Origin of the sequence: Pseudomonas phytophila, assembly GCF_025643095.1 — a bacterium.
Lineage (GTDB): Bacteria > Pseudomonadota > Gammaproteobacteria > Pseudomonadales > Pseudomonadaceae > Aquipseudomonas > Aquipseudomonas quasicaspiana.
The window spans coordinates 4,866,201-4,981,543 of sequence record NZ_CP081201.1; the positions used below are offsets into that span (position 1 = coordinate 4,866,201).

Below are 115,343 nucleotides of genomic sequence, written 5' to 3' on the forward strand. Positions count from 1 at the left end.
TTTCCAGCGTCGAACGCCCCTTCGCGCAAAGTCGCTACCGGTTTGTCAGCGACTTCCTGTTTGGCGAAAGCCGCCAGTTCGAAGACACCCTGAACCTGGCGCACTTACCCAACGAACCGATTGGCACGCTGCGCCTGAACGTCGACACCTTTGCCTTCGGTAATCATTTCCTGCAGCGCTCGGGCATCACGCTGCTCAATGGCTTCATGCGCAGCCTGATTCTGGCGGGCGTGCTGACGCTGCTGTTCTACATGACACTGACCAAACCCCTGGTTGACGTGATACGGGCTCTGGCCACGCGCGACTCAAGCAACCCTACTCCCACACCACTGCGATGCCCACCCAAGCACGAAAACGATGAAATCGGCGTACTGGTAGATGTCGCCAACCGCCAGTTTGCAAACATCGCTTCAGAACTGGCGCGGCGGGTTGAAGCCGAAGACCGGCTGACGGCACACCGCAATGAACTGGAAGACATCGTTTCTGCCCGCACCACTGAATTGAAGGCCAGCAACGAAAGGCTGAGCAAGTCCAATGAAGAGCTGAAAATCGCTCGCAGTACGGCGCTGGACATGGCTCAGGCCCGCACCGCGTTCCTGGCGAACATGAGCCATGAAATCCGCACGCCGCTCAACGGGCTGCTAGGCATGCTCGCCCTGGCGCTGGACAGCCCCCTGAGCGCCGAACAGCGTCAGCAACTGTCGATTGCCCACGACTCGGGCAAGGTGCTGGTGGAACTGCTCAACGACATACTCGACATGTCCAAATTCAACGCGGGTCACTTGCAGGTCGAGCGCATCCCCTTCGATCTCGGCGCGCTGGTAGAGGACACCGCCAACCTGCTGTCACAGAATGCGGCGCCCAGCGTCGAGCTGACCTGTTTCATTGATACGCAATTTCCGGCTCTGGTGGTGGGTGACCCGACACGGGTCCGACAAATCGTCAGCAACCTGCTTTCAAACGCGCTGAAATTCACCCGTTTTGGCCGGGTGGATGTGCGACTGAGCAACTATCAGGATACTGACACCCTGGAAAACAGCGTGCGCATTGAAGTGCGGGATACCGGTATCGGCATTGCCCAAGAAGCACAGGAGAGGATTTTCCAGCCTTTTACCCAGGCAGAAGCGGCGATTACCCGGCAATTTGGTGGCACCGGATTGGGTCTGGCTTTGACCCATAACCTGTGTGAAGCCATGTCAGGGCAATTGAGTATTCATTCGGAGTCAGGATTCGGCAGTCAATTCTGCGCAGACCTGCCACTGCCCATCCATCAGGCCACCATTACTCCGACGCCTCTAAAAGGCCGCGTCGTAGTTGTCAGCAACGCGGGCAGCGGGCTTGTTGAGCTACTGGGCAATTTGCTGCCTGAATGGGGTATCGATTTTCAGCGATGGAGCATGGATGACAACGTGCAGAATATGGACCCCAGGAGCAGTCCTGATCTGGTGATCACCGATTGCCCGGAATGCCTGTTTGGCATGCGCCCGACGATTGATGTGCCCATTCTGCTGGTGACTGCCTACGGCAACTTCATGCCAAGCGAACAGGTCAGCGCCCTCGCCCCCCTGCAGCAACATGCTCGACCGCTGGCACGCAATGCCCTTTATCAAAGCCTGTGTCGGATCCTGCAACCCGAGCAGATTCCCGACCGGGATACGGAAGCGGCCGACAGCAAGACCTTGCGCCCGGCCAAAATCCTGCTGGTGGAAGACAACCCGGTCAATCAATTGGTAGCCCGAGGGATACTGAGCAAACTGGGCTGTGAGGTCATTGTCAGCAGCCACGGCGGCGAAGCGCTGGAGCAGCTTGAACTTCACGAGTTCGATCTGGTGCTGATGGACTGCAATATGCCGGTCATGGATGGCTACGAAGCCAGCCGCCAGATCCGCCAATGCGGACGCTGGCCACAACTGCCGATCATTGCGCTGACTGCCAATGCCATGCCCGAAGAGCGCGAACGCTGCCGGGCGGCAGGCATGAGTGATTATCTGGCCAAGCCGTTTCGCCGTTCCGATCTGGTCAGCCTGCTGGAACAGTGGCTACCGGTGAAATGACTATTTGAGCAGCGTCTCGATTTCGCTTTTCAGGTCCTCGGGCTTGGTCAGCGGTGCGAAACGTTTGACCAACTGACCATCCTTGCCAATGAGAAACTTGGTGAAGTTCCACTTGATGCGCTCGGACCCGAGTAAACCCGGCGCCTGCTTCTTCAACTGGACGAACAACGGGTGGGCATCGCTGCCATTGACATCGATTTTCTTGAACAGCGGAAAACTTACCCCGAAATTCAGCTTACAGAATTCCGAAATAGCCCCTTCGTTACCCGGCTCCTGCTTGCCAAACTGATTGCAGGGAAAGCCCAGCACGACCAGCCCCTGATCCTTGTAGTCCTGCCAGAGCTTCTCAAGCCCTTTGTACTGCGGGGTAAAACCGCACTTGCTCGCGGTATTGACCACCAGCACAGCCTTGCCGGAAAAGTCGGCGAGGGTTTTCGATTCACCCTTGATCGTCGTAACCGGAATGCTCAGCAGATTGGCGCTCATGACAGTGATCCTTGATGAAAAGCGGGTCCTGAAATTAGCGCGCCATTGACTGGCGCGCATCTCAATTTCCGGGAGTGATAGGTTCTTATAAGCAACTTTGGACGGTTACACTCCCCCGCGATCGCAATTTGAAATGCGATAAAACTTGTGGGAGCTGAGCTTGCTCGCGATGAGGCTGGACGCTATCTAAATTGAACCGCGCCCAGCCTTATCGCGAGCAAGCTCAGCTCCCACAAATCAAGCATGCAGGGCGAGACATCTTTCAAGCTTCGCGGGGCACCAAGTCCAGGCACACCGAGTTGATGCAGTAACGCAGGCCGGTAGGCGGTGGGCCATCAGGAAATACGTGACCCAGATGCGCGTCACATTTGGCGCAAACCACTTCAGTGCGAATCATGCCGTGGCTGACATCGCGCACTTCGACCACTGCGCTGCCTTCGAGCGGCGCGTAGAAACTCGGCCAGCCGCAACCGGAATCAAACTTGGTAGAAGAGTCAAACAGCGGCTCGTTGCAGCAGATGCAATGATAGACGCCATCGGTTTTGGTGCTGTTGTATTTACCGGAGAACGGACGTTCGGTGCCCTTGAGGCGGCAAACGTTGTACTGCTCCGGGTCAAGCATGGCCCGCCATTCTTCCAGAGTCTTGTCCAACTTTTCCACAGGTACACCTCCGCAGTCGAAAAAGCCTGATCTGTATCTTCTCCACAGATCAGGTGGCACGTATCATTGCGCCTCATTACGCGCCAGTCTGTCACTCACGTTTCGACCATACAAACTCATTTTTACGGCGTCACACCCGACGAACCAGATTTACAGCTCGCTACGGCTCGTCCATTTTCGGGATCAATCACCATGCAGTTCAGCAAATCGAACAAGCTCGCCAACGTCTGCTATGACATTCGCGGCCCGGTGCTCAAGCACGCCAAACGCCTGGAAGAGGAAGGCCATCGCATCCTCAAGCTGAACATCGGCAACCCTGCGCCATTTGGTTTCGAAGCGCCGGACGAAATTCTGCAGGACGTGATCCGCAACCTGCCGACCGCGCAAGGCTACAGCGACTCCAAAGGCCTGTTCAGTGCGCGCAAGGCCGTTATGCAGTATTACCAGCAGAAGCAGGTTGAAGGCGTCGGCATCGAAGACATCTACCTGGGCAACGGCGTCTCCGAGCTGATCGTGATGTCGATGCAGGCATTGCTCAACAATGGCGATGAAGTACTGATCCCGGCTCCGGACTATCCACTGTGGACCGCAGCCGTCAGCTTGGCCGGCGGCAACCCGGTGCACTACCTGTGCGACGAGCAGGCTAACTGGTGGCCTGATCTGGCTGATATCAAAGCCAAGATCACCCCGAACACCAAAGCCATGGTGATCATCAACCCGAACAACCCGACCGGTGCCGTGTACTCCAAAGAAGTACTGGAAGGCATGCTCGAACTGGCGCGCCAACATAATCTGGTGGTGTTTTCCGACGAGATCTACGACAAGATTCTCTATGACGATGCCGTGCACATCTGCACTGCCTCGCTGGCACCCGATCTGCTGTGCCTGACGTTCAACGGTTTGTCCAAATCCTATCGCGTGGCAGGCTTCCGTTCCGGCTGGGTCGCCATCTCCGGCCCTAAACACAACGCGCAAAGCTACATCGAAGGCATCGACATCCTGGCCAATATGCGCCTGTGCGCCAACGTGCCGAGCCAACACGCCATTCAAACCGCGCTGGGCGGCTACCAGAGCATCAACGATCTGGTGTTGCCAGCAGGCCGCTTGCTGGAGCAACGCAATCGCACCTGGGAACTGCTCAACGACATTCCCGGCGTCAGCTGCGTGAAGCCGATGGGCGCACTTTATGCGTTCCCGCGGATCGATCCGAAGGTCTGCCCGATCCACAACGACGAGAAGTTCGCCCTTGACCTGCTCCTGTCGGAAAAGCTGCTGATCGTTCAAGGCACTGCCTTCAACTGGCCATGGCCTGATCACTTCCGCGTGGTCACCCTGCCGCGCGTCGACGACCTGGATCAGGCCATTGGTCGCATCGGCAACTTCCTGAAGACCTATCGTCAGTAACCCCAGGCCCCGCTGCGGCGCATAAACTGCGCCCGACGGGAATTCCTGCCCTCTCTTTGCGGTCATAGCGATTCCTGAGCAAGGGATCGCTTTTGCTGTACCGCGCTCGTGCCGCAATACAAAAAAACAATCTGCGCGTAACAGCGTTCAGAGCCAGCCGCTCTGGGCCGGAACCTGTTTGCCTAAAGCGAATGCTACTGGTTCGCGCCAGACGACACAGTTTGAAATAGTCGTCAGGTTGAATAGCCGCTGACATCCCCTTATATACCCCGCAACGCGTTACATATTCGTCACAGGAGAACATCCAAACCATGATGCGCATTTTGCTGTTTTTGGCCACTAACCTGGCGGTCGTGCTGATTGCCAGCATCACCCTGAGCCTTTTTGGCTTCAACGGGTTCATGGCGGCCAATGGGGTTGATCTGAACCTCAATCAGCTGCTGATCTTCTGCGCTGTATTTGGTTTCGCCGGCTCGCTGTTCTCGCTGTTCATCTCCAAGTGGATGGCGAAAATGAGCACCGGCACCCAGATCATCACCCAGCCGCGTACCCGCCATGAACAATGGCTGGTGCAAACCGTCGAGCAACTGTCCCGCGACGCTGGTATCAAGATGCCGGAAGTCGGGATCTTCCCTGCCTACGAAGCCAACGCTTTCGCCACAGGCTGGAACAAGAATGATGCACTGGTTGCTGTCAGCCAGGGTCTGCTGGAACGCTTCTCACCTGATGAGGTGAAGGCGGTACTGGCCCACGAAATCGGCCACGTTGCCAATGGCGACATGGTGACTCTGGCGCTGGTGCAGGGCGTGGTGAACACCTTTGTAATGTTCTTCGCCCGCATCATCGGTAACTTCGTCGACAAGGTGATCTTCAAGACCGAAAACGGTCAGGGCATTGCTTACTACGTGACGACGATCTTTGCCGAACTGGTTCTGGGCTTCCTGGCCAGCGCCATCGTCATGTGGTTCTCGCGCAAACGCGAATACCGCGCTGACGAAGCCGGTGCCCGACTGGCAGGCACCAGCGCCATGATCGGTGCCCTGCAACGCCTGCGCTCCGAACAGGGCGTGCCGGTGCAGATGCCTGACAGCCTGACGGCGTTTGGCATCAACGGTGGCCTGAAGAGCGGTCTGGCTGCGCTGTTCATGAGCCACCCGGCTCTGGAAGATCGTATCGAGGCACTGCGCCGCCGCGGTTGATCGACCTGCATAAAAAAAACCGGCCTTAGTGCCGGTTTTTTTTATACGAGTACATAACCTGCAGGAGCTGCCGAAGGCTGCGAGGCATTCATCCTGACATACCGCCATCGCAGCCTTCGGCAGCTCCTACAGGTCAATCGTTTGCCGCGCATCAGCGCCTTTTCAACGTCGAACCAAACGATAAACCCGCTCTTCCAGGCGTTCCACACCGCGCTGCTCAAATTTCACGCTGCCCTTGAGAACATCGCTGGTCTGCAATATGTCCAGCTTCCAGCCCTCGGCCATCAATCGCTGCACCTCCTCGTCCGGAACAGAGAACGGCGGCCCATCAATCTTTGCCTGATCGTAATCCAGCGTAATCAGCAGGCCCTGGCATTCGGCAGGCAACACTGACGCCAGATGTGCGACATATCGCTCACGCATTGCAGGCGGCAAGGCAATCAATGCGGCGCGATCATAAAGCGCCGTACACCCCGCGACATCCTCAGCCCGCAACGCAAAGAAGTCACCGCACCACAACTCAATCCCTGCGCAGCCGTACACTTTGAACGCGCCAAGCTGGCTGATGACAGGTTCAATATGTTGCTCGCTGAAAAACGCCTGGACCGCTTTTTCCGACAGCTCGACACCCAATACCTTATGCCCCTGCTCCGCCAGCCAGACCAGATCAAGGCTCTTGCCGCATAAGGGCACCAAAACACGTCCATCCTTCCCGACCGCCAGTTCCGGCCAGAACTGCTGAAGCAAGGGGTTCGCTTGTTGCTGATGGAAACCAATCTGGTTGGCCGCCCACCGCTCGTGCCAAAATTCGGCCTGCATGAATACTCCTCATAATTCGATTAAAAGGCGCTAAAACTTATATTAGATTTAGATCAATGATCTGACTGAAGATGGCGTCATCTTAACGCTCAGGACGCCCGCTATGTTCCCCAGCCTGTTTATCTCCCACGGCTCGCCGATGCTTGCGCTGGAACCAGGCGAAAGCGGCCCGGCCCTGTTGCGTCTCGCAGCCGAGATGCCCAGGCCCAAGGCGATTGTTATTGTTTCATCTCACTGGGAAAGCCAGGAGCTGCTGGTCAACGCCAACCCGCAGCCGGAAACCTGGCATGACTTCGGCGGTTTCCCCGCGGCCCTGTTTGCGGTGCAGTACCCCGCTCCCGGCTTGCCAACGTTGAGCGCTGAAGTCCTGGGGCTGTTGCAGGCTGCCGGGCTGGCAGCGCGCACTAACAGCCAACGACCTTTTGATCATGGTGTGTGGGTGCCACTGTCTCTGATGTATCCCGATGCCGACATCCCTGTTGTTCAGGTTTCCCTGCCCAGCCGCGAAGGCCCGGCACTGCAGACTCGCGTCGGCCGGGCGCTGGCCAGCCTGCGTGATCAGGGTGTATTGATTATCGGCTCGGGCAGCATCACCCACAATCTTGGTGAACTGGACTGGCATGCCGGACCGGAAAGCGTAGAGCCATGGGCCAAAGCGTTTCGCGACTGGATGATAGAGAAGCTGGGCAGCAATGATGAGGGCGCATTGCATGACTACCGGGCACAAGCCCCCAACGCCGTGCGCAGTCACCCAAGCGATGAGCATTTGCTGCCGCTGTATTTCGCCCGGGGTGCCGGTGGTGAATTCAGCGTGGCGCACAAAGGCTTCACGATGGGAGCACTGGGAATGGATATTTACAGGTTTGGGTGAGGCCACAGACCTGACGCCAATCTGTAGGAGCTGCCGAAGGCTGCGAGACGATATTCCTGATGCACCACCATCGCAGCCTTCGGCAGCTCCTACAGAAGCAGGAAACCCAGACAAAAAAATCCCCGAACCAGTCGGGGATTTTTTATTTCAGACGATCAACTCAAGCGTTGATCAATCTTCGCGATAGCGACGCAGCTTCAACTGCTTGCCTGCAACGCGGGTGTCCTTGAGTTTGGTCAACAGACGCTCAAGGCCATCTTCCGGCAGTTCAACCAGGCTGAAGCTGTCGCGCACCTGGATGCGGCCGATTGCTTCGCGGGCCAGGCCGCCTTCGTTGAGGATTGCACCCAGCAGGTTCTTGGCAGCGATACCATCACGCGCACCCAGCGCGGTACGGCAACGAGCACGACCTTCGGCCAATGGAACCGGAGCGCGACGCTCACGATCACCACTGCGCTCTGGACGATCCGACGACGAACGATCACTACGCTCACGCGGTGCGTTGTTCGGCACCAGTGGGCGCTCGCGCTCGATGGCTGCCAGGGTCAGAGCCTGACCGTTGGTAGCTTTGCGCAGCAGAGCAGCGGCCAGGGCGCGCGGGCTGCAACCGATATCGGCAGTCAGACGATCCAGCAGTTCGCCGTGAGTCGACTCGGCATCGCCAACCAGTGGCGACAGGCTGTTGGTCAGTTTCTTGATGCGGGCATCGAGAACAGCCTGAGCATCCGGCAGGCGGACTTCAGCAACTTTCTGACCGGTTACACGCTCGATCACTTGCAGCATGCGGCGCTCACGCGGAGTCACCAGCAGCAGTGCACGACCTTCGCGACCGGCACGGCCAGTACGGCCGATACGGTGAACGTAGGACTCTGGGTCGTACGGCATGTCAACGTTGAATACGTGAGTGATGCGCGGAACGTCCAGACCACGGGCAGCAACGTCGGTCGCTACAACGATGTCCAGGCGGCCATCCTTGAGGGAGTCGATAACGCGCTCACGCTGGTTCTGGGCAATGTCACCGTTCAGTGCAGCAGCCTTGTAGCCTTTGGCTTCAAGGGCACTTGCCAGATCCAGGGTCGCTTGCTTGGTGCGTACGAACATGATCAGGGCGTCGAAATCTTCGACTTCCAGCAGGCTCAGTACAGCTGAGGTCTTCTGGTCAGCGTGAACCAGCAGGTGAGCCTGCTCGATCGCGGTAACGGTCTGGGTCTTGGTCTGAATCTTAACGTGCTTCGGATCGCGCAGGTGGCGCTCGGCGATGGCACGGATCGATTGCGGCAAAGTAGCCGAGAACAAAACGGTCTGCTTGGTTTCCGGCATGGCCTTGAAGATAACTTCCAGGTCGTCCATGAAGCCCAGCTTGAGCATTTCGTCCGCTTCGTCGAGAACCAGGTGGTTCACGGTCGCGAGGACTTTCTCGTCACGACGCAGGTGATCGCACAGACGGCCCGGCGTGGCGACAACGATTTGTGCGCCATTGCGGATTGCTTTCAGTTGCGGGCCCATCGGCGCACCGCCGTAGACAGCCACAACGGTAACGCCCGGCATTTGCTTGGCGTAGGTTTCGAAAGCGGTAGCAACCTGCAGGGCCAGTTCGCGAGTCGGCGCCAGAATCAGTGCTTGCGGCTCGCGCTTGCTTGGGTCGATACGATGCAGGATTGGCAGTGCGAACGCGGCGGTTTTACCCGTACCGGTTTGCGCCTGGCCGATCATGTCATGGCCGGCCATGATAATCGGGATCGACTGCTGCTGAATGGCCGAAGGCTCTTCGTAGCCAGTGGCAATAACGGCTGCAAGGATATTTGGATGAAGTTCAAAAGCGGCGAAGCCGCCGAATTCCTGGGTCATGGGTCTGCCTCTAGTGCATCCGCAAAGACCCATGCTCCAAAGCTGCGCGTGCCGTGTACGACCCTAAAGTCACCCTGGCTGCTCTGTCGGCGGGGATTTGCGAAAACGTTTGATGAATGGATCGCCTAGGATAGTTCGCACAGCGAACAAGCAGCCGAAGCTGGCTTCGGGGAATTGCAATACCTTGACGAGGGCCCTGTTAAAGACCGGCGCGCACTATACCGGAATTACGCAAAAAAGTGAGGATTTTTTTCACTACCAATCATGGCTAATGCCCAAGACCTACAGGCTTTGCGCAAACCGACAACAGTGGCTATTTTGCTACAGGCCCGGGTTTACGGGAGAAACTGCTTAAACGGTTCACCTGATCACTCAGACAGTCCGCCTCCGATCCTACTCCACGCGCAGGGACTTCCTACATGACTTCCTCTATAAAAGGCCGTGTCAGCCGTGAACTGCACGACCACGTGATGCTCATCGGCCTGGATCGTGTCGCCAAACGCAACGCCTTCGATCTTGAGCTGCTCAACCAGCTAAGCCTGGCTTACGGTGAATACGAACGCGAGGATCAGGCCAGAGTCCTGGTGGTTTTTGCCCATGGTGAGCATTTCACTGCCGGGCTGGATCTGGCCGAAGCCGGTCCGGCGCTGATCAATGGCTGGCAGGTGCCCGAAGGCGGTTGTGACCCTTGGGGCGTGTTCGCAGGCCCCCGGGTCAGCAAACCGGTGATCGTTGCCGCTCAGGGTTACTGCCTGACCCTGGGCATTGAGCTGATGTTGGCGTCGGATATCAATCTGTGCGCGAGCACGACCCGCTTTGCGCAACTGGAAGTCCATCGCGGGATCTTCGCCTTTGGTGGCGCCACATTACGTCTGCATCAGATCGCCGGTTGGGGCAATGCGATGCGCTGGCTGCTGACCGGCGACGAATTCGATGCCCAGGAAGCCTGTCGCATGGGGCTGGTGCAGGAAGTCACGGCCCCGGAAGACCTTCTGCCCTACGCCTTGCTGCTGGCCGGGCGCATCGCAGAACAGGCACCGCTGGCGATTCGCGCAACGATTGCCTCCGCCCGTCAGGCGGTGCTCGAAGGAGAAACAGTCGCCGCCCAGGCGCTACCTGCCATGGTCAACCACCTGATGAGTACCGAGGACGCCAAAGAAGGCCTGCTTGCCATGCAAGAGCGCAGGCCCGGTGTCTTTAAAGGCGTGTGATCTGAGTCCCACAGTATCCGTGACACAGCGCTGTCGCGCAGCATGCATTGGACCTGTGCAGACTGTGTGAAAACGTAGCGAGCGACGGCAAGACAAGGCAAAAACAGGCGAAAAACGGCCGGGGTCGCGTCCGACTCTAGTGTTCTAAATGAGCATTTTTCGCCTGTTTTTAACGCAGTATTGTGCGCGTAGCACCGAAGGTGCCCAGCCTGGAGTAGTTTTCACACAGTCTGTGTAGGAGCTGCCGAAGGCTGCGATGGCGGTGTGTCAGGATAAGAGCATCGCAGCCTTCGGCAGCTCCTACAGAAATGCGCCCCAAAGATCGTTCGCCGTGTCCGGACATGGGCAACGCCTGAAGGCTCTGTCTTCAGGTTGCCGGGCGCAGATCCTTGATCAAGGATGCCAGCGAGTAACCAAGGCGTGGTGCCAGTTCTTCAGCACGGGCATTCAGCGATGCAACGTCCAGCTCCTGATCCAGATCGGCAGGAACAATAAGAATAACGTTGCCCTCCTTCACCGGCAGCTCCCAGTAGTGCCGGTGGTAGAGACCACGAAATAGCGCCGCGCCCAACGGTTTGCCGTCATCCGAGGCCCACTGATTGATCACCAGCCAGCCTCCTGAATTCAGACGTTTCTGACAGTTCTCAAGGAATTTCCAGGCCAGATGGCCAACACCGGGACCGACATCGGTATAGAGATCGACGAAAATCAGGTCAGCCGGTTCGGCGGTGTCCAGCAGTTCAAGCGCATCGCCAATGCGGATATACAACCGGGGATCGTCATCCAGCCCCATGAATTCAATAGCCAGACGCGGCACGTCAGGACGCAATTCGATGGCCTCGACATCTTCCAGCGGCAAAAACTTCAGGCAAGCCTGAGTCAGCGTACCCGCCCCCAGCCCCAGAAACAGCGCGCTTTCCGGGGCGTCGTGACACAACGCGCCAATCAGCATCGCCCGGGTGTAGTCGTACTCAAGCCAGCTCGGATCGGCCGTGAAGGTGCAGCTTTGCTCGATGGCATCGCCGAATTCCAGAAAGCGATAGTCGTCGACTTCCAGCACGCGAATCATGCCGAAATCATCATGTACCTCGGCCAGAATCCGCTCCACCCGCTCCTCAGTCATTACGTCTCCTAAACGGCGAGCCCAAGTCTGGCCTGTTGATGCAGTCGCAGGACCGCGCAAAAAGCGAATTGTCGATCAACCGCAGTCACAAGGTCACGCTCTTTCTCTTTGATGGCGCTAGCGCTACTGCCGTAACCGCGCTCCGATTATCCCTTGGACGCTAGCGACAGCTCGGCGAACTGCTAACATGCTGATCCGATCGCACTGACCTTGAGTTCATGATGAGCCAACCCTGGAGCCCCGACAGCTGGCGGGCATTGCCTATTCAGCAGCAACCTCAATACCCCGATGCTGCGCACTTGTTAAAGGTCGAGCAGACACTGGCAAGCTATCCGCCGCTGGTATTTGCCGGCGAGGCCAGAGAGTTGCGCCGACAGTTTGCCGAGGTGACTCAGGGCCGCGCCTTCCTGTTGCAGGGCGGTGATTGCGCCGAGAGCTTCGTCGAGTTCTCCGCGGCCAAGATTCGCGACACATTCAAAGTCTTGCTGCAGATGGCAATCGTCATGACCTTTGCTGCCGGGTGCCCGGTTGTGAAAGTCGGTCGCATGGCCGGTCAGTTCGCCAAACCCCGCTCAGCCAACGATGAAACCATCGACGGCGTGACGTTTCCCGCGTATCGGGGCGATATCGTCAACGCCATCGGCTTCGATGAAAAAAGCCGCGTTCCGGACCCGGACCGACTGATTCAGGCCTACAACCAGTCCACTGCAACCCTGAACCTGCTGCGTGCCTTCGCCCAGGGCGGTTTCGCCGACCTGCATCAAGTCCACAAATGGAACCTGGACTTCATCGCCAACTCAGCCTTGGCCGAGAAGTACAGCCAACTGGCCGACCGCATTGATGAAACCCTGGCGTTCATGCGCGCCTGCGGGATGGACAGCTCGCCGCAACTGCGTGAAACCAGTTTCTTCACCGCCCACGAAGCGCTGCTGCTGAACTATGAAGAAGCCTTTGTGCGGCGCGACAGCCTGACCAACGACTACTACGATTGTTCGGCGCACATGCTGTGGATCGGCGACCGTACCCGGCAATTGGACGGCGCTCATGTGGAGTTCCTGCGCGGGGTGAACAACCCGATTGGCGTGAAAGTCGGCCCAAGCATGAACCCCGATGATTTGATTCGCCTGATCGACACCCTCAATCCGGACAACGACCCTGGCCGCCTCAACCTGATCGCCCGCATGGGCGCGAACAAGGTTGGCGACCACTTGCCGCAACTGATCCGCGCCGTTGAACGTGAAGGCCGCAAAGTGCTGTGGAGCTCCGACCCGATGCATGGCAATACGATCAAGGCCAGCAGCGGCTACAAAACGCGCGACTTTGCGCAGATCCTTGGCGAGGTGAAACAGTTCTTTCAGGTGCATCAGGCTGAAGGCACGTATGCCGGCGGCATTCATATCGAAATGACCGGGCAGAACGTCACCGAATGCATTGGCGGCGCCCGGCCGATTACCGAAGATGGTTTGTCAGATCGTTATCACACCCACTGCGACCCACGGATGAATGCCGATCAGTCGCTGGAGCTGGCGTTTCTGATTGCCGAGACGTTGAAGCAGGTTAAACGCTAGGCCTCAGGCAAACCCAAGACTTGTAGGAGCTGCCGAAGGCTGCGATTGCATACCTTTGACACACCGCCATCGCAGCCTTCGGCAGCTCCTACAGTGGTTACAGCCAACATCAGCGCTTCATCGGGTCTTTCCAGAAGTGCTGCCCGGTTTCCTGATAGACATCCGCCCGACTCAAACCAAGATCCTTCAGTGCAGCGTCACTCAAACTTTCCAATTGCCGACGCTGGCGATGCAGTTCGGCCCAGCGGGAAGCGCGTCTCTTTATCGACCTGAGCAGGCGCTCGATCCAGGAATCACGGGAATGGGCTTTCAATACCAGCACATAACCTTTTTGACCTTTCATCATCTTGCCCTCCATGTGGGATGGCTAGAGTCTCGCGTCAGCGTTAAGATCAATCAAACGAATGTTTTTTATGCGTTCCATTTGAGAGATTGATGCATTGACCAGCTACCCAAGCATCGACACCGAGCTCCTTCGCACGTTTGTGGCCATTGCCGATCACGGTGGGTTTACCCGCGCGGGCGAAGTGGTGAACCGTACTCAATCGGCCGTCAGCATGCAGATGAAGCGTCTGGAGGAAGATCTGATCCAGCGTCCCCTCTTTCAGAAAGATGGACGCACCGTCAGCCTGACGATTGAGGGGCAAGTGCTACTGGGTTATGCGCGGCGGATCCTGAAGCTGCACGGAGAAGTCTTCAACACCCTGCGCGAGCCGCACATGGTGGGCGTGGTGAAGATTGGTTCACCGGACGACTACGTCATGCGTTTTTTACCCGGCATTCTGCAGCGATTTGCGCAGACCTATCCGCTTGTGCAGATTGAAGTGCACTGTGAACCTTCAAAACAATTGCTCCTGCGCCAGGATCTGGACCTGAGTATCGTCACTCGCGAACCCGGTACCGAGATCGGTCAGATCCTGCGTCAGGAGCGATTCGTCTGGATGGTCGCTCAAGGCTTTTATCCTCACGAACAAAGTCCGATGCCTTTGGCGATGTTCAACACCGACTGTTTTTGCCGGACGTGGGCCTGCAATGCTTTAGACACGATGCAGCGCGATTATCGGATTGCCTACACCAGTGCGAGTCTGGCGGCGATCAGCGCGGTAGTGACAGCCGGCCTGGCCGTGACCGCACAACTGGAAAGTCTGCTAACCCCTGATTTACGCATCATTGGCGAAGCTGAACAGATGCCGCAGCTACCGCTGGCGAGCATCGTCCTGCTGCGTAATCCGAAAAACCCGTCGCCCATCACCGAATGTCTCGCGGAACACATCGCCGAAGGATTCAGGCTTTAAGCGGTCAGGCTTTGAAGGCCAGAATGACCGCACAGACCACCAGGAAGCCGCAGAACAGCGAGCGCAGCAAACGCTCGGGCAGCGAATGTGCCAGCTTTACGCCCCAACTGATGCTGGCCAGCCCACCCACGGCCAGCGGAATGCCCATGCTCCAATTGACGTGGTCATGCAGTGCGTAAGTAAACAAGGTGATGGCTGTACTCGGGGCAGCCAGCGCCAAAGCCAGTCCTTGCGCAACCACTTGGCTCGCACCAAAAAAACTGGTCAGAATCGGCGTGGCAATCACTCCACCGCCGACGCCGAACAGGCCTCCGGTGACGCCCGAACCTATCCCTAGCAACCAGAGCCGATTAACGTGGCGCAACCCGGTACTGGCGTTATCTTTGCGCCAGAACATCTGCGCCAGATTGAAGACCGTGAGCAAAATCAGAAAGGCAATGAACGCCAGGCGCATGTGCTGCGGATCAAGGCGTACCGCCCACAACGATGTCAGCCACGCCAGACAGAAACTGGGGATGATCAGCATCATGGCGTTGCGCATGGAGATACGATTTCGCTGGTTGTAACGCCACAGCGCCAACAGCACGTTAGGCAATACCATCAACAAAGCGGTGCCCTGAGCCAGTTGTTGATCAAGCCCGAACAGCACGCCTAAAGCGGGAATCGCAACCAGGCCGCCCCCAATACCGAACAACCCACCCAGAGTGCCCATGGCGGCACCCAACGCTACGAACATCACCACTTCAATCACGCCGCAATCCCTTCTCAAACAATGCGCGCATGCTACGCAGTCTGGCTGCTCAGGCAAATAACCGATGTGCGCTGTTGCAGATGTTTTCATGCCCTTGATCGCGGGCAATCCCTAGTTGCGTGCAGCGACTGACCGGAATTTATCTGGCGCAACAAAGATCACGGCACTAAATTGTCGGCATGACACACGCAAAAGAGGACCACACCATGAGCGCTGACGCCAGCTCCACTGCCGACAGTAACTGCCAAGCGTTGCAGCTCGACAACCAACTGTGTTTCGCCCTTTACTCCACGTCTTTGCTGATGACCAAGGTCTACAAACCGCTGCTGCAGGCGCTGGGCCTGACCTATCCGCAGTATCTGGCGATGATGGTGCTCTGGGAACAGGACGGCTTGACCGTTGGCGACGTCAGCACCCGGCTGCTGACAGATCCGGGTTCCCTGACGCCCCTGCTCAAACGCCTGGAAGGCGAAGGTTTTATCAGTCGTACTCGCAGCAAGGAAGATGAGCGGGTTGTGCTGCTGCACCTGACCGAACAAGGCCGGGCCCTTCAGCAAAAAGCCCTGACCGTCCCCGGCTGCATCCTGTCCGCCAGCGGCCTGGAAATAGCACAACTGCAAGCGTTGCAAGGTGAACTGCTCAAGCTTCGCGAGAATCTGCAAGGCAGTGTTTGAGGGCGTTCTGCACCTCATCCACAACCACTGGATAAACGCTTTTCTGTAAGAGCATCCCGATGTGCATGGCACCGCGCAGTCTCGCGTCAAAAAATACCATGGTGGGAGCCGAGCTTGCTCGCGATGAGGCTGGACGCGGTTCACTTTAGATCGCGCCCGACCTTATCGCGAGCAAGCTCAGCTCCCACAGAAAAAAGCGTGCTTGCGTCACCACCGCACTGTGCCGGGAGCACAAGCCAATCGCCTATAGATGATTCCATTCCAACAATCCAAAATATTATCTTGCGCGCAAACTATTTGCGCGATACATTTATTTCGTACTCCGTTAGCGCACTCCTTTCCAGCGCAAACAGACAAGTTTTGAAAGACCCGATCACTACGATCTTCCGACTCTGATGAGGTGACACCATGGATACGCTTTATACCGGCATCGCAACTGCAACCGGCGGCCGTGATGGTCGTGCTGTTTCCAGCGACAATATCCTCGACGTGAAACTCGCTACGCCAAAAGAACTGGGCGGCGCAGGTGGTGCAGCCACCAACCCTGAGCAATTGTTTGCAGCCGGTTACTCGGCCTGCTTCATCGGCGCGCTGAAATTCGTCGCGGGCCAGAGCAAGCGCACTATTCCGGCTGACGCCTCGATCACTACCCATGTCGGCATCGGCCAGATTCCTGGCGGTTTCGGTCTGGATATCGACCTGAACATCAACCTGCCAGGCCTGGAACAAGCGGATGCCGAGCAACTGGTTGAAGCGGCTCACCAGGTGTGCCCGTACTCGAACGCTACTCGCGGCAACGTTGATGTGCGCCTGCATGTAACCGTATAACCGCAACGGTTCCAAGTGCTGCGGAATGGCCGAAACCTGTGGGAATTCATTCGCGAAGAGGCCAGTACAGCCGACACGCTTCTGTTGACTGATATATAGCTTTCGCGAATGAATTCGCTCCCACACAGGCGGCACAAGGGCAGCCATGTTCATTCGACAAGCGCCCACAAAAAAGCCCGCATCGCTGCGGGCTTTTTGTTGAACGCGGTAAAAGCTGTGCTTATTTAGCACGGCCTTTGTAGGAACCGCCTTCACGTGTATCGATCTCGATGCGGTCACCGATTTCGATGAAATCAGCTACTTGCAGCTCGGTACCGTTGGCCAGCTTGGCAGGCTTCATCACCTTGCCGGAAGTGTCGCCACGAGCCGAACCTTCGGTGTAGTCAACTACGCGCACGATGGTGGTTGGCAGCTCTACGGAAACCAGACGCTCTTCGAAGAAGATCGCTTCGCAAACGTCGGTCATGCCTTCTTCCACGAATGGCAGAACGGCTTCGATGTCTTCAGCGTTCAGCTCGTACATGGTGTAGTCAGTGGTGTCCATGAACGTGTAGGTGTCGCCGCTGATGAAGGACAGGGTCGCTTCTTTGCGGTCGAGGATTACGTCGTCCAGTTTGTCATCAGCGCTGTAAACGATCTCGGTCTTGTAACCGGTCAGCAGGTTTTTCAGCTTGGTTTTCATGATGGCGCTGTTACGACCGGACTTGGTGAATTCAGCTTTCTGAACCAGCCAAGGGTCATTTTCAAGACGAATCACGGTACCGGGTTTGAGTTCTTTACCAGTTTTCATTGCGTATATCCGAATTTGGATGGAATTTGCCGAGGCTCTGTACGAGAAACCGCTTCGCGCGTGTCACGCGAAGGTCTTTTTCGTACAGAGCCTAATCTCAAGGCCGCGTATCATACGAAACTCCACAAAACAGTACCAGCGCCGTCGCAAGATCAGCGAGGGAAGCTTGCTGCACACACCAGCTTTCAGCGTGGTTCGCGATCTCTGACCAGTGCTCAAGCAGCGCCTGCCAGCTTTCAGCGCCCTTCTCTCCCGCATTCCAGGTGCGCCAGAAGCCGCTCAACGCCTTTGCAGCCTCGGGCGAGAGCCCTGCAAGGTAGTGTTCCAGAAAGGCATCGAGCTTGACCCAATGGGCGTCATCGTCCTGTTCATAGATGTGCCAGAGCAGCGGCCGCCCCGCCCACTGCGCCCTTACGAAAGAGTCTTCGCCGCGTACCACGTTGAAATCACAGGACCATAGGAGCCGGTCGTAATCCTCCTGTCTGACGAACGGCAGTACCTGAACCGTCAGCGCTCCGCGGGTTTCCCGTACCCCGGTTCGAAGCGAGTCGACGCCAAGCCAGCGTTGCAGATCCCCCAGAATACGGCCTTCCGGCACCAGTAAATGGTTTGCCTCGCTATCGGTCGCCAATGCGTCAAGCCAGGCTCCGATACCCGGATTTTCATACGCAAATACCGAAATCAATCGTGCGCCATCGTCAGGAGTGACCCCAAGCCCTTGCAGGAAATGGCTACGCTCTGCCTGGTTCTGTTGAAACGCCTGACGTGTGGCAAGCAAATCATGCTCTCGCAGCAGACCACCGGTAGTCGGAACAAAGCCCGGAAAGAAAAAGAATTTGCGCAGCCCGTTGGATTGCACCGATGGCAGGCCATGGCAGCCACTCACCCAATCTTCGGCGCTGAGGTATTCGAGATTGATCCATACCGGCCGGGGTGAACATTGTGCGATAGCGTCAACGTAGTCGGGTGGCAGACGGCAGGCGAATGCCTCAACGATTACGTCGGGGATGTCAGTGGCCTGCCATTGCTTCGGCCATTGATGGACGCTGACGCCTTCGCACCACTGCTGCGCAGCAGAGGCATCAGCGCCAGGGCTCAGGCGCACAAAGGCAGCCAGATCATCCACCCAAAGGCGCACCTTCAAACCATGCTCGGCCACCAGTTGCCTGGCTAGTCGCCAGGTCACGCCGATGTCACCGTAGTTGTCGACGACGCTGCAAAAAATGTCCCAAGAGGCTTTCATGTCCGGCTCCCTGAGGCTGGATGATAAAAAACGCCGATTGTCCTTCAGACAACCGGCATTCACCAGCCTCCGCTCATGGCACAATCACAGCATCTGCAGTCAACGCCGAGATCCCGTCATGCCCACTACCCATCGTCGCGAGCTGAATGTGTCCCTTCACCCACTGAAACTGATCGCCTGTATCGCCATCGGCATCTGGCTTGGTTTTGTCGCAGTGGCTCTGACCGGCATGCTTTTTTACAAAGCCTTGCCTGCGGCCGAAACCCAGGTCATCAACAATGCTGCTGCGCAACTAAGCGCACCGCCGGTCGAAAAACCTGCGCCCGCCACGGAAAAAACCATGTTCGAAAAGTATGAGCAAAGCCTGCGGGAAAGCGAGGCACGCCAGGCGTGGGAACAGGCTCAGGAACAACAGCAGAAAAACTTCAACGGCCCCAAATGCAACTTCTGGATGCAGCAGGATCGCACCGCGCCCAGCGAGAAAAGCCGCGCCAATGTCATCCAGTTCTGCGGATAAACCATGAACAAGCAAGACGTGTTGCAACTGATCATCGACAAACTGGAGGTGGACCTGGATATCGCCCGGCGCGCTGCTCAGACCGCGTATGAAACCGCGACCCACGAAGAAAACATCGCCGAAAACAAATACGACACGCTGGGGCTCGAAGCCTCGTATCTGGCTGCGGGTCAGGCGCGGCGTGTGGAAGAAATTCGCCAGTCGCTGGTGCTCTACCAAAAGCTGACACTCGCGCCATTCAGTGAGGACAAAGGCATTCAGTCCGGCGACCTGATCACGCTGGAAAATCACCTTGGCGTTGAACAGCATCTGTTTCTGGGGCCTGACGCCGCTGGTCTGAAGATTCAATACGACGCGCACACTGTCACGGTAATCACCGCCCGCGCGCCATTAGGCCAGAGCTTGCTGGGTAAACAGACGGGCGATGAACTGGAGATTCGCGTAAATAGCAGCACCCAAACCTTCGAAGTCACGCAGATAGTGTGACCGGCTATTCATTTACAGGGTTGATCGCTCCAACTTTTTCTGGGTATGGTGGCTTCGTCGCCACATAAAGTGACCGGGACTACATAACCGGAAGCAAGGACTCACTAAGTAGGAGATATTTCATGACTAACGTCATTGCTTTCCCTGACGCCCATGAACGTGATCGCCTCAAGTCAAGTGACCACCCTGGGCTGAGATACCTGAACAAGAAAGAGCGACTGCTGATCGACCAGTTACGTCAGACCAGCCATGCCGGACGTCAGTACGTCTATGACTACGCAGCCATTATGTCGCTGTCCAAGCCGTTGCATCCGGATTGAGTGCCCGCGGTCTCTGAATTTGATGAGAACCCTGTGGGAGCGAATTTATTCGCGATTGGCTGATACAGTCGATACATGCCTGGCACATGCAAGGCCGCCTTCGCGAATAAATTCGCTCCCACTGTCGTCTATTCAGCCCCGGTTCAGCCCATGACACCCTAACCCGGCGCAAGCGCCTATAGTGGCCGCACGCCCCGGCAATCTGGAATCCGTCATGAACCCCGCTGGATCTGAACACGCCCCCTCTGAACGGCACATAGCAACAGAATCGACCGGCAAGAAACCTGTCGATCATCTGCGTTTCCACAAACACCACGCGCACCTTGCCAGTACCTTTGGCAATGACGGGTTTGCGCTCAAGGCCGAGGCCTTCGCTCGCTTCTTTGGTACGCCTGCGTTCCTCGGTGCGCAAACCGTTATCGTTCTACTCTGGGTGGTGTGTAACGCCACTGGCCTGACCCAATTCGATCTGTACCCGTTTATCCTCCTCAATCTGGCGTTCAGCCTTCAGTCAGCCTACGCAGCGCCTCTGATTCTGCTGGCTCAGACCCGCCAGTCAGCGCGCGACAAAGCCAATGCCGACGCTGACGCCCAGCACCGCGAAGATCTGGCAGCACAAATGCTCTCGCTGCTGGAGCAGAACACCCGCCTCACAGAACTGACCAAATCGCTCACCGAGCGTATTGAGACGCTCACCTCTGACATGCATAAGCATTTCGTGAAACGCGACCCGGTCGATTGCGAGAAAAAGCCGGGCTGACTGGCCGCTTTTCCAACGCCCTGTCCATCCTGTTCGAGTGAGAAGCCCGGTAGGCCAAGCCGTCACTTGAGTCGGACATTTTCCAAAGCTGTCGCCACTTAGTATTGCACCCATCATAAAACAAAAGGATTATGACCATAATTAAAACCGCAAAAGCGTTGTGGAGTGCACGTCATGTCGATTCAGACCCGTGATGAAAAACTCAGCCTCTGGCTGGAAGAAGAGCGAGCCATACGAGAAAGCCTGGGCGCAGCGGGCACAATGCGTCTAGCCGATGTGGCCCTGTTGGAGCCCAGGGAGTTCTTCGAAGGCATTGGTCGTGGCGACCTGCCCTGTCCGCCCATTGGCGAGCTCATGGATTTCACGCCGCTGCGCTGGTCGCCGGGAGAGTTCGTTTTTCAGGGGACGCCCGATGAGCGTCATTACAATCCTTTGGGTAGCGTGCATGGCGGGTACGCGGCAACGCTACTGGACTCATGCATGGGTTGCGCGATTCATACCCGTCTGAAAAAAGGTCAGGGCTACACCACGCTGGACTTGCGTATCAGTTACGTAAGGGCACTCAACCACTCAGTCGGGCCGGTGCGCGCGGAAGGCAAGGTGATCCATATCGGTCGTTCAACTGCATTGGCCGAGGGTCGGCTGTATGACGTGGATGACCGGCTTTACGCCATTGGCAGTACGACCTGCATGATTCTCAATATGGATACTTGAATCGACTCCATAGTTGGAGCTCACGAGCATCGCGAGGCAGCGATGGCGGTGTATCAGTCAGATCGCTATCGCTGCCTCGCGGTGCTCGTGAGCTCAGTTCCAATCGAGACCTCTCTCACACGCTGAACGACCAAAATCTTGAACCCTCCACGCCTTCTACTGACCAACCTGACAAGCCCATTCGTGACGCACAGGCAAATATCCCTTTCCCGTTGCACTGTTTTTCTCCGCAGTCCGAGCCGGGATACTGAGCTCACGTCTTGTTTGTTGAATCAATTTGAAGGAGCACCACGCATGTCTATTCCAGCATTCGGCCTCGGCACTTTTCGTCTCAAGGATCAGGTTGTCATCGATTCGGTAACCAATGGCCTCGAACTTGGCTATCGAGTCATCGACACCGCTCAGATCTATGGCAACGAAGCCGAAGTCGGCAAAGCCATCGTCAACAGCGGCGTTCCTCGTGAAGAGTTGTTCATCACCACCAAAATCTGGACCGACAACTTCGCCGCCGACAAGCTGATCCCGAGCCTCAAGGAAAGCCTGGCCAAACTGCAGACTGACCATGTGGATCTGACACTGATTCACTGGCCTTCGCCAGAAGGCAAAGTCTCGGTCAAAGAGTTCATGACGGCTTTGCTGGAGGCCAAACAGCAGGGCCTGACCAAACAGATCGGCATCTCCAACTTCACGATTGCGTTGATGAAGGAAGCCATTGAAGTGGTCGGTGCAGAGAACATCGCCACCAATCAGATTGAGCTGCACCCGTACCTGCAAAACCGCAAGGTGGCTGATTTCGCCAAACAGCACGGCATTCAGATCACGTCTTACATGACCCTGGCCTACGGTGAAGTGCTGAAGGATCCGGTGATCGAACAGATCGCCAAACGCCACAATGCTTCCACCGCACAAGTGACGCTGGCCTGGGCGATGCAACTGGGTTACGCGGTGATCCCGTCGTCGACCAAACGCAGCAATCTTGAGAGCAACCTCAAGGCTCAGGATTTGAAACTGAGCGATGAAGACATGGCACAGATCGCAGCGCTGGATCGCGGCCACCGCCTGACCAGCCCCGCGAGCCTTGCGCCGAAGTGGGATTGATCAGCGTCTGATTGGAATGCAATACCTGTGGGAGCCGGGCTTGCCCGCGATAAGGTCGACGCGATCTAACAGAGATTCGCGGTGTCCTTATCGCGGGCAAGCCCGGCTCCCACAAGAGATTTCATTTCAATTCAATGAGGTGTGCTTACCCAACCGCCACCAACCGTTCCAGCACAGACTGATCACGCCCCGCCCGCGCCACATTGGCGTACAGCGATTCGGCGATTTCATCGGCGCGGATTGGCAGCACTGACAACAAGGTGTCGCTCAACCCGTGACTGGACTCGCAGAAACCCTGCATGTAGATCGAGGCTTTGCAGCGGCTGTCGCTCTTGATCCGATAATCGCGGCTCACTTCAAAGTCCCCCAGATACTCACTCAGCGGCTCCAGCAGATGGCGGTGCAACTGACGCTCGTAGCCGGTGGCCAGGACCACTGCGTCGTAGGTCTGCACGCTGCTTTCACCATTGGCGAGATTACCCAGCACCACTTCAATACCGTTGGCGGTTGCCTTCGCGTTCTGGACCGAGGTCAGGTTGCGGAATGTATGACGTGCAATGCCCGAGACTTTCTGGCGATAGAACACACCGTAGATGCGCTCGATCAGATCGATGTCCACCACTGAGTAATTGGTGCTGCGGTATTCGCGGATCATCTCTGCGCGCTGCATGCCGTTCTGGCTGAACATGAGATCGGTGAACTCGGGTGAGAACACTTCGTTGACGAAAGGACTGTCGTCAGCAGGCTTGAGGGCCGAACCGCGTAGAATCACGTCCACCTGCACCGACGGGTAACTGTCGTTCAGGTCAATGAAGGCCTCGGCCGCACTCTGCCCGCCACCAACAATCGCGATGCGCATCGGCTTGCCATTGGCGCAGGCTTGCTGAGCCATGGATTGCAGGTATTTTGAATGGTGAAACACTCGTGCGTCGCCCTTCATCCCGGAGAAAGCCTCAGGAATACGCGGCGTGCCGCCAGGGCTGACCACCACCGAGCGAGTGGTGCGCACATGATTCTGGCCTTGCGTATCACGGGAGATAACCCGCAACGCCTCGACCTGCTTTTTGTGCAGCACCGGCTCGATGGCGGTGACTTCTTCGCCATAGCGGCTCTGTTCGTTGAACTGTGCTGCCACCCAGCGCAGGTAGTCGTTGTACTCCATCCGGCACGGGTAAAAAGTGCCCAGGTTGATGAAGTCCACCAGGCGACCGTGCTGCTTGAGGTAGTTGACGAACGAAAACGGGCTCGTGGGATTACGCAGCGTGACCAGATCCTTGAGGAAGGAAATCTGCAGTTCGCTTTGGGTCACCAGAGTGTTGCCGTGCCAGCGGTAGTCGGCCTGTTTGTCGAGGAACAACGCATCCAGCGCACCCTCCCGCTCGCCCCGTTCCTTCAGGGCAATTGCCAGTGCCAGATTGGATGGACCAAAACCGATACCGATCAAATCGTGAACCACGGCAGATACAAGAGCCTGTGTCATTCCAGTGTCCTCGGGAGATGTTGCCCGCTCGTCAATCAATGGCCAGCAAGGTGGCCTGTTGCAGTAGGAAACGAGGACAGAGAAACAAAATTTAACGATTGGGCCGAGAACGGGGCGACGAGGCAGAGGGACAGGAAAGCCGGCCCTGCTGTTATGTGATGCATATTCTGTAGGAGCTGCCGAAGGCTGCGAATGCATCAAGCCTGACACACCGCTATCGCAGCCTTCGGCAGCTCCTACAGGAATACGTTTCCATTCAAATAATTGCGCTATTTTTGATCAGACGCGGCTTAACGCAACTCCCCACGCAACAACGCCACCTGTCTGCGCGCCGCTGCCTGGGTCGATGCGTCACCGGTCAGCGCTGGCCCGGCGACGACGGTCACCCTCGACCACAGGCGGCGGAACAAACGTTTGCCCGGCGCACGGCTGAAAAAGCTGCCCCACAAGCCTTGCAGCGCCATCGGGATGACCGGCACAGACGTCTGTTCAAGAATGAGCTTCATGCCACTTTTAAACTCATCAATCTCACCGTCGCGAGTCAACTTGCCTTCTGGAAAGATGCATACCAGCTCGCCTTCGTTCAGGTATTGGGCAATCTTTTTGAAAGCTTGATCGTAAATCTGCAAGTCCTCACCACGCCCGGCGATAGGGATCGTCCCGGCGGTGCGGAAAATAAAGTTAAGCACCGGCAAGTTGTAGATCTTGTAGTACATGACGAAACGAATCGGCCGTCGCACTGCGCCGCCGATCAACAGGGCATCAACGAACGACACGTGATTACAAACCAGCAATGCCGCACCTTCGTCTGGAATATGGTCGAGATTCTCGTGCTTGACGCGGTACATGGAATGGCTGAGCAGCCAGATCATGAAGCGCATGGTGAACTCGGGAACAACCTTGAAGATGTACACGTTGACCGCGATGTTCATCAACGAGATGGCCAGGAACAGCTCAGGAATCGACAGCTTGGCCACGCTGAGCAGCAAGATCGACACAATCGCCGACACCACCATGAACAGCGCATTGAGAATGTTGTTGGCAGCAATGACCCGAGAGCGCTCGCGCTCCAGGGTACGGGACTGAATCAGCGCATACAGCGGCACGATGTAGAAGCCACCAAAAATCCCGATGCCGAGAATGTCCAGCAGCACCCACCACGCCTGACTGAAACCAAGGACGCCCAGCCAGTCATTAGCCATCACGTTCTGCGGCATTTGTCCGGAATGCCACCACAGCAACAGGCCGAACACCGTCAGGCCCATGGAGCCAAACGGCACCAGACCTATTTCTACCTTGCGCCCGGACAGGCGCTCGCAGAGCATCGAGCCGGTCGCGATGCCGATGGAGAAGACGGTCAGTATCAGCGTCACCACGGTTTCGTCGCCGTACAGCCACTCTTTGGCGTAGGACGGGATTTGCGTCAGGTAAATCGCACCGACGAACCAGAACCACGAGTTACCGACAATTGAACGCGACACCGCGGGCGTCTGACCCAGTCCCAGACGCAAGGTGGCCCAGGTCTGAGTGAAAATATTCCATTCAATTTTCATCTGCGGCGTAACCGCTGCGGCCCGGGGAATGCTATGGCTGGCGATGTAGCCCAGGCTCGCCGTCAACACCATCACGCTGGCGACAAACATCTCGTAATGAGCGGTGGACATGATGATACCGGCGCAAATGGTCCCGGCCAGAATCGCCAGAAAGGTGCCCATTTCCACCAGCCCGTTACCGCCGACCAGTTCTTCTTCACGCAGGTGTTGCGGCAGGATCGAATACTTCACGGGCCCGAACAGCGCCGAGTGGGTGCCCATGGCAAACAACGCCACCAGCATCAGCCACAAGTGCCCGAACAGAAACCCCACCGATCCCACCAGCATGATGCCAATCTCGGCCAGCTTGATCACACGGATCAACTTGTCCTTGGCGTACTTCTCACCAAACTGTCCGGCTAGGGCAGAGAACAGGAAGAACGGCAGGATGAACAGCAACGCACACAGGTTGACCCAGATAGAGCGATCACCGTCGATGTTCAGTTTGTAGAGAATGGCCAGAATCAGCGATTGCTTGAGGATATTGTCATTGAAAGCCCCGAGGGACTGTGTGATGAAAAACGGCAGGAAACGACGCTTTCCAAGCAAATTGAACTGTGACTGATGGCTCATCGTCCGCGATCCTGAATGGCAACGGGCACATTGAAGACGTTACAAGACGTAATGTCGATAGCATGTTTCGCAATGTCAGGAATTTGATGCGCAAAGAGCCCCGAAGGACCGGCTTTAGCCGGTCCTTCGGGATTGCCAAAAAACCTATGGGAATTTATTCGCGAAAACGGTGTGCCAGGCAAAGCTATTTTTTCAGGTCTGGCCCCTTCGCGAATAAATTCGCTCCCACAAGGAATCGCATTTCAATGAGCTGCGTCTCTATGCCGCTTCACGACTAAAGTAGCTCCTGCTCCCCCGAACCTTCATGCGAGACTAGCCAGCTTGTTCTTGAGGCTCTGAATGTCTATGTCGCTGTCCACCGGGCTGATTGCGGCCGTCGCTCTGGCTTATATGGCCGTCATGTTTGCCATCGCCTTTTACGGTGACCGGCGCAGCACGTCGCTGCCGCCCCGGCTGCGCGCGTGGGTGTATAGCCTGTCGCTGGCGGTGTATTGCACCAGCTGGACGTTCTTCGGCGCAGTTGGTCAGGCCGCCGAGCAGTTATGGTCGTTTCTGCCGATCTACCTCGGGCCTGTGGTGCTGATGCTGCTGGCGCCGTGGGTGCTGCAAAAGATGGTGCTGATCAGCAAACAGGAAAACATCACCTCGATTGCCGACTTCATCGCTGCACGCTATGGCAAGTCGCAATCCCTGGCGGTGGTGGTTGCGCTGATCTGTCTGGTGGGCGTGCTGCCCTATATCGCCCTGCAACTCAAAGGCATTGTGCTGGGGGTGAACATCCTCATTGGTGCAGTCGCGGACGCCACAGGAACCCGGGCCCAGGACACAGCACTCATCGTCTCGCTGGTCCTCGCGCTGTTCACCATTGTCTTTGGCACGCGCAATCTGGACGTCACCGAGCACCATCGCGGCATGGTCATGGCGATTGCCTTCGAGGCGCTGGTCAAGCTGTTTGCCTTCATGGCAGTGGGCGCGTTCGTGACCTATGGCCTTTATGACGGCTTCGACGACTTGTTCAATCAGGCCCTGATCGCGCCACGGCTTGAGGAGTACTGGAAGGAAACCATCAACTGGCCGTCCATGGTGGTGCAAACCGGCGTGGCGATGATGGCGATTGTCTGCTTGCCACGGCAGTTTCACGTCACCGTCGTAGAAAATATCGACCCGCAGGATCTGCGCCTGGCCAAGTGGGTGTTCCCGGCCTACCTGGTACTCGCAGCGCTGTTTGTAGTGCCCATCGCCCTGGCCGGACAAATGCTGCTGCCAGACTCGGTGCTCCCGGACTCGTTCGTGATCAGTCTGCCGCTGGCGACGACTCATCCGTCACTGGCCTTGCTGGCGTTCATCGGCGGTGCCTCGGCGGCAACAGGCATGGTGATCGTGGCGAGTGTCGCGCTGTCGACGATGATCTCCAACGACATGCTGCTGCCGTGGCTGCTGAGCCGAAAAACGGCTGAGCGCCCGTTTGAGGCGTTCCGACACTGGATGCTGTCGGTGCGCCGGGTCAGCATCGTGGTCATTCTGCTGCTGGCCTACGTCTGCTATCGACTGCTGGGTTCGACCGCCAGTCTGGCAACCATTGGCCAGATCGCCTTCGCCGCCATTACGCAGTTATCGCCCGCGATGTTTGGTGCACTGTGGTGGAAGCAGGCCAACCGCAGGGGTGTTTTTGCCGGATTGGGGGCCGGGATTTTCCTATGGTTTTACACCTTGGTACTGCCGATTTCTGCCGAAAGTCTGGGATGGCCGCTGGAAACGTTTCCACTGCTGGCCTGGCTGCACAGCAACCCATTAGGGCTGCCGATTACGCCGCTGACCCAAGGCGTGGTGCTGTCACTGGCGGGCAACTTCATCCTGTTCGGCTGGGTGTCGGTGATCTCCAAGACCCGGGTTTCCGAGCACTGGCAGGCCGGACGTTTCATCGGTCAGGACGCGAGCGTCAGCACCGGCAACCGGCCGCTGCTGGCCGTGCAGGTCGAGGATTTGCTGAACCTTTCCGCACGTTTCGTGGGTGAAGAACGCGCCCGACAAAGCTTCATCCGCTTTGCCTATCGTCAAGGCAAAGGCTTCAACCCGAACCAGAATGCCAACGGCGACTGGATCGCTCACACCGAGCGCCTGTTGGCCGGTGTGCTGGGGGCGTCATCGACCCGCGCCGTGGTAAAAGCCGCCATCGAAGGCCGCGACATGCAGCTCGAAGACGTGGTGCGCATCGCCGATGAAGCCTCCGAGGTGCTGCAGTTCAACCGCGCCCTGCTCCAAGGGGCCATCGAGAACATCACCCAGGGCATCAGCGTGGTCGATCAATCGCTGAAGCTGGTGGCGTGGAATCACCGTTATCTGGAGCTGTTCAATTATCCCGAGGGGCTGATCAGCATTGGCCGCCCCATTGCCGACATCATTCGCTACAACGCCGAACGCGGGCTGCTGGGTCCCGGCGAGGCGGAGGTTCACGTAGCCCGGCGCCTGCACTGGATGCGTCAGGGCCGCGCCCACACCTCGGAGCGGATGTTCCCCAATGGCCGGGTGATCGAATTGATCGGCAACCCGATGCCTGGCGGTGGTTTCGTGATGAGTTTCACTGACATCACAGCCTTCCGCGATGCCGAACATGCGCTCAAGGGCGCGAATGAAAGCCTTGAGCAGCGCGTCGCCGAGCGTACCCACGAGCTATCACAGCTGAACCTTGCCCTGACCGAAGCCAAGGGCACAGCCGAAGCGGCGAACCAGTCGAAAACCCGCTTCCTGGCAGCCGTCAGCCATGACTTGATGCAACCACTGAATGCTGCCCGCCTGTTCTCCGCGGCGCTGTCCCATCAGGACGACGGCATGTCCGCTGAAACCCAGCAACTGGTGCAGCATCTGGACAGTTCGCTGCGCTCGGCCGAAGACCTGATCAGCGATTTGCTGGACATTTCCCGCCTGGAAAACGGCAAGATCACCCCGGACCGTCAGCCTTTTGCACTGAACACGCTGTTTGACACACTGGGCGCCGAGTTCAAGGCGCTGGCCCAGGAACAAGGCCTGGAATTCCGGGTAAGCGGCACCGCGCTGCGGGTCGACAGTGATGCCAAGTTGCTGCGGCGCATCCTGCAGAACTTCCTGACCAATGCGTTCCGTTACGGCAAAGGCCCGATACTGCTCGGCGTGCGCCGTCGTGGCACCTACCTGAGTCTGGAGGTCTGGGATCGCGGGCCGGGGATTCCGGAAGACAAGCAGCGGGTGATTTTCGAAGAGTTCAAACGTCTGGACAGTCACCAGACCCGCGCTGAAAAAGGCCTGGGGCTGGGCCTGGCGATTGCTGATGGTCTGTGTCGCGTACTGGGCCACACGTTGCAAGTGCGCTCATGGCCGGGCAAAGGCAGCGTGTTCAGCGTGTGCGTGCCGCTGGCTCAGCATCAGACAGTTCCGGCCAGCGTCGTACCCGACGCAAACCGTAACGCGCTGACCGGGACGCAAGTGCTGTGCATTGATAACGAAGACAGCATTCTGATCGGCATGAACAGCCTGCTGACTCGCTGGGGCTGTCAGGTATGGACTGCCCGCAGCCGTGAGGAATGTCAGGCGCTGCTGGATGAAGGCGTAAGCCCGCAACTGGCGCTGGTGGATTACCACCTGGACAATGGCGAGACCGGCACCGAGCTGATGGCCTGGTTGCGAACGCGCCTGGGCAAACCGGTACCGGGCGTCGTGATCAGCGCCGACGGCCGCCCCGAACTGATCGCTCAAGTGCATGCTGCCGGGCTGGATTACCTGCCCAAGCCGGTCAAGCCTGCGGCGTTGCGGGCGTTGCTGAGTCGGCATGTGATGTTGGGGTGAGGTCTGCGCATAAGGCTGGACGCGTTTCACTTTAGACCGCGCGGACCTTATCGCGAGCAAGCTCTGGTCCCACAGGTCCCACTCGATTTACTTGGCATCTCAGCTTGCAGGCAAACATAGAATCTCCCGCATAGGTCCAATGCTCTTTGAGGCGCATTTAATCTTGAGTTGAAATGCCGTCCCCTGTGGGAGCGAGGCTTGCCCGCCATACATAAGACGCAGCTAAAAGACAGACCGCGTTGTCGTTTATCGCGGCCAAGCCTTGCCATTGGTGGTCCGCAGAGCAAGCGGTGAGGCAAACGATTATGAGAAAGGAATACCGATATACATATTTCTCATTTGACAATCATTATCATCAAGCCTAATTTGTTGCCCGGTGTGTAGGGGGCTTCCCTACGAAAGCTGCATCTGCCCAATTGCTGCAAGGTGATTTCCATGCCGGAACAACTATCCACAAGTACGTGCGATTCACCGCTTCTCCAGGCGTTTGTCGAAAACCGCCTGATTCTGGTCAAGATTGCCGCCCGCATTACCGGCTGCCGATCACGGGCGGAAGACGTCGTACAGGACGCTTTCTTCCGACTGCAGTCCGCGCCGCAGATCACGTCGTCGATCAAGGCCCAGCTCAGTTACCTGTTTCAGATCGTGCGCAATCTGGCGATCGATCATTACCGCAAACAGGCGCTTGAGCAGAAGTACTCGGGCTCCGAGGAAGAGGGACTCAATGTGGTTATCCACGGCGCGTCTCCTGAAACCTCGCACATGAACTTCACCACCCTGGAAACCATTGCCGACGCCCTGACCGAACTGCCTAGCCGCACTCGCTATGCATTCGAGATGTACCGGCTGCACGGCGTCCCGCAGAAGGACATCGCCAAGGAACTGGGTGTTTCGCCGACACTGGTGAACTTCATGATTCGCGATGCGCTGGTGCATTGCCGCAAGGTTTCCCTGCAGGAAGCGCGCGCTGTACGTCGCTGAACGCTGAACCTGTAGGAGCTGCCGAAGGCTGCGAAAGCGGTTTCACTGACCGCCCCAATCGCAGCCTTCGGCAGCTCCTACAGGGACGGTGCACGACGTAAACCGGCGTTAAGCCCAATCACACCGCTCAAAAAACCGCTGCCGGTCCAGCGTCATCAGCGCTGCCCGCTTATGTGGGAAATCGAATTCCTTCTCCTTCTCGAACCCCTGCCCTTGCATATAGGCAATCATCTTCCCGTTGTCGGCACGCGGTTCTGACACCAGCCGCTGAGTGCGCTCATCATCGAGAAAAAGGTAATGCACCAGTGCCGAGAGCCAACTGGCGACTTTATGTGGGCCCCGGTGGCTTTCTTCGCCCACCAACATGTGAATCCCACGGTCGTATTCGCCAGGACTACAGAACGGAGCGATGCGATCTTCCAGCGCCCAATAGGCTTCGAAATAAGCAAAGGGTTCGTCGTCAAAGCAGCCGATCAAGGTCAGTGTATGAGGGTCGGCAGCCTGCTTTTCCAGATACTCTCGATGCTGCTCCAGCGATCCGCCCTCCTGCCAGAATTGCAGAACGCGAGGATTGTTTTGCCAGCGATTGAAGCGCTCAAGGTCCAGATCGACATCCAGAGCGCGCAGAGAAATCGAGGTGCCGAGACGGGCATCAAAACGTCGATAGACTTCGCCGACAGGCTTGGCCGGGCGAATCAACGGCATCGCCGTCGCGGGTAATGACTGAGGCATGCTTTGGGCTCACGAATAAAGGGCTGATTCAGTGAGAAAACGTTCTCGGGGTGGGAAAATTTAATGCGAGGCTCTCAGCAAGCACCTCAGCTTGAAATGTGGAGTCGTAGCACGCAACTTTTTGGCGAGAAGGATTACGCGGTGTGTCAGTTGAATCGTCTTCGCGAACAAGTTCGCTCCTACCGTGGGCGTAGTGTCTCTGCAGTTCGGGTAGGAGGCAACTTGTTGGCGAGAAGACTACGCGGTGTGTCAGTTGAATCGTCTCGCGAACAAGTTCGCTCCTACCGGGTGGCGCGGTGTCCAAACCGTTAGGGTGCTCGGTGGAATACCACCCCCGGTCGCTCCAGAGTGCGCGACCGCTGAGGAGATTTACGCTCCGCGCACGCCTCATCCATGTAAAAATGTCGACCAACATATCAAGGCCCAAAGTATCAGGAGGATTGCATGCGGTACGCGCACGATCACAAAGCCCAGACTCACGAACGCATTCTTCACGAAGCCTCGGCACGCTTTCGTCGCGACGGGATTGGTGCCACCGGGCTGCAGCCACTGATGAAAGCATTGGGGCTGACCCATGGCGGCTTTTACGCGCATTTCAAATCCAAGGATGACCTGGTCGAAAACGCGATGCGCTGTGCGGCGGACGAAGCCAACGAGCGCACCAGACAAGCCTTCGAACAAGAGAATGGCCTGAGCGCTTTTATCGATATGTATTTATCCGAGGGACATCGCAATGCCCCCGAGAAAGGCTGCCCAATGCCGACCATGGCGTCGGAGCTCGGTCAGCGCGGCCAGGCCAGCCCGATCGCCGATGAGCTGATCGAGTCGCGTCTGGCGTTGCTTCAAGAAGCACTCGGCGGGCCGGATGCCGACGCGCAAAGCGTGGTAATGCTGTCCGCTCTGGTCGGCGCTTTGATGCTGTCGCGCAGCACTCAGGATCCGGCTCTTTCAGCGCGAATCCTGGACACCACACGTGACTTTCTGAAACAGCAGAACACCGAGTCCTGATCAATCCTGCCAGCGCTTGAACAACACGCTGGCATTGACGCCACCGAAGCCAAAACCGTTCGACAAGGCGTATTCGATGGCCATGGTCCGCGCTGCGCCGTGGACAATATCGAGACCGGCTGCGGCTTCATCAGGATTGTCGAAATTCAGGGTAGCCGGAGCGATCTGATCGCGAATCGCCAACGCCGTGAAAATCGCCTCGATCCCACCCGCAGCGCCCAACAAATGCCCGGTCGCCGATTTAGTCGACGTCACTGCAATCGAGTGTTGATCGCCAAACAGTGCCTTGATGGCGGCCATCTCTCCTTTGTCACCGACCGGCGTGGAAGTGGCATGAGCATTCAGATGCTGAATGTTCTCCGGGTTGATCCCCGCCTGACGAATCGCCGCCCTCATGGCCCGCTGAGCACCACTGCCATCCTCCGGTCCAGCCGTCAGGTGATAAGCATCCGCACTGGTGCCATAGCCCACCAGCTCGACAATCGGTTTAGCGCCCCGGGCCAAGGCATGTTCCAGCGATTCAATCACCAGAATCCCGGCGCCCTCGCCCATCACAAAACCGTCGCGATCCCGATCAAAGGGACGCGAAGCCCGCTCTGGCGTTTCATTGAAGCCACTGGACAAGGCCCGGGCTGCAGCGAAACCTCCCAGGCTGACCCGATCAATCGCCGCCTCCGCCCCACCGCAAATAGCGATGTCTGCTTCGCCACTGCGGATCATTCGCGCCGCATCGCCAATGGCTTGGACACCCGCAGCACACGCCGTCACCGGCGCGCCCAGCGGTCCTTTGAAACCATGCTGAATGGAAACATGACCCGCCGCCAGATTGACCAGAAACGAGGGAATCGTGAACGGCGACAGACGCCGCGGCCCGCGGCTATCGGTGGTGCGCACCGCATCGGCAATCGCCCCGAAACCACCAATACCCGAGCCAATAATAGTCGCCGTACGCTCTTGGGCTTCTTCGCTATCGGCGACCCAGCCCGCCTGCGTAATCGCCTCTTTGGCAGCAGCGAGGGCAAACACGATGAAGCGATCCATCTTCTTTTGCTCTTTGGCGGGCACCGCGCTGTCGGCATCGAAACCGGCTTCTGGATCGTCAGCCATCAGCGGTACGCGACCACCCACCTTGCCCGGCAGATCGGCAACGACCTCTTCACTGAGCCGAACAATGCCGGAGCGCCCTTCCAGTAAACGCTGCCATACGGCTTCGACGCCAGTGCCCAAAGGTGTAACCAACCCCATTCCCGTCACGACGATTCGTGGACCCTTCATAGTGATCTGTGCCTCGGTGTTCAAGATTTGACGCCTCTTGCGTGAGTGGTGCTCATTCTGGAATCCCCAATCGAATACCATCTTTATATTACAGATGTAATTCAAATCATTGTATGTCGATCAGCATTTGATGTGTCAAGAAGGCCAAAAGGATCAGGAGGACTGACGCTTGCCAGGTTTGGCAGAAGGTGGAGATAAAGCGGGGATGACAGGAAGGCCGGTCATGGACCGGCCTGATCAGAAGGAATTAACGAAGGTCACTCGACCGCGAGTCTGTCCCGGTTCTTGTCCAGAAGGGCTTTGCCAATGCCTTTGACTTCAATCAACTCGTCCACCGAGGTGAACTCACCGTTGGCTTCGCGATAGGCAACGATGGCTTCAGCCTTGCCTTTGCCGATGCCCGACAGTTGCTTCTGCAGGGTTTCCGCTTCGGCAGTATTGATGTTGACCTTGGGTGTCATCTGCTCCTGCATGGCAGCTGGGGCCATGGGATTATTCTTTTCCGCAGGCATAGCCGGTGCAGCGGTTACAGCAACCGAAGCACTGGTTAAAAACGCGAATAACAACGAGGAAAGAAAAGCTTTACGCATGTGGAACACTCCGTAACATCATGATTGAGTGCGACATTCCTTGAGTCGCCACTCAAACCTAGTTCAGGGTCTTGAGGTGTCAATTGAGGCAAGGGTGACCAGTTATTACGCAAGCGAGCTGATAAGGCTTTCATTACACCCACCACGATTATCGAGTAACACGAGGCGACAAACTGCCTTTTTCAAACACCACATAACCCACTGGATACATGGTTTTTTACAGGACTGGCCGGGCGGCGTTCCACGTTAGCCGGGAAGGGACTCATACATTCGTCAGGTATCGTTCGCCAGACATAAAGTTCTCCCGGCTAAATCCGGTCCTACGGGTCTATGCCTGCGGGATGCAATACAGGATTTTTTCAAGGTTGAAACCGCAATCACGTCCGGACAAAAGTTGGCGACCGTAGACTGTGCGATATGCTCTACTTCATGGCTAGAGAGGCAGGTGCTCGATCAAAGCACCTATGACGATTTGACCGCACGTACAGATGCCTTCAAGCGTATGGCCGTACACCTCCAGGACTTCTTTTCAGGATAGATAGATGTTCAACGATAAGACCATTCTCATCACCGGTGGCACGGGGTCGTTCGGCAAGAAATACGTTCAGACTATTTTGAGCCGCTACACGCCCAAGAAGTTGATCATTTTTTCCCGTGATGAGCTCAAACAGTACGAAATGCAACAGACCTTCAATGCCCCGTGCATGCGCTATTTCATTGGTGACGTACGAGATAAAGAACGCATGGTGCAAGCGATGCGGGGTGTTGATTTCGTTATTCACGCCGCGGCACTCAAGCAGGTGCCTGCCGCAGAATACAACCCGATGGAATGCATCAAGACCAACATTCATGGTGCTGAAAACGTTATCCATGCAGCGCTGGAAAATAATGTAGAGCGGGTGATTGCGTTATCCACCGACAAGGCTGCCAACCCGATCAATCTTTACGGTGCAACCAAGCTCGCGTCCGACAAGCTTTTTGTCGCCGCCAACAACATGTCCGGGGGGCATCGCTGCCAGTTCTCGGTAGTTCGCTACGGTAACGTGGTCGGGTCGCGCGGTTCGGTTGTACCGTTCTTTGAAAAACTTATCGCTTCCGGTGCGGATTCCTTGCCGATTACCGACGCACGCATGACGCGCTTCTGGATCACGTTGCAACAGGGCGTGGACTTTGTGTTGAAGAACTTTGAACGCATGTATGGTGGTGAGATTTTCGTCCCCAAGATTCCGTCGGTGCGCATTACTGACCTCGCTGAAGCCATGGCGCCGGGCATGCCACAAAAGGTTATCGGGATCCGTCCTGGCGAGAAGCTGCACGAGATTATGTGCCCTTCCGATGACTCGCACCTGACCCTTGAGTTTGAAGATCACTACGTGCTGCGCCCGACCATCACATTCTACAGTCGCACCAACGACTTCACCGTGAACCAGTTGGGTGAAACCGGTGTGCCTGTTCAGCAAGGCTTCGAATACAACTCCGGGACAAATCCGCAGTTTCTCGATGTGGCTCAGGTTGTCGAGTTCAACAAGTCCGCCGAGGCCTGAGGAATATGATCCCCTATGGCCGTCAGGACATTACCCAGGCCGATATCGACGCCGTGGTTGGCGTTTTGCAGTCCGACTTTCTGACCCAAGGGCCAATGGTCCCGAAGTTTGAGGGCATGATTGCCGACTACTGCAACGCGAAGCACGCACTTGCAGTCAACAGCGCGACGTCCGCATTGCACATTGCCTGCCTTGCGTTGGGGCTTGGGCCGGGCGATCTTTTGTGGACCACACCGGTGACATTCGTGGCTTCTGCCAACTGCGGATTGTATTGCGGTGCGCGAGTAGATTTCGTTGATATAGACCCGCGTACCTACAACCTTGATGTCGAAGCGCTCGAGCATAAATTGCTGGAGGCTCAACGGAATGACCAGTTGCCGAAGGTATTGGTTGCGGTGCATCTCTGCGGCCAGCCGTGTGACATGGAGCGTATCCATGCACTGTCGCAGCAATTCGGGTTTCGGGTGATCGAAGATGCATCTCATGCCATTGGCGGCAAGTACCAAGGCCTGCCTATTGGTAACTGCCGATACAGCGATATCACGGTTTTCAGCTTTCACCCGGTGAAGATCATTACCACCGCAGAAGGCGGAATGGTCACCACCAATAATGCGCAACTGGCGCAGAAAATGGGGCTGCTGCGCAGTCACGGCATTACCCGTGATCCAGAGCAAATGACCCACGATGCCGACGGCCCGTGGTACTACCAGCAGATCGATCTCGGTTTCAATTACCGAATGACCGAGCTGCAAGCGGCGCTGGGCGTAAGCCAGATGGGCCGACTTGATGACTACGTTGCACGGCGGCATGAGCTGGCAGCACGTTATCGGGAGTTGCTGGCTCACTTGCCCGTTACGCTCCCGTGGCAGCACCCGGAAAGCTATTCAGGCCTGCATTTGTTTGTCATCCGCTTGCAGCTCGACAAACTGGCGGTGACGCATCGTCAAGTATTCGAATCTCTGCGTGCTCAGAGTATTGGCGTAAACCTGCACTACATCCCGGTGCACACGCAGCCGTACTTCGCAGCAATGGGCTTCGCGCCCGACGCCTTTCCGGAAAGCCAGAAATACTATCGCGAAGCCATCAGTATTCCGATGTTCCAGACCATGACCTTCGATCAGCAGGATGAAGTTGTTGCAGCCCTGAACAAGGCGCTCATCCCATGAAACTGGCGGTGATCCCGGCTCGCGGTGGCAGCAAGCGTATTGCCCGTAAAAACATCAAAATGTTCTGCGGCAAACCAATCATCGCCTGGTCGATTGAGGCAGCACTTCAGAGTGGCTGCTTCGATCACGTTGTCGTGTCCACCGATGATGCCGAAATAGCGGAAGTTGCCCGGAACTATGGAGCGACCACGCCGTTCATGCGCCCGGATACGTTGTCGGACGATTACACCGGCACTATCCCGGTGGTGGCCCACGCCGTGCAGTGGCATCTGGATAGCGGCATTGCCGCGACTCATGTGTGCTGCGTCTACGCGACGGCGCCCTTCGTCAGGGCTGAGGATCTGCGGGCAGGTCTGAATGTGCTGGAAGAGACCGGCAGTGATTATGCATTTTCAGTGACCAGCTATCCCTTCCCGATTCAGCGCGCCATACGCCTTGATGAAGCCGATCGCGTCAGCATGTTCAGCCCGGAACATTTCAATACGCGATCCCAAGAGCTGGAAGAAGCTTTTCACGACGCAGGCCAATTCTATTGGGGCAAGTCCAGTGCCTGGCTGCACGGAAAAATTATGTTCAGTCAGGATTCTGCAGCTGTGAAGCTGGCCCGCCACCGCGTTCAGGACATCGATACCCTTGAAGACTGGCTGCGCGCGGAATGGATGTTCAAGGCGATGAATGCTGTGGATAACGCAAAGTGAAGCCGATGAAGGTCATGTTCAGGGTCGATGCCTCCCTTGAAATGGGCAGCGGCCATGTAATGCGCTGTCTGACATTGGCTAATGCCCTCAAGGAAAAAAGCGCCATCTGTGAGTTTCTATGCCGAGAGCATCCCGGAAACCTGATCGGGTTTATTCGAGATCGCGGGTTTCCTGTCTTTAACCTGGGAGCGCCTTGCTCTGAAGTATCGGCTCATCCCGGTGCCCAGTATCTGCAATGGTTGGGGGCCACTCAGGAGAGTGATGCATCGGCGTGCAAGAGCGCTCTTGGGGATAACCAATATGACTGGATGATCGTTGATCATTACGGGATCGATTATCGCTGGCAAGAACTGCTCGAATTTCATTACTCAAGGTTGGCCGTCATCGATGATCTGGCCAATCGCAGCCATCGTTGCGGTGTGCTGCTGGACCAGACGTACGGACGTCCCGAATCTGACTATCAAGCACTGGTGCCCGAAGAATGCAAAATACTGACCGGCAGTGAATACGCCCTGCTTCGCCCTGACTTTTCAAGGCTGCGGGAAATGTCACTCGATCGGCGTAAAAACAGCGGACTGAAACGTATCCTGATCAGTCTCGGTGGAGTCGACAGCAACAATGTCACGGAGCGGGTTCTGGATGGCTTGTGCGAAAGCCCGCTCCCCAGGGATTCTGAAATCGTTGTCGTCATGGGGACGACTGCTCCGTGGCTGGATGCTGTTCGCCAACGGGCAGCGCGCATGCCCTGGAGAACCAGTGTCCTTGAGAACATTTCGGATATGGCAAGTCAGATGTGCGCTGCCGATCTGGCCATAGGCGCTGCTGGATCTACGTCCTGGGAACGATGCTGTCTTGGCCTGCCTACGCTGATGCTGATATTGGCCGATAACCAACGATATGCCGCCTCGTTGCTGTCATCTGCGGGCGCAGCTCACCTGCTGTCGTCCGAGGAGCCACTTGGCGATCAATTATCGCAGTGCATTGAACGTGCACTTAGTGATCCTGGCTTTCTGAATAACATGACCACCGCCGCTTCGGGCATTACTGACGGTGCAGGTGCGAGCAAGGTCAGCAGTATTCTGGAGCGACTAACGGGTGTGGAGATAGCGCAGTGAGCAGCCTGGGGATGTTGAGAGCGATTTGTCAGGATGAACTCGAACGCGTACTGACGTGGCGTAACGCTGAAAGCGTTCGGCGTAACATGTATTCAAGACACGTGATTTCTACCGCTGAACACCTGAAGTGGTGGAGCTCGCTTCAGGGGCAATCGGATCGACGTTATTTCATGTATGAGTGCTCGGGCGCTCCATTGGGCGTGGTGGGATTTAGCGATCTTGGAAGGGTTGATGCCGTTGGCACATGGGCGTTTTATGCCGATCCAGAAGCGCCGAAAGGAACGGGCAGCAAAATGGAATTCATGGCATTGGATATGGCGTTTGGCGAGCTCGCCCTGAACAAGCTCCGATGCGAAGTCCTGGAATTCAATACTGCCGTGCTCAAGCTACATCAGAAATTTGGATTCAGGATTGAAGATGTCCCGCCTAAGCAGCATCTGTACGAGGGTGAGCAAGTGGGCATCGTCCAGTTCGGTTTGTCGTCAGCGGAGTGGCAGGAAAAGCGTCCGGTTATTCTGGAGAAGTTGGTCAAGGTGTTTGGGGAGAAGTCATGAGTCCATCGATATCCATAGCAGGCCGTACCATTGGTGTGGAGTCTTCTCCCTATATCATTGCCGAGCTTTCCGCCAATCATAATGGCAAGCTGGAAACCGCTCTCAAAATCATTGAAGCCGCCAAGCTGGCGGGTGCTGATGCCGTCAAGTTACAGACCTATACAGCAGATACCATTACCCTGAATAGCGATGCTGATGAGTTTAAAATTCACGGTGGGTTGTGGGACGGTGAGACGCTTCATGGGCTGTATCTTCGAGCACAGATGCCATGGGAGTGGCACGCGCCGCTGTTTGAGCATGCCCGCCAAGTGGGCATTACTCTATTCAGCTCGCCATTCGATTCAACGGCTGTCGACCTGCTTGAAGATCTCGGCGCGCCCGCTTACAAGATCGCTTCATTTGAAGCTGTAGATCTGCCGCTGATCAAATACGTCGCCAGCACCGGTAAACCCATGATCATCTCCACCGGGATGGCCGATGAGCAAGAGATCGCCGAAGCGATTGAAGCTGCGCGTGCTGGCGGCTGCAAAGAACTCGCCATTCTGCACTGTGTCAGTGGTTATCCTGCGCCTGCAGAAGACTATAACCTGCGTACCCTCCCCGACATGATGAAGCGCTTCGGGCTGGTGACGGGGCTTTCGGACCATACCCTCGATAACACCACTGCCATTACCAGTGTTGCCTTGGGCGCATCCATCATCGAGAAGCACTTCACCCTTGACCGCAGTGGTGGTGGGCCGGACGATAGTTTCTCCCTGGAGCCTCATGAGCTGATGGCGTTGTGTCGGGACAGTAAGACGGCCTGGGCCGCGTTAGGTCGTGTGGACTATGGTCGTAAAGCCAGCGAGCAAGGGAACGTCAAGTTTCGTCGTTCGCTGTATTTCGTGAAGGATCTCAAGGCTGGTGAGATTATCAGTGCGGATGCTGTGCGTAGCGTAAGGCCTGGCTTCGGGATGGCACCGAAGTATCTGGATCAGGTCATTGGCTCTGTCGCTGCTGCGGATATTGCCATGAATACCCCGGTGCGTGCCGAGCATATGAGAGTCAGGTATTGATCGTTCTGCAGGTTCCACCACGGGAAAAAGTGGAGGCAAACGGAGACTTCAAAGCCAGCGCCTAAAGCCATATGCGTGCAGCAATACGCATATGGCTTTAATGGGAAAAAAGTAGGCCTATATTCAATCAAAAATAGCGTCCATCGGCCAACTCAATTTTATTACCTTATGATCGTTTCATCCAAGTAGTCAGCATGATTTCGCACAAATGTTGGACGTAAATGCGTTAAGTCTTTGTATCTTGGTCGACCTTGGGCATCAACTGACTCACAGCGATCTTTACAAAGATAATCGACAGGATCGATGACCAATGCCCCGGATTCGCGACCAATGCGCTTCAAATCTCTTCGAACCTTACCATATTTGCCTTCAAGCCTCGATACATCAACACCCCCAGAGCGCAATTTGAAAACGTGTGGAAAGGCAAAAAGCTCACGCTGCACCATATATTTTGGATCGAGTTCTTCGCCAATAGGTATCGTAGTGATCAAATATACAACTTTGCCATCAGCAACGAGCCCTCGTATAAAATCAGACAAGTTTTTTAATATCTTATTATATCCCTCGTCGCCAGGGTATATTCTAGGGCTCAACCCAAAACCATCTACCATATAACCATTCCATTGAGCGGCGATGACAACACGATCAATATCTTGCCTACCCTCTATTATCTTACTTACCTCAAACATCATATTTTTGCAGTATGAATGTGCAGTATCAGGCGAAAGGTTCGGAACTGGCATACACCCTCCTCCCGTCTTAAAAATCGCACTATTCGTGACATCCGGATTTGAGACAATCAACTGTTCTATTCTAGGATAATACTGCTCCATATGGGAATCCCCCAAGTAAAGAGTCGCTCTATCACCACTCGACCGCTGTTCAAAATAACTAATACCATCTGAGTTTTTGACTGCCAACCGCCCAGGGTAATCCCACTCTACGGCGGCGGCTTGAAGCTCTGCAAACTCACTGTAGCGAGCAGGAAATCCTTTCTTTATATAGATGTAAAATCCTACCACTCCAATACTAATAGACATTAGAAGCATGACGACGACCCTGAACCGTTCATTGCCCCCTAGCCTGACGGGTCTTTCGATTAGATAATAGGTAAGCCACGCTAGAACAAAGCTCGCACCAACAATGCTTAAACTAATGTGAGCAGGCAATGCGCCATCGAATAAAACATGTCCAAAAGACAACAACGGCCAATGCCACAAATATAGTGGATAACTTATAAGACCAACAAACACAACATACCGACTGGAAAGCAATGATTTATTAACCCAAGCGCTCGGACCTGCAAGTATTAAAAAAAATGCGCCTAAAACGGGGACGGTGCCCCACCACCCAGGAAAAGGTACACTCTTATCGATCAAAAACAGTGAACAGCCTATAAGCGCTAGACCGACAAGCGAAAGTAGATTACTAATAACAACTTGAGACAAACCAAAAGCAAGCTCAGCTAATACACTAAAAAGCGCCGCTCTTTTATGAAGATTCACGTACGCGAGGAATGAGCCTACCAGCAACTCCCAAAATCTAACCTGCGGCAGGTAATACGCTACTCCTGCGTTGTTCGCGACGGCTTGAATATTCAGAAAAAAAGAAACGGACACCCCTACGACAATCAGTACTAACACATTGAAGCGTAGTCGCTCTGCAAAAAATAGAAAAAACGGAAAAATCAGATAAAACTGCTCCTCCACAGCTAACGACCACATATGGGTTAGCGGTTTCAACCCTGATGCGACATCAAAATAGCCTGACTCTCGTGACAGCGCGAAATTTTGAAGATATAGAACACTGGTAAATATATGCTTTCCAAGCAAACTAAACTCATCAGGCAAAAGAAGAAACCAGCCTGCTAAAAAAACAATAAAAAGCACCACTAATAACGCAGGAAAAATCCGTTTGACTCGATGAATGTAGAACTGTAGAAAACTGAACTCCCCTTGCTGCAAACCTGTAAGAATTATTCCCGTTATCAAATAGCCGGATATCACGAAAAAAACATCAACACCTACAAAGCCACCCGATAAAAAATCAGGAAAAGCATGAAAGATGACAACTGACAAAATAGCGAGAGCCCTCATACCATCGATATCAGGCCTATAACCCGGTTTCGTGGCAATCCTCAAATCTGCTTCTTTATGCCCCATATAAAATCATGCCCTGCTACATCCCGATAATACAATGTGAATTAGATAGATGCTCCTGCACCCAACTGTATTCACGCGAAATTGAAAGTTTTTATAAGTGCGAAGCCAACCGAATAAAAATACACCATGCTAATCTCAAATCTCAAATCGTACAAGAATTGCAGGCTGATTTTTTGAGTTTTGTTGCACGCCCCAGATTAAAAATTCGATACCTTGCTGATGCAGCCATGCCACTCCTGCAAAAACCATACGTCAACGTGAATAGCTGCGTGTGTTCTCGCTGTGCAACGGGAGACCGCCGCAATGGTAAGAGTTGGCCATTCGTAGTATCAACCAGATTGCGCGCACCACCACGCAAGTCGCATCTATACGCGCTCCGCTCCTGGCTACACTTTAGCTGCATGGGAGAGTGTCAGTGAGCAGTTTACTCCATGTCCTTTGACACAGAACCTGATAGATGAGACAGCCTTGCTCTACGTCTTACAGGAGAGACAAAGAGTTCTTAATAAAGCGTACCATTGCGATTTTGGATCTTTCCAAGATAGCAAATTATCGAAAATCATGACTGAACGCGTAGTTATTTTTAATCACCAGAAATCCTAAATATTTAACAAGATTATTAAAAATAAAAAATTTATTCTCTACACCAGCAACACGTCTAAAACATCATTCAATAGCGCGACCCAAGGATTTAAGAGAGTACGCTTCTGATCTCCAGTCTATGCGCCAACGGCAGCTAGTACGATAGATAATTTAAGATAGCTAACTTTTTTGAATATGGACCTTGGCGAGGACTCTCAAAAGCATCACATCAGAAGCTAATCAAACCTAATTCCTACTTGACAACCACGTAGCAAGTAGTCCCTTATGCCTTAGGGTTGTAGGAAATGTCGCTTTTTTCACCTAACTCCTCAAGCATGCTTCTCAAGTTGGCGGAGCTATGACTATCATCGTCAAACCAAGTGCGAATCAATTCGATCTGCGAGGTTTTTCAGCATGAAACTCACGAGCACTTATGATGTTAGAACTAGATCAACATACAACCTCAAACGCCAGCTCAACATTCAAGAAGACTTGACCTCGGCGAAGCCACCATGCCTTTGCTCTATAGCGATGAAATCATGTTATTAACTTGTATCGCAATGGCGTCATTTGTAGGATTAATCATCTTGCTCATGCGTACTCTGACAGACGCAGCAGACAAAAAGACAACAGTTTTCTGGACCCTAGCAGGTATTGCTATAGCGACACTTAAGATCTTCCTTATACAATTAACACCACAGTGGAGTGACTTACCGCTGGACTCCATCACCTATCAACTCCATGCACAAGCGTTATACATGCATTGGATCGGAGTTCCTGTTGACCCCTACGAATATCGATTGAACGGATACATATCGCTCGCAAAACCCGGGTTTACTTATTACTGGGTACCAAACGAAGGACTCTCCTATACGGCGGTATTGGGGACACACGCCTGGTTTTATTCTGCACTCGTCGCCATTTGGCAGTTCATGACTGACGATTGGATTCTAACTGCAATACTAGTAAATGCTACGATGGCGGGAGCGTTTCCTGCGGCAACCTACATTATAACTCGCGAACTGTCTGCCCCCACTAAGACTTGTCATGTAGCAGCTATTCTTATGGCCATTGATCCATTGACAGCCATCAACAGCTCATGGCTCATTAAAGATACGCTAAGTACATTTTTGTCCGCTATAATAATTATCTCAATCTGTGCCCTTTACAAAAGGGCATCCTTTAAATTTATCGTAATACTGGCTATTTCCTTAGGATTAATTGGGTGCGTACGGTTCGTAGCCTACACGGCGTTTGGCGTGATGATTTTTGGACTGGTAGCATGCCTTGTATTTAAAAAAAATAACGCTAGAGCACTGGGTTTATCTATTTCCGCCATCATGGCGGTGTTCATATGGGGAGCTATATATTTTGCACCTTATGCCAAGGCAACGCCGTACGTTATACAAAGCAGTTTTGAACAAGAGAGCGTCCGCCCATTGGCACACGGAGTCGGTCAACTCGGTAGTGCACTGTCGGGGGCGATAAAAGGTCAGATATCAACGTTGAATGCTAATACTGCTGAGTCGGGGGCAGATGAATCGGTTATTAAATGGTATGCCTACATCAATGAGGAGCCTGTTGCAAAAATCGTATCGAGGTCATTAGCGCGTACTTTACTTGCCCCTTACCCGTGGACATTATTCACACAGCCACTGACCCGCAGCAATCATATCGAGCTTTATCTCTTTGGCATGCTTTTTTGGACTTTGGTATTACCAGGCGTTCTCGCGGGCACAGTAATTATGTTAAGAAAGGGTGTATTGGCTTACTCCTTGGTTACGCTATTGATTATAATAGCCATAGCCTACATTATTTTTTTCGGCGAATGGAGTACCAGACAACGGGTATTTATGATGCCTCTATTTCTGGCTTTATCAGCAATCGGCTGGACGCAAATCTGGCTGTTTGTATCTAAAAAGAAACAGAACAGCCATATTGAAAAAAATTAATCTCGATATCATTTCTCTTGATAAATTTTTAAATGCTGTGCGACGATCTCTCGGAGATCAAACGTAGTCTCGGCTAAGCGACGTCCAGCTACTCCCATTGCTTTTAATTGTTCTTCGTCATCTAATAAAACTTTAATCCCGTGAGCGAGCGCCTTCGCATCACAGACATCTACGAGTAAACCTGATACGCCCGGCTCGATGGCATCACGACATCCGGGCACATTAGTAGTTACCACGGCTCGGCCGCATGCAGCGGCTTCAACGAGTACTTTCGGGAGTCCCTCTCGATAAGAAGGCAATACAACGATATGAGCCTTTGGTAGTACAACATGCATATCAGTTCGTGCTCCCCACCACTCAATAACGCCCTCATTAAGCCACCCTTCAAGCTCCTCATGTTTCAAGCTGGTCGGATTACCTCCATCGACACCTCCAACCAAGACAAAACGAGCTGCTTTGTAACCTTTGAGTAGTCGAGCTGCGCTGATAAACTCGTAAACACCTTTATCTTTCAATAATCTTGCGGCCATCATCACTATGGGCGGAGTTTCAGGAAGAGGGTGTACAGTCCATGCAAGTAAATCGACTCCCGAACCTCGAATACGAACAATCTGGGAGTCGTCTATTTTTATATGGCGCTGTAAAACTGCCTGGTCATCACCATTTTGGAAGATTATCCTGACTTGTTTTCGTGATAATACAAGTCGATACAACGCCGACACGAGGAATCTACGCCCTCGCGCAATACACCCTGTGGCGGTGAAAACAAAACCCAGACCGGAAATCGCTGCGATCACTCGCGGGACACGGCTCATTCGTGCTGCCAACCCACCGATTAACACTGGCTTGATTGTCACTAAGTGCACAACAGAGGGAGCGACCGACCGAATCAATCGATACAGGCTAGCCAGGAGCTTCATAGCCTGTATCGGATTTGCGCTTTGGCGATCAAGTTTCAACGGATGAAGAGTTATCCCATGCTTCCGGATTTCCTCTTCCCTATCTGTAACCGCACAAGCAAGATGAACCTCAAATCCAGCCTCTTTAGCTGCCAACGCAAGTGGCAGCCGATGAGACAGAAAGAACCAATCAACATTGACAATAAAAAGTAAACGAGGCATTAGGGAAAATTCTTTTCTAGCCAAGCTTGGAACATGAGCACATCCCAGAGATGATAGGCCCAGTTTCGGCTACCGCTGAGATGCTCAGCCCACTTCTGTCGGATGGGTTCAGGATGCAGATATCCCTCCTGTCGTAGTCTCGACTCATCCAAAAGTGTTTCCGCCCACTCTCGCAGTGGACCTCGCAGCCAAGCGTCAATCGGAACACCAAAGCCCATCTTGGGGCGATCTATCAACGACTGAGGTACATGCCTATAAAGTACTTGGCGTAACGCCCACTTACCAACACCATCGCGTTGTTTGAGAGACTGCGGAAGTTGCCATGCAAACTCAACGACCCGGTGGTCGAGCATAGGAACTCGAGACTCAAGAGTGACGGCCATTGATGCGCGGTCGACCTTTGTCAGAATGTCATCCGGTAAATAAGTCAAAAGATCCAGAGCCATCATTCTTTCAACAGGATCCAGATCCTTCAACTCCGGCATATTTCCTGTCAGCAGCGTCTGCGGTTCATTACCTCCGATTACCAACTGAGCAGGATCTGACCAATGAGACACCAAGCCATGATAGAGGTGATCTATTGATGAACTGGCAAGGACACCAGCACCTTTGTGTAATTTGTCGCCAAAGCGGTGACGAAAAATTGGAGATGGTATCCAGCTTGTGAGTTTCGACCATGTGTCTGGCGACAGCGCCATAATAGAACTTGCCGCTGTACGTCGAACCGAAAGCGGCACTCTCGATAGCTTACCCCATGCTTTGGACGCTGCGGTATAACGCGTGTAGCCGCTAAAAAGCTCATCCCCCGCATCTCCTGAAAGAGAAACGGTCACATGCTGGCGGGCGAGTTGGGAAACCAGAAATGTTGGAATTTGAGACGAGTCGGAGAAGGGTTCATCATAGATGTCCGAAAGCAATGGAATTACTGACATTGCTTCTTGCGGTGTTATGTAAAGCTCGGTGTGATCGGTGGCCAAGTGTTTAGCAACCGCTGCTGCATGCTCAGCTTCATTGTAGTCTTTTTCATGGAAGCCGATCGTAAACGTCTTGACGGGACGGGTTGATTGCGACTGCATAAGTGCAACTACAGTGGAAGAGTCAATTCCACCAGATAAAAATGCACCTAGCGGCACGTCAGCCATCATCTGTTGAGCAACGGCCGACTTCAGTAGTGCCTCCAGTTCATTGACGGCATCTGTGGGAGATCTAGCTGCTTGACGAGACTCTGTACCTGCAATAACAGTTTCTAAGACCGACCAATATTCACGGATGCTCGGCACTGGTCGCTCTGCTGAAACAGTAAGTATCGAGCCAGGCTGAAGCTTATGAACGCCCTGATAAATCGAGTGTGGGGCGGGAATATAGTTATGTCGAAAATAGAGCGCTAGCGAGTTCCGGTCTACAGCGGCATGGAATGAAGGGTGTGCACGCAGAGCCTTGAGCTCCGAGCCGAAGAAAAAAACTGCATCATTGCCTTGTCCTTGCCAGCCATAATACAAAGGTTTTTCACCCAACCGATCTCTGGCTAGTACAAGTTCTTTTTTATCCAGGTCCCATAAAGCGATTGCAAACATACCAACGCATTGCTTCAAAGCTTGTTCAACACCCCATGCATCAAATGCGGCAAGAAGGGTTTCTGTATCGGAGTGACCCCGCCAAGCAGGCAAAAAGCCATTCTTTTCCAGTTGCCGCCGCAAATCAACATGGTTGTAGATCTCGCCGTTAAAAACCATGACATAACGGCCAGAAGTTGACGCCATTGGCTGATGGCCTGCTGGGGAAAGGTCAACAATAGCCAGGCGGCGGTGAGCCAAGCCCACACCGGCGCTGGGCTCGACCCAGACCCCATGATCATCCGGGCCTCGGTGGAGAATGGCATTTGCCATACGGGTACATTCATCAAGCAAAGAGACATCTGTCGACTGCCCGAGTCTCAACTGTCCAGCTATTCCGCACATGAGATTGACTACATCAGAAGTTATTTTTAGGCAGAACACCGTTATTGGCGCTACCGCGGTAGAGGTCTGTATAAGCCTGAAGACAAGCATCCATCGAAAACATGGCCTCTAAACGTTGGCGACCAGCCGCCCCCATTTGGGCACGGTCAGGACTGTACGCCACTGCCAACAGAGCGTCAGCGAGCTGGGCCGGTGCGTGAGGTGCAACGACAATACCGGTTGTGCCATGCAGAACTGCTTCCGCATTACCGCCGACGTCGGTGACGACCATGGGCAGTTTCGCTGCCATTCCTTCCAGGACCGCATTGGAAAAACCTTCCTCATGGGAACAAAGGACACCAATGTTAGAAGCATTAAGCAATTCAGGCACGTCCGGGCGGGATCCCAAAAATCGTATCTGCTCTTCAATGCCCAAGGTACCAGCCAACGCACGCAATGAAGCGCCGATACCATCGTCGCGGCCAACGCAGAGGCATACCCATGCATCTGGAAGGTGTTGCCGTATCTTTCCAAATGCCTCTATCAGATCAGAGTGCCCTTTGTAAGGAATAAGATTCGCAACAATTACGAAAACAAGCGCGTCTTCTGATATAGATAGCTCAGAGCGTACCGCGGCGGAACTTCCCAACTTAGCGAAACGCTCTAGGTTAACGCCATTGTAAATCAGCCGGACCTGTTCTCGCTTTACCCCCTCAGTCATGAGGTCCTCAACCACAGCCTCAGAATTGCCGCAAATCAGATCCATGCGGGGATGTAGCCAATGCTCCAGACGTCGAAAAAGACGATGCTTGGTTTGGTATAGGTTCAGACTTCTACGACTCATGATGCGGCGCGTTTTGGGACCAAAAATTGATGCCACGCCACCCACGATGTAAGCGGAGGGTAAAAAGAAATGAACAACGTCCGGTCGCTTGCGCCAGTACAGCCATAAAAGAGCGATTGTGGAGTAAAGAAGGCCTGTCCATGCGATTGCGCGCTTATTGGAAAAAATGCGATGGATCCAGTCTGGAAGCTTGACGCCGTGCACGGGAACACCACCCTCGATGAAGGCACTGGTCAGGGGACCACCAGTGGTGATGGTGAACACCTCGGGCTGAAACCCTCGCTTGCTCAGCGCTGTGGACACGCGTAGTAAATGCTGTTCGGCGCCACCAACTTCCATAGACCCGATCACGTAAAGCAGTTTCATATAAAGCCCTGAAGTCAAAAGACGGGGCTAGTTCAGGCAGTAGATAGCTACCCTCTGCCCCCCCAGTGGTTACCTCCGCGACTTGCCTATAACTGCGATGCAGTATGCATATCCACGGTTCTGAAGAAGCCTTAACACCGCTCTAGGCAGGAATCTGCGCAAGGCTCTGTGGATAGGAGTTGCGGCTAAATCTCCATACCCAAACTTTGAAACTACATCCATTCCCGCGTCTTGTACGATCGCAGCCAACTGGTTGATAGAGTAAATCCGCTCATCAGTTATTCCGCCACTGTAGGCCGTGTACTTTGTTGGAATCTGGATCACGACATATTTAGCGCATTTTGCCTGCTCTTCCAATAATCGAACAGTCACCTCCCTATCAAAATGCTCAAGCACGCCACAAGAGAACGCCAACTCAAACTGCCCTTCGACTCCCGAGAGATCAAAAGCATCAGCCACTTGAAACTCCGCGGCGGCTCCTAGGCGCTTGGCCTGCTGATTCGCCAGATCCACCAGCGATGGTTCGTTATCAATCCCCAAAACGCTGTAACCGAGAGAAGCTAGATACATATCGGACCACCCAGGTCCACAGCCAACATCCAGAATACGATCTGATGGTGCCGAAAATCGCTGAATCATGCCATATAGGACTTCATGAAACCCCCAGTGGGCGACTGCAGTTTTCAGCCAATCGGGATTAAATGCTCCATTGGAGTCGAAGTACTCGCGCCAGCGGTCAACCATTTCTATTCCTCGTTGATATAGCTTGTAAGATAGTTGAAGGCAAGCCCACGCCCCCTCCGCACATAATTGCTTTCTGTGTGCGGGAGTTTGGATAGGCAGCATGCCTCATCGACGTATTTAATCACCGCCGCAAAAAAAGGTAAGACACCCCACCAGATAATGTTCAATTTTAGGTGACTTTGTGTTTTAAAAGACAGGTGATGCATGCGTCCGAATACTTGCATTGGCCCATAAAAAACTTTTTTTGTATTAGTAGGACGACTGAAATCAATCATTAATGCGCACCTAAAATACGATGCGAGGTTGTCAACAGTTTGAAACCCAATACGACTACTATCGCCGGCGCCGCAGATAGAGCCAACGCGATAGCCTGCTCACCCATCGTATCCCTAAGTAGCATATAACTAACATAGACCGCCAATAAGCTAATGGCAGCCATGACTGACATCAGCTTGGGACGAGCCTGTGCTTGCCATAACTTCGCAAACACATTGCTTAAAATCGCGAAGCCAACCCCCAAGGTTAGCCAAAACCAAAGTTGAGTTACTTTGAATGCAGCTTCTGAGTCAAACTTTCCACCGAACAGCAATAACAACACCGGCTCACCAAGCAACCACACCATCAGAGCGCTGACCACACCTATAGTTAAGGATATAATCGAAGCTTGCCTTAGAAGTCGTCTTATACCAGACTGATCATTTTGAGCAATTAGGGTTGAAAAACGTGCAAGAATTAACGTTGAACTCGACATGACCAGAAGCTGAATCAGGGATGTATGAAGTCTGTAGGCGTATCCAAATGCAGAAACTACACCTTCACCGTAGGAGGCCGCCCATACTGGCGGAAGTGTGGAGATGACATTAGAAAAAAACACTCCAGGTAGGATCCATCCGCCAAGATACGCCATATCGCGACCATATCGGAACAGCTTTCTGCATTCAGGCAAACTACCAAAAATAGAAAATTCACTTTTGTACAACCCGAACATGCAGATAGCAAACTGTGCTAACAGGCCAATTACCGTACTTAAAACAAGACTAAGAAGACCATTTTCAGGCCAAATGAACAATATCAAACCACCAAGAATTCCATTAATAACCGGCGCGCCCGCAGCGTAAGCGAACTTTTCTCTCATGGCGAGAATATAACCAGTGCAGTCACACGCCATGCTCAGCGGAATAAGCAATGCAACAAACGGCAGACAGTACATATATGTATCGCGCACCGCCGTCTGATTTTGAGGTATCAACAGCTGGGTCAGTAATGGCGAGGCTACAACTACTAATGATGCCAGGACCGCCCCCAGCACCGCACACCCCCAAAACACTGAACGTTCAAATGCTCTGGTGGCAGTAACGTCTCCCTGAGCGTGCAGACGAGTGCGAACCGGAAAAAATCCCGTCTGGATAACGCCTGCTAACAGGCCAGAGATTAGCGTCGGTACTACTAATGATAAATTGTAGCCATCGAGCTCAACACTGACGCCAAACAGCCCGGCGGTAAACCACAATTTGAAAAAAGCGGCCAATTGCGAAAGGGCTGTGAGCAGCGAAATAACAGCGAGCTGACGCCTCATTTTGCAGGCCGCATGCAGCAATTACGCTCTTGATGCATTATTTACATACCAATCCAGTGCTTCGCTTATACCTTCACCAAGCCGATGACTGGGCTGATAGCCCAACAACGTTGACGCTTTGGTGATATCTGCCAAGGAATGCAATACGTCTCCCGCACGAAAATCTCGATACACGGGCTGCACATCTTTCAAGTGATCCCTAGAGACCGACAAGCCGTCTCTGATCAGCTCGAACAAATCGTTGAGCGAAGTTCTATCTCCTACCGCGACGTTGTAAATCTGATTTAACGCTTCAGGAGCAGTTGTTGTGGCCGCCAGAAGATTGGCCTGAACAGTATTGGATATGAAGCAAAAGTCGCGGCTTGTATTGCCATCGCCATTGATATAAACCGGTTCACCCTGCAACAGAGATGAAGTCCACTTGGGGATCACCGCAGCGTAAGCACCGTTTGGATCCTGACGAGGCCCAAACACATTGAAATAACGCAATCCAATGGTCATGAAACCGTATGTGCGTGCAAAGTTTTCTGCGTAGAGTTCGTTTACGTACTTTGTCACAGCATAAGGACTTAGCGGGCGACCAATTTTATCCTCTACTTTGGGCAGTCCTGGATGGTCACCATAGGTACTGCTACTGGCTGCGTAAGTGAAGCTCTTCACGCCAGCATCGCGTGAAGCAACCAGCATGTTCAAAAAGCCAGTAATGTTAGCTGCATTAGTTGCGATTGGATCCGCAATACTGCGAGGCACGCTGCCTAACGCAGCTTGATGCAACACGTGACTGACCGATTGATCATCACTCCATCGCATTGCACGGTGGCAGTCTTCTAGAGAGCAAATATCACCTTCAATGAAATGAAAATTATCCCATTGTTCTGGGGAGATCAGTGATCGTAACTCTTCGAGATTATGACGATGTCCGGTCGCAAAATTATCCAGTCCGACCACTCGCTGATCAAGCCGGAGAAGTGTTTCAAGCAGGTTACTTCCGATGAATCCGGCCACACCTGTGATCAACCAGGTTCGCGGCTGCTTCGGCAAATCTCTCAGCAGATCTTTGTACGTACTCAATGAATTTCTCCTGTCACAACCGGCCGTCTGCGGCACCCATGGGAAGAATGCCTTTCACATCAAAAAGCACCGCGTCTGGTTCGCCATAGGCTTTAATACCCTCTTCGCCAAGAGCCACGAACTCCTCGTGTCCCACAGCGAGGATGATACCAGCGTACCCCCCGGTTTCAGGCTTATCACGCAGGCATTGCAGGCCGTACTCGTCGAACGCTTCGCCAACATCAATCCAGGGATCATAAACATCAACATTACAGTTGTAGCCTTTCAAGGCCTTGACGATGTCTACAACTTTGGTGTTTCGTACATCGGGACAGTTCTCCTTGAATGTCAGGCCCAAGACGAGCACTCGACTCCCAAGAACAGGTTTGCCCTTGCGCAACATCAACTTCACTGTACTGTCGGCTACATGACCAGCCATGCTGTCATTGATACGACGACCAGCAAGAATAACCTCAGGGTGATAGCCAACTTCCTGAGCCTTGTGCGTCAGATAGTAAGGATCGACACCAATGCAGTGTCCACCTACCAAACCTGGACGGAAAGGCAAGAAATTCCATTTTGTGCCAGCAGCCTGCAGGACTTCGAGGGTATCAATACCCAGATGATGAAAAATCAAACTCAGCTCATTCATCAACGCAATGTTTAAATCACGCTGAGTATTTTCGATCACCTTGGCAGCTTCTGCGACTTTAATACTACTCGCCATGTAAGTACCGGCAGTCACAATCTCACCATAGAGTTTGTCTACCGCTACCGCAGCCTCAGGTGTACTGCCACTGGTTACCTTTTTTATGGTAGGCAGACGATGCTCTTTATCTCCAGGGTTGATGCGCTCAGGGCTGTAGCCGCAAAAAAAATCGCTGTTGAATTTTAGGTTGCTGAGCCGCTCAAGGATAGGTACGCATATTTCTTCGGTAGCACCAGGGAAAACTGTCGACTCATAAATAACGACATCACCGACCTTCAAAACTTTTCCAACCGTCTCACTTGCCTTGATGAGTGGGGTCATGTCCGGTCGGTTGGCGTTATCCACAGGGGTGGGCACGGTCACAATGTATATCTGCGCTGCGTACAGATCTGAAGCATCCGCACTGAACTGAAGATGCGACGCCTCCTTAAGCTCATCACTGCTGCACTCAAGGGTGTGATCGCTTCCGCCTTGGAGCTCAGTGATTCGGGCTTGATGGATGTCAAAGCCGATCACTGGACGCTTTTTGCCAAACTCGACAGCCAACGGCAATCCGACATAGCCTAAACCGATAATTGCAATTGTTTTGCTGTTTAAGTCCATTACTTCTAACGCCCTTCAAGAATAATCAACGATGCCATCAGAGTCATACCGGGCAACGCGCTGATGCGGGGTCCGGATGAGCAATGCCACTGCGGCAAGAGGTGCGACTGCAATCGGGTCGCAGTAGGTGTTCGCTGCCCAGCTCAGCTTTCCGGCAGCATCTGAAGCTCCTTCGGCACAATTCCTGACTTCGCAAACGCCTTGCCCCACTCGCCCAAACGCTTAATAAGCTTGCCGTAAATGTTGATGAGCTGCTTATTTAGTGATCACGAATACTGCCACAAACTGATGTTTTTGAGAAGTTTTTTTAGCTTCACGCAGTCGTTTATGTCGTGCCAACCAAGGTAGAGATACAACCCTCCCGTGCCGTTCGCAATATACTGAAAGACATTGAAGCAAAGTTTTGCGCTGCCCGTGAGACTCATATTTATAATTAGTCGCTATCAAGCTTAAGCCCGATAAAAAAAATAACAAGAGGACCACCAATCGCTTGACTCATATTGTTCGAGCAGCGCTGACACCTGACTCAATAAACCCTCCAAAAAAATAAAAAAGTGACAGATGAGCCAAGAACAATAAAAAACTAAATCATCTAGAACTCAAAGCCCCCGCACTGACGATAGAATAGGCTTTCAAGCCCTACTGAGGATATAGGGCTACGAGTTAATTACAAAAGATCAGAATTAAACTGATACTAGAACAAGTGAGAAGCAAGGTGAGCCGCATAATATGAAGACCAACCTGGATAAAGCCTTCCTCTATCACGCGGGCAAAATCAACTGTAAAAACAAGGCGCCGAGAATCCCTGGCACTAGCGGCGCTTACTTAAGCACCAGCTATTGATCGACGCGTTTCTCTAAATAGATCCAGTCGACGATCCCGCCCTCCGGAGTATACCCCACCACCATCTCACGCAGAACTTGCCGAACCAAGAGATAATCGTCTTTAGCAACAGCATCCAACAAAGACTCCAATTTGCACTTCAGGATTTCCCAAGGCATATAGTCTTCTTGTGCGGTCATTATCATTGGATGGCGGGTAGAAACAACGTTATCGCCGATCAAGAGCTCTTCGTAAAGTTTCTCTCCTGGACGCAGCCCCGTGAATTCAATAGCAATATCGCCTTGGGCATTCTTATCAGAACGGATGCTCAATCCGGATAAATTAATCATCCGCTCTGCCAGCTCAATTATTCTGACAGGTGCACCCATATCCAGTACGAATACATCTCCGCCCTGCCCCATAGAACCAGCCTGAATCACTAACTGGGCAGCCTCCGGAATCGTCATGAAATAACGGGTGATATTTGGATGAGTTACTGTCAGGGGTCCACCACTTTTAATTTGCCGATGAAAAAGTGGGATGACGGAGCCCGATGAGCCTAACACGTTACCGAACCGCACCATGGTAAACCTGGTTTTGTTGACGTGAGAGACGTTGTTGCTGCCGCGAAAAAGTATTGGAGCCACTTCATGACTCAATGCCTGCAAAATCATTTCAGCCAGGCGCTTGGTACTACCCATGACATTGGTCGGACGAACAGCTTTATCCGTTGATATCAATACGAAATTGGCCACGCCCACTTGCAATGCTGCTTGCGCAGTATGCAAGGTACCCATAACATTATTGAGTACGCCCTCTGCGCTATTGTGCTCAACCATCGGAACATGCTTATAGGCTGCAGCATGATAGACAGTGTCCACATTCCAGGTACGCATGACGTCAACTAATTTATCGAAATAACGCACCGACCCCAGGATAGGCAACAAAACCAACTCCAGCGAATCTCTTTCAACCCGCTGCTCTAACTCACTGTGTATGCTGTACAAACTGAACTCACTATGCTCAAACAACAATAGCTTGGCTGGCTTCAGCGAGATAATTTGACGGCATAGCTCGGAACCTATAGACCCCCCAGCACCGGTAACCATCACCGTTTTTCCAGTGATACAACGCTCCAGCAGATCATCTTGAGCGGGCACAGAATCCCTGCCCAGAAGATCGCCAATGTCGACTTCCTGAATATCATCTACCCTGACCCTGCCACTGGCCAGATCCATGAATCCGGGCACGCTGCGTACATGCAACGGATAACCTTCGAGATACTCCAGTATCTCTCTGCGACGGGCACGAGTAGCGGACGGCACAGCCAGAAGAATTTCTTCGGCACCTGTGGAATCTATCATTTGCTGGATATGTCTAGGCTTATAGACTTGCAGGCCGGCAATAGTACGTCTGCTAAGATTTTCATCATCATCAATAAACGCCACTGGACGCATCAAGCGTCCCATGCGCAAGGCCGCAACCAACTGATTCCCTGCTGCTCCGGCACCATAAATCGCTACTTTAGGTAAACCATCATTTCTTGATGCAAACGGCACATGCTGGGTCGCCATGAACCAGTCACCGAGAAAATACTGACGCATCAGCAATCGTAACCCCCCGATCATAACCAGGCTCAACCACCAGTAGTTGAAGACTATTGAACGAGGCACAACCACTTTATGGTCGCTATACCAATATACGAAGAGCGCCAATAGCAAAGCTGACAGACTGACCGCTTTACCTATAGCGATCAGCGCATCATTACCGAAGAACCTCATTACGGCGCGGTACATACCAAAACGGATAAAAATCGGAATCGTCAGTACTGGCGCAGTAGCAAACAACCACAGATGATTGGAAATCGGCAGGTATGCGGCGTCAACACCCAGCCGCACGACGAAAGCCAGTACCAAAGCAATCCAGATCAGGGCAATGTCTGCGCCAACCTGCACGATTCTTTTATTCCTGCGCGAAAGGCCCAGCATTCGCGAACGTAACGTCATCATCATCCCTCTACTTACGGCTGACCCCATACGCATAGAATCATTGAAAACCGGTCACGCAGCAATTTTTCTTACAAAGCATGAGCGGGTTATTCCGCGGCTCCTGCGTTGAACCGGAATGCCAACAGTATCAACGGCGTGTAGGCAACGAGCAGTCCAACAGTACCATCAATTACCCCGACTCCTACCGCTAGCGCCCAAGGCAGCAACCACAAGGCGTTTATAGCAGCAACCGCTGCAGTGACGGTCAGGTGGCTGCCGAAACGACGTGACGCAAATTGATAAGCGTGAGAGCGATGTGCTTCGTAAACTTTTTCTCGACGCAACAAACGGCGCATCAGCGTTGTGGTGGAATCAACGATGAACACCCCCAACAGGATCAACCAACTCCAAAGCAATAACGGCTCGGCCCAAGCAGCCTGCAACGCAAGCAGCGCCAGCATAATGCCTAAAAACCCACTTCCTGCGTCCCCCATGAAAATACGCGCGGGAGGGAAATTCCAGAACAAAAATCCGGAAACTGCCGCCGCTAACAATAATGGCAGGGCAATCAAAGCTTCGTGATTGGAAAATATATATACCAGACAAGCACCCAAGCAAACGCAGACAGCCTCAACGCTGGCGATACCATCGATGCCGTCCATGAAGTTGTATAGGTTGAGCATCCACACCAGATAAACCGCCGCCGCGATGCCAGCAGCCCACCCCAGATTCAGTTCATAGCCAAAAAAAATCAACTGCGGCACACCACCCAGCCAGTAGAGCCCCCAAGCAGCTGCAGCAAAATGGCCAAGCAGCCGCCAGCGGGCGGCGACATGCCCATGATCGTCCATAAAGCCTATTATCGCGATCAGACCACCAGAACCTGCTAACCCAAGCATCAAATTAGAGTCGATCAACCCCGTACCTGTTAAGACAGCTATCGCTGCCAGGAACGAAAAAACAATAGCGACCCCACCACCTCGCGGCGTTGGTACCGTATGGGAACTGCGGTCATTTGGGACATCGATAATGCTTTTCGCTAAAGCATACTTGCGAAGAGCCGCTGTCATCAGCAACGAAACCAGAGTTATCAATAAAACAAACCACCAGTAATTCATTTTCTTCCCTGTTCTTGATAATGGAGTGCAGTCATCGATAAAGCATGATCAAGCTTGACCCCCGGCGTCCAGCCCAGCAGTAGACGGTTTTTTTCGATATCTACTTGCAATGACCCACATATACGTCTAGAGAGTGCTCGCTTACCAAGTAAGATCGCAGTCAACTCAAGTAAAACTGACGGCACAGGCACCAGGCGTGTCCTTTTACCCAGCGCATGTCCCATGCGCTGTAGCAGCACGGTCGTTGACAAGTCCTCGCCATCGCTAACCAGAAAAGTTTGATTTGCAGCGGCAGGGTGAGTAATACAAACGTTGATCAGATCAACGAGGTTATCCAAAGACACCAGACTGCGTCGGTTTTTAATCGCACCAAAGGGGAGTGGAACCCCCCTGTCTAACCAACGCATCATTGAAAGGAAATTCGCCCGCACCCCCGGCCCATAAACCAGCACAGGGCGGATGATGACTACCTCCATCCCGGTTTGGCCGGCAAGAGACCTCAAACCCTGCTCGGCTTCCATCTTGGAAATACCATAAGGGTCTACAGGGGCCGGGGGGTCATCTGCGCGATAGGGCCGTCCCATTGAGGTACCCTCACCGTTAACCTTGATAGAACTGACAAAGATGAAGCGCTTTACTCCAGCGGCTGCCGCTTGTCGGGCAAGATTCAGAGTCCCCTGGACGTTCACCCGGCGAAAAGCAGCAAGCGGATCAAGATCCGTCTCGGCCATCACATGAACGCGCGCGGCTGAATGAATAACGATTTGAACCCCATCAAGACAGTCTCGCCATTCCGTTTTCTCATCCAGGCTGACAATTCGACCTAGCCTGGCCCGTGGGTCAACCTGCGCAGAAGATCCACGTACAACGGCGATTACCTCAGACCCTTGATCAATAAGGCTAGAAAGCAGCGCTTTCCCGACAAAGCCAGTCGCGCCGGTTAGCAAAATAGGGCAAGTCATCATTGATTCTTACTTCGGTAATTAACGAGGCGAAAAGCATCTCAGAGACAGCTCAAGGGTTAATCCCCCCAGAACGAATATAACTCGCTTCCGGATGAACAATCCGGAGCTCGACCTATCCATAAACTGTGCTGAATATGAGCTACCTAATCGCGCCCAACTCAAAAATTAGTCATCTTAACACCGACCCTATCTCGAGGCTGAAAACAAGTCATAACTATCCCATCTGTGCTGGAGCTTGATGCAGTGCCATGAACGTAACAGCAGCAGCCAGACTCAACCGGGCACCATCAAATCCAAGACACAACCTCTTTCCATATAATTCGCACCCAAAATACTAGCCAAGCTACGTTTCGCCCGCTCCTCACCGTGAACCAGCAATATCTTCGAAGGTAATTCCCCCATCCCCATCACAAAGTCCACCAACCCCGCCTGATCCGCATGAGCCGAATAACCACCTACCGTGGCGACCTTCGCTTTGATCTCATACATCTCTCCATCCAGATCAATTTTCACAAAGCCTTCGGCACCCTCGCTGGCCTGGATAACCGCGCCAGGCGTGCCTTTGGCCTGATATCCGGTGAACACCACTTCATGACGCGGATCGCCCAGCATGGCCTTGAGATAGTTAACAATGCGCCCGCTGGAGCACATACCGTTCCCAGCGATCACGATCGCGGGACGGCCAGTGCTTTTGAGGTAATTGACCACCTGCTGATGCTGTTGGTGGTTGTCGATGCTAATGAGCTGACGGAATTGAAGCGGGCTGCGATGCTCGGCGAGCCTCTGCTGCGCACCTTCGTTCCAGTACGCACTAAGATCGCGATAGGCTTGCGTGAATTTCGCTGCCAATGGCGAGTCCAGGATTACTGGAAGCTGCGGCCAGTCGACAGGTGATAGCGGGGCTTCACAACCCTCCTCGTGGCCCTCTGCAAGCAGTAAGGCTTTGCGATGCAGAATGTCCTCGATCTCAAACAGCAACTCCTGCGTCCGTCCGATGCTGAACGCCGGAATCAATACCGTCCCACGGTCGGCTAATGCGCGGTCTATTACCTGCTCAAGCCGCTGCTGCCGCGTTGATCGGTCAGGATGCAAACGATCGCCATAGGTGCTCTCCAGCACCAGAATATCCGCCCTTTCTGGCGAACGTGGCGCTCGCAATAAAGGATTCTGTGGCGAGCCAATATCGCCGGAAAACACTACACGCTGATCTCTATCCTGCTGGGGGTAACCAACATCGCACTCGACGCAAGCCGAACCCAAAAGGTGCCCGGCACGCTGCAGCCTAATCCGGCATGTGATGTCGTCATCGACAATCAGATCATGCCATTGCTCAAAAGGGACTGGCAGGATCGCTTTGCGGATATGGCGAAGATATTGATCAATCTCATCAGACTCAAAAACACCTGCAACTTTCAAGACATCTTCCAGCACCAGCGGAAGCAAAACGGCAGAAGGCTCACTACACAGGATCGGGCCCCTGTAGCCAGCAGCGATAAGATCAGGAATGCGTCCAACATGATCCAGATGAACATGGGTCACCAGGAGTGCGGCAATACCTGCAATGGGAAAGTCGATCTGCGAGCCGCAGGCAGATTTAGCTTCAGGCCCTGAATGCAAGCCGCAATCGACCAGCAGACTGCGCTGAGAATCAAGATGAAGCTGGTGGCAGGAGCCGGTGACGCCTTGAACAGCGCCATGATGGGAAATGAAGGGGTATGAGATGCGCACCTGCTCGCTCCATGGTGTTTTTGAGGGGCGTCATTACCCCATAAAAAACCACGGATGAATCTAGGACGCTTCCATCAGCGCTGTACGAAATGTCCGAAAAATATCGAGCAGCGGCAACACAGCCACACAAACACTAAATGGTAGACCTGCGCATACGACGCTTGGAGCGCATTGCGACATAAGCCCCCAACACTGGCCCGACGCCCAGCCCCAACAGTAAGGCCGCCAGGACAGGTATAGCTAACGGAACAGCAGGAGCAGACCAACCAAACAACACCAGGGCCACTGACTGTTGATTCTCTAAAACAAAAAACACCACAACCGCAGCAATTGCCAGGAGCAACAATGCAAACAGCATACGCTTCAGGTTATGCATCAATACCTTCCCCCAGAGCAGTTAATCGTCATGCTCTTCATCTTCATTGACGCGGTCTCGCAGCTCTTTCCCCGGCTTGAAATGAGGAACAAATTTGCCATCGAGACTCACCGACTGACCCGTCTTTGGGTTGCGACCTACACGCGGCGCTCGGTAATGCAGTGAAAAGCTGCCGAAGCCACGGATTTCAATCCGATCCCCTGTCGCCAGACACTGGGACATTTGCTCAAGCATAGTCTTGATAGCCAGCTCGACATCCTTGGATGAGAGCAGCCCTTGATGGGTGACAATTCGTTCGATCAACTCCGACTTCGTCATATTTTTCCCTTCTTTTTCAAGCAGCTAGATAAGCGCTCCGAAGGTTTTAGCATGGTCGGATGAATTTGAATAGCCCGAGTATTGACTTATGTGAGTTGGTCACAAACGAGGGATATTAGTCAGCGAGCGCCAGGCCGCGAAATACAAGTGATACGGCCCGGATTTGCCTTTGAGCTTTGTGCGATCGCTGCTGCCTGAATCCAGTACGCCCTGAAAGCGAAGCGCAGGCATCGCAGTTCAGCCTCGCTCCTACAGGCTGGTCGTGATTTTAAAATCATCAGGACCCCGTGGGACCGAATTTATTCGGGGAGGCGGTATTTCAGACCATACATCGGCTGCGGATGTACCTGCCTATTCGCGAATGAATTCGCTCCCACCAGGAATGAATTTGCGAGCCAACATAGGCCACGCAAACTAAGATGGAGAGCCTCCCTGTCAAATCGCGCCCACAAAAAAGGGCGACCGAAGTCGCCCTTTTTCTAATGGTTAAGCAGAACTTAGTTCTGTTTTTCCATTTGAGCACGCAACAGGTCACCAAGAGTGGTAGGACCAGTGTTTTCTGCGGTCTCAGGCTTGCTACGCAGGCTTTGGATCGCTTCTTTCTCGTCTTCAACGTCTTTCGACTTGATGGACAAGCTGATCACGCGGCTCTTGCGGTCAACGCTGATGATCTTGGCTTCGATCTCTTCGCCTTCTTTCAGAACGTTACGCGCGTCTTCAACGCGGTCACGGCTGATTTCGGAGGCTTTCAGGGAAGCTTCGATGTCGTCGGCCAGAGTGATGATGGCGCCTTTAGCGTCAACTTCTTTAACGATACCGCGAACGATTGCGCCTTTGTCATTGACAGTGACGTACTCGGAGAACGGATCGCTTTCCAGCTGCTTGATACCCAGGGAGATGCGCTCACGCTCTGGATCAACAGACAGGATCACGGTGTCGAGCTCGTCGCCCTTCTTGAAGCGACGTACGGCTTCTTCGCCCACTTCGTTCCAGGAGATGTCGGACAGGTGAACCAGGCCGTCGATGCCGCCGTCCAGACCAATGAAGATACCGAAATCGGTGATCGACTTGATGGTGCCGGAGATTTTATCGCCCTTGTTGAACTGGCCAGAGAAATCTTCCCATGGGTTAGATTTGCACTGCTTGATGCCGAGGGAGATACGACGACGCTCTTCGTCGATGTCCAGAACCATAACTTCCACTTCGTCGCCGACTTGTACGACTTTCGAAGGGTGGATGTTTTTGTTGGTCCAGTCCATTTCGGAAACGTGTACCAGGCCTTCCACGCCTTCTTCCAGCTCTGCGAAGCAGCCGTAGTCGGTCAGGTTGGTAACACGCGCAGTTACGCGAGTGCTTTCCGGGTAACGAGCCTTGATAGCAACCCATGGGTCTTCGCCCAGCTGCTTCAGACCCAGGGAAACACGATTGCGCTCGCGATCGTACTTCAGCACTTTTACATCGATCTCATCGCCAACATTGACGATTTCCGATGGATGCTTGATGCGCTTCCAGGCCATGTCGGTGATGTGCAGCAGGCCATCGACGCCACCCAGATCGACGAATGCGCCGTAATCGGTGAGGTTCTTGACGATACCTTTGACTTGTTGACCTTCCTGCAGGGACTCGAGCAGAGCTTCGCGCTCGGCACTGTTCTCGGCTTCCAGCACGCTGCGACGCGAAACAACAACGTTGTTGCGCTTCTGGTCCAGCTTGATGACCTTGAACTCGAGCTCTTTGCCTTCCAGGTGAGTCGTGTCGCGCACTGGGCGGACGTCGACCAAAGAACCAGGCAGGAACGCACGGATGCCGTTAACGTCGACAGTGAAGCCGCCTTTAACCTTACCGTTGATAACGCCCTTGACCACTTCTTCAGCTGCGAAAGCCGCTTCCAGAACAATCCAGCACTCGGCACGCTTGGCTTTTTCGCGGGACAGCTTGGTTTCGCCAAAGCCGTCTTCTACCGCGTCCAGAGCAACGTGAACTTCGTCGCCGATCTTGATGGTCAGATCGCCAGCGTCGTTGTGGAACTGTTCCAGCGGGATCAGGCCTTCAGATTTCAGACCGGCGTGAACCGTCACCCAGCCTGCCTGGTAATCGATATCAACGATGATAGCGGTGATGATCGAACCGGCCTGAAGGTTGAGGGTCTTTAGGCTTTCTTCAAAAAGTTCTGCAAAGCTTTCGCTCATTTTAATTCCTGTTGATCAAGGGCGAAGGATACGCCCATCTGCCACGTTCCAGACAACGTGGGTTACGTTCAAGTAAAAGAAAGCCTGCGGGACTATTTCTGGTCTCCCACATGCTTCTTTGTCACCCGGCGATATCGCGAAGCGCGATTTCACTCAGAATGCGTTCCAGCACCTGCTCGATGGACAACTCGGTGGAATCCAGCTGAATAGCGTCATGCGCTGGCTTGAGCGGGGCTACCGCTCGCTGGGTGTCACGCTCGTCGCGCGCACTTATCTCATCTAGCAGACTCGACAGACTAACATCATCGCCCTTGGCCTTCAACTGCAAGTAACGTCGACGGGCACGTTCCTCGGCGCTGGCGGTCAGGAAAATCTTCAGCGGAGCGTCCGGAAACACGACGGTTCCCATGTCGCGACCGTCTGCGACAAGGCCTGGCTCTTCCTGAAAAGCACGCTGGCGTTGCAGCAATGCATCACGCACCGCAGGCAATGAAGCCACCTGCGAAGCGCCGCTGCCGACCTGCTCATTGCGAATGGAGTGAGTGACGTCCTCACCTTCCAGAATGATCCGCTGCTCCTGCCCTGCCGTTCCGCTTACGAACTGCACATCCAGATGCGCAGCCAGCAGCTTCAAGGCCTCTTCGTTGGTCAGGTCGACGCCGTGGTTGCGGGCGGCGAACGCCAGCAAGCGATACAGCGCGCCGGAATCGAGCAGGCTCCAGCCGAGGCGTTTAGCCAGCAGCCCTGCAACTGTGCCCTTCCCGGAACCGCTAGGTCCATCAATGGTAATTACCGGTGCTTGAATTTTCACAACTGCCCCTCTTGCGCTACACGCATGCCGACTTGAGCGCTAAGCGCGAGAAAATTTGGGAACGACGTAGCGACGTTCGCACAATCATGGATCTGAATCGGCGCTGCTGCACGCAGCGCCGCAACACTGAAAGCCATGGCGATACGATGATCGCCTTGAGCATTAACCACACCACCACCTATCTGACCGCCATCAATGATAATGCCGTCCGGGGTGGGCTCGACACTGATGCCCAGAGTTAACAGACCGTCGGCCATGGCTTGAATACGGTCCGACTCTTTGACGCGCAACTCTTGAGCCCCCCGCAACACCGTACGACCCTGCGCACAGGCGGCGGCCACGAAGATCACCGGGAACTCGTCAATGGCCAGCGGCACCAGCGCCTCCGGGATCTCGATACCCTTGAGTGACGCTGAACGCACACGTACATCAGCCACTGGCTCGCCACCCGCCTCGCGCTGATTCTCCAACGTAATGTCGGCTCCCATTAGACGCAGGATGTCGATGACACCCGTGCGCGTGGGGTTGATGCCGACGTGTTCGAGCACCAGGTCGGAGCCTTCGGCGATGGACGCGGCCACCATAAAGAATGCAGCAGACGAAATGTCGGCAGGCACTTCAATACGCGCAGCGGTCAATCCAGAGCCAGACTTCACGGAAACTTTCGCCCCATCGACCGTCACCGGGTGACCGAAGCCACGCAGCATACGCTCCGTATGATCCCGGGTCGGCGCAGGCTCGATCACTGTCGTAGTGCCCTGCCCGTAAAGGCCGGCCAACAACAACGAAGATTTGACCTGAGCACTGGCGATTGGCATTTCATAGGTCAGGCCATTGAGCGTTTGCCCGCCTTTGATCTTCAAAGGCGGACGCCCTTCCGCAGCGGTTTCAATCACTGCGCCCATCGCCCGCAACGGCTCTGCTACTCGCCCCATCGGACGTCGTGAGAGCGAAGCATCGCCGGTCAATGTGCTGTCGAAACTCTGCGCAGCCAGCAACCCGGCCAGCAAGCGCATGGACGTGCCGGAGTTGCCCAGATAAATCGGCCCAGGCGCAGATTTGAGCCCATTAAGCCCGACGCCATGGATCGTCAGGCGACCATGATGCGGGCCTTCGATCACGACCCCCATGTCACGGAACGCCTGCAGCGTTGCCAGCGCATCTTCACCTTCAAGAAAGCCTTCAACTTCCGTAACACCCTCAGCCAGAGAGCCGAGCATGATGGAGCGATGAGAGATGGATTTGTCACCCGGCACACGTACGCGACCCGAAACGCTACCGCCAGGACTGGCGATAAATACCAGATCCTCAGCTTCGACGGGCTCTACGTAAGCACGCTGGGCAAGGATCTTGCCGAAATGCTCACGGGCCATTCGCGCACGGGTGAACACACCTAATAACTGATGACCATCACCCGCGACCATTGCGTCACGCAGCGCATCAAGATCCGTTCGAAAGGTATCCAGCGTGCGCAGCACAGCCTCACGGTTGGCCAGAAAGATGTCATGCCACATCACCGGATCGCTGCCCGCAATCCGCGTGAAATCGCGAAAGCCACCGGCTGCGTATCTGAAGATGTCGAGGTTTTCGTTACGTTTGGCCAACGAATCCACCAGACCAAACGCCAATAGATGAGGCAAATGACTGGTTGCCGCCAGCACCTCATCGTGACGTTCGACCTCCATGTGTTCCACGTCAGCACCCAGTTCGGACCAGAGTCGATCGACCACCGCCAGAGCTTCAGGATCAGTCTCGGGCAATGGAGTAAGGATTACTTTGTGTCGTTTGAACAACTGCGCATTGGAAGCTTCCACGCCGCTCTGTTCGGAGCCAGCAATTGGATGCCCAGGCACGAACCTCGGTGGCATTGCGCCGAACGCCAGACGCGCAGCTCGAACCACATTGCCTTTGGCACTGCCAACATCGGTCAGCACTGCGTCGCCCAGGTCAAAGGTCGCCAGCAACGCCAGGACTTTTTCCATCGCGAGAATCGGCACAGCGAGCTGAATCACGTCAGCATCACGGCACGCCACAGCCAGATCCGCTTCACAGCGATCTACAACGCCCAGCTCCACAGCCAGCTTGCGTGACTGGGGGTCGAGATCAACGCCGACCACCTCACCACACACGCCACTTTCACGAATGCCTTTGGCAAAAGACCCGCCGATCAGGCCAAGCCCGACGACCACCAAGCGCCGAATCATAGGTGGGTTTGGTTTCACTGAGATGACATCAATCACGCGCCAGAACCCTGGCCAATGCCTCGAGGAAACGAGTGTTTTCTTCCAACAAACCGATACTCACACGCAGATGATTGGGCATACCGTAGCCAGCGACGGGGCGAACAATCACACCTTCGCGCAGCAAACCTTGATAAACCGGACCGCTGTCACGTCCCAGGTCTACCGCAATGAAATTACCTTTGGAGGGAATCCAGCTCAGCCCGAGCAAGCGCAAACCGCCCTCAAGCTGCTCCATGCCGACTTCATTCAACTGGCGACTTTTAGTCAGGTATTCAGCGTCATCCAGCGCCGCGCATGCTGCGGCCAAAGCTAGGCTGTTGACGTTGAACGGCTGCCGAACGCGGTTCAGCACGTCTGCCACGGCAGGAGACGACAAGCCGTAACCCACACGCAATGACGCCAGGCCATAGGCCTTGGAGAATGTGCGCGACACCAGCAGGTTCGGGTACTCAGCCAGATAATCGAGGCCATCGGGCAGATCGCCACCTTGGGCGTATTCGATATAGGCTTCGTCCAGCACTACCAGCACGTGCTCAGGGACAGCGGCAAGAAAGCGGCTCAATGCATCCGGCCCAAACCAGGTACCGGTCGGGTTGTTCGGATTGGCGATGAACACGACGCGAGTATCGGCATCAATCGCCGCCAGCATTGCAGGCAGATCATGTCCCCACTCTTTGGCGGGCGTGACGCGAGCTGTAGCGCCGATAGCCTGGGTAACAATGGGATAAACCGCAAAAGCGAATTCGCTGAATACCGCGTTCAGGCCGGGAGCCAGATAAGCACGGGCGACCAGTTCAAGAATGTCATTGGAGCCGTTGCCCAGCGTCACTTGATCGACCTGCACACCACAACGTTCTGCAAGGCGCTTTTTCAGCTCGAAGCCATTGCCGTCCGGGTAGCGCGTCAGTTCGGCCAATTCGTCGCGAATCGCAGCCAGCGCCTTCGGGCCGGGGCCCAACGGGTTTTCGTTGCTCGCCAGCTTGATGATTTTTGCGGGATCGATGCCCAGCTCTCGTGCCAGCTCGTTCACAGGCTTACCCGGAACATAAGGCGAAAGTTTTTGCACACCTGGCTGAGCCAGTGCGAGGAAGTCGCCAGTCATGTGTCGCTACCTCCTATCAACAAGATGCAAATCACTGAATTGAAATGCATTTCTGTAGGAGTGAGCTTGCTCGCGATAGCGTCAGTTCAGACGACAAATTCGTCGACCAGGATACCGAATCGCGAGCAAGCTCACTCCTACAGTTCAAATGTTTGCAATAAGACAGCGCCGCGTCAGGAACGCGAGCCAATAAGTAATTCTGTAGCTGCTCTTTTAAAGAACCGCTTTCGGGTATGAACCCAGCACCTTGAGCGCCACTGCTTCCTGACTGATGCGCTCCAGCACCGCTTTGACCAATGGATCGCGATGGTGGCCAACGAAGTCGATGAAGAATACGTAGGTCCATTTACCGCTGCGCGACGGACGGGTCTCGATACGCGTCAGGTCCAGGCCGTTCTCATGGAATGGCACCAGCAACTCGTGCAGAGCGCCCGGCTTGTTGCTCATGGATACGATGATCGAGGTCTTGTCGTCGCCAGTGGGCGGGACTTCCTGGCTACCGATGATCAGGAACCGGGTGGAGTTGTCCGGACGGTCTTCGATTTTTTCAGCGATGCGCGTCAAACCGTACAGGTTTGCACTCATGTCACCGGCAATCGCTGCAGAATTCCACTCGCCTTTGACCCGCTTGGCGGCTTCGGCGTTGCTCGCGACGGCGATCCGCTCGACATTCGGGTAATGCGCATCCAGCCACTTACGGCACTGGGCCAGCGACTGAGCGTGGGAATAAATGCGGCTGATGCTTTCAGTCTTGGTGTTTTCACCAATCAGCAGGTGATGGTGGATGCGCAGCTCAACTTCACCACAGATCACCATGTCATGCTCAAGGAAGCTGTCCAGCGTGTGATTGACCGCGCCCTCAGTGGAGTTTTCCACCGGCACGACGCCAAAGTTCACCGCACCGGCTGCCACTTCACGGAATACTTCATCAATCGCAGCCATGGGCAGACTGATAACTGCGTTACCAAAATGCTTGATCGCTGCAGCCTGAGTGAACGTCCCTTCTGGACCGAGGTAAGCAACCTTCAGCGGCTGCTCCAGCGCCAGGCAAGAAGACATGATTTCGCGAAACAGACGCGCCATCTCTTCGTTGCTCAATGGGCCACGATTGCGTTCCATGACCCGCTTGAGCACCTGGGCTTCACGCTCGGGGCGATAAAACACCGGCACTTCGCCTTCAGCCAGATTGGCCATTTTTACCCGCGCTACTTCCTGGGCGCAGCGTGCGCGCTCACTGATCAACTCCAGAACCTTTTCGTCCAGGCTATCGATGCGGACGCGTAGCGCCTTGAGTTCTTGCTCGGACATTAGCCGTGTTCCTTCTCGAACTCTGCCATGTAAGCCACCAGCGCGTTGATCGCGTTGATGTCCACGGCATTATAAATAGAGGCACGCATGCCACCGACCGAACGGTGACCTTTCAAATTGAGCAGCCCGCGCGCATCAGCACCTGCCAGGAATGGCTTGTCCAAACGATCATCAGCAAGGCGGAACGGCACGTTCATCCACGAGCGGTCAGACTTGTTGATCGGGTTGCTGTACAGGCCGCTGGCATCGATGAAGTCGTAAAGCGTGCGCTTTTTGACTTCGTTGAGCTTGCCGATGGCTTCAACACCGCCCTGCTCTTTCAGCCACTCGAAGACCAGACCGGAGAGGTACCAGGCCAGCGTCGGCGGCGTGTTGTACATCGAGCCGTTATCGGCCGCGACCTTGTAGTTGAGCATGGTCGGGCACACCGAACGGGCGCGACCCAGCAGGTCTTCGCGAATGATCGCAACGACGATGCCGCTTGGGCCGATGTTTTTCTGTGCGCCCGCGTAGATCATGCCGAAACGCGAGACGTCCACCGGACGGGACAGGATGTCCGAAGACATATCAGCCACGAGCGGCACATCACCGGTCTCTGGAATCCAGTCGAACTCCAGACCGCCAATGGTTTCATTCGGGGCGTAGTGAACGTAGGCCGCGTCTTTGGACAGCTTCCACTCGTTCTGGCCCGGGATGGCGAAGTAATCGTAAGGCTTGGCGCTGGCAGCCACATTGACGTGACCGTAACGCGAAGCTTCTTCAATGGCCTTCTGCGACCAGATACCAGTATCGATATAGTCGGCAGAGCCGTCTTCAGGCAACAGATTCAGGGGGATCTGAGCAAATTGCTGGCTCGCGCCACCTTGCAGAAACAGCACTTTGTAGTTCGAGGGAATCGTCAGCAGGTCACGCAGATCCTGCTCGGCCTTGTTGGCGATGGAAGTGAACTCATCACTGCGATGGCTCATTTCCATGACGGACAGGCCTTTGCCATGCCAGTCCAGTAGCTCCGCCTGGGCACGCAGCAGAACAGCTTCAGGAAGCGCAGCAGGACCTGCGCAGAAGTTAAAGGCTCGCTTGCTCATATCCACTCTCACTACGCTCTGATTTTCTCAGGCTTGGTCATTTGGAGTCGAAGATGGCAAAGGCCGCGACACAGTTCAGAACCGTTCGCAGCCTTTGGCTACTTCTGTCAAACAACACAGGGCTGCTTGATGTACATGATCCCTGTAGGAGTGAGCTTGCTCGCGATAGCGTCATTCCGGCAATTACTCATCGACTACCTTGACGCTATCGCGAGCAAGCTCACTCCTACAGAAAAAACCGCGTTCCCGCAGGCTGTGCGTTAATCCTGCGCTTCTTCTTCGTCCGGAGCGGCGTCGGCTTGCAGCTCGTCGGCGGATACGTCTTCGTCAGCAATGCTCAACGCTTCGCCTTCAATGATTTCACCGTCTTCACCGATTACCAGCTCTTCGCCTTCGATTTCCGAAGGCTCTTGCACGCGCTCCAGGCCGACCAGTTTCTCGTCGCTGGCCAACTTGATCAGCGTGACGCCCTGAGTGTTACGACCCAGGCTGGAGACCTCATCGACACGGGTACGAACCAGTGTGCCCTGATCGGAGATCAGCATGATTTCTTCGCCGTCGAGTACCTGTACCGCGCCGACCAGTCGACCGTTACGCTCGTTGCTGACCATGGCAATAACGCCCTGACCGCCACGCTTGTACTCTGGGAACTCGGTGATCGCCGTACGCTTACCGTAACCACGCTCGGAAGCAGTCAGGATCTGGCTGCCTTCTTCCGGGATCAGCATCGAAATCAGCTTCTGGCCTTCCGGCAGACGCATGCCGCGCACACCGCGGGCGGTACGGCCCATGGCACGAACGTCGGATTCCTTGAAGCGCGTGACCTTGCCGCCGTCGGAGAACAGCATGATTTCCTGCTCGCCATCGGTGATGGCTGCGGAGATCAGGATGTCGCCTTCGTCCAGCTCAAGCGCGATCAGACCCACGCTACGCTGACGGCTGAAGGCCACCAGCGGGGTTTTCTTCACGGTACCGTTGGCGGTGGACATGAAGATGAACGGAGCCTTCTTCTTGTCTGCGGCCTTGATGCGCGCTTTACGCTCTTCTTCGGTCTCGTTGCTGTTTTCTGCGTCGTCGATCTCACCTTCGACACCAGCCTCTTCCTCCTCGTCAGCCCGCTTGCGCATGGCTTCCAGGTCGACCGGCAACATGGTGGTGATGTACTCGCCCTCGCTCAGCGGTAGCAGGTTGACCAACGGACGGCCACGGGCAGCGCGGGACGCTTCCGGGATCTCGTAGGTCTTGAGCCAGTAAACCTTGCCCTTGCTGGAGAACATCAACAGCGTGGTGTGGCTGTTGGCGACCAGCAGGTGAGCAATGTAATCCTCATCCTTGATGCCGGTGGCCGACTTGCCTTTACCGCCGCGACGCTGCGCCTGATAGACCGCCAGAGGCTGAGTCTTGGCATAGCCACCGTGGGAAATCGTAACGACACGCTCCTCTTCAGGAATCATGTCGCCCAGTGTCAGGTCCAGACGCGCATCCAGAATTTCAGTGCGACGAACATCGCCGTACTCGACGCGGATCAATTCCAGCTCTTCGCGGATCACTTCCATCAGGCGCACGGCGCTGTTGAGGATGCGCAACAGTTCGCCGATCTGGCTGAGGATTTCCTGATACTCGGTGAGCAGTTTTTCGTGCTCAAGACCGGTCAGGCGGTGAAGACGCAATTCGAGAATGGCTTGGGCCTGTTCCGGCGACAGGAAATACTTGCCGTCACGCAGACCGTACTGGGGATCAAGGTTTTCCGGACGGCATGAATCCGCACCGGCGCGCTCGACCATTTCCACCACTGCGCTGGATTCCCAAGGCGTGGAAATCAACCCCACCTTGGCTTCCGCAGGTGTCGGCGAGGCTTTGATCAGGGCGATTACCGGATCGATGTTCGACAGCGCTACTGCCTGACCTTCGAGCAAATGACCACGCTCGCGGGCTTTACGCAGTTCGAAAACGGTACGACGGGTGACCACTTCGCGACGGTGACGAACGAAGGCTTCGAGCAGATCCTTAAGGTTCAGGATGCGCGGACGGCCGTCGATCAGTGCAACGATGTTGATACCGAAAACGGCTTGCAGCTGGGTCTGGGCGTAGAGGTTGTTGAGGATAACCTCCGGCACTTCGCCGCGACGCAGTTCGATCACGACGCGCATACCGTCCTTGTCGGACTCGTCGCGCAGTTCGGTGATGCCTTCCAGCTTCTTCTCTTTAACCAGCTCGGCGATCTTTTCGATCAGGCGAGCCTTGTTCAATTGATACGGCAGCTCGGTGATGACGATCTGCTGACGACCACCGACCTTGTCGATGTCTTCAACCATCGAGCGGGCACGCATGTAAATGCGACCGCGACCGGTACGATAGGCTTCGACGATGCCTGCACGGCCGTTGATGATTGCGGCAGTCGGGAAGTCAGGACCCGGGATGAACTGCATCAGTTCATCGATGGAGATTTCCGGGTTGTCGATCAGCGCCAGGCAACCATCGATGACCTCACCGAGGTTGTGCGGCGGGATGTTGGTCGCCATGCCCACGGCAATACCGCTGGAACCGTTGACCAACAGGTTGGGAATACGGGTCGGCATGACCGCCGGGATCATTTCCGTGCCGTCGTAGTTCGGCACCCAGTCCACGGTTTCTTTATGCAGGTCAGCCAGCAGCTCGTGAGCCAGCTTGGTCATGCGCACTTCGGTGTATCGCATGGCCGCGGCGTTATCGCCGTCGACCGAACCGAAGTTGCCCTGACCGTCTACCAGCAGATAGCGCAGCGAGAATGGCTGAGCCATACGAACGATGGTGTCATACACGGCAGTGTCGCCGTGGGGGTGATACTTACCGATAACGTCACCGACCACACGGGCGGATTTCTTGTACGGCTTGTTCCAGTCGTTACCCAGTTCACTCATCGCGAACAGTACACGCCGGTGCACGGGCTTCAAGCCATCACGTGCATCGGGCAGTGCCCGCCCGACGATTACGCTCATTGCGTAGTCGAGGTAGGACTGCTTCAGCTCGTCTTCGATATTGACCGGGAGGATTTCTTTGGCCAGTTCGCCCATGAGAAGCTCGATTCCTTTTTCTGGTGAAACTTCGAACATCCATCCGGGAGGAACGAAGCTCGCCGCTACCGGCACGTTTGCCTGGCAACGACTTACGACAAATCAACGAGTTATGTACTGGATCTGCGCAGTAGGGACGGCTACTGCATGCGCCCCTGGAAACCGCCGGATGTTACCACAATCGCCGCTAAGCACCTATCCTTTGAAAGCCCTGAAAACGAGCTTGTCTGTCGCAAGACCGCTGAGAAGCGCTTACAGGCCCGCTTAGCGCCCTTGCGACCAAAGTTCCGCCGGTCTTCAAACGGATCAGTGCAAGCGTTTGCGGCACATCAATTGAGCCATTTTTGCGGTGTCCGGGCGCTCGACAATGCCCTTTTCAGTGACGATCACGTCAATCAGGTCAGCCGGGGTGACGTCGAATACCGGGTTGAATGCATCGACATCTGCACCGACCCGTTGACCGCCCACTTCCAGCAGCTCACGACCGTCGCGCTCTTCGATGACGATTTCGTCACCGCTGGCCATGTCCATATCGATCGTCGAGCTCGGCGCGACCACCATGAAGCGCACGCCGTGGTGCATGGCAGCGACAGCCAGATGGTAAGTACCGATCTTGTTGGCCACATCGCCATTGGCGGTGATGCGGTCGGCGCCCACGATTACCCAGGTAATGCCTTTGGTGCGCATCAAATGCGCAGCCGCCGAATCGGCATTGAGCGTCACGGGGATACCTTCGTTGGCCAGTTCCCAGGCGGTCAGCCGGGAGCCTTGCAACCATGGACGGGTTTCATCGGCGTAGACACGTTCGATCATCCCTTCCAGATGCGCTGCGCGAATAACGCCCAGCGCGGTACCGAAACCACCGGTAGCAAGGGCCCCCGTGTTGCAGTGGGTCAGAACCGCCTGCAGGTTGCCCTGATTCTTGCGAATGAGGTCTGCACCCAACTGAGCCATGGTCAGATTGGCTTCGCGATCGCTGAGGTGGATGGACACCGCTTCAGCCTCCAGCACCACCAGAGGGTCATCGCTTTTCTTGATACGCTGCAGACGTTCGCGCATCCGGTTCAGTGCCCAGAACAGATTGACGGCCGTGGGACGCGAGTCTGCCAGCACTTTGAAATCTTCTTCCAGGGCCGCTTTCCAGTCACCACCGGCGGCGATGCGGGCGCGAGCCCCCAGCACAACGCCATAAGCCGCGCTGATGCCGATAGCCGGTGCGCCACGGACAACCATTGAGCGAATGGCGTCGGCCACCCCCGCCGCGTTTTTATAAGCGAGCCAGGTTTCCTCGAAAGGCAAGATGCGCTGATCCAGCAGATACAGAGCGTCATCCCGCCAATCGATGGCTTTCACCTTCTCAGCAGCCAACAATCGATCGCGCATTGCACACTCCATACTCAAAAAACCCAAGCCGGACATCAAAAGCTGCCGATTATAGCGAGCCGTCGGCGAAGACGCTCGGGTATACTGCGCCGTCCCCATAATAAGCCCTGGAAGCCCAGTCATGCCTAACACCGCTGCCCCGCTCGACCTGCTGCTCCTGCCCGCCTGGCTGGTGCCGGTCGAACCCGCTGGCGTGGTGTTGAAGGATCATGGCCTGGGCATCCGCGATGGCTGCATCGTTTATATCGGCCCACGCGCCGAGGCCTTGAAACAAACGGCTCTGCAAACCCTTGAATTGCCTGAAATGCTGCTCAGCCCGGGATTGATCAACGCCCACGGGCACGCGGCCATGACCTTGTTCCGAGGGCTGGCCGACGATCTGCCGCTGATGACCTGGTTGCATGACCATATCTGGCCTGCGGAAAGCAAATGGGTGAGTGAGGATTTCATTCGCGACGGCACTGATCTGGCCATCGCCGAGCAGCTCAAAGGTGGCATCACCTGTTTCTCGGACATGTACTTCTACCCCTCGGTAGCAGCAGACCGCGTGCACAACAGCGGAATCCGCGCACAGATCACCGTGCCGATTCTAGATTTTCCGATTCCTGGTGCACGGGATACCGACGAAGCCCTGCACATGGGCGTGCAGCTGTTCAATGATCTGGCCCATCACCCGCGCATAAAAATCGCCTTCGGCCCTCATGCACCGTACACCGTTGGCGACGAAAACCTGGAAAGGGTCCGGGTCATTGCGGATGAACTGGACGCCATGATCCAGATGCATGTTCACGAGACTGCCTTCGAAGTGGAGCAGGCTGTCGACCAGTCAGGTGAGCGCCCGCTGGCGCGCCTGAATCGTCTGGGTATGCTCGGCCCGCGCTTTCAAGCCGTGCACATGACGCAAATAAACGATGACGATCTGGCGTTGCTGGTAGAAAGCAACACCAGCGTGATTCATTGCCCGGAATCAAACCTGAAACTGGCCAGCGGCTTCTGCCCGGTCGAACGACTGTGGCAGGCTGGCGTCAATGTAGCAGTAGGCACCGATGGTGCAGCCAGCAACAACGATCTGGATTTGCTGGGCGAGACCCGTACAGCAGCGCTGTTGGCCAAGGCCGTCGCGGGTTCGGCTGCCGCACTGGATGCTCATCGCGCGTTACGCATGGCTACGTTGAATGGCGCACGGGCGCTGGGTATTCAGAACGAAGTCGGCTCGCTGGAGATTGGCAAGGCTGCCGACATGGTCGCCTTCGACCTGTCAGGCCTGGCCCGCCAACCGATTTATGATCCGGTGTCACAGCTTATATACGCCACCGGCCGCGACTGTGTCAGCCATGTCTGGGTCGCGGGCAAGCAACTGCTCGATGATCGCCGCCTGACCCGTATGGATGAACAGGCGTTGTGTGACACCGCAAAAGCCTGGGGCAAGCGTATTTCCGGGCGCACCGAATAAGACCGGGCTGGTTGTTCATCAGCCAGCCCGCTGCACGTATTTTGAGTTCAAGAGGACATCCCATGAGCAACGTCGATCACGCAGAAATCGCCAAATTCGAGGCACTGGCCCATCGCTGGTGGGATCGCAACAGCGAATTCAAGCCACTGCACGACATCAACCCGTTGCGGGTCAACTGGATCGACGAGCGCGTCAATCTGGCGGGCAAGAAGGTTCTGGACGTCGGTTGCGGCGGCGGGATTCTTTCCGAAGCCATGGCACTGCGTGGCGCGACCGTGACCGGTATCGACATGGGCGAAGCGCCACTGGCGGTCGCTCAGTTGCACCAGCTGGAATCTGGCGTACAGGTCGAATACCGGCAGATTACCGCCGAAGACCTGGCCGAAGAAATGCCTGAGCAGTTCGACGTCGTCACCTGCCTGGAAATGCTTGAGCACGTACCGGACCCGTCGTCGGTAATTCGCGCCTGCTACCGCATGGTCAAGCCAGGCGGCCAAGTGTTTTTCTCGACCATCAACCGCAACCCGAAGGCTTTTCTGTTCGCCATCGTCGGCGCGGAATACATCATGGGCCTGCTGCCGCGCGGCACCCACGACTTCAAGAAATTCATCCGCCCTTCCGAGCTGGGTGCCTGGAGCCGCGCTGCTGGCCTGCAGGTCAAAGATATCATCGGTCTGACCTACAACCCGCTGACCAAGCACTACAAGCTGGCTTCGGACGTCGACGTCAACTACATGATCCAGACGCTCCGGGAGGCATAAGCATGCGCTTGAGAGCAGTTCTATTCGACATGGACGGTACCCTGCTCGATACCGCTCCGGATTTCATCGCCATTTGCCAGGCAATGCTTGCTGAACGCGACTTGCCTGCTGTGCCGGACAAGCTGATCCGTGATGAGGTTTCCGGCGGTGCGAAGGCGATGGTCGCTGCGACCTTTGCCATGTCTCCGGATGCCGAGGGATTCGAGGCGCTGCGCCTTGAGTTCCTTGAACGCTATCAACGCGACTGCGCCGTACACAGCAAGCTGTTCGACGGGATGGCGGAGTTGTTGGCCGATATCGAAAAGGCCAACCTGATCTGGGGCGTGGTCACCAACAAACCGGTGCGCTTCGCTCAGCCGATCATGGATCAACTGGGGCTGTCGCAACGCTCGGCCTTGCTGATCTGCCCGGATCACGTAACGCGCAGCAAACCCGATCCCGAGCCGCTGATCCTGGCCTGCAAGATGCTTGATCTGGATCCGGCAAGCGTGCTGTTTGTCGGCGATGATCTGCGTGACATCGAATCCGGCCGCGACGCGGGCACCAAAACCGCAGCGGTGCGTTACGGCTACATCCACCCCAGCGACAATCCTGATCACTGGGGTGCCGATGTGGTAGTGGATCACCCCCTGGAACTGCGCAAGGTGCTGGATAACGCGCTGTGTAGTTGCTGAAGGCACTTCAGAACTGCATGCAAAGCGCGACCTGTGGGAGCCGGGCTTGCCCGCGATAAAGCTGGACGCAATTGACTTTATGTCTGCGGCGCTCTTATCGCGGGCAAGCCCGGCTCCCACAGGGATCTGCGCAGGCCGCCAACCCGGTTTAAAGAGGTAACCCATGTTCGATTACTCCCCCCGCCCCGACCTGCTCAATGGTCGGGTTATTCTGGTCACTGGCGCTGGACGCGGCATTGGTGCTGCGGCTGCGAAAACCTACGCGGCACATGGCGCCACCGTTTTGTTGCTCGGTAAAACCGAAGCCAATCTGACTCAGGTGTACGACGAAATCGAAGCCGCGGGCCATCCCAAGCCAGTAGTCATCCCTTTCGATCTGGAAACCGCGCTGCCCCATCAATACGATGAACTGGCGGCCATGATCGAAAAAGAATTCGGTCACCTTGACGGCCTGCTGCACAACGCCTCAATCATCGGTCCGCGTACGCCCCTTGAGCAGTTGTCCGGGGAAAACTTCATGCAGGTCATGCACATCAACGTCAACGCGATGTTCATGCTGACCAGCACGCTACTACCATTGCTCAAGCTGTCCAAAGATGCCTCGGTGGTCTTCACCTCCAGTAGCGTTGGCCGCAAGGGCCGAGCGTACTGGGGCGCTTACGGGGTTTCGAAGTTTGCGACGGAAGGCCTGATGCAAACCCTCGCTGACGAACTCGATACCGTGGCATCGGTGCGCTCCAACAGCATCAACCCTGGCGCCACACGCACCAGCATGCGCGCCCAGGCTTATCCGGCAGAAAACCCTCAGAACAACCCGACTCCGGAAGAGATCATGCCGGTCTATCTGTACCTGATGGGCCCGGACAGCAGCGACGTCAACGGCCAGGCCCTTAACGCGCAATAACATCGCCCCACCCCGCCGTGACGGAAAACCGTCATCGGTGGGTGACTGGCGAGTCCCGCAAGTCAAGGTTATGTCGCCCCTAGACGAAAACCTGCTTGCCACCCCTCCCAAGCCCTTGTATTTAAAGCGTTATATTTAATTTCAAAGACTGGCACGACTTTCGCTCTGACTCAGCTTATCCAGCAATGCGCGCTGAGGAATGACGCCATGATTTCTCCTAAACCACCCAAAGCAATTAATTTTGATGCAGCCAAAATGAAACGATTGGGCATGCATCAACGACAGGTTCAGAACAACGTACAGCCGCCTGTCGGCTTGACGCAATTGGTGCAACAGCTCGGTCAGCAATTGCAAACCAGCCTGGAAGCGGAGCGGATCCTGGGGATGTTTTTCCGGGGTGTTCAGCGCGTGGTCCCGCTTGATGGGCTCAGCTACGAATACGCTGAAAGTGATCTGTACATGCAGATGGGCGAACGTGCTCCACACAGCATTAGTTACAACCTCAGTAATGAAGGCGAAGTTCTGGGCCTGTTTACCTTCGAGCGTAATGTGCGCTTCAGCGAAGAGGAATTTGCGGCGCTGGAATCCCTCATGACCTGCATACTGTTCCCGCTGCGTAACGCGCTGCTGTACCGGGCCGCCATGGAAAGTGCGTTGCGCGATCCACTTACCGAGACTGGCAACCGCATGGCCATGGATCAAACCCTGGCTCGCGAAATAGAACTCGCACGACGCAACGCCCAGCCACTGTCAGTGCTGATGCTGGATATCGATCACTTCAAGCGCGTCAACGACACCTACGGCCACGCCACCGGCGATGACGTACTCAAATTCATCGCTCAGGCGATTAAAAGCGAGCTGAGAAACGTCGACCGGATATTTCGCTATGGCGGCGAAGAGTTTCTGGTCGTGCTGTCCAACACGGGTCGCGATGCAGCAGGTTTGATGGGGGAACGACTGCGTAAGGCAGCTCAAGAACTGATGCACCCAGGGCTTGATAAAACCCTGGAGTTGACGATCAGCCTAGGTGGTTCAACGCTGCTGCCGGCGGAGTCTGCCGGCAGCCTCATGCGGCGCGCCGATATCGCGCTGTACGTCGCGAAGCGGCAAGGCCGTAATCGTCTCGCGATGGCAGGCTGAAACTCAGGTTTCCAGTTCGGCCACTCGCGTGCGAGGCGATTTGGCCTTTTCCAGCTGCATGCAGTGCTCCAGAAAGAGATACATGTAGTCATAACTCTTGGTGACTGCCTGCCGCAGTTCAGTCTGCAATTGCACGCTTGGGTTATTGCCCGCCAGCGTACAGATGATTTCCAGCGCTTCCCAAGGGTGCGAGTCATCATACTGCGCGTGCATCTTCAGCCACTTCATCGCACGCTTGCGCGACTCCTCGGGAAATCCGTCGGCGTATACGTCCGAGGAGCACACGACAGCCGCCCACTCCCCCGTGGCCCCTTCGATGGCGTAATTGGTCGCAGCCATACCCACCACCAATGAGTCAGACGAACTGGTGTGCCAGCACCAGTGACTCAGCGCATGCAACTCGGGAGACACGTGCTGAGCCTTGAGGTCATCAAGGCTGACACCGTGGGCATCCGCCCAATTTACCCAATAGTCAGCATGGTTAAGCTCCACGCGAATATTGCGCATCAACCAGCGGCGCGCCATGTCTTCGCCGGGATGACGGGCAAAGCGGGTCTTCGCCAGGCTGTTGGCCATGTAGATAGCGAACTGCTCAACCACCGGCCAGCCACCAATCAAATAATGACGCATGACTTTAGGGCTCAGGCGCCCGTCACGCATGCGTTGATAGAGCTCGTGCTCGACCACTCTGGATTTAGCGAAACTGCAATCAATGATCAATTGCTGTGCCCAAGCCGGATAACTGCTGGCTTCCATGAGCGGACCGGTTCTGCTGAAAGTATCGATCACTGTGTGGCTCCTTTTCGTGAAGTTAATGGCTTATCGGAATGTTCCTGGCGTGCTGAACAACAACGGGACGGCCCTTGAAGGGCGTGCATGAAGACTTTGGCACGTGAACAACTGAGGACGTTCAATCAGATATCCCTGAGCGAAGTCAACTCCGATCTCACGCAGTGCGATCTCGATCTGGGGCGTTTCGACGAATTCGGCAATGGTGCGCTTACCCATGACATGGCCAATGTGATTGATCACCTCGACCATGGCGCGGTTGATGGGGTTATCGAGCATGTCTTTGACGAAGCTGCCATCGATCTTCAGATAGTCCACTGGCAAGTGTTTGAGGTATGCAAACGACGACATGCCGGCACAGAAGTCGTCGAGGGAGAACTTGCAGCCCAGCGCCTTCAGATCGTTGATAAAACGGATCGCGCAACCCAGGTTGGCAATCGCGATGGTTTCGGTGATTTCGAAGCAAATCAATGACGGGGGGATGTCATAAGTCCGGAACTGCAGCTTCAGGTAATCAAGAAAAGCATCATCGCCGATGCTCGCCCCCGAGAGGTTGATCGCACACACCGTCATAGGTCCGGCGTAACGCTCAACATCCCGGCCCCGGGCAATGATCTCGAAAACATTGCGCACCACCCAGCGATCCAGCTGAGTCATCAGACCATAGCGCTCGGCAGCCGGAATGAAGTTCTCGGGCAAGATCATGCGCCCGGCCTCATCACGCAGGCGCAAGAGGATTTCGATATGCCCGCTGTCATCCTGAGCATGCTGGCCGATACCGGCGATCTGCTGGGAGAACAGACAGAAACGGTTCTCGTCCAGCGCCATGTGCAAACGCTGCACCCACGCCATCTCACCAAAGCGCATGGACACTTCGGAGTCCTCGGCGTGATAGACCTGAACGCGGTTACGACCTTTTTCCTTGGCCATGTAGCACGCCATATCTGCCGAACGCAGCAACGCCTCCAGCGTCGTTGGAAGTTGAGAAATATGCACCAGGCCAATACTGACCGTGCTGACAAACGGCCTGCCCTTCCAGACAAAGTTCAGGCTCTGAACAGTCTGGCGCAAGGACTCCGCAATCGTTTCAGCCGTCTCCGGCGGGCAGTTCTCCAGCAAAATGCCGAACTCGTCACCGCCTAACCGTGCAAGCGTGTCGCCTTCACGCAAGCCCTGTTGCAGCACCGTGCAAATATGCCGCAGCAGTTCGTCACCGGCCCCATGACCGCTGGTGTCGTTGACCAGCTTGAACTGATCCAGATCCAGGTACATTACGGAATGCTGGCTCGCTTGCCGGGCCAACCCATCAAGCGCCTGTTCCAGGCGATATTCAAACTCACGTCTGTTGGCCAGCCCGGTCAGTGCATCGTGGGTCGCCTGCCAGGACAGATTGGCGATGTACTGCCGCTCCCGCGTCATGTCGTGCAGCACCAGCACCGTGCCGCTGACCCTGCCATCGGTAAAGATCGGCGACCCGACCAACGCCACTGAAACGGTGCTGCCGTCCAGACGCTGGATGAGTTTTGAATGCTCGCTGCCACCGCTGAGCTGACCACTGAGAATATGCTCGATCAGGGTTGAGCTGTCTTTGCGGTCATTTTCGTCAAGCAGGTTGAATAACGCCGCAAGCGGGAGACCACTGGCCTGAAAGTTTTTCCAGTGGGTCAGCCCTTCAGCAGCCGGGTTCATGTAAACGATAGCGCCCTCGACGTCAGTCGTAATCACGCCATCACCAATCGACTCCAACGTGACCTGCGCACGCTCTTTCTCCACCTGAAGGGCATCCGCGAAGGCATGGCGCTGAGTCAATAGTTTGTGCGTCCTGAGCAACGCCAGAATAATCAGCACCACCGCCGTCGCCAGGTTAATGACCAGCAGTAATCGCAGAATCCCTCGGGAGCCTTCGCTCAGGGCGTTACTGAACGCTCTGGCTACTGGCGTCACGCTTTCATTGATGGCGGTGATTTGGGCGCGCCATTCACTAATTTCGGCCTCGGTAGCTGCGCCCGACGAAATACGTTCATGCATCTGATGAGCAAGCGTATCCAGCTGGATCAGAAAGTCATCGCCCAGCCGCCATTGGTCGACGGCTTTTTTCATGTAACCCAATTCACGAAAATTCACATACAGCCAGATGACACTCGCGGCGTCATCAGGATGATTCCCGCCTTGCAGGAAGCCATCTGTCGCTTTTTTGATATCCGGAACCGGCTGATCCAGCGCTACGCGAAGCGCGTGGCCGCCCTCGGGTATTGAAATCGCCTGCTCGTAGCGCTGGAAATTGATCTCTTCGTGGCCATTGGCGTAGAGATTCAGGTAATAAATGGCGTCTTTCTGCCCCTTGGACCATAGGCTTTCGCCGCCGACATAGCTGCGCAAGGCTGAAAGCATGTAGAGGCTGACACCCCCCAATAACGCCTGAAACAGCGCGACAGCGATAAATGGCCATACGATGCCCAACAGGCGGGGCTTTTCGAGGATCCGCTTTTGCTTCATGGGTTCCCTTTCATAAGCGATGCCAGATGCTCATCAAGCTGTCTTCAATTCATCCTGCCCAGAGACTAGGTCAAATCCATGAAACCGTTCAGGGAATTTTCTTGAATCTGAAACACACTACCGCCTCGCATGATGGAATCGCGATGCAGTGCACATAAAGAGAAATCAGCGAGCGTTACATGGGTGAAAGAACGCTGTTAACGCGGTGTTACCAACTACCAAGAAAGACCCTAAATGGGATTCTGGCAAGTAACCGTGGGAATTAAATGTGCTGCAGATGACCGTAAAGCTTTGCGTACAGCCCACCTTCAGCAATCAATTGCTGATGATCGCCCTGCTCTGCAATACGACCACCGTCGAAAACCAGCACTTTATCGGCCTGCTTCACCGCGGATAAACGGTGAGCAATGATCAATGTGGTGCGGCCACTGAGAAACCGCGACAGCGCCTGATGCAGGCTGTATTCCGTTGCGGCGTCGAGTGCCGAGGTGGCCTCGTCGAGGATCACTACGCAGGGATCGGCCAATACCATCCGGGCGATAGCCAGACGCTGACGCTGACCGCCAGACAGTCGCACACCCGAGCGTCCCACAACACTGTCGAGCCCTTGCGGCAAGCTGCGAATGGTCGATTCGAGCTGGGCGATTTCCAGCGCTCGCCAACACGCTTCGTCGCTGCGCTCGCGGCCCATGGTCAGGTTGGCACGTACCGTATCGTTGAACAGTGCCGGATGCTGAAGCACCACCGCAACATTCTCCCGAATGGTTTCCAGACCGATCTCCTGCTGGGTGGCGCCACCAAAGCTGATCGTGCCGGCCTGTGGCGTGTACAACCCAAGTAGCAGTTGCACCAAAGTACTTTTACCGCCGCCACTGGCACCCACAACGGCGATCTTCTCACCCGGAGCAATCGTCAGGTTCAGTTGATCGAGAATATTCTCTTCACCGTAACCGAAGCTCAAACCACGCACTTCAATGCCCACGGTTTTCTGACCGGCGAACGGATTGACGCCTCCCGGATACTGCGGCTCATCGGCACGCGCGAGCAGTTCGTTGATTCGGGTCAACGCCCCGCCTGCGGCGTAATAGGCGTATTGAAGATTCAGTAGCTGTTCCACCGGCCCGATCATGAACCAGAGGTAGCTGAACACCGCCAACATGTGGCCGATGGACAGATCAGAAAACAGCACCGTCAACATGGCCGCGGCGCGAAACACATCGATCCCGAACTGGAACAGCAGCCCACTGGCCCGATTGGACGCGTCACTCTTCCATTGCGAAGCGGTGGCGTAATCACGGACTTCCCGGGCACGCACGCCCAGACGACCGAGGAAATAGCCCTGGCGATTACCGGCGCGGACTTCCTGAATCGAGTCCAGCGTTTCAGTCAGGGCCTGGGTGAACCGCGAGGTGCTGTCGTTCTCCTGCTTTTTGAGGTGTTTGACCCGCTTGCCCAATTGCACCGTGGCGTAAATCACCAGCGGATTGAACAGCAGAATCAGCAGCGCCAGCTTCCAGTGCATCCACATCAGAATCGATGCGGTGCCCGTCAGCGTCAGCATCGCCACCAGAAAACGGCTCAGCGTGTCACCGATGAATTTATCCAGCGTATCCAGATCGGTGACCAGATGCGTAGTCACCGTGCCACCGCCCAGGCTTTCGTATTCCCCCAGAGAGATGCGCTTCAGGCGCTCGATCAGGCGAATTCGTACGCGATACACAATGTCTTTGGACAGCCGGGCAAACAGCTTGGCCTGCACGACGTTGAACACCAGCGCGCCAAGACGCAGACCAAAGGTGAACAGCAGCATCAGGCCGATATAACCGGCTGGTTTTTGCAGGCTGTCGGGAAGGAAGTTATTCATGAACTTCAGCGCGCTGTCGCCGTGCCCCAACAACACCTCATCCACCAGCAAGGGCAACAGCAGAGGGATCGGCACGGTACACAGCGTAGCCAGCACCGCCACACCATTAGCGATCCACAGGGCTTTTTTATGCCGTGAAGCCAAGCGACGAATTTGCGCCCAACTCAAGCGATTGAACGTCACGCTGGACTCGTCCCGATCAGTTTTAAGAGGGTCAGGCACTGGCAGCACGCTCAAGCCAGCGGCCCAATAAAGGCGAGAGTTCTTCCAGTGACTGGTAGCCATTGGTCAACAACGCCAGTTGACCGTTGCGCTCAGCCAGCAAGGTCGGGAAACCCGCGATACCCAGATCCTGGACCCAGGCGAAGTCTGCCTGGGTTGCGGCCAACTGTTCGGCGCTGTCGAAGGCAGCAGCGAATTCGATACGCGGCAAGCCAGCCTGCTCGGCAAGTTCGGCCAGCACTGCAGCACGGGTGACGTCACGTCCCTCGATATAGAACGCCTGCTGGATCAGCCCGACCATCTTCCAGGCAAAGTCCGGCTCAAGATGACGCGCGGCGACGATGGCCCGGCATGCAGGCTCGGTGTCATAGACAAAACCGTCGGGCAACGCATCGTCGAAACGAAACGTCTGCCCGGTGGTTTTCTCAACCGCTTGCCAGTGCTCAAGGATGTAACGGCGAGTGGTCGGATCGAGCGCCGCCCCGCTACCGGTGCGCAAACCACCCATCACCAGATGCAATGTCACACCACTCGCCTGCGCTTGTTGAACCAGCGCTTGCGCCACAGGAGCAAACCCCCAGCACCAGGAGCACATCGGGTCCATTACATAAAGCAGGCGGGTGGACATGGATCAGGCCTCGTCTGGCTGGCGGTCTTCCAAACGGTAATTACGACCGATTGGGTGTGGCTGATTACGTGCTTTGGCCAGTTCGATCTGCTTCTGGCGGTCGATGGCGCTGCGACGGGTTTTCTCGCTCAGGCTGTCCCAGCAATAAGGGCAACTGATCCCCGCCGAGTAATGCTCACTGGCACGGTCTTCAGCGCTGATCGGCGTGCGGCACGCGTGACATTGATCGTAGTCGCCCTCGGTCAGGTCATGGCGGACAGTGACACGATTGTCGAACACAAAACACTCGCCACGCCACAGGCTTTCATCCTGCGGGACCTCTTCGAGGTATTTGAGAATGCCGCCCTTGAGGTGATAGACCTCGCCGTATCCTTCACCGAGCATGTAGCTGGAAGCTTTTTCGCAGCGGATGCCGCCGGTGCAGAACATCGCGACTTTCTTGTGCACTTCGGGATTGAAGTGTTCCTTGATGTACTCGGGAAACTCGCGAAAGCTGGTGGTCTTGGGGTCGATGGCGCCTTCGAACGTGCCGATGGACACTTCGTAGTCGTTACGGGTGTCGATGACCAGCACTTCCGGATCGCTGATGATGGCGTTCCAGTCTTTGGGTTCGACGTAGGTGCCGACGGCTTTGTTGGGGTCTACACCTTCAACACCCAGGGTCACGATTTCTTTCTTCAATTTGACTTTGGTGCGATAGAACGGCTGCTCGTCGCAGTACGATTCCTTGTGATCGATGTCGATCATTCGCGGGTCGTTCTTGAGCCAGGCCATCAGGCCATCGATGCCTTCGCGGCTACCGGATACGGTGCCGTTGATGCCTTCTTCGGCGATCAGCAAGGTGCCTTTGATGCCGTTGTCGACCATCGCCTGCAGCAGCGGCTCGCGCAGTTCGACGTAGTCGCTGAGGGTGACGAATTTGTATAGCGCCGCTACGACGATCGGTTGATTCATCGGCTGTTGTGTCATGTGTATCTCCAGGTGGCGACCCTCGCAAAGGGCCTACCGGATAGAATTAATTCAATAAAAACGCGCAGGGTGTGCAGCGCGGGGCGGATTCTAGCAAAGATGGGGGGATGGGTGGGATCGAGGGGAGTGAATCAAATAGCGGAGCGGCTTGGACTTGTATGAATATCCGTTAGTTGGGCAACGGCTGGTTTGGGGTTGCGCCCTTACGGCGCCTCACTTTTGGGGCCCAAAAGTAAGCAAAAGGCTCTTGCCCCACCACTCGGCCCCTCGCTGTCGCTCGGTGTACCCGACCGCAGATCCTGAACCGTGGGCCGCCGCAACGGGCCATCCATGGCCCAATGCGGCTAACCCGGCGTCCTGCCGGGTTACCCACGGTTCAGAATCTGCGTTCGGCCAGCGTGGTTTAACGGGGCGCCTAAGATCAAAATCAAAAGCAGATCAAGAGCAGATCAAGAGCAGATCAAGAGCAGCGATTTCACCTCGTACTGGTAGGAGCGAACTTGTTCGCGAGACGTCAGCACAGCCAACACAGACGTCGTCTGAAACACCGCTTCGCAGCCTTCGGCAGCTCCTACAGAATGTCGGCAAACCCAATAAAACAGGTCGGCTGTCAGGCCGCCGCGCTTTTGATTTTGATCTGAGGCGCCCCGTTAAATCACGCTGGCCGAACGCGGATTTGAAACCGTGGGGCGCTCTTGAGTTGAAGAGGGGCAGGACGCCGGGTTAGCCGCATTGGGCCATGGATGGCCCTTTGCGGCGGCCCACGGTTTCAGATCTGCGGGCGGGTACACCGAGCGACAGCGAGGTGCCGAGTGATGGGGCAAGAGCCTTTTGGTTACTTTTGGGCTCTTTTCAAAAGTGACGCGCTGTAAAAGCGCAACCAATATCAGCCATTACCCCATAACGGATATGTACACAAAACCGCTGTCAGTCACCACCTGCACAAACAGGCGAAACCGGCGCAGTGCCCGTCTTCGCCCACTCGACCGGCGTATAGGTGTGCAACGCCAGGGCATGAAACTCGCCCATCAAGCCGCCCAGAATGCCGTAGACCTTCTGGTGCCGCTTGACAGCGTTAAGCCCCTCGAATTGCTCACTGACAATCACAGCCTTGTAGTGAGTCTGCTCGCCACGGCTATGCATATGGCTCTCATCAAGCACTTGCAGATGCAATGGTTGAAACACAGCCAGCGCCGACTCGATTCGCGTTTGCATAGTCATGACAGGCTTCGCTTATCAGGGCTTTTTGGCAGGAGCAGGAGCGGCTTTCTTGGAAGGCTCCAGTTCACTCGTCATGTCAGCCAGCAGCTTGTTGACGACAGGAACAGCGCTTTCCAGCTTGCCCTGAGTCAATTGAGCGGACTGCTGAGTCAGCTCAGGCATCTTGGTCAGAACCTTCTTGCCCAATGGAGACTGGTAAAACGCAACCAGATCCTTCAACTCACTTTCAGTGAAGTTCGCCGTGTAAAGCTTGACCATATCTGGCTTCAGCTTGTTCCAGCCGATGGCCTGGTCCAAAGCAGCGTTGGCTTTGGCCTGGTAAGTTTCGAGAACGGCTTTTTTAGCCTCTGGCGCTTTGGTTTCGGCGAAACGCTGAGCAAACATCTGTTGTACTTGCATGTACACCGGGGTGCCCAGCTTGTCGGCGTTAGCCAGTTTCAAGAAGGTTTCAGCGCTGGCGTTGTGGCTGGCGGTATCGGCAAGAACCTGGCCGCTGGCACATACCAGAACAGCCGCAGTACAGATGGCGCGAAGACGGGTCATCGAGTTTCCTTTCTAGCAGTCGAGGCAGAACCTCAGGGCCGACCATTCTGCGCCCATGTCTGCTTTTGGCTCAACCCCTGACTGCCCAAGCGGTTAAAAACCACGATCGGGGGAACCCAGATAGGATCATGGAGCCTAAACTGCGCATACAAACTTAAGGAGTGAGTCCAGTGAGCCGCACAGAAACCGATAGCATTGGTCCGATCGACGTTCCCGATGACGCTTACTGGGGAGCTCAGACTCAACGCTCACTGATCAATTTCGCCATTGGCGACGAGCACATGCCGTTGCCGGTGCTGCATGCTCTGGCCCTGATCAAGAAGGCCGCCGCCCGGGTCAATGACCGCAACGGTGACCTGCCCGCAGACATCGCCCGGCTGATCGAACAAGCCGCCAACGAAGTGCTCGCGGGCGAGCTGGACTCGCAATTCCCGCTGGTGGTCTGGCAGACCGGCAGTGGCACCCAGAGCAACATGAACGTCAACGAAGTCATCGCCGGCCGGGCCAACGAACTGGCGGGTCAGGGACGCGGCGGCAAGACGCCCGTGCATCCAAACGACCACGTCAACCGCTCGCAAAGCTCCAACGATTGCTTCCCGACCGCCATGCATATCGCGGCTGCGCAGGCCGTCAAAGAACAGCTGTTGCCAGCGATTGCAGAGCTGTCCACGGGCCTGGCCGAGCAGTCGGCGCGTCATATGAAGCTGGTGAAAACCGGGCGCACGCACATGATGGACGCGACGCCGATCACCTTCGGCCAAGAGCTGTCGGCCTATGTCGCACAACTGGATTACGCCGAAAAAGCCATTCGCGCCACCCTCCCCGCGGTCTACGAACTGGCCCAGGGCGGAACGGCAGTCGGCACCGGTTTGAATGCCCCCCATGGTTTCGCTGAAGCAGTGGCTGCAGAGCTGGCCGCGTTGTCCGGTCTGCCATTTGTGACCGCACCTAACAAATTCGCCGCACTGGCGGGCCACGAACCGTTGATGGCCTTGTCGGGCGCGCTGAAAACTCTGGCCGGGACGCTGATGAAAATCGCCAACGACCTGCGCTTGCTGGGCTCCGGTCCCCGGGCCGGGTTTGCCGAGGTGAAACTGCCTGCCAATGAACCGGGCAGTTCGATCATGCCCGGCAAGGTCAACCCGACGCAGTGCGAAGCGCTGTCGATGCTGGCCTGTCAGGTGATGGGTAACGACGTCACTATCGGTTTCGCCGCCAGCCAGGGCCACCTGCAATTGAACGTGTTCAAGCCCGTGCTGATTCATAACCTGCTTCAGTCGATTCGCTTGCTGGGTGATGGCTGCCGTAACTTCAACGAGCATTGCGTGGCGGGCATGGAACCCGATGCCGGGAAAATGGCTGAACATCTCGAACGTGGCCTGATGCTGGTGACGGCGTTGAACCCGCATATCGGTTATGACAAGTCCGCACAAATCGCCAAAAAAGCGTACAGCGAAGGTCTTACCCTGCGTGAAGCGGCACTGGCGCTGGGCTACCTCACCGATGAACAGTTCGACGCCTGGGTGCGACCGGAAAAAATGCTCGAGGCAGGCAGTAATGGTTGAGGCCCGACACGGCGCGACACGGCTGGAAGGTGACGGCAAACGGATTCTGATGATTTTCGGTACGCCGAAAAGCGCCAGCTTCGGCCATGCCTTGGGCGAAGCCTATGCACAAGGTGCCCGCAGCGGCGGGCATGTGGTGCGCATGCTGAAACTGAGCGAACTGGATTTCGACCCGGTGCTGCATAACGGTTATCAGCAAAGTCAGATGCTTGAGCATGACTTGCTGGAAGCCCAGCGCGAGATCCATTGGGCTGAGCATCTGGTGTTTGTCTATCCGGTCTGGTGGGGCGGCTTGCCGAGCCTGCTGACAGGGTTTCTGGACCGGGTGCTGATGCCCGGTTTTGCCTTCAAGAGCCATGGCCGCAAGAGTGCGGCCAACGAATTGCTCAGAGGCCGCACGGCGGAACTGCTGGTCACGATGGACACACCGCCGCGCTACTTCCGATGGGTATATGGTGCCCCGGCACATCGGCAGATGGTCCGCACCGTACTGGCCTTCTGTGGCATCAAGACCAAACGCCTCAGCGAGTTTGCGCCGGTGCAGACTTCGACTGAGGAGCAACGTCAGCAGTGGCTCAAAAAAGCCGAACAGCTCGGTAAACGCTAAACCTGACTCGCCAGCCTGGCTTTGCGCGCGCGCAGGCCAGCCAGCAAAGACGGCCCTAGCGCTACCACCGCCGAACCCACTACTACCAGCACTGCCCCGCCATATCCCAACGCATTGATATCCTCATGCTTGACGAAATCCGGCCACAGCCAGGCGGCGACGGCAACCGATGCGAAGGTCACTAACGGCGTCAACGCGAGGGTTGCACTGACCCGGGATGCTTCCCAATGGGCCAGCGCTTCAGCAAACGCGCCATAGGCAACCAAGGTATTCAGGCAGCATGCCAGCAACAGCCAGCCCTGCACCGGGCTAAGCAGCAATGCTTCCATCGGATGCGCCCAAGGTGTGATCACCAAAGCGCAAAACAGGTAGATCACCATCATCACCTGGAATGAATTCCACACGGTCAACAGTTGCTTCTGGCTCAGGCCATAGAACGTCCAGACTGTCGCCGCCAGGAAGGCAATCAGTACGCCCGTGGTGTATTCGCTCATGGATGTCAGCAGCTCTGCGAGCCGCTGATTGAAGAACAACGTAAAACCGATCAGCAACACCGCCAGACCAAAGCCCTGAGCAATGGTAAAGCGCTCCTTGAACAGGAAAACGCTGCCGATCAGCAGCAGGATCGGCCCCACCTGAATGATCAATTGCGCGGTGCCGGGGCTGAGAATCTGCAGGCCAAGCAGGTACAGGATGTAATTGCCGACCAGACCGAAGACTGCCAGCGCCACGAGGCCTTTACCGCGCATGCCCAGCGCTTTGAAACTGGGCAATTGCCGTTTCGCGGCCAGCCAGATGAACAACAACATCCCCGATACCATCAGCCGAAACCAGGTCACTGTGACCGGGTCCATCACTTGCAGAACCTGCTTGAGCTTGATCGGCAGAATGCCCCACAGGAACGCGGTGACCAGCGCCAGACAAAGGCCATAGACCCAGCGGCCAGAAGAAATATGCATGAAGAAAAAGTCCCGGATATAAAGCAGGGAGACAGTCTAGGCCCTACGAGCCTGACGACACAGTTACAGTTGCGCAGTGAGAACGCTGACAAGTGTTTTAGTCAGCCTCGACCTGGCGCGGTTCAACATGATTACGCTGGTAGGTTTCATCGCCCATGGCTGCGATCTGCTGGTCGATCAGCGCCTCAAAGGGCACTAGCAAGGGCGCGAATGAACGCGGGGCCTCAATAATCTGCAAGGCGCAGGTGATCGCTTCCAGTGTCGAAAGCGCGTCCGGCCCCGGTGCTTTTCGCAGGCGGTAGCGCGATTCAGGGGCCGTGGTCAGCGTCACTCGCGGCAGCGCGGCCAGCTCCGGATTCAGATGCAACAGCTTGCGCGCCTTGCGCCAGGTTCCGTCCGGGACCACCAACAGAATCGGCAGACTGTCCACTGGTTGCGCCACCAGATTCTCCGCGCCCTCCCCCGGGAACAATAGACACGGTCGATAGCCCGGCGGATTGAGCAACGCGTGCAAATCCTCGAAAACCTCACCCACTACCCACTGGGAATTGTTCAGTCCCAGCGCCGCCAACCGCGCGGTATTCAGCGCATGGTTCACTTCACTGGGATGCTGCAGGATCAGAACACGGGTGCGGCTGTCCAGCTGTGGGATCAGTGAGCACAGGCAATGGCTTTCGGGACGCAGACAACGTTCGCAGCGCGGGCGGGACATCGGTGTTCCTCAGATCGGGTTGAGTTGCGCTTTGAGCAAGTCGCGGAAAGTCTGGATCAACGGCTCACGACTACGTCCGCGCCGCACGATCATGGAGAACGGTGCCTGATAGCCAAACGTTGCTGGCAGCAGAACACGTAGATGACCAGAGTCCACCCAGGATTGCGCGTAGTGCTCAGGCAAGTAACCGATGTAAGCGCCCGACAGCACCAGAATCAATTGCGCCTCCATGCTTTCCACGGTGGCAGCGCTGTGCTTGAAACCGTGCCGGGCCAGCTCTGCCTGGCTCCAGTAACCGCGCCCGACCATCCGTTGCTGGGCGATGACAGGCTCAGGGATACGCCGTTCGGTAAACAACGGGTGGCGATTACTGCAGTACAGCCAGTGCTGCTCGCGATACAACGGCTGATAAAGCAAGCCGTTCATGCGCGTGGAAAACGAACCAATGGCCAGATCCAGACGGTTATCCAGCACGCCCAGTTGCAACTCGTAAGGGCTCATCACTGAAAGATGCAAATGCACGGCGGGATGTTCGGCGCTGTACGCACCGATCACTTCGGCAAACGGCAAAGCCCGGTCGCTGACGGTGGAGTCCAGAACCCCGAGGTTCAGGGTGCCGCGCAGTTCACCCTTGAGCGCTGCGGCGTAGAGCTCGAAGCCTTCAAGCTCGCCGAGCAGGCGCAAAGTTTCCTGATGGAACAGCTCTCCCTTGCTGGTCAGGCTGAAACCGCCCCGGCCTCGATGACACAAGACGATGCCCAGCGCGGCTTCAAGTTGGCTCATATAAGTACTGATCGCCGAGGTCGACAGGTTCAATTCCTGTTGCGCACTGGCAAAGCCTTGATGACGCACCACACTGGCGAAAATCCGCAGGAGTTTGAGATCGGGTAAAGCGCTGGGCATGGAGGGGTCCGGTAGAAAATCAAAATGTAATCACAACCCCTGTGGGAGCGAATTCATTCGCGAAAGGGCCATTGCAGACAATGAAAAAGTGTCGTCTGGCAAAACGCCTTCGCGAATGAATTCGCTCCCACAGACAGCTTTAGGGCGATGCTTTCGCGCTGTTACGAGACCCGCAGCTTAGCCCAAAACCGCTTTAGTTCTGAAATTCCTGAACTAAGTATTTCGCCCCAGCGATTGTTCCTCGCCCCCATGCTTCGCAAAATCGGCCCATTGAAACCAACGCTGAGGCATTCTCGTGGACAAGATTTTTCACCAGCCACTGGGCGGCAACGAAATGCCGCGCTTCGCCGGTATCGCCACCATGATGCGCTTGCCGCATTTGCAAACCGCAGCTGGTCTGGATGCTGCATTTGTAGGGGTTCCCCTGGATATTGGCACCTCTCTGCGCGCCGGCACCCGCTTCGGTCCTCGCGAAATCCGCGCCGAATCGGTGATGATCCGTCCCTACAACATGGCCACCGGCGCTGCGCCGTTTGACTCGCTGTCCGTCGCAGACATTGGCGATGTTGCCATCAACACGTTCAACCTTCTGGATGCCGTACGCATCATCGAAGAGGCCTACGACGAAATCCTCGGCCACGACGTGATCCCTCTGACACTGGGTGGCGACCACACCATCACCCTGCCCATCCTGCGGGCCATCCACAAGAAGCACGGCAAGGTCGGTCTGGTGCATATCGACGCCCACGCCGACGTCAACGACCACATGTTTGGCGAAAAGATTGCCCACGGCACCACGTTCCGCCGTGCCGTTGAAGAGGGTCTGCTGGACTGTGACCGCGTTGTGCAGATTGGCCTGCGCGCTCAGGGTTACACCGCCGAAGACTTCAACTGGAGCCGCAAACAGGGTTTCCGCGTGGTCCAGGCCGAGGAATGCTGGCACAAGTCACTCGCGCCTTTGATGGCTGAAGTGCGGGAGAAAGTCGGCGACGGCCCGGTTTATCTGAGTTTCGACATCGATGGCATCGACCCGGCCTGGGCACCTGGTACCGGCACCCCGGAAATCGGCGGGCTGACCACGATTCAAGCCATCGAGATCATTCGTGGCTGCCAGGGTCTGGATCTGATCGGTTGTGATCTGGTGGAAGTCTCGCCGCCCTACGACACCACAGGTAACACCTCGTTATTAGGTGCCAACCTGCTTTATGAAATGCTCTGTGTTTTACCGGGCGTTGCTCATCGCTGAGCTGTATCTCTGCGCAAAAAGGATGCCTCAGGGCATCCTTTTTTATTTCCCGTGAACACGACAGATGGCGAGGATATTGGCGAATATGAGCTAGCCTTAAAGGGATAGCCGAATGGACACTCCCCTTGTTTTACGGAAGTCAGGGCTGATCCTCCAACGACAGAACAGGGGATTATCATGGATCGTGACGAAGTGCGAAGGTACGTCGAGGGAGCCCTTGGGGTGATCCTCGTCGACAAATCAGTGATTAGAGAGAGCCGAACGCTCGAAGACCTTGTTCTTGACGAAGAAGACATTGATGAGCTCTTCAAGAAGCTTCACGAATCTGGAATCAACGTCAAGAAACGGGAAAAAGAGGAAGCGTTAAAGCACCCCGAAAGCACAACAGTGATGGCGTTGATTGATCACATCTTTGTGAGCTTGCAGAAATGACAGCGTGTCGTGTTACTCAACGGAAAACACGCTTTCAGGTAGTTTCAGATATCAAGACCTGAACACTACAACGGGACGCGGTCGCGTCCCGGGAGGGATGGCGCGGTACTGACTACCGACGCTGAGGCTGACGGCGCCGTTTGTCGTCGGTGCGCACCGGTACAGGTTGCAATTTAGGGCGCTCGATCAAACCCAGAGCAACCCCGAGATCATGAAGCCAATCTTGCAATTTAGTGTCCATATAGCCCCCCTTCAGGGAAATACTTAACGGCTGGTTCTCAAGCCGCTTGTTACAGATAAATAGTAGTGCCGAATCACACTTTACGCCTGCTCACGCAGTCTTGCGGAAAAACATCTTTCACGATGTGTTCAATGTGACATTTCTTGTGTCGATGCCGCGTATTTATGCGACAGACGGTGACACCGCGCAGCCCTTCTCGCACGGTAGGAGCGAACTTGTTCGCGAGACGTCAGGCCTGAAACACCGCGCAGCCCCTATCGCCAACAAGTTGCCTCCTACCCGAACAACCTGACAACACACCACCCGGTAGGAGCGAACTTGTTCGCGAGACGATTCAACTGGCACACCGCGCAGCCCTTCTCGCTAACAATTGGGAGGCATTCCGACGATGAACGATGACGAGGTCAGCCAAGCACAAACCCGTCCATCACTCAGGCAACTGCACCAGCCCCTCATCATCGGTCATTGCTTTTTCCAGCAAGTCAGCAGGCAGGTTCTTGCTGGCCCGGGCGCCGAGTAGTTTGAGCTGTTCACTGCGGCTTACCAGGTTGCCGCGCCCGTCAGTCAGTTTGTTGCGGGCGGCGCTATAAGCCTTGTCCAGTTGCTGCAGGCGACTGCCGACTTCATCCAGATCCTGAATGAACAACACGAACTTGTCATACAGCCAACCGGCACGCTCGGCGATTTCCCGGGCGTTCTGGCTTTGACGCTCCTGTTTCCACAAGCTGTCGATAACCCGCAAGGTAGCCAGCAAGGTGGTCGGACTGACGATCACGATGTTGCGATCAAAAGCTTCCTGAAACAGATTTGGCTCAGCTTGCAGGGCCGCAGAAAAGGCCGCTTCTATCGGCACAAACAGCAGAACGAAATCCAGGCTGTGCAGCCCCTCAAGACGCTTGTAATCCTTGCCGGACAAGCCTTTGACATGATTACGCAGCGAAAGCACATGCTGCTTCAGGGCGGTCTGACCGATCACATCGTCGTCGGCACTGATGTACTGCTGATAGGCCGTCAGGCTGACCTTGGCATCCACCACCACTTGCTTATCGCCGGGCAACATGATCAGCACATCAGGCTGAAAGCGCTCGCCGTCCGGTCCCTTCAGGCTGACCTGGGTCTGATATTCGCGACCCTTTTCAAGACCGGCATGCTCAAGCACACGCTCAAGAATCAGCTCCCCCCAGTTGCCTTGGGTTTTCTGCCCTTTGAGTGCGCGTGTCAGATTGGTCGCTTCATCGCTAAGTCGCAGATTGAGCTGCTGCAGCCGCTCCAGTTCTTTGCCCAGAGAAAAACGTTCACGGGCTTCGGCCTGATAACTCTCCTCAACACGCTTTTCGAAAGACTGAATGCGCTCTTTAAGAGGATCAAGTAACTGGCCGAGCTGCTGCTGGCTGGTCTCGGCAAAACGCTGTTCGCGCTCATCAAAAATCTTGCTGGCCATTTCCGCGAACTGAGCCCGGAGCTCATCCCGGGAACTCTGCAGATCGTTCAGGCGTTGCTGATGATTTTCCTGTTGTTCGCGAAGCTCGGCAGTCAATGCAGCGCATTGTACATCCAGACGGCGCAATTCGGCTTCTTTATTAGTGCGCTCATGGTGCCAGTCCTGGGCAGCGGCCTGGGCGTTATCGCGCTCATGGCGCAGCAACTCGACTTCACGACGCGTTGCGGCCAGATCAGCTTGCTTGACGGAGTTGGCCTGACTCAAATCACTGATCTCGTCACGGCAGGCATCCAGTTGCGCATTCAACCCGTCCTGAGCCATCTGTGCAGTGCTCAGTCGCTCGTCGAGCAGCGCGGTGTCCGCTTGTTGCTGAGTCAGTTTGCGCTGCAGCTGCCAGGCCAAAACCAATAGTGGCAACGCCGCTGCACCTAGCCCAAGAAGCAGGCTGTTCAAATCCATTGCCATAGGGACTCCAGGATGCCGGATTCATGCAGCATTATGCGCGATGCAGCGTGTGCGTCAGCAGCGGATTGCGTGTGCGCTTAACGGAGGTCCAGTTGACCGAGTAGATGCCGGGCGTCCTGCGAGCCCTTGGCCGAAGCCAGTTCCAGCCAGTGGCGGGCCTTTTGCGGCTCGTTGATAGGCGCTTGAGCGCACAGTCGGCCGTATTCGAATTGAGCGCTGCAGTCTCCGGCGCGAGCCGCCTGCCGCAACAGTTCATGACCCATGCGACGGTCGCGGGTGTTGCCGCAATCCCGGCAGAGCATTTGCCCCAGTCGGCTCTGCGCAACCACCACACCGCTGCGCGCAGGTTGTTTGAGCAGACGGCCGGCGAAGTGTTTGACGCTGGGCTTTTGATTCAAGCGCGGATTATCCAGCAACCATAACGCGACGCGCAGAGAGAGACGTGCAGGTTCGCGGGCTACAGCTTGAGATTCGTGCGATGGATCAGGACGAGACTTCATAAACACAACGGGGGCAAATCAGGAGGCGCGCAACTCTACACTTTTTCTCGCAGAGGTAAAGGGGCAGAACGCGAAAGGCGCGTCGTAGAGCCAGCGCTCGGGACAATCCACAGAAGCTGTGGATAACTCAGTGGACAACCGCCCCTCGTGCCTCGCAAACGCAGACAGAATGCGGCCTGCGCTCAAACTGACGATTTTTTCACCAGCAAAAAAATTTGATGTTTTTCATTGACTTAATAATTCGCCACGCTAAATCAAGCCCTTACAAGCGCATATGACAGTGATGTGGCAGCAATTTGCGCCAATGTGCACAAGTCAATCTCAGGTCGCGATTATTTTCTGAAAACGGCGCTTTAAACCGCTCACAACTGCAAGCGAATCTCAACTGGAACAGTAACTTGAGCGGATCCAGCGACGAACGGCGCCCTTCTCTGTATGTTTTTTCACCAGCACCCTTCCAATGCCCTGACAACTCCGTTAACATCGTCGCCGTTAGTACCAAGCTGAAAGTCAATTTTTTGGTCGAAAAAGTCCCCCGGCAAACTTTCTTCAAAACGTAAGGAAGTTGCTGACAACAAGGGATCGACCACCTCGATGGTTTCCAGACATGGCCTGCATGCCGACTACCCGCAGACGGGAGTGGTAGTGCAATCATCCATGGCCTGACCGAACCAGCCTGCAATTGATCAGGATCTGCACCCAGAGCGTCGAACCTTTGCTCTTGTTGTGTTGCCTGCCCTCCTAAGTACCTACCGGTCAGCCCGAGCGCAATACGATAAAGTGCGCTTCAACTGGCTGCTTTTGTTCCAGACAGGTTCTTCGCCCAGCCATATCCTGCCGATCAGGATCGCCCGCGTTTACTGGAACGTTTATTTTTGCACGGTAATGTTCCGTGTCGTTTTAGGAAACACCTTAATAATGACTACTCATCATCAGACTCAACACGCTATCCATACACTGACCAACGCTTTTGCCCCAATGAACTGCCTGATCATGGCCGCTCGCAAAGGCTGCTTCAGCTTCACCCTGGTCAACGAACACGGCATCGCTCGCCACACCGAGCGTCTGTACCCCGATCAGTACTCCAGCGCAGAGCCGCTGCAGGCCGTGATCGAGCGTACTCGTCAGGCCCTCATCGCCTGATACGCCGCTCGTTTTCGCAGGAATAAAAAAGCCCCGCCTTTCAAAGCGGGGCTTTTTTTCGCCTCGATATTACCCAAACCTTCTATCGCCAAGGGCTATATGAGAACCGACGACTGACAGGAATTAACCTGAAAACAATCCTTTACACGCGAAATATGACACTACACTTCAACTCAGGCGATCACGATCGCTTCCGACGGGCCTGATTCTATTGTCGCTGCCACACGTCCGGGCCCGCCGGTCACTTTTCCCCGAGGATGTCATGGGAATCGATGCCAGAGATTTATCCCGCCACGTAATTCGGCCCACCTTGTTGTATCTGGACCGGCACAGCCCGCGCGCCGAATCGTTCCTGCTCGCCGTCGCCGCCAGTCAATCAGATCTGGGCGCTGCACTGGACAGCCGCCGCGGGCATGGCCTGTACAGCATATCCGAAGGCTGTCATAGGCAGCTCTGGGACAACTATCTGGCGCTCGACCCTGAACTGGCAAGCCTGGTTCGCGGCCTGGCCAGTCAGCATGCTTTTCTCACAGGGCCGCACCTGGAACTGACCGTCAACCTGCGTTACGCCACCGCCATCGCCTGGTTGATGGTCGAAGCTCAAGGTTCTTGCCTGCCCGCCGACGAAGATCCCCGCGTAATGGCCAAAATATGGCGCGAAATATTTCAGCCCCAAGGCCGTTTACGCGATTTCATGAGTGCCTGGCAAAGCTGTGTAACACCACTTTCGCACCCGGCTTGAATGACTTTCGAGCAAATCACGATAAAAACAGATCGCGACATTTTTCGCGGATTGTCCTACAAAAAACGCTCTAGATCAGGCCATTCGGACTATGGCGCAATCTGAGAAATGTTGGTAATTTTCGCGCGGTGATCAACAAGGAGTTCTAATAATGAAAAAAGTAATGCTCAAGACCACACTCGGCCTCACTGTTAGCTTGGCTGCCTCCCAACTCTTCGCTGCTGGTTTTGCCATCAACGAACAAAGCATCAGCGGTATGGGGACCGGTTTTGCGGGCCGTTCCTCTTCTGCCGATGATGCAAGCACCGTATTCGGCAACCCTGCCGGTATGTCCCGTCTCAAGCGCGAACAAGTCAGCGTTGGCGCAGCAGCAATCATCGCCAAGACCGATATTGATAACGCCAGCAGCTCTTTTGGCGGCAGCAATGATGGCGATATGGTACCAGTCGTCGGAGTTCCGATGGGCTATTACGTCAAGCCGATCGATGATCACTGGGCATTTGGCGTTGGGGTTTACGTTCCATTTGGTCTGGTCACTGACTACGAAAGCGGCTTCGCCGGTCGTTACTTTGCTGACAAGAGCCACGTTCAAGTCGTCACCTTTCAGCCGACTATCAGCTACGCATTCAACGACAAGGTTTCCATCGGTTTTGGTCCGACGATCAACCGTATTGACGGTGAGCTGACCTCCAGCGCCCTCAACCCGGTTACCGGCCCGGTCAATGACGGCAAGGTAAAGGTCAAGGGTGATGACACCGCGCTGGGCTTCAACGTCGGCATCCTGGTGCAAGCCACTGACAGCACTCGCATTGGCGCAACCTACCACTCCAAAGTTAAGTACAAGCTGGACGGCGATACCAAAATCTCTGGTCCCAACTTCGGTCCGTTCAACGGCCAGAAGTACGACGCCTCGCTGGATCTGACTACTCCTGAATCCGTCGACTTCTCGGTTACCCATGAGCTTGACGCGAACTGGACACTTTATGCGGGCAGTACCTGGACTCGCTGGAGTCGCCTGGAAAGCATCGACGTAAAAAACAGCGGCGTCCCTGGCCCTCTGACCCCAACCATTGGCACCATCTCCGAGCCTCAGAACTGGCATGACACCTGGGCCCACGCCATCGGTGCATCCTACAAGGTCAACAAAGAGTGGACCTTGCGCACCGGCTTCTCGGTGGATCAATCGCCAACCAATAATGAAAACCGCTCGCCGCGCATCCCTACCGGTGACCGCAAAGCAGTCAGCTTCGGCGCTGGCTGGAGTCCAAACGACAACCTGACTATCGACGTCGCTTACTCGTATCTGCGCGAAGATGAAGCGAAGATCCGTGATTCAAGCGCTACGAAAGGCACCTACAACGCGGACTTCCGCAACACCGCTCACGGCGTGGGTAGCTCGATCACCTACCGTTTCTGATCCATCGACCACAACGGGCTGACCCAGCCGTTTGCAAGTCAACAAAAAGCCCCGCAATCAGTAATGGTTGCGGGGCTTTTTCGTTACGACTGAATCAAGGTTTGGAGGCGATAGCCTTTTCCACGGCAGCAATCAGCTCCGGGTCATCCGGCGTGGTCATGCTGGAGAAGCTGGCGACCACATTGCCTTTACGATCCACCACGTACTTGTAGAAATTCCAGCGCGGCGCGTTGCTCTGCTCGGCCAGCACTTTGAACAAGTGAGTAGCATCGTCGCCTCTGACGGGTTGCGGCTCGGTCATGGTGAAGGTCACGCCGTAATTGACGTAGCAAACCTTGGCGGTTTCTTCGCCATCCTTGGACTCTTGTTTGAAGTCGTTGGACGGCACGCCGAGCACTTCGAGGCCCTCCCCCTTGAAGCGCTGATTCAACGCTTCCAGGCTTTTGAACTGGGGAGCGAAACCACAGAAGCTGGCGGTATTGACCACCAGCATTGGCTTGCCGGCGAAGCGCTCGCACAGGTTGATATTTTCCTTGGCGCGCAACTTGGGCAACTCGCCTTGCAACAGCGCCGGGCAATCAGCGGCCATGGCAGTGCCACCTAAAGCGAACATGAGAACCGGCAGAGCAATCCAGCGAATGTGCATAAGGCATCCCGAGCGCCCGTGCGGCGCAGTCATTGTTGTCTATGGGACAAACTAACCCGCGCCCGGCTAAATGCCTAGAGGCAAGCGCCCATGCCCAACTGTAAAGCGGCGAGCCCGACGTTTTGCCAGGCCCACCAGGTCAGCGCCAGCGTCAGAGCGCCAGCCATACCCGCTCCCCAGAACCACCATCTGCTCATGCTGCTTGCGCCTGCAATCGAGCAACCGGGCGTTCACGCACCGGCCAGTTCAACCCCGCCGCCAACAGGCTCAAGAGTATCGACACTTGCCAGATCAAGTCGTAATTCCCGGTCCGGTCATACACAACACCTCCCAGCCAACCGCCGAGGAAAGCACCCAGTTGATGGAACAGGAACACGATACCACCGAGCATCGACAGGTTACGCACGCCGAACAAGGTCGCGACGGTGCCGTTGGTCAGCGGGACGGTGGACAGCCACAGCAAGCCCATGGCCACGCCAAACAGATAGGCAGAGGTTTCACTGAGCGGCAGCGTGATGAACAACACAATCACCACGGCGCGGAGCAAATAGAGCACGGTCAGCAGACGCGGCTTGGACATGCGCCCGCCCAGCCAGCCTGCGGTATAAGTGCCGAAAATGTTGAACAAACCGATCAGCGCCAGCACTGTGGTGCCGACTTTGGCGGGTAAATGCTGATCCACCAGATAGGCAGGCAAGTGCACGCCGATGAACACCACTTGAAAACCGCAAACGAAAAACCCTAGCGCCAGTAGCCAGAAGCCCGAGTGCGAACAGGCTTCCTTCAATGCTTCGCTCAGGGTTTGCTCGCCACCGACCAGCGGCGTCGGGCTGTCCCTGAGCATCATTACCAGCGGCAGAATCAGCGCCACCAGCACGCCAAGCACCAGCAATGCACTGGACCACCCCAGCCAGCCAATCAGACCCAGCGTGCCGGGCAGCATGGCGAATTGACCGAAAGACCCTGCGGCACTGGCGATCCCCATGCCCATGCTGCGTTTTTCGGCGGGCAGCGCACGGCCGACCACGCCCAGAATCACCGAGAACGACGTGCCTGACAGGCCAATGCCGATCAATAAGCCAGCGCTCAATGACAAGCTGAGAGGCGTGTCAGCCATGCTCATCAGCATCAGGCCGATTGCATAGAGAACGCCACCGATGAACACCACTTTCGCTGCGCCGAAGCGGTCGGCCAACGCACCCGCGAACGGCTGCGCCAGGCCCCACATCAGGTTCTGAAAGGCGATCGCGAACGCAAACACCTCGCGCCCCCAACCGAAGTCTGCGCTCATGGGAGCGAGGAACAAACCAAACCCATGCCGCGTACCCAGCGACAGCGCCAGAATCAACGCGCTGCCTAGCAGGATCCAGCCACTGGTACGCCAGACGGATGTCATTGTTGTTCTCCCGCTTGCACACTCAAGAAAAATTACGTGGATATACCCGTAACAGAATGTGTGAAAGCTACGCGGTGGGGGATGGGCGTGTCAATCTGATCGGGTTAGGTCTTTTCAAGAGACACGCAACTGCTGCTGGATCGGAGTGCAATCCCTGTGGGACCGAATTCATTCGGGAAGACTGATTACCAGACGCTAGTTATGTATTGTCCGTGCCGGCCTCTTCGCGAATGAATTCGCTCCCACGAGGATCGCGTTTGCAGGCCAACACTGGATCTCCCACAAGTGACTGTATTATCAATTAGAAACCGCAACCGCCAGCACGATCAACACCGCCACTTCCAGCAACTCCAGCAATGCGCCCGCCGTGTCTCCGGTGGTGCCACCCAGGCGCTTGAGCATCAAATGGCGCAGCCAGAAGAAACAGACGGCCGCCGCAGTCAAAGAGTAAAAACCGGATAAACCGGCAACCAGCACACAGCCTACTGCGCAGACCAGCAGCACCTGTTTACCCGCCGAGCGCGGTAAATGGTCGGCCAGCGCCTGCCCCAACCCGCCAGCCCTGACGTAAGGCGTGCACAGAAACAGACCGAGCATGGCGCTGCGCCCCAGCACTGGTGCCAGCAGCAACGCTATGGAGTTCTGACTCTCAATCAACGCCAGCAGCGCAGTGAATTTAAGCAGCAGCACCAGTATCAGTGTGACCACCGCAATGGGTCCGCTACGGGGATCTTTCATGATGGTCAAGGTGCGTTCACGGTCGCCAAAACCACCGAGCCAGGCATCGGCGCTGTCGGCAAGACCGTCCAGATGCAGTCCGCCACTGAGCAACACCCAGGCGGTCAGCAGCAATGCAGCATGGAGCATGACAGGCGCGTCGCCGAGCAGCGTACTCAAGCCCAACAACACCACACCGAACAGCACGCCCACCAGCGGATAAAACAGCAACGAACGCCCCAGCTCCTCGGGCTTGGGCATACCGGGCAACGTGACGGGCAAACTGCTGAGGAACTGCAGGGCGATCCAGAACGGCAACATGTCAGGCTTCCTCGCTATCGAACCCACAACTCAAATTGGAATGCTGTCTCTGTAGGAGCTGCCGAAGGCTGCGAAAGCAATTAGCCTGACACACCGTCATTCGCAGCCTTCGGCAGCTCCTACACCTTTGGTTGGGGCTCGGTCAGGAGCCCGCCATCAGCCACGCTTATCGCCAACAACGCGCCGTGCCCCACCGTCACTTGCAGCAATTGCTCACGAGGCAAGCCCCGGGCGTTTGCCAGCAACAGGCGCATGACACCGCCATGGCTGACCAACAACACGCGTTCGCCCGCATAGGCTTGATGCAGTTTTTCGACAGCAGCCAACACCCGCGCCGAAAACTCGATCACGGGCTCGCCATTGGGCGGCGTGAAACCGTAAGGATCATTCCAGAACAGGCCAAGACCTTCAGCATCGGTTTCCATCAACTGCGCGGCGCTGTGCCCTTCCCAATCGCCGAAATGCAATTCCTGCAAACCCGGTTCCAGGCTCAATGGCAATGCAAGACGCTCGGCCAGTTCTTCAGCAAAGCGCGCGCAACGCTGCAATGGAGAACTGACGATTCGATCCCATGGACCGGCTTCAGCCACCGCGGCACGCATCTGCGCCCAGCCGGTGTCGGTCAAGGCATCATCCAGGCTGCCACGCATGCCGCCGCCCAGTTCGGTTTCGCCATGACGCAACATATCCAGATGAAGGATCATGCGGGACGATCTGCCACTGCGGCTTCAGCGAACGTCGCCATGCCGTTGTGCAGTTGGCAGGCCAGACGCACCAGCGGCACCGCCAAGGCTGCGCCGCTGCCTTCGCCAAGCCGCATGCCCAGATCCAGAAGCGGCTCGGCTTGTAATGTCTCCAACAGATGGCGATGGCCCGGCTCAGCGCCGCGATGACCGAACAGCAGCCAGTCACGGCACCCAGGGTTCAGGCGTACCGCAACCAATGCTGCGACGCTGCAAATGAAACCGTCCACCAGCACGGTAATGCCTTCCTGAGCACAGGCCAGGTACGCTCCCACCAGTGCCGCAATTTCAAAGCCGCCCAGGCAAAACAGGCTCTGCAAAGGATCGCCAGCCTGCTCGGCATGGAGCTTCAATGCTCGCTCGATAACGTCCGTTTTGTGGCTGATCCCCGCCGCATTCAAACCGGTGCCCGGTCCGACCAGCAATTGCGCGGCGCACTCAAGTAACGAACAGGCCACGGCACTGGCCGCTGCAGTATTGCCGATGCCCATCTCGCCACCGACAAACAGTTCGGTACCCACCGCCTTGGCCCGCAACACACTGTCGCGCCCGGCCTGCAATGCCAGCAGGCCTTGCTCTTGAGTCATTGCCGGAGCTTTGGCGAAGTTCGCAGTACCGGCACCGATGCGCAGGTGGCGTACGCCCGGCAGATCCAAAGGGCTGACAGTGCCCAGGTCCACCACGTCCAGTTGCGCCGACAATTGCTGAGCAAGCACGCTGATTGCAGCCCCGCCGGTCACGAAGTTATGCAGCATCTGGCCGGTGACTTCCTGCGGGTAAGCTGACACGCCCTCCCCAACAACACCGTGGTCACCGGCAAAAATAGCGATCCACACCGCGTCGGCTTTGGGTTTGACCCGACCTTGCAGACCGGCCAACTGCACCGCGACGCGCTCCAGTTGCCCCAGGGAACCGGTGGGCTTGGTCAACTGTTGCTGACGCGCGAGGGCTTCTTCCCGGACCGGAACGTTGATCGCCTGGGTGGGCTCAAGCCACCACGAGTTACTCATAATGCGGATCCTTTCAAGGTCAGTGGCAAACCGGCAACGGTCAGCACCACGCGCTGGCAACGCTCAGCCAGAGCCTGATGCAGCAGGCCCGCTTCATCGACATAACGACGAGTCAGCTCACCGAGGGGCACCACGCCCAGCCCGGTTTCGTTGCTGACAAAAATGACTTCGCCCGGCAATTGCGCCAGGCAGTCGAGCAACGCCTGACGCTCTTGCGCCAGACGCTCGGTGTTTTCAAGCATCAGTAAATTGGTCAACCACAGCGTCAGGCAATCCACCAGCAAGCATCGATCAACGCTGGCGTTTTCCCGCAGAACCCGCGCCAGCTCGATGGGTTCTTCAATCAAGCCCCACGTGTCAGGCCGACGCTCGCGGTGCAGGGCGACACGCTGATTCAGTTCGCCATCCACGGGTTGGCTGGTGGCGATATAAATCACCTCCAGCCCAGAGCCAGTGGCAAGACTTTCAGCCAGTCGACTCTTGCCGGAGCGTGCGCCGCCGAGGATTAGTTGCTGCATGTGAGCGCCTTTCTATCAAATTGAAATACGTTCCCCTGTAGGAGCTCACGAGCACCGCGAGGCAGCGATAGCGGTTTGTCTGATGCCCTGCTATCGCGGCCTCGCGGTGATCGTGCGCTCCTACAGGTCAAGTGCCTTGTCATTTCAACCCACACAACTCACGCAGCAACGTGCCATCCAGATGGTTCTCAACCAGATCCGCCAACCGCTCGATATCGCGCTCGCGCAGTGCGTGGTAATCCACTTGCTGCACGTCCTGCAAACCAGCCCAGCGCAGTAGTGAGCTGCATGCCTCAGGGGTTTCGAACAGCCCGTGCAGGTAGGTGCCGAAAATCTGGCCGTCAGCACTTTGCGCTCCGTCGCAGCGGTCATCGTCCAGTAGCACGGCCGGATTTTCCAGGGCTGAGCCGGTGGTCACGCCAGCATGGATTTCATAGCCACTGACCCGTACGCCTTCCAGCGACAGACGCCCTTTCACGTTGCGCAGCTGCTTCTCTTCTTCGAGCACCGTGCTCATCGCCAGTAAACCAAGACCGGCGCTGGAGCCCGGCGCGCCTTCGAGGCCCAGCGGATCATGCAACTGCTCACCGAGCATCTGCAAACCACCGCAAATCCCCAGCAACTTGCCACCATAACGCAGGTGTCGGGCGATAGCGCTGTCCCAACCATTAGCGCGCAGATACGCCATGTCGCTGCGCACGCTTTTCGAGCCGGGCAGGATGATCAGGTCAGCCGAGGGAATAGCCTGTCCCGGCCCGATGAATTGCAGATTGACCTGCGGATGCAGGCGCAGCGGATCGAAATCGGTGTGGTTGCTGATCCTCGGCAGGATCGGCACTACCACGTTGAGCACTTGCTCGACCTTATCGGTCTGGCGCTGATCGAGACCGTCTTCGGCCTCAAGATGCAGGTCCATCACGTAAGGCAGCACGCCAACCACAGGTTTGCCGGTCCGTGCTTCGAGCCAGTCCAGGCCTGGCTGCAGCAGCGCGATGTCGCCACGAAAACGATTGATGATGAAGCCCTTGACCCGTGCCTGCTCGCTGGGCGAAAGCAATTCCAGCGTGCCTACCAAATGGGCGAAAACACCGCCACGGTTGATATCGGCAATCAGCAACACCGGGCAATCCACCGCTTCGGCGAAGCCCATGTTGGCGATGTCGTTGGCGCGCAGATTGATCTCGGCAGGCGAACCGGCACCTTCAACCATGATCACCGGATAGGTCTGGCCCAGCCGCTCGTGGGACTCCAGCACCGCTTTCATGGCGATTTCTTTATAGCCGTGATAAGCCACCGCATTCATGGTGGTAACGGCGCGGCCATGAATAATCACTTGCGCACCGGTGTCACTGTTGGGCTTGAGCAATACCGGATTCATGTCGGTATGCGGCTGCAGCCCGCAAGCCTGGGCCTGCACCGCTTGGGCGCGACCGATTTCGCCGCCGTCCGCCGTGACCGCGCTGTTGAGCGCCATGTTCTGTGGTTTGAACGGCACGACGGCGACACCCTGGCGGGTCAGCCAGCGGCACAGCGCCGTCACCAGCGTGCTCTTCCCCGCGTCGGACGTGGTGCCTTGCACCATCAACGTGGTCATGGCTGCTCCTGGCTTGGCAGGCTGTGGTTGAACTCGACCAGCGCTTTCTCAAGACGCTGCCAGTGGGCTTCAGTGTCCGGCAGGCCGAAGCGCAGACTGCATTCGAGCGGGTTATCGCTGACGAACAAGCGCAACAGAATGCCGCGTCGGGCACAGAACTCGTGCAGCGACTCCGCGTGCGGGGTGATCACCCGTTGAAACAGCGCGCAGCCGCCGTCCGGCTTTAGCCCGTGGCGAGTCAGTACCTGCACAAGACGCTCGCTGGCCTGATCGGTGCGGGCACGTTGCGCAAGGTGTGCCTGAACATCTTTCAGGCACGCTTCGCCGATAATTCGCGTGGGGCCGCTGACGGTCCAGGGGCCGATTTCCTGAGCCAGTGATTTGAGTAAATTTGGCTCAGCCAGGACAAATCCCAACCGCACACCGGCAAGCCCGAAGAATTTGCCAAACGAGCGCAGCACGACCAGACCGGCGAGGCCGGTGTGGGCCGCAAGGCTCAAAGCCGGCGTGTTATCCATAAAGGCTTCATCGACCACCAGCCAGCCGCCCCGCTCCGCCAGTCGCCCATGCCACTTCAACAAGCATTCCTGGGTGAGCATCAGGCCGGTCGGGTTATTCGGATTAACCACGACCAGTACGTCGAGGCTGTCGAGGAAGTAATCCACTTCATGCTCAAGCACTTCGCGCACCAGAAAGCCCGCGCTGCGCCAGGCGTGAGCGTGCTCGGCATAACAAGGCGACAACACGCCCACCTTACCGGCAGTGCGCAAACGCGGCAGGGCCTGAATCGCAGCCTGGGATCCGGCAACCGGTAACGCTCGCGCTGCACCGTAATAAGCACAGGCGGCTTGTTCCAGACCATCATCGGCTTCGGGCAGGCGATGCCAGGCGGCTGCCGGAATCGATGGAATCGGGAAGGCCCAAGGTGCAATGCCCGTGGACAAGTCCAGCCAGTCAGCTTCACCAATGCCGTACTGTCTGGCTGCCCTGCGCAGGCGGCCGCCATGTTCAAGCATAAAATTCGGCTCCAATGCACAACACCAACAACCATAACCACACACCGCGCTGCACCAGTTGCCAGCCGCGATCAATGGAATTAGCGTCAGCGGGCACACCCTCACCCAACTGCGGACGCTGATGCAGCTCGCCGTGATAGATCGCGGCACCGCCCAGTTCGACACCCAGCGCACCCGCGCCCGCGGCCATGACCGGCCCGGCGTTGGGGCTGTCCCACGTCGGGCCCTGGGTGCGCCAGCAGCGCAGGGCCAGACGGGTTTTGCCCAGCAACGCGTACGTCAGCGCCACCAGCCTTGCAGGAATATAGTTGAGGACGTCATCAATCCTCGCCGCCGCCCAGCCGAAACGCTCAAAACGCTCGTTGCGATAACCCCACATAGCGTCCAGCGTGTTACTCAATCGATACAGGACCACGCCGGGCGCACCGGCAACGGCAAACCAGAACAGTGCAGCGAACACCGCATCGCTGCCGTTCTCCAGCACTGATTCAGTGGCCGCGCGGGCGACTTCAGTGGCGTCCAGCTCCGAGGTCTGGCGACTGACCAGATAGCCGACGCGACGCCTCGCTTCTTCAATGTTATCCGAGCGCAGCGCCTGCGCCACCGGCTCAACGTGCTCACCCAGACTGCGTAAACCCAGCGCGCAATACAGCGCAAGGATTTCCACCAGCCAGCCAATGTAAGGCAGCCAGCTCAATGCGGTCGCCAGCAGGGTCAGCGGGATGACCGCAATAAACCAGGCCGTGACACCGTGACTGCGCCAGCCGCGACCGGCCGAATTGAAGCGCTGCTCGATCCGGTCAGCGTAACGACCGAACGCGACCAATGGATGAGCGCGCTTCGGCTCGCCCAGCAACGCATCCAGCGCCACCCCGGCAACACTTAACAGCGCCACACTCATTGACCGACTCCCCATTGGTTTTGAAACAGCATCTCGTCCAGCGGGCGCTCTTTGCCCCAACCTTCCATGACCAGCATCGGCACCGGATAGAACTCGGTCACCGGCCCCAGGCACAGAATCGCCAGCGGTTTTGCGCCCTCGGGCATGCCCAGCAAGTCAGCCAGGGCTTGTGGTTCAAACAGCGAAACCCAGCCCATGCCCAATCCTTCGGCACGCGCTGCCAGCCACATGTTCTGAATGGCGCAGGACAGCGACGCCAGGTCCATTTCCGGCAACGTGCGACGGCCGAAAATGTGTTTTTCACGATCATCCATCAGCGCGGCAACCAGCACTTCTGCACAGTCGTTGATGCCTTCCACTTTGAGCTTCATGAAGTCATCAGCGCGCTCGCCCAGCGCTTCGGCGGTACGAATTCTTTCAGCTTCAACCTGCGTCTGAATAGTCGCGCGCAAAGCCCGGTCGGTGATGCGGATAAACCGCCATGGCTGCATCAAGCCCACGCTGGGTGCCTGATGCGCTGCTTCGAGCAGACGCGTCAGCAACTCGGGCGCTACGCTGCCACCGCTGAAATGCCGCATGTCACGGCGCTCGGCAATGGCGCGATAGACCGCAGCACGCTCCTCGGCGCTGTACGCTTGATCACTCATGGTTTGAAAAGCGCCGCAATCGCCTGGGGATTCGAAGGGAAATAAAAGTGCACATAGGACGCCGTCATGCGCCCGTCGCGATAGACCGCTTCCGCGCCACGCCCGCCGTTGGGACTCAGGCCCCGGGCAATTGGCTGCAACTCGGTGCTGGTCAACGAATGGTGATAAGTGTGGCCGCGCAGTTCGCCTTCGGGCAATGCGACGTTTTGTAGCGCCAGGGCCGCCAGACGTTTCTGCATCACAGCCTCGCCTGCCAGCAAGCCCACCAGCTCAACCCGCAACCCGTCGACATCGGTCAAGGCATCCAGCAGATACAACATGCCGCCGCACTCCGCCAGCAACGGTTTGCCCGCTTGATGGTGTTCGCGGATTGCGGCCAGCATCGGCGTATTCTGGCTCAATGCAACGTGATGCAGTTCTGGATAACCGCCGGGCAGATAAAGGCTATCCGCCTCGGGCAAAACGCTGTCGCGGATCGGCGAGAAGAACACCAGTTCGGCGCCCATTGCCCGCAACAAGTCCAGACTCGCGCCGTAGGTAAAGGCGAACGCCTCATCGTGAGCGATGGCGATGCGCACGCCTTCAAGCAGCGGCTCGGCTGGAATAATTTCCGGAGCAGCGAAGGTCACGGCGGGTGGTAAGGCCACTTCGCAGGTGCTGGCCAGTGCATCAGCCGCTGAGTCCAGGCGCAGGTCCAGGTCATTCAGCTCACTGGCTTGTACCAAGCCGAGATGACGGCTTGGCAGCTCGATTCCGGTTTCCCGTGACAACGCGCCGTACCAGCGCAAACCTTCGGTGAGGCTGCCTTCCAGCAATTGCGCATGGCGCACAGTGCCGACACGGTTGGCCAACACACCGGCGAACGGCAGGTCCGGCTGATAGCGCGCCAGCCCCAGGGCCAATGCGCCAAAGGTCTGGGCCATGGCCGTACCGTCGATCACGCCCAATACCGGGACACCAAAATGACGAGCCAGATCAGCGCTGGACGGCGTACCGTCGAACAAGCCCATCACGCCTTCAATCAGAATCAGATCAGCCTCGCCCGCAGCTTCCCACAACAGGCGACGGCTTTCATCGGCGCCGACCATCCACAGGTCGAGCTGATAGACCGGCGCACCGCTGGCCCGCTCAAGAATCATCGGGTCGAGAAAATCCGGCCCACACTTGAACACGCGAACCTTGCGGCCCTGATTGCGATGCAGGCGAGCCAATGCGGCGGTGACGGTGGTTTTACCCTGACCCGAAGCGGGCGCGGCGATCAATACCGCCGGACAGTGACGCGGCTCGCTCATGACAGTGCGCTCACAGCTCAATGCCTTTCTGGGCACGAATACCAGACTGGAAGGCGTGCTTGACCACGGTGATATCGGAAACCGTGTCGGCCATGTCGATCATTTCCGGCTTGGCGCCGCGACCGGTCACGATCACGTGCTGCATCGGCGGACGCGCCTGCAAGTCGCTGAGTACCCGCTCGATGTCCAGATAGCCGTGCTTGAGGGCAATGTTCAGTTCGTCCAGCACCACCAGGCCAATGGACGGATCACGGAGCATTTCCAGAGATACTTCCCAAGCGGCTTCGGCCGCAGCGATATCGCGCTGACGGTCCTGGGTTTCCCAGGTGTATCCCTCGCCCATTACGTAGTAACGGACCTGTTCCGGAAAACGCCGAAAGAAGAACTCTTCGCCCGTGCTGTGACTGCCTTTGATGAACTGCACGACGCCGCACTGGATGTCGTGGCCCATGGCCCGGGCGAGCATGCCGAACGCGGAGCTGCTTTTGCCTTTGCCATTGCCGGTCAAGACCAACAGCAAACCGCATTCGTTAGGGGCGCTGGCAATGCGCTCGTCCATGACGGCTTTCTTGCGCAGCATGCGCGCCAGATGGCGTTCGTCACGTTCAGGGGATTCGTTCATCTCAGCTCTCCGCTTGAGGGCACGCGAAAGCAGACGGAGGGCATAGCAAAGACTGACAGCACGACCACAGGTCATGCGCAGAGCATCGCCCGCCGTGATGCTGTTGAATGGATCAGGCCGGTCTCCGGGCTCATGAGCGGGCGAACCCGGCTGCGCGCCTTCCCATGCCTGAGCACAGTGGCAGTTTGCACAGTTTTCACTCATTTACCGTTGCGGGGGCAGCGCCGGAATAGCTCGAAAAATAGCGAGCGCACCGGCTTCCCTGTTTCACTCGATCAGTCCGCGGACGATGAGCACCTGAAACAAGCGCGCAGGTTAGAGCCTTGCCCCCGGAGCGTCAATCAACACAGGGGTTGAACCTCAACCGCGTGAGGGCCTCTACCGCTTACTGCACCACTGCCCGTTACGGAGATCCACCATGTTCACGCTCAAACCGCACTACGCCGTCTTGCTCGTGCTCGCCGCTGGCCTCGCGGGCTGTGGCGAGTCCTCGACCCTGCAAGTCACGGACGGAACAGGCCCGTCTCCGAAGTTGCCGGAGCCCAACACAACCCTGATCCCAACGGTCAACATCGCCCCGGCCGTCGGCTGGCCGCAGGGTGGCAAACCAGTTGCGGCCCCGGGCACCCAGGTCGCCGCCTTCGCTGAAAACCTCGATCACCCGCGCTGGCTGTATGTGTTGCCCAATGGCGATGTGCTGGTTGCCGAAACCAATTCCCCGCCCAAACCCGATGACGATCAAGGCGTCCGTGGCTGGGTCATGAAGAAAGTCATGGGCCGCGCCGGGGCCGGCGTGCCCAGCCCTAACCGGATTACCCTGTTGCGCGACAAGGATCACGACGGCGTGGCAGAAACCCGCACCGTGTTTCTGGAAAACCTCAACTCGCCGTTTGGCATGACGATGGTGGGTAACACGCTCTATGTGGCCGATACCGACCGGCTGATCAGCTTCCCCTATAAAGATGGACAGACGGCGATCACCGCGCAACCGACCAAAATCGTCGATTTGCCCGGCGGTACGCTGAATCACCACTGGACCAAAAACGTCATCGCCAGCAAAGACGGCAGCAAGCTTTACGTAACGGTTGGCTCGAACAGCAACGTGGCGGAAAACGGCATGGCAGCTGAAGAAGGTCGGGCAGCAATCTGGGAAGTAGACCCGGCGAGCAAAACCCACCGCATCTTCGCCTCGGGTCTGCGCAACCCGAACGGCATGGACTGGGAGCCGACCACGGGCAAGTTGTGGACCGCGGTCAACGAGCGCGACGAAATCGGCAGTGACCTTGTGCCTGACTACGTGACCTCGGTTCAGGACGGAGCCTTTTACGGCTGGCCGTACAGCTATTACGGCCAGCATGTGGATGAGAGGGTTAAACCACAAAATCCGGAGCTGGTTGCCAAAGCGATCGCGCCTGACTTCGCGGTGGGTCCGCACACGGCCTCGCTAGGCCTGGTCTTCGCCGACGGCAAAACCTTGCCTGCACCGTTTAACGAAGGGATGTTCATCGGCCAGCACGGCTCGTGGAACCGCAAACCACACAGCGGATACAAGGTGCTGTTCGTGCCATTCAAAGACGGCAGACCAGCTGGTACGCCAATCGACCTGCTGAGCGGCTTCCTCAACGCCGACGAAAAAGCACAGGGCCGCCCGGTTGGCGTGGTGAATGACCATCAGGGTGGCTTGCTGGTGGCCGATGATGTGGGCAACAAAATCTGGCGGGTGACGGGAGCGAAGGCACAACAGGCGGGTTTGAAGCCTTAGCCCTAAGGATCGCTGGATCGGGGGCATGCCTTCAGATTACGGTAAGTCCACTGACGCCATCGCGAGCAAGCTCACTCCTACAGAAGATCGAATTCCAACTGTAGGAGTGAGCTTGCTCGCGATGACGATGTACCAGTCAGTGCAAATCCAGCTGACACTCTGGGGATGAGAAACCAGCGGAAGAAAGTGATCTGCAACCTGGATTACTGATTGCGCGCCAGATTCGAAGGCTGGATCACTCGCTTGGCGTCCAGATAAGCCTTCTGCCAATAAGGCTTGTCGAGGCTGTCCAACTTCACGGTTCCGCCGGTAGCAGGTGCATGTACAAAGCGCCCTTCGCCAACGTAAATGCCTGCATGGCTGACTTGCGAACCGCCGCCTGTGGCGAAGAAGACCAGATCACCAGACTGCAGTTGCTCGCGCCCAACGCTCGGCGCACGCATCACAATCATATCGCGGGTTGAACGTGGCAAGGCAATGCCCGCCGCATCACGATAGACAAACCCGATCAGACCGCTGCAATCGAAACCTGAATCAGGCGTGTTGCCGCCCCAGCGATAGGGCGTGCCCACGAGCCCCAGAGCGCGGAACAACACGTCTTCAGCAGCAGGGTTGGGGTTCTCGGCGGGAGCAACGATCACCGGGCGTTGAACGACCCGAGGCTGAGGCGGCGGCGCACTGGCGCAAGCACCCAGTAACGCAGCGAGAGAAATGACCACAATACGTAGCGTAATCGACATAAACACAACAACCCGAGGTGGATGCGGCTTACTTTGCCGGGAGCCCGAAAAGCACAAGACAGGCTTATAGCCTGTCTTTGTACGGGACGCTAATTATTTGTGATTACGCTTTTTGACCACTGGAGTCTTGAGCGTCGTCGCCGTCATCGCAGTGGTCTGAGCGGGCGCAGTTGGCGATTCCATCGCCAGAGCACGCTTGGCTTCGATGAAGGTCTTGCTCCAGTACACATCGTCCAGGCTGTCTACACGGACACCGCCACTGCGACGGCTGCTGGAGTGGATGAACTGATTGTCGCCCAGGTAGATAGCCGCGTGGCTGACGCGACCGCGACCCGCGGTGCTGA

The 115,343-nt window shown here is 55.9% G+C and carries 102 protein-coding genes, 1 pseudogene and 1 riboswitch (2 of these 104 cut by a window edge); of the genes and pseudogenes, 38 read left to right on the top strand and 65 right to left on the bottom strand.

The window, feature by feature from the left end:
- Window positions 1-2,054: the 3' portion of a response regulator gene (locus K3169_RS22015; RefSeq protein WP_263267984.1), read on the top strand. Its footprint begins 289 nt before the window's first position; the window shows 2,054 of its 2,343 coding nt (coding positions 290-2,343); its start codon lies off the left edge, out of view; its stop codon occupies window positions 2,052-2,054.
- Here the strand turns inward: K3169_RS22015 and K3169_RS22020 are convergent, their stop codons facing one another.
- A complete protein-coding gene (locus tag K3169_RS22020; RefSeq protein WP_263267986.1) occupies window positions 2,055-2,540 on the bottom strand; it encodes a glutathione peroxidase in 486 nt (161 codons plus the stop codon).
- A gap of 262 nt (window positions 2,541-2,802) precedes the next feature.
- Window positions 2,803-3,201: a peptide-methionine (R)-S-oxide reductase MsrB gene (msrB, locus tag K3169_RS22025; protein WP_027902446.1), complete on the bottom strand. Its 399-nt coding sequence runs from the start codon at window positions 3,199-3,201 to the stop codon at window positions 2,803-2,805.
- A gap of 192 nt (window positions 3,202-3,393) precedes the next feature.
- On the opposite strand from msrB, the gene K3169_RS22030 reads away from it, so the two are divergent.
- Together K3169_RS22030 and htpX are read left to right on the top strand one after the other, a co-directional pair.
- The gene (locus K3169_RS22030) at window positions 3,394-4,605 is read left to right on the top strand and encodes a pyridoxal phosphate-dependent aminotransferase (protein ID WP_255879791.1); all 1,212 of its coding nucleotides are present in this window, start codon (window positions 3,394-3,396) and stop codon (window positions 4,603-4,605) included.
- A gap of 311 nt (window positions 4,606-4,916) precedes the next feature.
- Window positions 4,917-5,804 (top strand): protease HtpX, encoded by an 888-nt coding sequence (gene htpX, locus K3169_RS22035; protein WP_027902444.1) that lies wholly within the window; start codon window positions 4,917-4,919, stop codon window positions 5,802-5,804.
- 162 nt (window positions 5,805-5,966) lie between these two features.
- Here the strand turns inward: htpX and K3169_RS22040 are convergent, their stop codons facing one another.
- Window positions 5,967-6,623, bottom strand: a complete 657-nt coding sequence (locus tag K3169_RS22040; RefSeq protein ID WP_263267991.1) for a thiopurine S-methyltransferase — start codon at window positions 6,621-6,623, stop codon at window positions 5,967-5,969.
- Window positions 6,624-6,726: 103 nt separating this feature from the next.
- Here K3169_RS22040 and K3169_RS22045 point away from each other — a divergent pair, with 103 nt between their 5' ends.
- Complete coding sequence (locus K3169_RS22045) at window positions 6,727-7,494, top strand: DODA-type extradiol aromatic ring-opening family dioxygenase (protein WP_263267993.1); 768 nt, start codon at window positions 6,727-6,729, stop codon at window positions 7,492-7,494.
- Window positions 7,495-7,665: 171 nt separating this feature from the next.
- Here K3169_RS22045 and K3169_RS22050 read toward each other — a convergent pair whose 3' ends face one another.
- The gene (locus K3169_RS22050) at window positions 7,666-9,375 is read right to left on the bottom strand and encodes a DEAD/DEAH box helicase (RefSeq protein WP_200866102.1); all 1,710 of its coding nucleotides are present in this window, start codon (window positions 9,373-9,375) and stop codon (window positions 7,666-7,668) included.
- A gap of 386 nt (window positions 9,376-9,761) precedes the next feature.
- Here K3169_RS22050 and K3169_RS22055 point away from each other — a divergent pair, with 386 nt between their 5' ends.
- Window positions 9,762-10,553: a crotonase/enoyl-CoA hydratase family protein gene (locus tag K3169_RS22055; protein WP_099267451.1), complete on the top strand. Its 792-nt coding sequence runs from the start codon at window positions 9,762-9,764 to the stop codon at window positions 10,551-10,553.
- Between the two features lie 367 nt (window positions 10,554-10,920).
- Here the strand turns inward: K3169_RS22055 and K3169_RS22060 are convergent, their stop codons facing one another.
- Window positions 10,921-11,676, bottom strand: a complete 756-nt coding sequence (locus K3169_RS22060) for a spermidine synthase (RefSeq protein WP_027900564.1) — start codon at window positions 11,674-11,676, stop codon at window positions 10,921-10,923.
- 221 nt (window positions 11,677-11,897) lie between these two features.
- Between K3169_RS22060 and K3169_RS22065 the strand changes: the two genes are divergently transcribed.
- Complete coding sequence (locus K3169_RS22065) at window positions 11,898-13,244, top strand: class II 3-deoxy-7-phosphoheptulonate synthase (protein WP_099267452.1); 1,347 nt, start codon at window positions 11,898-11,900, stop codon at window positions 13,242-13,244.
- A 109-nt stretch (window positions 13,245-13,353) separates the two neighbouring features.
- On the opposite strand, the gene K3169_RS22070 is transcribed toward K3169_RS22065, so the two are convergent.
- Window positions 13,354-13,590: a DUF1127 domain-containing protein gene (locus K3169_RS22070; protein ID WP_263267998.1), complete on the bottom strand. Its 237-nt coding sequence runs from the start codon at window positions 13,588-13,590 to the stop codon at window positions 13,354-13,356.
- 94 nt (window positions 13,591-13,684) lie between these two features.
- Here K3169_RS22070 and K3169_RS22075 point away from each other — a divergent pair, with 94 nt between their 5' ends.
- Window positions 13,685-14,539 (top strand): LysR substrate-binding domain-containing protein, encoded by an 855-nt coding sequence (locus K3169_RS22075; protein WP_255877111.1) that lies wholly within the window; start codon window positions 13,685-13,687, stop codon window positions 14,537-14,539.
- A gap of 4 nt (window positions 14,540-14,543) precedes the next feature.
- On the opposite strand, the gene K3169_RS22080 is transcribed toward K3169_RS22075, so the two are convergent.
- Window positions 14,544-15,290: a sulfite exporter TauE/SafE family protein gene (locus tag K3169_RS22080; protein WP_027900560.1), complete on the bottom strand. Its 747-nt coding sequence runs from the start codon at window positions 15,288-15,290 to the stop codon at window positions 14,544-14,546.
- 206 nt (window positions 15,291-15,496) lie between these two features.
- Between K3169_RS22080 and K3169_RS22085 the strand changes: the two genes are divergently transcribed.
- The gene (locus K3169_RS22085; RefSeq protein WP_231675031.1) at window positions 15,497-15,964 is read left to right on the top strand and encodes a MarR family winged helix-turn-helix transcriptional regulator; all 468 of its coding nucleotides are present in this window, start codon (window positions 15,497-15,499) and stop codon (window positions 15,962-15,964) included.
- A gap of 408 nt (window positions 15,965-16,372) precedes the next feature.
- Window positions 16,373-16,792, top strand: coding sequence for an organic hydroperoxide resistance protein (locus K3169_RS22090; protein WP_027900558.1), 420 nt, complete (start codon window positions 16,373-16,375; stop codon window positions 16,790-16,792).
- A 220-nt stretch (window positions 16,793-17,012) separates the two neighbouring features.
- Here K3169_RS22090 and K3169_RS22095 read toward each other — a convergent pair whose 3' ends face one another.
- Together K3169_RS22095 and earP are read right to left on the bottom strand one after the other, a co-directional pair.
- A complete protein-coding gene (locus tag K3169_RS22095) occupies window positions 17,013-17,582 on the bottom strand; it encodes an elongation factor P (protein WP_027900557.1) in 570 nt (189 codons plus the stop codon).
- A gap of 97 nt (window positions 17,583-17,679) precedes the next feature.
- On the bottom strand, window positions 17,680-18,825 hold the full coding sequence (gene earP, locus K3169_RS22100; RefSeq protein WP_263268004.1) for an elongation factor P maturation arginine rhamnosyltransferase EarP: 1,146 nt from the start codon (window positions 18,823-18,825) through the stop codon (window positions 17,680-17,682).
- A gap of 118 nt (window positions 18,826-18,943) precedes the next feature.
- On the opposite strand from earP, the gene K3169_RS22105 reads away from it, so the two are divergent.
- From K3169_RS22105 to dkgB, 6 genes are all read left to right on the top strand, one after another.
- Window positions 18,944-19,342: a hypothetical protein gene (locus K3169_RS22105; RefSeq protein ID WP_255881986.1), complete on the top strand. Its 399-nt coding sequence runs from the start codon at window positions 18,944-18,946 to the stop codon at window positions 19,340-19,342.
- A gap of 3 nt (window positions 19,343-19,345) precedes the next feature.
- Window positions 19,346-19,828, top strand: a complete 483-nt coding sequence (locus K3169_RS22110; protein ID WP_263268006.1) for a GreA/GreB family elongation factor — start codon at window positions 19,346-19,348, stop codon at window positions 19,826-19,828.
- A 122-nt stretch (window positions 19,829-19,950) separates the two neighbouring features.
- Window positions 19,951-20,148, top strand: coding sequence for a hypothetical protein (locus tag K3169_RS22115; protein WP_027900553.1), 198 nt, complete (start codon window positions 19,951-19,953; stop codon window positions 20,146-20,148).
- Window positions 20,149-20,362: 214 nt separating this feature from the next.
- The gene (locus tag K3169_RS22120; RefSeq protein ID WP_263268008.1) at window positions 20,363-20,908 is read left to right on the top strand and encodes a DUF1003 domain-containing protein; all 546 of its coding nucleotides are present in this window, start codon (window positions 20,363-20,365) and stop codon (window positions 20,906-20,908) included.
- 174 nt (window positions 20,909-21,082) lie between these two features.
- Window positions 21,083-21,622, top strand: a complete 540-nt coding sequence (locus K3169_RS22125; RefSeq protein WP_099267458.1) for a PaaI family thioesterase — start codon at window positions 21,083-21,085, stop codon at window positions 21,620-21,622.
- Between the two features lie 294 nt (window positions 21,623-21,916).
- A complete protein-coding gene (gene dkgB, locus K3169_RS22130) occupies window positions 21,917-22,720 on the top strand; it encodes a 2,5-didehydrogluconate reductase DkgB (RefSeq protein WP_263268010.1) in 804 nt (267 codons plus the stop codon).
- 145 nt (window positions 22,721-22,865) lie between these two features.
- On the opposite strand, the gene K3169_RS22135 is transcribed toward dkgB, so the two are convergent.
- On the bottom strand, window positions 22,866-24,200 hold the full coding sequence (locus tag K3169_RS22135; protein ID WP_263268012.1) for a lysine N(6)-hydroxylase/L-ornithine N(5)-oxygenase family protein: 1,335 nt from the start codon (window positions 24,198-24,200) through the stop codon (window positions 22,866-22,868).
- A gap of 290 nt (window positions 24,201-24,490) precedes the next feature.
- Window positions 24,491-26,365: an MFS transporter gene (locus tag K3169_RS22140; protein WP_263268014.1), complete on the bottom strand. Its 1,875-nt coding sequence runs from the start codon at window positions 26,363-26,365 to the stop codon at window positions 24,491-24,493.
- A 345-nt stretch (window positions 26,366-26,710) separates the two neighbouring features.
- Between K3169_RS22140 and K3169_RS22145 the strand changes: the two genes are divergently transcribed.
- Both K3169_RS22145 and K3169_RS22150 read left to right on the top strand, forming a co-directional pair.
- Window positions 26,711-30,184 (top strand): PAS domain-containing hybrid sensor histidine kinase/response regulator, encoded by a 3,474-nt coding sequence (locus K3169_RS22145; RefSeq protein ID WP_231675053.1) that lies wholly within the window; start codon window positions 26,711-26,713, stop codon window positions 30,182-30,184.
- Between the two features lie 435 nt (window positions 30,185-30,619).
- Window positions 30,620-31,165, top strand: a complete 546-nt coding sequence (locus K3169_RS22150) for an RNA polymerase factor sigma-70 (RefSeq protein WP_027900543.1) — start codon at window positions 30,620-30,622, stop codon at window positions 31,163-31,165.
- A 108-nt stretch (window positions 31,166-31,273) separates the two neighbouring features.
- Here K3169_RS22150 and K3169_RS22155 read toward each other — a convergent pair.
- Window positions 31,274-31,861, bottom strand: a pseudogene (locus K3169_RS22155) (GNAT family N-acetyltransferase); the annotation flags it as partial.
- A 480-nt stretch (window positions 31,862-32,341) separates the two neighbouring features.
- On the opposite strand from K3169_RS22155, the gene K3169_RS22160 reads away from it, so the two are divergent.
- Window positions 32,342-32,905 carry a TetR/AcrR family transcriptional regulator gene (locus K3169_RS22160; protein ID WP_027900542.1) on the top strand — a complete coding sequence of 188 codons (564 nt, stop codon included), beginning with the start codon at window positions 32,342-32,344 and terminating at the stop codon, window positions 32,903-32,905.
- Here the strand turns inward: K3169_RS22160 and fabF are convergent, their stop codons facing one another.
- Both fabF and K3169_RS22170 read right to left on the bottom strand, forming a co-directional pair.
- Entirely contained in the window at window positions 32,906-34,180 is a 1,275-nt protein-coding gene (fabF, locus tag K3169_RS22165; protein ID WP_263268018.1) for a beta-ketoacyl-ACP synthase II, read from the bottom strand.
- A 257-nt stretch (window positions 34,181-34,437) separates the two neighbouring features.
- Complete coding sequence (locus tag K3169_RS22170; protein ID WP_263268020.1) at window positions 34,438-34,770, bottom strand: ComEA family DNA-binding protein; 333 nt, start codon at window positions 34,768-34,770, stop codon at window positions 34,438-34,440.
- A 542-nt stretch (window positions 34,771-35,312) separates the two neighbouring features.
- Between K3169_RS22170 and pseB the strand changes: the two genes are divergently transcribed.
- Genes pseB through pseI form a run of 6 tightly spaced genes read left to right on the top strand, consistent with a single transcriptional unit; the run spans window position 35,313 to window position 40,902 of the window.
- A complete protein-coding gene (pseB, locus tag K3169_RS22175; protein ID WP_263268022.1) occupies window positions 35,313-36,314 on the top strand; it encodes a UDP-N-acetylglucosamine 4,6-dehydratase (inverting) in 1,002 nt (333 codons plus the stop codon).
- Window positions 36,315-36,319: 5 nt separating this feature from the next.
- On the top strand, window positions 36,320-37,480 hold the full coding sequence (pseC, locus tag K3169_RS22180; protein ID WP_263268024.1) for a UDP-4-amino-4,6-dideoxy-N-acetyl-beta-L-altrosamine transaminase: 1,161 nt from the start codon (window positions 36,320-36,322) through the stop codon (window positions 37,478-37,480).
- Window positions 37,477-38,178, top strand: a complete 702-nt coding sequence (gene pseF / locus K3169_RS22185) for a pseudaminic acid cytidylyltransferase (protein ID WP_263268025.1) — start codon at window positions 37,477-37,479, stop codon at window positions 38,176-38,178. Before pseC ends, pseF begins: the two co-directional genes overlap by 4 nt.
- A gap of 5 nt (window positions 38,179-38,183) precedes the next feature.
- Window positions 38,184-39,293 (top strand): UDP-2,4-diacetamido-2,4,6-trideoxy-beta-L-altropyranose hydrolase, encoded by a 1,110-nt coding sequence (gene pseG, locus K3169_RS22190; protein ID WP_263272347.1) that lies wholly within the window; start codon window positions 38,184-38,186, stop codon window positions 39,291-39,293.
- Entirely contained in the window at window positions 39,290-39,847 is a 558-nt protein-coding gene (gene pseH / locus K3169_RS22195) for a UDP-4-amino-4,6-dideoxy-N-acetyl-beta-L-altrosamine N-acetyltransferase (RefSeq protein ID WP_263268026.1), read from the top strand. The genes pseG and pseH overlap by 4 nt, the downstream gene beginning before the upstream one ends.
- Complete coding sequence (pseI, locus tag K3169_RS22200; protein WP_263268027.1) at window positions 39,844-40,902, top strand: pseudaminic acid synthase; 1,059 nt, start codon at window positions 39,844-39,846, stop codon at window positions 40,900-40,902. Before pseH ends, pseI begins: the two co-directional genes overlap by 4 nt.
- 161 nt (window positions 40,903-41,063) lie before the next feature.
- On the opposite strand, the gene K3169_RS22205 is transcribed toward pseI, so the two are convergent.
- Window positions 41,064-43,064 (bottom strand): acyltransferase family protein, encoded by a 2,001-nt coding sequence (locus K3169_RS22205; RefSeq protein ID WP_263268028.1) that lies wholly within the window; start codon window positions 43,062-43,064, stop codon window positions 41,064-41,066.
- A gap of 1,094 nt (window positions 43,065-44,158) precedes the next feature.
- On the opposite strand from K3169_RS22205, the gene K3169_RS22210 reads away from it, so the two are divergent.
- Complete coding sequence (locus K3169_RS22210) at window positions 44,159-45,598, top strand: hypothetical protein (protein WP_263268030.1); 1,440 nt, start codon at window positions 44,159-44,161, stop codon at window positions 45,596-45,598.
- An 8-nt stretch (window positions 45,599-45,606) separates the two neighbouring features.
- On the opposite strand, the gene K3169_RS22215 is transcribed toward K3169_RS22210, so the two are convergent.
- The 22 genes from K3169_RS22215 to mtnA all read right to left on the bottom strand — a co-directional run bounded on the left by K3169_RS22215 (window position 45,607) and on the right by mtnA (window position 75,037).
- Window positions 45,607-46,719: a glycosyltransferase family 4 protein gene (locus tag K3169_RS22215; protein ID WP_263268032.1), complete on the bottom strand. Its 1,113-nt coding sequence runs from the start codon at window positions 46,717-46,719 to the stop codon at window positions 45,607-45,609.
- Window positions 46,719-48,677 carry an asparagine synthase (glutamine-hydrolyzing) gene (asnB, locus tag K3169_RS22220; RefSeq protein WP_263272348.1) on the bottom strand — a complete coding sequence of 653 codons (1,959 nt, stop codon included), beginning with the start codon at window positions 48,675-48,677 and terminating at the stop codon, window positions 46,719-46,721. The genes K3169_RS22215 and asnB overlap by 1 nt, the downstream gene beginning before the upstream one ends.
- A 13-nt stretch (window positions 48,678-48,690) precedes the next feature.
- Window positions 48,691-49,866 carry a glycosyltransferase gene (locus K3169_RS22225; protein WP_263268033.1) on the bottom strand — a complete coding sequence of 392 codons (1,176 nt, stop codon included), beginning with the start codon at window positions 49,864-49,866 and terminating at the stop codon, window positions 48,691-48,693.
- A gap of 69 nt (window positions 49,867-49,935) precedes the next feature.
- Window positions 49,936-50,610 (bottom strand): class I SAM-dependent methyltransferase, encoded by a 675-nt coding sequence (locus tag K3169_RS22230; RefSeq protein WP_263268035.1) that lies wholly within the window; start codon window positions 50,608-50,610, stop codon window positions 49,936-49,938.
- Window positions 50,611-50,884: 274 nt separating this feature from the next.
- The gene (locus tag K3169_RS22235) at window positions 50,885-52,186 is read right to left on the bottom strand and encodes a lipid II flippase MurJ (RefSeq protein WP_263268036.1); all 1,302 of its coding nucleotides are present in this window, start codon (window positions 52,184-52,186) and stop codon (window positions 50,885-50,887) included.
- Between the two features lie 21 nt (window positions 52,187-52,207).
- Complete coding sequence (locus K3169_RS22240; RefSeq protein WP_263268038.1) at window positions 52,208-53,257, bottom strand: NAD-dependent epimerase/dehydratase family protein; 1,050 nt, start codon at window positions 53,255-53,257, stop codon at window positions 52,208-52,210.
- A gap of 13 nt (window positions 53,258-53,270) precedes the next feature.
- Window positions 53,271-54,548, bottom strand: a complete 1,278-nt coding sequence (gene tviB, locus K3169_RS22245; RefSeq protein WP_231671597.1) for a Vi polysaccharide biosynthesis UDP-N-acetylglucosamine C-6 dehydrogenase TviB — start codon at window positions 54,546-54,548, stop codon at window positions 53,271-53,273.
- 836 nt (window positions 54,549-55,384) lie between these two features.
- On the bottom strand, window positions 55,385-57,379 hold the full coding sequence (locus K3169_RS22250; RefSeq protein WP_263268039.1) for a polysaccharide biosynthesis protein: 1,995 nt from the start codon (window positions 57,377-57,379) through the stop codon (window positions 55,385-55,387).
- An 86-nt stretch (window positions 57,380-57,465) separates the two neighbouring features.
- A complete protein-coding gene (locus tag K3169_RS22255; RefSeq protein WP_263268040.1) occupies window positions 57,466-58,476 on the bottom strand; it encodes an MraY family glycosyltransferase in 1,011 nt (336 codons plus the stop codon).
- Window positions 58,473-59,438: a UDP-glucose 4-epimerase family protein gene (locus tag K3169_RS22260; RefSeq protein WP_263268042.1), complete on the bottom strand. Its 966-nt coding sequence runs from the start codon at window positions 59,436-59,438 to the stop codon at window positions 58,473-58,475. The genes K3169_RS22255 and K3169_RS22260 overlap by 4 nt, the downstream gene beginning before the upstream one ends.
- Window positions 59,439-59,714: 276 nt before the next feature.
- A complete protein-coding gene (locus tag K3169_RS22265) occupies window positions 59,715-61,163 on the bottom strand; it encodes an MBL fold metallo-hydrolase RNA specificity domain-containing protein (protein WP_263272349.1) in 1,449 nt (482 codons plus the stop codon).
- Window positions 61,164-61,302: 139 nt separating this feature from the next.
- Entirely contained in the window at window positions 61,303-61,545 is a 243-nt protein-coding gene (locus K3169_RS22270; protein ID WP_231674995.1) for a lipopolysaccharide assembly protein LapA domain-containing protein, read from the bottom strand.
- A gap of 21 nt (window positions 61,546-61,566) precedes the next feature.
- On the bottom strand, window positions 61,567-61,863 hold the full coding sequence (gene ihfB / locus K3169_RS22275; RefSeq protein WP_122704315.1) for an integration host factor subunit beta: 297 nt from the start codon (window positions 61,861-61,863) through the stop codon (window positions 61,567-61,569).
- A gap of 99 nt (window positions 61,864-61,962) precedes the next feature.
- On the bottom strand, window positions 61,963-62,094 hold the full coding sequence (locus tag K3169_RS22280) for a hypothetical protein (protein WP_263268045.1): 132 nt from the start codon (window positions 62,092-62,094) through the stop codon (window positions 61,963-61,965).
- 266 nt (window positions 62,095-62,360) lie between these two features.
- Window positions 62,361-64,052 (bottom strand): 30S ribosomal protein S1, encoded by a 1,692-nt coding sequence (gene rpsA, locus K3169_RS22285; protein WP_027902857.1) that lies wholly within the window; start codon window positions 64,050-64,052, stop codon window positions 62,361-62,363.
- A gap of 121 nt (window positions 64,053-64,173) precedes the next feature.
- On the bottom strand, window positions 64,174-64,863 hold the full coding sequence (gene cmk / locus K3169_RS22290; RefSeq protein ID WP_027902856.1) for a (d)CMP kinase: 690 nt from the start codon (window positions 64,861-64,863) through the stop codon (window positions 64,174-64,176).
- On the bottom strand, window positions 64,860-67,067 hold the full coding sequence (locus tag K3169_RS22295; RefSeq protein WP_263268048.1) for a bifunctional prephenate dehydrogenase/3-phosphoshikimate 1-carboxyvinyltransferase: 2,208 nt from the start codon (window positions 67,065-67,067) through the stop codon (window positions 64,860-64,862). The genes cmk and K3169_RS22295 overlap by 4 nt, the downstream gene beginning before the upstream one ends.
- Window positions 67,068-67,095: 28 nt before the next feature.
- A complete protein-coding gene (hisC, locus tag K3169_RS22300) occupies window positions 67,096-68,208 on the bottom strand; it encodes a histidinol-phosphate transaminase (RefSeq protein WP_263268050.1) in 1,113 nt (370 codons plus the stop codon).
- Between the two features lie 213 nt (window positions 68,209-68,421).
- Window positions 68,422-69,516 carry a prephenate dehydratase gene (pheA, locus tag K3169_RS22305; RefSeq protein ID WP_027902853.1) on the bottom strand — a complete coding sequence of 365 codons (1,095 nt, stop codon included), beginning with the start codon at window positions 69,514-69,516 and terminating at the stop codon, window positions 68,422-68,424.
- Window positions 69,516-70,601, bottom strand: coding sequence for a 3-phosphoserine/phosphohydroxythreonine transaminase (serC, locus tag K3169_RS22310; protein ID WP_263268052.1), 1,086 nt, complete (start codon window positions 70,599-70,601; stop codon window positions 69,516-69,518). The genes pheA and serC overlap by 1 nt, the downstream gene beginning before the upstream one ends.
- Before the next feature lie 260 nt (window positions 70,602-70,861).
- Window positions 70,862-73,654, bottom strand: a complete 2,793-nt coding sequence (gyrA, locus tag K3169_RS22315) for a DNA gyrase subunit A (RefSeq protein ID WP_263268054.1) — start codon at window positions 73,652-73,654, stop codon at window positions 70,862-70,864.
- 306 nt (window positions 73,655-73,960) lie between these two features.
- Entirely contained in the window at window positions 73,961-75,037 is a 1,077-nt protein-coding gene (gene mtnA / locus K3169_RS22320; RefSeq protein WP_122397354.1) for an S-methyl-5-thioribose-1-phosphate isomerase, read from the bottom strand.
- A gap of 121 nt (window positions 75,038-75,158) precedes the next feature.
- Here mtnA and K3169_RS22325 point away from each other — a divergent pair, with 121 nt between their 5' ends.
- The 5 genes from K3169_RS22325 to K3169_RS22345 all read left to right on the top strand — a co-directional run bounded on the left by K3169_RS22325 (window position 75,159) and on the right by K3169_RS22345 (window position 79,969).
- Window positions 75,159-76,490, top strand: coding sequence for a TRZ/ATZ family hydrolase (locus K3169_RS22325; protein ID WP_122397353.1), 1,332 nt, complete (start codon window positions 75,159-75,161; stop codon window positions 76,488-76,490).
- A gap of 62 nt (window positions 76,491-76,552) precedes the next feature.
- Window positions 76,553-77,251, top strand: a complete 699-nt coding sequence (gene ubiG / locus K3169_RS22330; protein ID WP_027902848.1) for a bifunctional 2-polyprenyl-6-hydroxyphenol methylase/3-demethylubiquinol 3-O-methyltransferase UbiG — start codon at window positions 76,553-76,555, stop codon at window positions 77,249-77,251.
- 2 nt (window positions 77,252-77,253) lie between these two features.
- Window positions 77,254-77,925, top strand: a complete 672-nt coding sequence (gene mupP, locus K3169_RS22335; protein WP_263268058.1) for an N-acetylmuramic acid 6-phosphate phosphatase MupP — start codon at window positions 77,254-77,256, stop codon at window positions 77,923-77,925.
- A gap of 163 nt (window positions 77,926-78,088) precedes the next feature.
- On the top strand, window positions 78,089-78,829 hold the full coding sequence (locus K3169_RS22340) for a YciK family oxidoreductase (protein WP_263268060.1): 741 nt from the start codon (window positions 78,089-78,091) through the stop codon (window positions 78,827-78,829).
- Window positions 78,830-79,036: 207 nt separating this feature from the next.
- Entirely contained in the window at window positions 79,037-79,969 is a 933-nt protein-coding gene (locus K3169_RS22345; RefSeq protein ID WP_027898218.1) for a GGDEF domain-containing protein, read from the top strand.
- Between the two features lie 3 nt (window positions 79,970-79,972).
- On the opposite strand, the gene K3169_RS22350 is transcribed toward K3169_RS22345, so the two are convergent.
- The 7 genes from K3169_RS22350 to K3169_RS22380 form a co-directional block, all read right to left on the bottom strand.
- The gene (locus K3169_RS22350; protein ID WP_264760198.1) at window positions 79,973-80,725 is read right to left on the bottom strand and encodes an iron-containing redox enzyme family protein; all 753 of its coding nucleotides are present in this window, start codon (window positions 80,723-80,725) and stop codon (window positions 79,973-79,975) included.
- 63 nt (window positions 80,726-80,788) lie between these two features.
- Entirely contained in the window at window positions 80,789-83,254 is a 2,466-nt protein-coding gene (locus K3169_RS22355) for an EAL domain-containing protein (protein WP_263268062.1), read from the bottom strand.
- Between the two features lie 262 nt (window positions 83,255-83,516).
- Window positions 83,517-85,403, bottom strand: a complete 1,887-nt coding sequence (locus K3169_RS22360; protein WP_263268064.1) for an ABC transporter ATP-binding protein — start codon at window positions 85,401-85,403, stop codon at window positions 83,517-83,519.
- Entirely contained in the window at window positions 85,333-85,935 is a 603-nt protein-coding gene (locus K3169_RS22365) for a DsbA family protein (RefSeq protein WP_263272350.1), read from the bottom strand. Before K3169_RS22365 ends, K3169_RS22360 begins: the two co-directional genes overlap by 71 nt.
- A 36-nt stretch (window positions 85,936-85,971) precedes the next feature.
- Window positions 85,972-86,922 carry a rhodanese-related sulfurtransferase gene (locus K3169_RS22370; RefSeq protein WP_263272351.1) on the bottom strand — a complete coding sequence of 317 codons (951 nt, stop codon included), beginning with the start codon at window positions 86,920-86,922 and terminating at the stop codon, window positions 85,972-85,974.
- Between the two features lie 942 nt (window positions 86,923-87,864).
- Window positions 87,865-88,158, bottom strand: coding sequence for a BolA family protein (locus tag K3169_RS22375; protein WP_263268066.1), 294 nt, complete (start codon window positions 88,156-88,158; stop codon window positions 87,865-87,867).
- A gap of 15 nt (window positions 88,159-88,173) precedes the next feature.
- On the bottom strand, window positions 88,174-88,701 hold the full coding sequence (locus tag K3169_RS22380; protein ID WP_263268068.1) for a DUF2059 domain-containing protein: 528 nt from the start codon (window positions 88,699-88,701) through the stop codon (window positions 88,174-88,176).
- A 170-nt stretch (window positions 88,702-88,871) separates the two neighbouring features.
- Between K3169_RS22380 and K3169_RS22385 the strand changes: the two genes are divergently transcribed.
- Both K3169_RS22385 and K3169_RS22390 read left to right on the top strand, forming a co-directional pair.
- Complete coding sequence (locus tag K3169_RS22385) at window positions 88,872-90,266, top strand: class II fumarate hydratase (RefSeq protein ID WP_122805729.1); 1,395 nt, start codon at window positions 88,872-88,874, stop codon at window positions 90,264-90,266.
- A complete protein-coding gene (locus K3169_RS22390) occupies window positions 90,259-90,873 on the top strand; it encodes an NAD(P)H-dependent oxidoreductase (RefSeq protein WP_027902056.1) in 615 nt (204 codons plus the stop codon). Before K3169_RS22385 ends, K3169_RS22390 begins: the two co-directional genes overlap by 8 nt.
- Here K3169_RS22390 and K3169_RS22395 read toward each other — a convergent pair.
- From K3169_RS22395 to K3169_RS22405, 3 genes are all read right to left on the bottom strand, one after another.
- A complete protein-coding gene (locus K3169_RS22395) occupies window positions 90,870-91,832 on the bottom strand; it encodes a DMT family transporter (RefSeq protein WP_099270608.1) in 963 nt (320 codons plus the stop codon). The two genes, K3169_RS22390 and K3169_RS22395, sit on opposite strands and share 4 nt — an antisense overlap.
- A gap of 97 nt (window positions 91,833-91,929) precedes the next feature.
- Window positions 91,930-92,544 (bottom strand): tRNA-uridine aminocarboxypropyltransferase, encoded by a 615-nt coding sequence (locus tag K3169_RS22400; RefSeq protein WP_231674985.1) that lies wholly within the window; start codon window positions 92,542-92,544, stop codon window positions 91,930-91,932.
- A gap of 9 nt (window positions 92,545-92,553) precedes the next feature.
- Entirely contained in the window at window positions 92,554-93,447 is an 894-nt protein-coding gene (locus K3169_RS22405) for a LysR family transcriptional regulator (RefSeq protein WP_027902059.1), read from the bottom strand.
- Window positions 93,448-93,742: 295 nt separating this feature from the next.
- Between K3169_RS22405 and speB the strand changes: the two genes are divergently transcribed.
- Both speB and K3169_RS22415 read left to right on the top strand, forming a co-directional pair.
- Window positions 93,743-94,693, top strand: coding sequence for an agmatinase (gene speB / locus K3169_RS22410; RefSeq protein WP_099270610.1), 951 nt, complete (start codon window positions 93,743-93,745; stop codon window positions 94,691-94,693).
- A 177-nt stretch (window positions 94,694-94,870) separates the two neighbouring features.
- Window positions 94,871-95,125, top strand: coding sequence for a hypothetical protein (locus K3169_RS22415; protein WP_099270611.1), 255 nt, complete (start codon window positions 94,871-94,873; stop codon window positions 95,123-95,125).
- Window positions 95,126-95,237: 112 nt separating this feature from the next.
- On the opposite strand, the gene K3169_RS29630 is transcribed toward K3169_RS22415, so the two are convergent.
- The 3 genes from K3169_RS29630 to K3169_RS22425 form a co-directional block, all read right to left on the bottom strand.
- Window positions 95,238-95,366, bottom strand: coding sequence for a PA1414 family protein (locus tag K3169_RS29630; protein ID WP_264760712.1), 129 nt, complete (start codon window positions 95,364-95,366; stop codon window positions 95,238-95,240).
- A 427-nt stretch (window positions 95,367-95,793) separates the two neighbouring features.
- Window positions 95,794-97,158: a DNA recombination protein RmuC gene (gene rmuC, locus K3169_RS22420; protein ID WP_161628611.1), complete on the bottom strand. Its 1,365-nt coding sequence runs from the start codon at window positions 97,156-97,158 to the stop codon at window positions 95,794-95,796.
- A gap of 191 nt (window positions 97,159-97,349) precedes the next feature.
- A complete protein-coding gene (locus K3169_RS22425) occupies window positions 97,350-97,772 on the bottom strand; it encodes a tetratricopeptide repeat protein (protein WP_122704296.1) in 423 nt (140 codons plus the stop codon).
- A gap of 918 nt (window positions 97,773-98,690) precedes the next feature.
- On the opposite strand from K3169_RS22425, the gene K3169_RS22430 reads away from it, so the two are divergent.
- The 3 genes from K3169_RS22430 (at window position 98,691) to K3169_RS22440 (ending at window position 101,074) form a co-directional block, all read left to right on the top strand.
- The gene (locus K3169_RS22430; RefSeq protein ID WP_027902063.1) at window positions 98,691-98,915 is read left to right on the top strand and encodes a hypothetical protein; all 225 of its coding nucleotides are present in this window, start codon (window positions 98,691-98,693) and stop codon (window positions 98,913-98,915) included.
- Between the two features lie 262 nt (window positions 98,916-99,177).
- Entirely contained in the window at window positions 99,178-99,657 is a 480-nt protein-coding gene (locus tag K3169_RS22435; protein ID WP_231674984.1) for a hypothetical protein, read from the top strand.
- 151 nt (window positions 99,658-99,808) lie between these two features.
- Window positions 99,809-101,074 carry an OmpP1/FadL family transporter gene (locus tag K3169_RS22440; protein ID WP_231667588.1) on the top strand — a complete coding sequence of 422 codons (1,266 nt, stop codon included), beginning with the start codon at window positions 99,809-99,811 and terminating at the stop codon, window positions 101,072-101,074.
- Between the two features lie 94 nt (window positions 101,075-101,168).
- Here K3169_RS22440 and K3169_RS22445 read toward each other — a convergent pair whose 3' ends face one another.
- The 13 genes from K3169_RS22445 to cobO all read right to left on the bottom strand — a co-directional run bounded on the left by K3169_RS22445 (window position 101,169) and on the right by cobO (window position 112,497).
- Window positions 101,169-101,720, bottom strand: coding sequence for a glutathione peroxidase (locus K3169_RS22445; RefSeq protein ID WP_027902066.1), 552 nt, complete (start codon window positions 101,718-101,720; stop codon window positions 101,169-101,171).
- Between the two features lie 74 nt (window positions 101,721-101,794).
- Window positions 101,795-101,917, bottom strand: coding sequence for a hypothetical protein (locus K3169_RS22450; protein WP_263268074.1), 123 nt, complete (start codon window positions 101,915-101,917; stop codon window positions 101,795-101,797).
- On the bottom strand, window positions 101,914-103,116 hold the full coding sequence (locus K3169_RS22455) for an MFS transporter (protein ID WP_122805737.1): 1,203 nt from the start codon (window positions 103,114-103,116) through the stop codon (window positions 101,914-101,916). Before K3169_RS22455 ends, K3169_RS22450 begins: the two co-directional genes overlap by 4 nt.
- A 297-nt stretch (window positions 103,117-103,413) precedes the next feature.
- Window positions 103,414-104,154, bottom strand: a complete 741-nt coding sequence (locus K3169_RS22460) for an adenosylcobinamide-GDP ribazoletransferase (RefSeq protein ID WP_263268075.1) — start codon at window positions 104,152-104,154, stop codon at window positions 103,414-103,416.
- Window positions 104,155-104,273: 119 nt separating this feature from the next.
- Window positions 104,274-104,858, bottom strand: a complete 585-nt coding sequence (cobC, locus tag K3169_RS22465; RefSeq protein ID WP_263268077.1) for an alpha-ribazole phosphatase family protein — start codon at window positions 104,856-104,858, stop codon at window positions 104,274-104,276.
- Window positions 104,855-105,907, bottom strand: coding sequence for a nicotinate-nucleotide--dimethylbenzimidazole phosphoribosyltransferase (gene cobT, locus K3169_RS22470; protein ID WP_263268079.1), 1,053 nt, complete (start codon window positions 105,905-105,907; stop codon window positions 104,855-104,857). The genes cobC and cobT overlap by 4 nt, the downstream gene beginning before the upstream one ends.
- On the bottom strand, window positions 105,904-106,425 hold the full coding sequence (cobU, locus tag K3169_RS22475; RefSeq protein ID WP_263268081.1) for a bifunctional adenosylcobinamide kinase/adenosylcobinamide-phosphate guanylyltransferase: 522 nt from the start codon (window positions 106,423-106,425) through the stop codon (window positions 105,904-105,906). The genes cobT and cobU overlap by 4 nt, the downstream gene beginning before the upstream one ends.
- A gap of 139 nt (window positions 106,426-106,564) precedes the next feature.
- A complete protein-coding gene (locus K3169_RS22480) occupies window positions 106,565-108,019 on the bottom strand; it encodes a cobyric acid synthase (RefSeq protein WP_263268082.1) in 1,455 nt (484 codons plus the stop codon).
- Window positions 108,016-109,035, bottom strand: a complete 1,020-nt coding sequence (gene cobD / locus K3169_RS22485) for a threonine-phosphate decarboxylase CobD (protein ID WP_122704276.1) — start codon at window positions 109,033-109,035, stop codon at window positions 108,016-108,018. The genes K3169_RS22480 and cobD overlap by 4 nt, the downstream gene beginning before the upstream one ends.
- A complete protein-coding gene (cbiB, locus tag K3169_RS22490; RefSeq protein WP_263268083.1) occupies window positions 109,028-109,936 on the bottom strand; it encodes an adenosylcobinamide-phosphate synthase CbiB in 909 nt (302 codons plus the stop codon). The genes cobD and cbiB overlap by 8 nt, the downstream gene beginning before the upstream one ends.
- Window positions 109,933-110,583 (bottom strand): 5,6-dimethylbenzimidazole synthase, encoded by a 651-nt coding sequence (gene bluB / locus K3169_RS22495; RefSeq protein WP_263268084.1) that lies wholly within the window; start codon window positions 110,581-110,583, stop codon window positions 109,933-109,935. Before bluB ends, cbiB begins: the two co-directional genes overlap by 4 nt.
- The gene (locus K3169_RS22500) at window positions 110,580-111,875 is read right to left on the bottom strand and encodes a cobyrinate a,c-diamide synthase (RefSeq protein WP_263268086.1); all 1,296 of its coding nucleotides are present in this window, start codon (window positions 111,873-111,875) and stop codon (window positions 110,580-110,582) included. The genes bluB and K3169_RS22500 overlap by 4 nt, the downstream gene beginning before the upstream one ends.
- 10 nt (window positions 111,876-111,885) lie before the next feature.
- Window positions 111,886-112,497 carry a cob(I)yrinic acid a,c-diamide adenosyltransferase gene (gene cobO, locus K3169_RS22505; RefSeq protein ID WP_027902077.1) on the bottom strand — a complete coding sequence of 204 codons (612 nt, stop codon included), beginning with the start codon at window positions 112,495-112,497 and terminating at the stop codon, window positions 111,886-111,888.
- A gap of 97 nt (window positions 112,498-112,594) precedes the next feature.
- Window positions 112,595-112,813, bottom strand: a riboswitch (cobalamin riboswitch).
- 102 nt (window positions 112,814-112,915) lie between these two features.
- Here cobO and K3169_RS22510 point away from each other — a divergent pair.
- A complete protein-coding gene (locus tag K3169_RS22510) occupies window positions 112,916-114,259 on the top strand; it encodes a PQQ-dependent sugar dehydrogenase (protein ID WP_263268089.1) in 1,344 nt (447 codons plus the stop codon).
- A 203-nt stretch (window positions 114,260-114,462) separates the two neighbouring features.
- On the opposite strand, the gene K3169_RS22515 is transcribed toward K3169_RS22510, so the two are convergent.
- Complete coding sequence (locus K3169_RS22515) at window positions 114,463-114,999, bottom strand: C40 family peptidase (RefSeq protein ID WP_027902383.1); 537 nt, start codon at window positions 114,997-114,999, stop codon at window positions 114,463-114,465.
- A gap of 93 nt (window positions 115,000-115,092) precedes the next feature.
- Window positions 115,093-115,343, bottom strand: partial view of a C40 family peptidase gene (locus K3169_RS22520; RefSeq protein ID WP_263268092.1) — the 3' end only. Its footprint extends 451 nt past the window's final position; the window shows 251 of its 702 coding nt (coding positions 452-702); its start codon lies off the right edge, out of view — the gene reads right to left on this strand; it ends in the stop codon at window positions 115,093-115,095.

Coding starts and splice junctions, on each gene's coding strand:
- K3169_RS22020 (WP_263267986.1), bottom strand. CDS start 2,540: ATGAGCGCCAATCTGCTGAGCATTCCGGTTACGACGATCAAGGGTGAA.
- K3169_RS22030 (WP_255879791.1), top strand. CDS start 3,394: ATGCAGTTCAGCAAATCGAACAAGCTCGCCAACGTCTGCTATGACATT.
- htpX (WP_027902444.1), top strand. CDS start 4,917: ATGATGCGCATTTTGCTGTTTTTGGCCACTAACCTGGCGGTCGTGCTG.
- K3169_RS22040 (WP_263267991.1), bottom strand. CDS start 6,623: ATGCAGGCCGAATTTTGGCACGAGCGGTGGGCGGCCAACCAGATTGGT.
- K3169_RS22045 (WP_263267993.1), top strand. CDS start 6,727: ATGTTCCCCAGCCTGTTTATCTCCCACGGCTCGCCGATGCTTGCGCTG.
- K3169_RS22050 (WP_200866102.1), bottom strand. CDS start 9,375: ATGGGTCTTTGCGGATGCACTAGAGGCAGACCCATGACCCAGGAATTC.
- K3169_RS22055 (WP_099267451.1), top strand. CDS start 9,762: ATGACTTCCTCTATAAAAGGCCGTGTCAGCCGTGAACTGCACGACCAC.
- K3169_RS22060 (WP_027900564.1), bottom strand. CDS start 11,676: ATGACTGAGGAGCGGGTGGAGCGGATTCTGGCCGAGGTACATGATGAT.
- K3169_RS22065 (WP_099267452.1), top strand. CDS start 11,898: ATGAGCCAACCCTGGAGCCCCGACAGCTGGCGGGCATTGCCTATTCAG.
- K3169_RS22070 (WP_263267998.1), bottom strand. CDS start 13,590: ATGATGAAAGGTCAAAAAGGTTATGTGCTGGTATTGAAAGCCCATTCC.
- K3169_RS22085 (WP_231675031.1), top strand. CDS start 15,497: ATGAGCGCTGACGCCAGCTCCACTGCCGACAGTAACTGCCAAGCGTTG.
- K3169_RS22090 (WP_027900558.1), top strand. CDS start 16,373: ATGGATACGCTTTATACCGGCATCGCAACTGCAACCGGCGGCCGTGAT.
- K3169_RS22095 (WP_027900557.1), bottom strand. CDS start 17,582: ATGAAAACTGGTAAAGAACTCAAACCCGGTACCGTGATTCGTCTTGAA.
- earP (WP_263268004.1), bottom strand. CDS start 18,825: ATGAAAGCCTCTTGGGACATTTTTTGCAGCGTCGTCGACAACTACGGT.
- K3169_RS22105 (WP_255881986.1), top strand. CDS start 18,944: ATGCCCACTACCCATCGTCGCGAGCTGAATGTGTCCCTTCACCCACTG.
- K3169_RS22110 (WP_263268006.1), top strand. CDS start 19,346: ATGAACAAGCAAGACGTGTTGCAACTGATCATCGACAAACTGGAGGTG.
- K3169_RS22115 (WP_027900553.1), top strand. CDS start 19,951: ATGACTAACGTCATTGCTTTCCCTGACGCCCATGAACGTGATCGCCTC.
- K3169_RS22120 (WP_263268008.1), top strand. CDS start 20,363: ATGAACCCCGCTGGATCTGAACACGCCCCCTCTGAACGGCACATAGCA.
- K3169_RS22125 (WP_099267458.1), top strand. CDS start 21,083: ATGTCGATTCAGACCCGTGATGAAAAACTCAGCCTCTGGCTGGAAGAA.
- dkgB (WP_263268010.1), top strand. CDS start 21,917: ATGTCTATTCCAGCATTCGGCCTCGGCACTTTTCGTCTCAAGGATCAG.
- K3169_RS22135 (WP_263268012.1), bottom strand. CDS start 24,200: ATGACACAGGCTCTTGTATCTGCCGTGGTTCACGATTTGATCGGTATC.
- K3169_RS22140 (WP_263268014.1), bottom strand. CDS start 26,365: ATGAGCCATCAGTCACAGTTCAATTTGCTTGGAAAGCGTCGTTTCCTG.
- K3169_RS22145 (WP_231675053.1), top strand. CDS start 26,711: ATGTCGCTGTCCACCGGGCTGATTGCGGCCGTCGCTCTGGCTTATATG.
- K3169_RS22150 (WP_027900543.1), top strand. CDS start 30,620: ATGCCGGAACAACTATCCACAAGTACGTGCGATTCACCGCTTCTCCAG.
- K3169_RS22160 (WP_027900542.1), top strand. CDS start 32,342: ATGCGGTACGCGCACGATCACAAAGCCCAGACTCACGAACGCATTCTT.
- fabF (WP_263268018.1), bottom strand. CDS start 34,180: ATGAAGGGTCCACGAATCGTCGTGACGGGAATGGGGTTGGTTACACCT.
- K3169_RS22170 (WP_263268020.1), bottom strand. CDS start 34,770: ATGCGTAAAGCTTTTCTTTCCTCGTTGTTATTCGCGTTTTTAACCAGT.
- pseB (WP_263268022.1), top strand. CDS start 35,313: ATGTTCAACGATAAGACCATTCTCATCACCGGTGGCACGGGGTCGTTC.
- pseC (WP_263268024.1), top strand. CDS start 36,320: ATGATCCCCTATGGCCGTCAGGACATTACCCAGGCCGATATCGACGCC.
- pseF (WP_263268025.1), top strand. CDS start 37,477: ATGAAACTGGCGGTGATCCCGGCTCGCGGTGGCAGCAAGCGTATTGCC.
- pseG (WP_263272347.1), top strand. CDS start 38,184: ATGAAGGTCATGTTCAGGGTCGATGCCTCCCTTGAAATGGGCAGCGGC.
- pseI (WP_263268027.1), top strand. CDS start 39,844: ATGAGTCCATCGATATCCATAGCAGGCCGTACCATTGGTGTGGAGTCT.
- K3169_RS22205 (WP_263268028.1), bottom strand. CDS start 43,064: ATGGGGCATAAAGAAGCAGATTTGAGGATTGCCACGAAACCGGGTTAT.
- K3169_RS22210 (WP_263268030.1), top strand. CDS start 44,159: ATGCCTTTGCTCTATAGCGATGAAATCATGTTATTAACTTGTATCGCA.
- K3169_RS22215 (WP_263268032.1), bottom strand. CDS start 46,719: ATGCCTCGTTTACTTTTTATTGTCAATGTTGATTGGTTCTTTCTGTCT.
- asnB (WP_263272348.1), bottom strand. CDS start 48,677: ATGTGCGGAATAGCTGGACAGTTGAGACTCGGGCAGTCGACAGATGTC.
- K3169_RS22225 (WP_263268033.1), bottom strand. CDS start 49,866: ATGAAACTGCTTTACGTGATCGGGTCTATGGAAGTTGGTGGCGCCGAA.
- K3169_RS22230 (WP_263268035.1), bottom strand. CDS start 50,610: ATGGTTGACCGCTGGCGCGAGTACTTCGACTCCAATGGAGCATTTAAT.
- K3169_RS22235 (WP_263268036.1), bottom strand. CDS start 52,186: ATGAGGCGTCAGCTCGCTGTTATTTCGCTGCTCACAGCCCTTTCGCAA.
- tviB (WP_231671597.1), bottom strand. CDS start 54,548: ATGGACTTAAACAGCAAAACAATTGCAATTATCGGTTTAGGCTATGTC.
- K3169_RS22250 (WP_263268039.1), bottom strand. CDS start 57,379: ATGATGACGTTACGTTCGCGAATGCTGGGCCTTTCGCGCAGGAATAAA.
- K3169_RS22255 (WP_263268040.1), bottom strand. CDS start 58,476: ATGAATTACTGGTGGTTTGTTTTATTGATAACTCTGGTTTCGTTGCTG.
- K3169_RS22260 (WP_263268042.1), bottom strand. CDS start 59,438: ATGACTTGCCCTATTTTGCTAACCGGCGCGACTGGCTTTGTCGGGAAA.
- K3169_RS22270 (WP_231674995.1), bottom strand. CDS start 61,545: ATGCATAACCTGAAGCGTATGCTGTTTGCATTGTTGCTCCTGGCAATT.
- ihfB (WP_122704315.1), bottom strand. CDS start 61,863: ATGACGAAGTCGGAGTTGATCGAACGAATTGTCACCCATCAAGGGCTG.
- K3169_RS22280 (WP_263268045.1), bottom strand. CDS start 62,094: ATGCCTGCGCTTCGCTTTCAGGGCGTACTGGATTCAGGCAGCAGCGAT.
- rpsA (WP_027902857.1), bottom strand. CDS start 64,052: ATGAGCGAAAGCTTTGCAGAACTTTTTGAAGAAAGCCTAAAGACCCTC.
- K3169_RS22295 (WP_263268048.1), bottom strand. CDS start 67,067: ATGATTCGGCGCTTGGTGGTCGTCGGGCTTGGCCTGATCGGCGGGTCT.
- hisC (WP_263268050.1), bottom strand. CDS start 68,208: ATGACTGGCGACTTCCTCGCACTGGCTCAGCCAGGTGTGCAAAAACTT.
- pheA (WP_027902853.1), bottom strand. CDS start 69,516: ATGTCCGAGCAAGAACTCAAGGCGCTACGCGTCCGCATCGATAGCCTG.
- serC (WP_263268052.1), bottom strand. CDS start 70,601: ATGAGCAAGCGAGCCTTTAACTTCTGCGCAGGTCCTGCTGCGCTTCCT.
- gyrA (WP_263268054.1), bottom strand. CDS start 73,654: ATGGGCGAACTGGCCAAAGAAATCCTCCCGGTCAATATCGAAGACGAG.
- mtnA (WP_122397354.1), bottom strand. CDS start 75,037: ATGCGCGATCGATTGTTGGCTGCTGAGAAGGTGAAAGCCATCGATTGG.
- K3169_RS22325 (WP_122397353.1), top strand. CDS start 75,159: ATGCCTAACACCGCTGCCCCGCTCGACCTGCTGCTCCTGCCCGCCTGG.
- ubiG (WP_027902848.1), top strand. CDS start 76,553: ATGAGCAACGTCGATCACGCAGAAATCGCCAAATTCGAGGCACTGGCC.
- mupP (WP_263268058.1), top strand. CDS start 77,254: ATGCGCTTGAGAGCAGTTCTATTCGACATGGACGGTACCCTGCTCGAT.
- K3169_RS22340 (WP_263268060.1), top strand. CDS start 78,089: ATGTTCGATTACTCCCCCCGCCCCGACCTGCTCAATGGTCGGGTTATT.
- K3169_RS22345 (WP_027898218.1), top strand. CDS start 79,037: ATGATTTCTCCTAAACCACCCAAAGCAATTAATTTTGATGCAGCCAAA.
- K3169_RS22350 (WP_264760198.1), bottom strand. CDS start 80,725: ATGGAAGCCAGCAGTTATCCGGCTTGGGCACAGCAATTGATCATTGAT.
- K3169_RS22355 (WP_263268062.1), bottom strand. CDS start 83,254: ATGAAGCAAAAGCGGATCCTCGAAAAGCCCCGCCTGTTGGGCATCGTA.
- K3169_RS22360 (WP_263268064.1), bottom strand. CDS start 85,403: ATGGCTACCAGTCACTGGAAGAACTCTCGCCTTTATTGGGCCGCTGGC.
- K3169_RS22365 (WP_263272350.1), bottom strand. CDS start 85,935: ATGTGCTCCTGGTGCTGGGGGTTTGCTCCTGTGGCGCAAGCGCTGGTT.
- K3169_RS22370 (WP_263272351.1), bottom strand. CDS start 86,922: ATGAATCAACCGATCGTCGTAGCGGCGCTATACAAATTCGTCACCCTC.
- K3169_RS22375 (WP_263268066.1), bottom strand. CDS start 88,158: ATGACTATGCAAACGCGAATCGAGTCGGCGCTGGCTGTGTTTCAACCA.
- K3169_RS22380 (WP_263268068.1), bottom strand. CDS start 88,701: ATGACCCGTCTTCGCGCCATCTGTACTGCGGCTGTTCTGGTATGTGCC.
- K3169_RS22390 (WP_027902056.1), top strand. CDS start 90,259: ATGGTTGAGGCCCGACACGGCGCGACACGGCTGGAAGGTGACGGCAAA.
- K3169_RS22395 (WP_099270608.1), bottom strand. CDS start 91,832: ATGCATATTTCTTCTGGCCGCTGGGTCTATGGCCTTTGTCTGGCGCTG.
- K3169_RS22400 (WP_231674985.1), bottom strand. CDS start 92,544: ATGTCCCGCCCGCGCTGCGAACGTTGTCTGCGTCCCGAAAGCCATTGC.
- K3169_RS22405 (WP_027902059.1), bottom strand. CDS start 93,447: ATGCCCAGCGCTTTACCCGATCTCAAACTCCTGCGGATTTTCGCCAGT.
- K3169_RS22415 (WP_099270611.1), top strand. CDS start 94,871: ATGGATCGTGACGAAGTGCGAAGGTACGTCGAGGGAGCCCTTGGGGTG.
- K3169_RS29630 (WP_264760712.1), bottom strand. CDS start 95,366: ATGGACACTAAATTGCAAGATTGGCTTCATGATCTCGGGGTTGCTCTG.
- K3169_RS22425 (WP_122704296.1), bottom strand. CDS start 97,772: ATGAAGTCTCGTCCTGATCCATCGCACGAATCTCAAGCTGTAGCCCGC.
- K3169_RS22430 (WP_027902063.1), top strand. CDS start 98,691: ATGACTACTCATCATCAGACTCAACACGCTATCCATACACTGACCAAC.
- K3169_RS22435 (WP_231674984.1), top strand. CDS start 99,178: ATGGGAATCGATGCCAGAGATTTATCCCGCCACGTAATTCGGCCCACC.
- K3169_RS22440 (WP_231667588.1), top strand. CDS start 99,809: ATGAAAAAAGTAATGCTCAAGACCACACTCGGCCTCACTGTTAGCTTG.
- K3169_RS22445 (WP_027902066.1), bottom strand. CDS start 101,720: ATGCACATTCGCTGGATTGCTCTGCCGGTTCTCATGTTCGCTTTAGGT.
- K3169_RS22450 (WP_263268074.1), bottom strand. CDS start 101,917: ATGAGCAGATGGTGGTTCTGGGGAGCGGGTATGGCTGGCGCTCTGACG.
- K3169_RS22455 (WP_122805737.1), bottom strand. CDS start 103,116: ATGACATCCGTCTGGCGTACCAGTGGCTGGATCCTGCTAGGCAGCGCG.
- K3169_RS22460 (WP_263268075.1), bottom strand. CDS start 104,154: ATGTTGCCGTTCTGGATCGCCCTGCAGTTCCTCAGCAGTTTGCCCGTC.
- cobC (WP_263268077.1), bottom strand. CDS start 104,858: ATGATCCTTCATCTGGATATGTTGCGTCATGGCGAAACCGAACTGGGC.
- cobT (WP_263268079.1), bottom strand. CDS start 105,907: ATGAGTAACTCGTGGTGGCTTGAGCCCACCCAGGCGATCAACGTTCCG.
- cobU (WP_263268081.1), bottom strand. CDS start 106,425: ATGCAGCAACTAATCCTCGGCGGCGCACGCTCCGGCAAGAGTCGACTG.
- K3169_RS22480 (WP_263268082.1), bottom strand. CDS start 108,019: ATGACCACGTTGATGGTGCAAGGCACCACGTCCGACGCGGGGAAGAGC.
- cobD (WP_122704276.1), bottom strand. CDS start 109,035: ATGCTTGAACATGGCGGCCGCCTGCGCAGGGCAGCCAGACAGTACGGC.
- cbiB (WP_263268083.1), bottom strand. CDS start 109,936: ATGAGTGTGGCGCTGTTAAGTGTTGCCGGGGTGGCGCTGGATGCGTTG.
- bluB (WP_263268084.1), bottom strand. CDS start 110,583: ATGAGTGATCAAGCGTACAGCGCCGAGGAGCGTGCTGCGGTCTATCGC.
- K3169_RS22500 (WP_263268086.1), bottom strand. CDS start 111,875: ATGAGCGAGCCGCGTCACTGTCCGGCGGTATTGATCGCCGCGCCCGCT.
- cobO (WP_027902077.1), bottom strand. CDS start 112,497: ATGAACGAATCCCCTGAACGTGACGAACGCCATCTGGCGCGCATGCTG.
- K3169_RS22510 (WP_263268089.1), top strand. CDS start 112,916: ATGTTCACGCTCAAACCGCACTACGCCGTCTTGCTCGTGCTCGCCGCT.
- K3169_RS22515 (WP_027902383.1), bottom strand. CDS start 114,999: ATGTCGATTACGCTACGTATTGTGGTCATTTCTCTCGCTGCGTTACTG.